This is a genomic window from Aeromonas sp. S12(2024), from assembly GCF_041402305.1.
Taxonomy (GTDB): Bacteria; Pseudomonadota; Gammaproteobacteria; order Enterobacterales; family Aeromonadaceae; genus Aeromonas; species Aeromonas veronii.
This window is the reverse complement of sequence record NZ_JBGLRB010000008.1, coordinates 57,672-162,791: the sequence shown is the minus strand read 5'-3', so window position 1 is coordinate 162,791 and position 105,120 is coordinate 57,672. Positions and strand designations below refer to the sequence as shown.

The 105,120-nt window shown below is 59.2% G+C and carries 107 protein-coding genes and 1 tRNA gene (1 of these 108 cut by a window edge); 35 read left to right on the top strand and 73 right to left on the bottom strand.

All coding sequences use genetic code 11. The features are described 5' to 3' along the window. Nucleotides 1-183: 183 nt before the first annotated feature. From rplQ to rpsJ, 28 genes are all read right to left on the bottom strand, one after another. Nucleotides 184-567 (bottom strand): 50S ribosomal protein L17, encoded by a 384-nt coding sequence (gene rplQ, locus ACB035_RS10330; RefSeq protein WP_005307999.1) that lies wholly within the window; start codon nt 565-567, stop codon nt 184-186. Nucleotides 568-610: 43 nt separating this feature from the next. Then, a complete protein-coding gene (rpoA, locus tag ACB035_RS10325) occupies nt 611-1,600 on the bottom strand; it encodes a DNA-directed RNA polymerase subunit alpha (protein WP_005307997.1) in 990 nt (329 codons plus the stop codon). Between the two features lie 25 nt (nt 1,601-1,625). After that, nucleotides 1,626-2,246, bottom strand: a complete 621-nt coding sequence (gene rpsD / locus ACB035_RS10320) for a 30S ribosomal protein S4 (RefSeq protein ID WP_005340600.1) — start codon at nt 2,244-2,246, stop codon at nt 1,626-1,628. A 39-nt stretch (nt 2,247-2,285) separates the two neighbouring features. Next, nucleotides 2,286-2,675 (bottom strand): 30S ribosomal protein S11, encoded by a 390-nt coding sequence (gene rpsK / locus ACB035_RS10315; protein ID WP_005307993.1) that lies wholly within the window; start codon nt 2,673-2,675, stop codon nt 2,286-2,288. Between the two features lie 14 nt (nt 2,676-2,689). Then, nucleotides 2,690-3,046 carry a 30S ribosomal protein S13 gene (gene rpsM, locus ACB035_RS10310; RefSeq protein ID WP_005307991.1) on the bottom strand — a complete coding sequence of 119 codons (357 nt, stop codon included), beginning with the start codon at nt 3,044-3,046 and terminating at the stop codon, nt 2,690-2,692. A 139-nt stretch (nt 3,047-3,185) separates the two neighbouring features. Continuing rightward, complete coding sequence (gene rpmJ, locus ACB035_RS10305) at nt 3,186-3,299, bottom strand: 50S ribosomal protein L36 (RefSeq protein ID WP_005319705.1); 114 nt, start codon at nt 3,297-3,299, stop codon at nt 3,186-3,188. 27 nt (nt 3,300-3,326) lie between these two features. Next, nucleotides 3,327-4,655: a preprotein translocase subunit SecY gene (secY, locus tag ACB035_RS10300; protein WP_005340602.1), complete on the bottom strand. Its 1,329-nt coding sequence runs from the start codon at nt 4,653-4,655 to the stop codon at nt 3,327-3,329. Between the two features lie 8 nt (nt 4,656-4,663). After that, a complete protein-coding gene (gene rplO, locus ACB035_RS10295) occupies nt 4,664-5,101 on the bottom strand; it encodes a 50S ribosomal protein L15 (protein WP_005340604.1) in 438 nt (145 codons plus the stop codon). A 2-nt stretch (nt 5,102-5,103) separates the two neighbouring features. After that, complete coding sequence (rpmD, locus tag ACB035_RS10290) at nt 5,104-5,283, bottom strand: 50S ribosomal protein L30 (RefSeq protein ID WP_005307985.1); 180 nt, start codon at nt 5,281-5,283, stop codon at nt 5,104-5,106. A 6-nt stretch (nt 5,284-5,289) separates the two neighbouring features. Beyond that, complete coding sequence (gene rpsE, locus ACB035_RS10285) at nt 5,290-5,790, bottom strand: 30S ribosomal protein S5 (protein ID WP_005340605.1); 501 nt, start codon at nt 5,788-5,790, stop codon at nt 5,290-5,292. Nucleotides 5,791-5,804: 14 nt separating this feature from the next. Then, on the bottom strand, nt 5,805-6,158 hold the full coding sequence (gene rplR, locus ACB035_RS10280) for a 50S ribosomal protein L18 (RefSeq protein WP_005340606.1): 354 nt from the start codon (nt 6,156-6,158) through the stop codon (nt 5,805-5,807). Nucleotides 6,159-6,167: 9 nt separating this feature from the next. Beyond that, entirely contained in the window at nt 6,168-6,701 is a 534-nt protein-coding gene (gene rplF / locus ACB035_RS10275) for a 50S ribosomal protein L6 (RefSeq protein WP_005340607.1), read from the bottom strand. Nucleotides 6,702-6,714: 13 nt separating this feature from the next. Further along, nucleotides 6,715-7,107, bottom strand: a complete 393-nt coding sequence (gene rpsH / locus ACB035_RS10270) for a 30S ribosomal protein S8 (protein ID WP_005307980.1) — start codon at nt 7,105-7,107, stop codon at nt 6,715-6,717. A 21-nt stretch (nt 7,108-7,128) separates the two neighbouring features. Beyond that, the gene (gene rpsN / locus ACB035_RS10265) at nt 7,129-7,434 is read right to left on the bottom strand and encodes a 30S ribosomal protein S14 (RefSeq protein ID WP_005340609.1); all 306 of its coding nucleotides are present in this window, start codon (nt 7,432-7,434) and stop codon (nt 7,129-7,131) included. A gap of 10 nt (nt 7,435-7,444) precedes the next feature. Beyond that, nucleotides 7,445-7,984 carry a 50S ribosomal protein L5 gene (gene rplE / locus ACB035_RS10260; protein WP_005331162.1) on the bottom strand — a complete coding sequence of 180 codons (540 nt, stop codon included), beginning with the start codon at nt 7,982-7,984 and terminating at the stop codon, nt 7,445-7,447. 13 nt (nt 7,985-7,997) lie between these two features. Then, complete coding sequence (rplX, locus tag ACB035_RS10255) at nt 7,998-8,315, bottom strand: 50S ribosomal protein L24 (RefSeq protein ID WP_005307977.1); 318 nt, start codon at nt 8,313-8,315, stop codon at nt 7,998-8,000. An 11-nt stretch (nt 8,316-8,326) separates the two neighbouring features. Then, nucleotides 8,327-8,695: a 50S ribosomal protein L14 gene (rplN, locus tag ACB035_RS10250; protein WP_005307975.1), complete on the bottom strand. Its 369-nt coding sequence runs from the start codon at nt 8,693-8,695 to the stop codon at nt 8,327-8,329. A 147-nt stretch (nt 8,696-8,842) separates the two neighbouring features. After that, the gene (gene rpsQ, locus ACB035_RS10245; RefSeq protein ID WP_005307966.1) at nt 8,843-9,091 is read right to left on the bottom strand and encodes a 30S ribosomal protein S17; all 249 of its coding nucleotides are present in this window, start codon (nt 9,089-9,091) and stop codon (nt 8,843-8,845) included. Next, on the bottom strand, nt 9,091-9,282 hold the full coding sequence (gene rpmC, locus ACB035_RS10240) for a 50S ribosomal protein L29 (RefSeq protein ID WP_005307965.1): 192 nt from the start codon (nt 9,280-9,282) through the stop codon (nt 9,091-9,093). The genes rpsQ and rpmC overlap by 1 nt, the downstream gene beginning before the upstream one ends. Further along, nucleotides 9,282-9,695, bottom strand: a complete 414-nt coding sequence (gene rplP / locus ACB035_RS10235; RefSeq protein WP_005340612.1) for a 50S ribosomal protein L16 — start codon at nt 9,693-9,695, stop codon at nt 9,282-9,284. Before rplP ends, rpmC begins: the two co-directional genes overlap by 1 nt. Nucleotides 9,696-9,708: 13 nt before the next feature. Beyond that, nucleotides 9,709-10,422, bottom strand: a complete 714-nt coding sequence (gene rpsC, locus ACB035_RS10230; RefSeq protein WP_005307962.1) for a 30S ribosomal protein S3 — start codon at nt 10,420-10,422, stop codon at nt 9,709-9,711. Nucleotides 10,423-10,425: 3 nt separating this feature from the next. Continuing rightward, on the bottom strand, nt 10,426-10,770 hold the full coding sequence (gene rplV, locus ACB035_RS10225; RefSeq protein ID WP_005319741.1) for a 50S ribosomal protein L22: 345 nt from the start codon (nt 10,768-10,770) through the stop codon (nt 10,426-10,428). A gap of 10 nt (nt 10,771-10,780) precedes the next feature. Then, nucleotides 10,781-11,059 (bottom strand): 30S ribosomal protein S19, encoded by a 279-nt coding sequence (gene rpsS / locus ACB035_RS10220; protein ID WP_005307960.1) that lies wholly within the window; start codon nt 11,057-11,059, stop codon nt 10,781-10,783. Nucleotides 11,060-11,081: 22 nt separating this feature from the next. Continuing rightward, on the bottom strand, nt 11,082-11,903 hold the full coding sequence (gene rplB, locus ACB035_RS10215) for a 50S ribosomal protein L2 (RefSeq protein WP_005340614.1): 822 nt from the start codon (nt 11,901-11,903) through the stop codon (nt 11,082-11,084). A gap of 15 nt (nt 11,904-11,918) precedes the next feature. After that, nucleotides 11,919-12,221: a 50S ribosomal protein L23 gene (rplW, locus tag ACB035_RS10210; RefSeq protein ID WP_005307955.1), complete on the bottom strand. Its 303-nt coding sequence runs from the start codon at nt 12,219-12,221 to the stop codon at nt 11,919-11,921. Further along, on the bottom strand, nt 12,218-12,823 hold the full coding sequence (rplD, locus tag ACB035_RS10205) for a 50S ribosomal protein L4 (RefSeq protein WP_005340616.1): 606 nt from the start codon (nt 12,821-12,823) through the stop codon (nt 12,218-12,220). Before rplD ends, rplW begins: the two co-directional genes overlap by 4 nt. A gap of 17 nt (nt 12,824-12,840) precedes the next feature. Beyond that, nucleotides 12,841-13,473 carry a 50S ribosomal protein L3 gene (rplC, locus tag ACB035_RS10200; protein ID WP_005340620.1) on the bottom strand — a complete coding sequence of 211 codons (633 nt, stop codon included), beginning with the start codon at nt 13,471-13,473 and terminating at the stop codon, nt 12,841-12,843. Between the two features lie 22 nt (nt 13,474-13,495). Beyond that, nucleotides 13,496-13,807, bottom strand: coding sequence for a 30S ribosomal protein S10 (rpsJ, locus tag ACB035_RS10195; protein ID WP_005307944.1), 312 nt, complete (start codon nt 13,805-13,807; stop codon nt 13,496-13,498). A gap of 356 nt (nt 13,808-14,163) precedes the next feature. Here rpsJ and ACB035_RS10190 point away from each other — a divergent pair, with 356 nt between their 5' ends. Continuing rightward, on the top strand, nt 14,164-15,078 hold the full coding sequence (locus ACB035_RS10190; RefSeq protein ID WP_120416380.1) for a DMT family transporter: 915 nt from the start codon (nt 14,164-14,166) through the stop codon (nt 15,076-15,078). Between the two features lie 37 nt (nt 15,079-15,115). On the opposite strand, the gene envZ is transcribed toward ACB035_RS10190, so the two are convergent. Together envZ and ompR are read right to left on the bottom strand one after the other, a co-directional pair. After that, entirely contained in the window at nt 15,116-16,426 is a 1,311-nt protein-coding gene (gene envZ, locus ACB035_RS10185) for a two-component system sensor histidine kinase EnvZ (protein ID WP_371167212.1), read from the bottom strand. After that, entirely contained in the window at nt 16,423-17,145 is a 723-nt protein-coding gene (ompR, locus tag ACB035_RS10180; protein WP_005340625.1) for a two-component system response regulator OmpR, read from the bottom strand. Before ompR ends, envZ begins: the two co-directional genes overlap by 4 nt. A 247-nt stretch (nt 17,146-17,392) precedes the next feature. On the opposite strand from ompR, the gene greB reads away from it, so the two are divergent. Both greB and ACB035_RS10170 read left to right on the top strand, forming a co-directional pair. Beyond that, on the top strand, nt 17,393-17,866 hold the full coding sequence (gene greB / locus ACB035_RS10175) for a transcription elongation factor GreB (protein ID WP_005355349.1): 474 nt from the start codon (nt 17,393-17,395) through the stop codon (nt 17,864-17,866). A gap of 201 nt (nt 17,867-18,067) precedes the next feature. Then, on the top strand, nt 18,068-20,377 hold the full coding sequence (locus ACB035_RS10170) for a Tex family protein (RefSeq protein ID WP_371167211.1): 2,310 nt from the start codon (nt 18,068-18,070) through the stop codon (nt 20,375-20,377). 70 nt (nt 20,378-20,447) lie between these two features. Here the strand turns inward: ACB035_RS10170 and ACB035_RS10165 are convergent, their stop codons facing one another. The 4 genes from ACB035_RS10165 to bioH all read right to left on the bottom strand — a co-directional run bounded on the left by ACB035_RS10165 (nt 20,448) and on the right by bioH (nt 22,650). Continuing rightward, nucleotides 20,448-20,726 carry a hypothetical protein gene (locus ACB035_RS10165; RefSeq protein ID WP_005355353.1) on the bottom strand — a complete coding sequence of 93 codons (279 nt, stop codon included), beginning with the start codon at nt 20,724-20,726 and terminating at the stop codon, nt 20,448-20,450. 85 nt (nt 20,727-20,811) lie between these two features. Then, on the bottom strand, nt 20,812-21,579 hold the full coding sequence (locus ACB035_RS10160) for a putative metalloprotease CJM1_0395 family protein (RefSeq protein WP_279476717.1): 768 nt from the start codon (nt 21,577-21,579) through the stop codon (nt 20,812-20,814). A gap of 1 nt (nt 21,580) precedes the next feature. After that, the gene (locus ACB035_RS10155; RefSeq protein ID WP_042054219.1) at nt 21,581-21,814 is read right to left on the bottom strand and encodes a flagellar hook protein FlgE; all 234 of its coding nucleotides are present in this window, start codon (nt 21,812-21,814) and stop codon (nt 21,581-21,583) included. Nucleotides 21,815-21,885: 71 nt separating this feature from the next. Next, a complete protein-coding gene (gene bioH / locus ACB035_RS10150; protein WP_371167210.1) occupies nt 21,886-22,650 on the bottom strand; it encodes a pimeloyl-ACP methyl ester esterase BioH in 765 nt (254 codons plus the stop codon). Between the two features lie 38 nt (nt 22,651-22,688). Here bioH and ACB035_RS10145 point away from each other — a divergent pair, with 38 nt between their 5' ends. Together ACB035_RS10145 and nfuA are read left to right on the top strand one after the other, a co-directional pair. Further along, on the top strand, nt 22,689-23,417 hold the full coding sequence (locus ACB035_RS10145; RefSeq protein WP_371167209.1) for a ComF family protein: 729 nt from the start codon (nt 22,689-22,691) through the stop codon (nt 23,415-23,417). A gap of 80 nt (nt 23,418-23,497) precedes the next feature. After that, nucleotides 23,498-24,076, top strand: a complete 579-nt coding sequence (gene nfuA, locus ACB035_RS10140) for a Fe-S biogenesis protein NfuA (protein WP_005340636.1) — start codon at nt 23,498-23,500, stop codon at nt 24,074-24,076. Nucleotides 24,077-24,145: 69 nt separating this feature from the next. Here nfuA and gpsA read toward each other — a convergent pair whose 3' ends face one another. Genes gpsA through ACB035_RS10125 form a run of 3 tightly spaced genes read right to left on the bottom strand, consistent with a single transcriptional unit; the run spans nt 24,146 to nt 26,105 of the window. Continuing rightward, nucleotides 24,146-25,150, bottom strand: coding sequence for an NAD(P)H-dependent glycerol-3-phosphate dehydrogenase (gene gpsA / locus ACB035_RS10135; RefSeq protein WP_371167208.1), 1,005 nt, complete (start codon nt 25,148-25,150; stop codon nt 24,146-24,148). 2 nt (nt 25,151-25,152) lie between these two features. Then, entirely contained in the window at nt 25,153-25,623 is a 471-nt protein-coding gene (gene secB / locus ACB035_RS10130) for a protein-export chaperone SecB (RefSeq protein WP_042054222.1), read from the bottom strand. Between the two features lie 50 nt (nt 25,624-25,673). After that, complete coding sequence (locus tag ACB035_RS10125; protein ID WP_005340640.1) at nt 25,674-26,105, bottom strand: rhodanese-like domain-containing protein; 432 nt, start codon at nt 26,103-26,105, stop codon at nt 25,674-25,676. Between the two features lie 246 nt (nt 26,106-26,351). Between ACB035_RS10125 and gpmM the strand changes: the two genes are divergently transcribed. Further along, a complete protein-coding gene (gpmM, locus tag ACB035_RS10120) occupies nt 26,352-27,881 on the top strand; it encodes a 2,3-bisphosphoglycerate-independent phosphoglycerate mutase (RefSeq protein ID WP_005356867.1) in 1,530 nt (509 codons plus the stop codon). 9 nt (nt 27,882-27,890) lie between these two features. Continuing rightward, nucleotides 27,891-29,243, top strand: coding sequence for a murein hydrolase activator EnvC (envC, locus tag ACB035_RS10115; RefSeq protein ID WP_371167207.1), 1,353 nt, complete (start codon nt 27,891-27,893; stop codon nt 29,241-29,243). A 132-nt stretch (nt 29,244-29,375) separates the two neighbouring features. Here the strand turns inward: envC and ACB035_RS10110 are convergent, their stop codons facing one another. After that, on the bottom strand, nt 29,376-30,026 hold the full coding sequence (locus tag ACB035_RS10110; protein ID WP_042059194.1) for a Qnr family pentapeptide repeat protein: 651 nt from the start codon (nt 30,024-30,026) through the stop codon (nt 29,376-29,378). Nucleotides 30,027-30,115: 89 nt separating this feature from the next. Between ACB035_RS10110 and ACB035_RS10105 the strand changes: the two genes are divergently transcribed. After that, nucleotides 30,116-31,123, top strand: a complete 1,008-nt coding sequence (locus tag ACB035_RS10105) for a substrate-binding domain-containing protein (protein WP_076493932.1) — start codon at nt 30,116-30,118, stop codon at nt 31,121-31,123. 84 nt (nt 31,124-31,207) lie between these two features. Here ACB035_RS10105 and ACB035_RS10100 read toward each other — a convergent pair whose 3' ends face one another. Genes ACB035_RS10100 through ACB035_RS10090 form a run of 3 tightly spaced genes read right to left on the bottom strand, consistent with a single transcriptional unit; the run spans nt 31,208 to nt 34,161 of the window. Further along, nucleotides 31,208-31,849 (bottom strand): bifunctional 4-hydroxy-2-oxoglutarate aldolase/2-dehydro-3-deoxy-phosphogluconate aldolase, encoded by a 642-nt coding sequence (locus tag ACB035_RS10100; protein WP_005342660.1) that lies wholly within the window; start codon nt 31,847-31,849, stop codon nt 31,208-31,210. A gap of 9 nt (nt 31,850-31,858) precedes the next feature. Beyond that, nucleotides 31,859-33,655: a phosphogluconate dehydratase gene (gene edd, locus ACB035_RS10095; protein ID WP_371167206.1), complete on the bottom strand. Its 1,797-nt coding sequence runs from the start codon at nt 33,653-33,655 to the stop codon at nt 31,859-31,861. Further along, entirely contained in the window at nt 33,652-34,161 is a 510-nt protein-coding gene (locus tag ACB035_RS10090; protein ID WP_005340649.1) for a gluconokinase, read from the bottom strand. Before ACB035_RS10090 ends, edd begins: the two co-directional genes overlap by 4 nt. Before the next feature lie 245 nt (nt 34,162-34,406). Between ACB035_RS10090 and gntU the strand changes: the two genes are divergently transcribed. The 4 genes from gntU (at nt 34,407) to ACB035_RS10070 (ending at nt 41,756) form a co-directional block, all read left to right on the top strand. Continuing rightward, nucleotides 34,407-35,747, top strand: coding sequence for a gluconate transporter (gene gntU / locus ACB035_RS10085; RefSeq protein ID WP_069527617.1), 1,341 nt, complete (start codon nt 34,407-34,409; stop codon nt 35,745-35,747). A 150-nt stretch (nt 35,748-35,897) separates the two neighbouring features. After that, nucleotides 35,898-37,247: a CDP-diacylglycerol--serine O-phosphatidyltransferase gene (gene pssA / locus ACB035_RS10080; RefSeq protein WP_371167205.1), complete on the top strand. Its 1,350-nt coding sequence runs from the start codon at nt 35,898-35,900 to the stop codon at nt 37,245-37,247. Nucleotides 37,248-37,437: 190 nt separating this feature from the next. After that, nucleotides 37,438-39,507, top strand: a complete 2,070-nt coding sequence (gene recG / locus ACB035_RS10075) for an ATP-dependent DNA helicase RecG (RefSeq protein ID WP_371167204.1) — start codon at nt 37,438-37,440, stop codon at nt 39,505-39,507. A gap of 143 nt (nt 39,508-39,650) precedes the next feature. Continuing rightward, complete coding sequence (locus ACB035_RS10070) at nt 39,651-41,756, top strand: AsmA family protein (protein ID WP_371167203.1); 2,106 nt, start codon at nt 39,651-39,653, stop codon at nt 41,754-41,756. A gap of 54 nt (nt 41,757-41,810) precedes the next feature. Here ACB035_RS10070 and ACB035_RS10065 read toward each other — a convergent pair whose 3' ends face one another. Continuing rightward, nucleotides 41,811-42,719 (bottom strand): bifunctional GNAT family N-acetyltransferase/hotdog fold thioesterase, encoded by a 909-nt coding sequence (locus tag ACB035_RS10065; RefSeq protein ID WP_115544223.1) that lies wholly within the window; start codon nt 42,717-42,719, stop codon nt 41,811-41,813. Between the two features lie 51 nt (nt 42,720-42,770). On the opposite strand from ACB035_RS10065, the gene ACB035_RS10060 reads away from it, so the two are divergent. Beyond that, a complete protein-coding gene (locus ACB035_RS10060) occupies nt 42,771-43,451 on the top strand; it encodes a spermidine synthase (RefSeq protein ID WP_371167214.1) in 681 nt (226 codons plus the stop codon). Here the strand turns inward: ACB035_RS10060 and dtd are convergent. The 5 genes from dtd to ACB035_RS10035 form a co-directional block, all read right to left on the bottom strand. Continuing rightward, a complete protein-coding gene (gene dtd / locus ACB035_RS10055) occupies nt 43,440-43,877 on the bottom strand; it encodes a D-aminoacyl-tRNA deacylase (protein WP_005340662.1) in 438 nt (145 codons plus the stop codon). The genes ACB035_RS10060 and dtd overlap by 12 nt on opposite strands. Nucleotides 43,878-43,963: 86 nt before the next feature. Further along, nucleotides 43,964-44,836 (bottom strand): virulence factor BrkB family protein, encoded by an 873-nt coding sequence (locus ACB035_RS10050; protein ID WP_040069668.1) that lies wholly within the window; start codon nt 44,834-44,836, stop codon nt 43,964-43,966. 177 nt (nt 44,837-45,013) lie between these two features. Continuing rightward, nucleotides 45,014-46,255: a malic enzyme-like NAD(P)-binding protein gene (locus ACB035_RS10045; RefSeq protein ID WP_144715657.1), complete on the bottom strand. Its 1,242-nt coding sequence runs from the start codon at nt 46,253-46,255 to the stop codon at nt 45,014-45,016. A gap of 254 nt (nt 46,256-46,509) precedes the next feature. Then, nucleotides 46,510-47,736 (bottom strand): aromatic amino acid transporter, encoded by a 1,227-nt coding sequence (locus tag ACB035_RS10040; RefSeq protein WP_371167202.1) that lies wholly within the window; start codon nt 47,734-47,736, stop codon nt 46,510-46,512. A gap of 168 nt (nt 47,737-47,904) precedes the next feature. After that, entirely contained in the window at nt 47,905-49,338 is a 1,434-nt protein-coding gene (locus tag ACB035_RS10035) for a DUF2867 domain-containing protein (RefSeq protein ID WP_371167201.1), read from the bottom strand. Between the two features lie 167 nt (nt 49,339-49,505). On the opposite strand from ACB035_RS10035, the gene ACB035_RS10030 reads away from it, so the two are divergent. Beyond that, nucleotides 49,506-50,597, top strand: coding sequence for a hypothetical protein (locus ACB035_RS10030; protein WP_371167200.1), 1,092 nt, complete (start codon nt 49,506-49,508; stop codon nt 50,595-50,597). A gap of 64 nt (nt 50,598-50,661) precedes the next feature. Here the strand turns inward: ACB035_RS10030 and priA are convergent, their stop codons facing one another. Further along, entirely contained in the window at nt 50,662-52,869 is a 2,208-nt protein-coding gene (gene priA / locus ACB035_RS10025) for a primosomal protein N' (protein WP_371167199.1), read from the bottom strand. A 147-nt stretch (nt 52,870-53,016) separates the two neighbouring features. Here priA and rpmE point away from each other — a divergent pair, with 147 nt between their 5' ends. Continuing rightward, entirely contained in the window at nt 53,017-53,232 is a 216-nt protein-coding gene (rpmE, locus tag ACB035_RS10020; protein WP_005340673.1) for a 50S ribosomal protein L31, read from the top strand. Nucleotides 53,233-53,332: 100 nt separating this feature from the next. Here the strand turns inward: rpmE and ACB035_RS10015 are convergent, their stop codons facing one another. Beyond that, nucleotides 53,333-53,983 (bottom strand): chromophore lyase CpcT/CpeT, encoded by a 651-nt coding sequence (locus ACB035_RS10015; RefSeq protein WP_021230765.1) that lies wholly within the window; start codon nt 53,981-53,983, stop codon nt 53,333-53,335. 122 nt (nt 53,984-54,105) lie between these two features. Then, nucleotides 54,106-55,959, bottom strand: coding sequence for a methyl-accepting chemotaxis protein (locus tag ACB035_RS10010; RefSeq protein ID WP_103250823.1), 1,854 nt, complete (start codon nt 55,957-55,959; stop codon nt 54,106-54,108). Nucleotides 55,960-56,105: 146 nt separating this feature from the next. Between ACB035_RS10010 and rraA the strand changes: the two genes are divergently transcribed. Continuing rightward, a complete protein-coding gene (rraA, locus tag ACB035_RS10005) occupies nt 56,106-56,591 on the top strand; it encodes a ribonuclease E activity regulator RraA (protein ID WP_005340678.1) in 486 nt (161 codons plus the stop codon). A 270-nt stretch (nt 56,592-56,861) separates the two neighbouring features. Here the strand turns inward: rraA and ACB035_RS10000 are convergent, their stop codons facing one another. From ACB035_RS10000 to ACB035_RS09990, 3 genes are all read right to left on the bottom strand, one after another. Next, complete coding sequence (locus ACB035_RS10000; protein ID WP_005340680.1) at nt 56,862-57,536, bottom strand: 7-cyano-7-deazaguanine/7-aminomethyl-7-deazaguanine transporter; 675 nt, start codon at nt 57,534-57,536, stop codon at nt 56,862-56,864. 159 nt (nt 57,537-57,695) lie between these two features. Next, nucleotides 57,696-57,983, bottom strand: a complete 288-nt coding sequence (locus ACB035_RS09995; protein ID WP_371167198.1) for a DUF3630 family protein — start codon at nt 57,981-57,983, stop codon at nt 57,696-57,698. A 10-nt stretch (nt 57,984-57,993) separates the two neighbouring features. After that, nucleotides 57,994-59,421 carry a YdiU family protein gene (locus ACB035_RS09990; RefSeq protein WP_371167197.1) on the bottom strand — a complete coding sequence of 476 codons (1,428 nt, stop codon included), beginning with the start codon at nt 59,419-59,421 and terminating at the stop codon, nt 57,994-57,996. 105 nt (nt 59,422-59,526) lie between these two features. Between ACB035_RS09990 and ACB035_RS09985 the strand changes: the two genes are divergently transcribed. Continuing rightward, on the top strand, nt 59,527-59,829 hold the full coding sequence (locus ACB035_RS09985) for a cytochrome c (protein ID WP_005340687.1): 303 nt from the start codon (nt 59,527-59,529) through the stop codon (nt 59,827-59,829). Nucleotides 59,830-59,896: 67 nt separating this feature from the next. Here the strand turns inward: ACB035_RS09985 and recQ are convergent, their stop codons facing one another. Continuing rightward, nucleotides 59,897-61,732: an ATP-dependent DNA helicase RecQ gene (gene recQ, locus ACB035_RS09980; protein ID WP_042081697.1), complete on the bottom strand. Its 1,836-nt coding sequence runs from the start codon at nt 61,730-61,732 to the stop codon at nt 59,897-59,899. A 133-nt stretch (nt 61,733-61,865) separates the two neighbouring features. Here recQ and ACB035_RS09975 point away from each other — a divergent pair, with 133 nt between their 5' ends. Together ACB035_RS09975 and ACB035_RS09970 are read left to right on the top strand one after the other, a co-directional pair. After that, complete coding sequence (locus ACB035_RS09975) at nt 61,866-62,330, top strand: thioesterase family protein (protein ID WP_005355465.1); 465 nt, start codon at nt 61,866-61,868, stop codon at nt 62,328-62,330. Nucleotides 62,331-62,454: 124 nt separating this feature from the next. Beyond that, on the top strand, nt 62,455-62,982 hold the full coding sequence (locus tag ACB035_RS09970) for a hypothetical protein (protein WP_005356927.1): 528 nt from the start codon (nt 62,455-62,457) through the stop codon (nt 62,980-62,982). Nucleotides 62,983-63,192: 210 nt separating this feature from the next. Here ACB035_RS09970 and ACB035_RS09965 read toward each other — a convergent pair whose 3' ends face one another. The 10 genes from ACB035_RS09965 to ACB035_RS09920 form a co-directional block, all read right to left on the bottom strand. Continuing rightward, the gene (locus tag ACB035_RS09965; RefSeq protein WP_129503059.1) at nt 63,193-65,346 is read right to left on the bottom strand and encodes a nuclease-related domain-containing protein; all 2,154 of its coding nucleotides are present in this window, start codon (nt 65,344-65,346) and stop codon (nt 63,193-63,195) included. 262 nt (nt 65,347-65,608) lie between these two features. Beyond that, nucleotides 65,609-65,685 (bottom strand) — tRNA-Pro (locus ACB035_RS09960). A gap of 155 nt (nt 65,686-65,840) precedes the next feature. Next, a complete protein-coding gene (locus ACB035_RS09955; protein WP_371167196.1) occupies nt 65,841-66,545 on the bottom strand; it encodes an MOSC domain-containing protein in 705 nt (234 codons plus the stop codon). 45 nt (nt 66,546-66,590) lie between these two features. Next, on the bottom strand, nt 66,591-67,436 hold the full coding sequence (locus tag ACB035_RS09950; RefSeq protein WP_005340701.1) for an ABC transporter permease subunit: 846 nt from the start codon (nt 67,434-67,436) through the stop codon (nt 66,591-66,593). Continuing rightward, on the bottom strand, nt 67,433-68,338 hold the full coding sequence (locus tag ACB035_RS09945; RefSeq protein WP_005340703.1) for an ABC transporter permease subunit: 906 nt from the start codon (nt 68,336-68,338) through the stop codon (nt 67,433-67,435). The genes ACB035_RS09950 and ACB035_RS09945 overlap by 4 nt, the downstream gene beginning before the upstream one ends. Further along, complete coding sequence (gene potA, locus ACB035_RS09940) at nt 68,335-69,489, bottom strand: polyamine ABC transporter ATP-binding protein (protein ID WP_005340704.1); 1,155 nt, start codon at nt 69,487-69,489, stop codon at nt 68,335-68,337. Before potA ends, ACB035_RS09945 begins: the two co-directional genes overlap by 4 nt. A gap of 78 nt (nt 69,490-69,567) precedes the next feature. Next, entirely contained in the window at nt 69,568-70,653 is a 1,086-nt protein-coding gene (locus ACB035_RS09935; protein ID WP_005355476.1) for a polyamine ABC transporter substrate-binding protein, read from the bottom strand. A 118-nt stretch (nt 70,654-70,771) separates the two neighbouring features. Beyond that, entirely contained in the window at nt 70,772-71,869 is a 1,098-nt protein-coding gene (locus ACB035_RS09930; protein ID WP_005340709.1) for an extracellular solute-binding protein, read from the bottom strand. Between the two features lie 53 nt (nt 71,870-71,922). Next, nucleotides 71,923-73,284 carry an aspartate aminotransferase family protein gene (locus ACB035_RS09925; RefSeq protein ID WP_371167195.1) on the bottom strand — a complete coding sequence of 454 codons (1,362 nt, stop codon included), beginning with the start codon at nt 73,282-73,284 and terminating at the stop codon, nt 71,923-71,925. A gap of 186 nt (nt 73,285-73,470) precedes the next feature. After that, the gene (locus tag ACB035_RS09920) at nt 73,471-74,802 is read right to left on the bottom strand and encodes a glutamine synthetase family protein (RefSeq protein ID WP_088868211.1); all 1,332 of its coding nucleotides are present in this window, start codon (nt 74,800-74,802) and stop codon (nt 73,471-73,473) included. A 480-nt stretch (nt 74,803-75,282) separates the two neighbouring features. Here ACB035_RS09920 and ACB035_RS09915 point away from each other — a divergent pair, with 480 nt between their 5' ends. From ACB035_RS09915 to malZ, 9 genes are all read left to right on the top strand, one after another. Beyond that, nucleotides 75,283-75,669: a TraR/DksA C4-type zinc finger protein gene (locus tag ACB035_RS09915; protein WP_005356952.1), complete on the top strand. Its 387-nt coding sequence runs from the start codon at nt 75,283-75,285 to the stop codon at nt 75,667-75,669. A 147-nt stretch (nt 75,670-75,816) separates the two neighbouring features. Beyond that, entirely contained in the window at nt 75,817-76,674 is an 858-nt protein-coding gene (locus ACB035_RS09910) for a hypothetical protein (RefSeq protein WP_371167194.1), read from the top strand. Between the two features lie 62 nt (nt 76,675-76,736). Beyond that, nucleotides 76,737-77,183 (top strand): Mpo1-like protein, encoded by a 447-nt coding sequence (locus tag ACB035_RS09905; protein WP_110304277.1) that lies wholly within the window; start codon nt 76,737-76,739, stop codon nt 77,181-77,183. A 26-nt stretch (nt 77,184-77,209) separates the two neighbouring features. Further along, nucleotides 77,210-77,704 carry a CreA family protein gene (locus ACB035_RS09900; RefSeq protein WP_047436441.1) on the top strand — a complete coding sequence of 165 codons (495 nt, stop codon included), beginning with the start codon at nt 77,210-77,212 and terminating at the stop codon, nt 77,702-77,704. Nucleotides 77,705-77,778: 74 nt separating this feature from the next. Then, on the top strand, nt 77,779-78,768 hold the full coding sequence (locus ACB035_RS09895) for a 2-hydroxyacid dehydrogenase (RefSeq protein WP_005340720.1): 990 nt from the start codon (nt 77,779-77,781) through the stop codon (nt 78,766-78,768). A gap of 92 nt (nt 78,769-78,860) precedes the next feature. Further along, nucleotides 78,861-80,222: a molecular chaperone gene (yegD, locus tag ACB035_RS09890; RefSeq protein ID WP_075116201.1), complete on the top strand. Its 1,362-nt coding sequence runs from the start codon at nt 78,861-78,863 to the stop codon at nt 80,220-80,222. Between the two features lie 165 nt (nt 80,223-80,387). Beyond that, nucleotides 80,388-80,804: an META domain-containing protein gene (locus ACB035_RS09885; RefSeq protein WP_371167193.1), complete on the top strand. Its 417-nt coding sequence runs from the start codon at nt 80,388-80,390 to the stop codon at nt 80,802-80,804. A gap of 88 nt (nt 80,805-80,892) precedes the next feature. Beyond that, nucleotides 80,893-81,723, top strand: a complete 831-nt coding sequence (locus tag ACB035_RS09880; RefSeq protein ID WP_371167192.1) for an HDOD domain-containing protein — start codon at nt 80,893-80,895, stop codon at nt 81,721-81,723. Nucleotides 81,724-81,728: 5 nt separating this feature from the next. Next, the gene (malZ, locus tag ACB035_RS09875) at nt 81,729-83,558 is read left to right on the top strand and encodes a maltodextrin glucosidase (protein WP_005356962.1); all 1,830 of its coding nucleotides are present in this window, start codon (nt 81,729-81,731) and stop codon (nt 83,556-83,558) included. A gap of 99 nt (nt 83,559-83,657) precedes the next feature. On the opposite strand, the gene ACB035_RS09870 is transcribed toward malZ, so the two are convergent. Beyond that, nucleotides 83,658-84,191 (bottom strand): ATP--cob(I)alamin adenosyltransferase, encoded by a 534-nt coding sequence (locus ACB035_RS09870; protein ID WP_042081773.1) that lies wholly within the window; start codon nt 84,189-84,191, stop codon nt 83,658-83,660. 89 nt (nt 84,192-84,280) lie between these two features. Beyond that, nucleotides 84,281-85,423 carry a DUF5610 domain-containing protein gene (locus tag ACB035_RS09865; RefSeq protein WP_371167191.1) on the bottom strand — a complete coding sequence of 381 codons (1,143 nt, stop codon included), beginning with the start codon at nt 85,421-85,423 and terminating at the stop codon, nt 84,281-84,283. Nucleotides 85,424-85,593: 170 nt separating this feature from the next. On the opposite strand from ACB035_RS09865, the gene trmA reads away from it, so the two are divergent. Beyond that, nucleotides 85,594-86,727 carry a tRNA (uridine(54)-C5)-methyltransferase TrmA gene (gene trmA / locus ACB035_RS09860; protein WP_216949961.1) on the top strand — a complete coding sequence of 378 codons (1,134 nt, stop codon included), beginning with the start codon at nt 85,594-85,596 and terminating at the stop codon, nt 86,725-86,727. A 67-nt stretch (nt 86,728-86,794) separates the two neighbouring features. Here trmA and ACB035_RS09855 read toward each other — a convergent pair whose 3' ends face one another. From ACB035_RS09855 to ACB035_RS09830, 6 genes are all read right to left on the bottom strand, one after another. Then, nucleotides 86,795-88,528 carry a methyl-accepting chemotaxis protein gene (locus tag ACB035_RS09855; protein WP_371167190.1) on the bottom strand — a complete coding sequence of 578 codons (1,734 nt, stop codon included), beginning with the start codon at nt 88,526-88,528 and terminating at the stop codon, nt 86,795-86,797. Nucleotides 88,529-88,579: 51 nt separating this feature from the next. Further along, nucleotides 88,580-89,590 carry a galactose/methyl galactoside ABC transporter permease MglC gene (gene mglC / locus ACB035_RS09850; protein WP_005342585.1) on the bottom strand — a complete coding sequence of 337 codons (1,011 nt, stop codon included), beginning with the start codon at nt 89,588-89,590 and terminating at the stop codon, nt 88,580-88,582. 16 nt (nt 89,591-89,606) lie between these two features. After that, a complete protein-coding gene (gene mglA / locus ACB035_RS09845; RefSeq protein ID WP_069527674.1) occupies nt 89,607-91,127 on the bottom strand; it encodes a galactose/methyl galactoside ABC transporter ATP-binding protein MglA in 1,521 nt (506 codons plus the stop codon). A gap of 53 nt (nt 91,128-91,180) precedes the next feature. Further along, nucleotides 91,181-92,167, bottom strand: coding sequence for a galactose/glucose ABC transporter substrate-binding protein MglB (gene mglB, locus ACB035_RS09840; protein ID WP_005340747.1), 987 nt, complete (start codon nt 92,165-92,167; stop codon nt 91,181-91,183). Nucleotides 92,168-92,443: 276 nt separating this feature from the next. Next, nucleotides 92,444-95,503 carry a beta-galactosidase gene (locus ACB035_RS09835; RefSeq protein WP_371167189.1) on the bottom strand — a complete coding sequence of 1,020 codons (3,060 nt, stop codon included), beginning with the start codon at nt 95,501-95,503 and terminating at the stop codon, nt 92,444-92,446. 189 nt (nt 95,504-95,692) lie between these two features. Further along, complete coding sequence (locus tag ACB035_RS09830) at nt 95,693-96,700, bottom strand: substrate-binding domain-containing protein (RefSeq protein ID WP_041915397.1); 1,008 nt, start codon at nt 96,698-96,700, stop codon at nt 95,693-95,695. 202 nt (nt 96,701-96,902) lie between these two features. Here ACB035_RS09830 and galE point away from each other — a divergent pair, with 202 nt between their 5' ends. The 4 genes from galE to ACB035_RS09810 are packed head-to-tail and all read left to right on the top strand — an operon-like array spanning nt 96,903 to nt 101,151. Then, entirely contained in the window at nt 96,903-97,916 is a 1,014-nt protein-coding gene (gene galE, locus ACB035_RS09825) for a UDP-glucose 4-epimerase GalE (RefSeq protein ID WP_219265108.1), read from the top strand. A gap of 60 nt (nt 97,917-97,976) precedes the next feature. Then, the gene (locus ACB035_RS09820; protein WP_219265146.1) at nt 97,977-99,035 is read left to right on the top strand and encodes a UDP-glucose--hexose-1-phosphate uridylyltransferase; all 1,059 of its coding nucleotides are present in this window, start codon (nt 97,977-97,979) and stop codon (nt 99,033-99,035) included. Beyond that, nucleotides 99,032-100,183 carry a galactokinase gene (gene galK / locus ACB035_RS09815; protein ID WP_371167188.1) on the top strand — a complete coding sequence of 384 codons (1,152 nt, stop codon included), beginning with the start codon at nt 99,032-99,034 and terminating at the stop codon, nt 100,181-100,183. Before ACB035_RS09820 ends, galK begins: the two co-directional genes overlap by 4 nt. Next, the gene (locus ACB035_RS09810) at nt 100,180-101,151 is read left to right on the top strand and encodes an aldose epimerase family protein (protein ID WP_371167187.1); all 972 of its coding nucleotides are present in this window, start codon (nt 100,180-100,182) and stop codon (nt 101,149-101,151) included. Before galK ends, ACB035_RS09810 begins: the two co-directional genes overlap by 4 nt. 305 nt (nt 101,152-101,456) lie before the next feature. On the opposite strand, the gene ACB035_RS09805 is transcribed toward ACB035_RS09810, so the two are convergent. Next, a complete protein-coding gene (locus tag ACB035_RS09805) occupies nt 101,457-102,497 on the bottom strand; it encodes a LacI family DNA-binding transcriptional regulator (RefSeq protein ID WP_371167186.1) in 1,041 nt (346 codons plus the stop codon). 291 nt (nt 102,498-102,788) lie between these two features. On the opposite strand from ACB035_RS09805, the gene ACB035_RS09800 reads away from it, so the two are divergent. Both ACB035_RS09800 and ACB035_RS09795 read left to right on the top strand, forming a co-directional pair. Then, on the top strand, nt 102,789-103,883 hold the full coding sequence (locus ACB035_RS09800) for a 1,4-beta-xylanase (protein WP_371167185.1): 1,095 nt from the start codon (nt 102,789-102,791) through the stop codon (nt 103,881-103,883). A gap of 65 nt (nt 103,884-103,948) precedes the next feature. Beyond that, nucleotides 103,949-105,120, top strand: the 5' portion of a protein-coding gene (locus tag ACB035_RS09795) for an MFS transporter (protein ID WP_371167184.1). 175 nt of this gene lie beyond the right edge of the window; only the first 1,172 of its 1,347 coding nucleotides appear in the window; it begins with the start codon at nt 103,949-103,951; its stop codon lies off the right edge, out of view.

Below are 105,120 nucleotides of genomic sequence, written 5' to 3'. Positions count from 1 at the left end.
GTGAGCTCGCCTTTTTCAATCTGCTCGACCAGTGACAGTTTAAAAGTCAGCGAGTAATCGCGCTGTGTCCGTTTCACACCTTGTCCCATCGGGTTCTCCATTTATTGGGGGGAAAGGTGTAAACCATATTCAGGACGGGACAGGATTAAAAGAAAAGCCGGGACAAGCCCGGCTTTTTCTTTATCACTCAGCAGCTGCTTCAGCAGCGGCCGGGCGGTCTACCAGCTCAATATAAGCCATAGGGGCGTTGTCGCCAGCACGGAAACCACATTTCAGAATGCGAGTATAACCGCCGGCGCGCTCCAGGTAGCGCGGGCCCAGTTCATTGAACAGCTTAGCCACGATCGCGTTGTCGCGAGTGCGGGCAAATGCCAGACGACGATTAGCAACGCTATCAGTCTTGGCAAGGGTGATCAGCGGTTCAACTACACGACGCAGCTCTTTTGCCTTAGGCAGAGTCGTCTTGATGATCTCATGACGAACCAGGGAGCTGGCCATGTTGCGGAACATAGCCTGACGATGGCTGCTGTTCCGGTTCAGTTGACGACCACTCAAACGATGGCGCATGACCTTATCCTTCTAACTAAATCTGTGAAACCCGTAATCTGGATTACTCGTCAGCGATGCTGGCGGGCGGCCAGTTCTCAAGGCGCATGCCAAGAGACAGACCACGGGAGGCCAACACGTCCTTGATCTCAGTCAGGGACTTCTTACCGAGGTTAGGAGTCTTAAGCAACTCAACTTCGGTACGCTGTACCAGATCACCAATATAGTGGATAGCTTCTGCCTTCAGACAGTTCGCAGAACGAACTGTCAGCTCCAAATCATCGACAGGACGTAGCAGAATCGGATCAAACTCGGGTTTCTCTTCTTTCTTCTCGGGCACGCTGACATCGCGCAGATCCACGAAGGCTTCCAGTTGCTCGGCCAGAATAGTGGCAGAACGACGGATGGCTTCTTCAGGATCCAGAGTACCATTGGTCTCCATGTCGATGACCAGCTTGTCCAAGTCGGTACGCTGTTCCACACGTGCTGCCTCAACATTGTAGGCAATACGAACGATGGGGCTGAACGCGGAGTCCAGCAGCAGGCGACCAATAGGACGCTCTTCGTCATCGTTGTGAACACGAGCAGAAGCAGGCACATAACCACGACCGCGCTGAACTTTCAGGCGCATGCTGATTTCAGCATTGGCACCAGTCAGGTGGCAGATTACGTGCTCCGGGTTTACGATCTCGACTTCATCACCGTGAGTGATATCACCAGCGGTAACGGGGCCTGTTCCAGACTTGGTCAGGGACAGAGTTACCTCGTCCTTGCCTTCCAGCTTCACAGCGATACCTTTCAGGTTGAGCAGGATTTCAAGAATGTCTTCCTGTACACCTTCTTTGCTGCTGTACTCATGCAGTACCCCGTCAATTTCGACTTCAGTAACTGCACAACCGGGCATAGATGACAGCAAAATACGACGCAGGGCGTTGCCCAGCGTGTGACCAAAGCCACGCTCGAGTGGCTCAAGAGTCACTTTCGCATGAGTCGGGCTAACTTGCTCGATGTCAACTAGCCGCGGTTTAAGAAAATCTGTTACAGAACCCAGCATTGTGTCCTCTCTTTAGAAGCTAGCTTTACTTGGAGTAAAGCTCGACGATCAGCTGTTCGTTAATGTCGGCAGACAGGTCGGAACGCTCTGGCAGACGCTTGAAAGCACCTTCCATTTTAGCGGCGTCAACCTCTACCCAAGTCGGCTTCTCACGCTGACCAGCAACTTCCAGGGAAGCTTTGATACGCGCTTGCTTCTTAGCCTTCTCACGAACGCAGATCACGTCCTCAGGGGAAACCTGGAAAGAAGGAATGTTCACAACGCGACCGTTTACCATGATGGCCTTGTGGCTCACCAGCTGACGAGATTCAGCACGGGTAGCGCCGAAGCCCATACGGTAAACAACGTTGTCCAAACGACCTTCCAGCAGCTGCAACAGGTTTTCACCGGTGTTACCCTTTTGACGGGCAGCGTCGCGGTAGTAGTTGCGGAACTGTTTTTCCAATACGCCGTAGATACGACGAACTTTTTGTTTCTCGCGCAGCTGAACACCGTAGTCGGACAGACGCGCTTTACGCGCACCGTGCTGACCAGGGGCGGTGTCAATCTTGCACTTAGAATCAATCGCACGAACACCTGACTTCAGGAAGAGGTCGGTGCCCTCACGACGGCTAAGCTTAAGCTTAGGACCGATATATCTTGCCATCTTCTTTCTCCAACAATCCTAGACCAAGTAGCTACAGCGTTATACGCGGCGCTTCTTGGGAGGACGACAACCGTTGTGCGGGATCGGAGTCACATCAGTAATGTTAGTGATGCGGAAACCAGCCGCGTTCAGGGCGCGGATGGAAGACTCACGACCGGGACCCGGACCTTTGACCATGACTTCCAGGTTCTTGACGCCATATTCTTTGGCCATCTCACCAGCACGCTCGGCAGCTACCTGAGCAGCGAACGGGGTGGACTTACGAGAACCACGGAAACCGGAACCACCAGAAGTAGCCCAAGACAGAGCATTGCCCTGACGGTCAGTAATGGTCACGATTGTGTTGTTGAAAGATGCATGAACGTGCGCAATACCGTCGCTCACTTGCTTTTTAACGCGCTTGCGAGCACGAGTCGGAGTTTTAGCCATTTTCTACCTTCCCGTTACTTCTTGATAGCCTTGCGCGGACCCTTACGGGTACGAGCGTTGGTCTTGGTACGTTGACCACGAACAGGCAGGCTACGACGGTGACGCAAACCACGGTAGCAACCCAGATCCATCAATCGCTTGATGTTCATGGAAATCTGACGACGCAGGTCACCTTCAACGGTGAATTTACCTACTTGTTCACGCAGACTCTCGATCTGAGCTTCGTCCAGGTCTTTAATTTTCACATTCTCAGCGATACCGGCTGCGGCACAGATGGCCTTGGAGCGGGTACGACCGACGCCATAAATAGCAGTCAAAGCGATGACTGCATGCTTATGGTCAGGAATGTTAATGCCAGCGATACGGGCCACTATTCACTCCTACATATAGTAGATTACGACCACCACAAAGCCCGTGAGCGGATACGTGGCGGTCAACCAATACACAACAAAAGTTGGCTGGCTATATTAGCCAGCACAACTATTTGTTGCAAGTACTAACCGTAAAAAATTAGCCTTGGCGCTGTTTATGCTTTGGCTCGCTGCAAATCACACGCACCACACCGTGACGCTTGATGATTTTGCAGTTACGGCAGATTGCCTTAACGGAAGCACGAACTTTCATTGCTTAACTCCGTAACTACGCCGACCTTTAGCGGCCGTAGCCCTTCAGGTTGGCCTTCCTCAGGACGTCGCCATATTGATGAGACATCATATGGGTTTGTACCTGAGCCATGAAGTCCATGATAACTACCACAATAATCAGCAGCGAAGTGCCACCGAAGTAGAACTGTACGTTCCAGGCAGTCATCAAGAACTGGGGTACCAGACAGATAAAGGTTATATAGAGCGCACCTGCCAATGTCAGGCGAGTCATAACCTTATCGATGTAACGTGCTGTCTGCTCGCCCGGGCGGATCCCCGGGATAAAGGCTCCACTCTTCTTCAGATTATCTGCTGTCTCGCGGGGGTTGAACACCAGCGCGGTATAGAAGAAGCAGAAGAAGATAATGGCTGCTGCATACAGCATCTCGTAAAGCGGTTGACCCGGCTGCAGGACCATAGAGACCTGTTGCAGGATATCAGCTACTTTACCCTCACCCTGACCAAACCAAGAGGTAATGGTCCCCGGGAAGAGGATGATACTGGATGCGAAAATCGCAGGAATCACACCAGCCATATTCACTTTCAACGGCAGGTGTGTGCTTTGCGCGGCAAATACCTGGCGGCCTTGTTGACGCTTGGCATAGTTAACGACGATACGACGCTGACCACGCTCCACGAACACCACAAAGTAAGTCACTGCGAAAACAATCAAGCCCAGCAACAACAACAGCAGGATGTGCAATTCCCCTTGACGTGCCTGTTCGGCCGTAGCGCCAATGGCATGCGGCAGACCAGCAACGATACCTGTGAAAATAATCAACGAGATACCATTACCAATCCCACGCTCGGTAATCTGTTCACCCAACCACATCAAAAACATGGTACCGGTGACCAGACTCACAACCGCTGTGAAATAGAATCCTAGACCCGGATTAGTCACGAGTCCATGCATCATATTCGGCAGACCGGTTGCAATACCAATGGCCTGGAAAGTTCCCAAAACCAGCGTGCCCCAACGGGTATATTGGCTAATCTTGCGACGGCCGGATTCACCTTCTTTCTTGAGTTCAGCAAGAGCGGGGTGAACCACTGTCAGCAGCTGGATAATGATCGATGCCGAAATGTACGGCATGATCCCCAACGCAAGAATAGAAGCACGCGAGAGTGCACCACCACTGAACATGTTGAACATCTCAATGATGGTGCCCTTCTGTTGCTGGAACAACTCGGCCAGTACGGCGGCGTCAATACCAGGAATCGGCACATAAGAGCCTGCACGGAAAACGATAATCGCCCCGAGAACGAAGAGCAGACGGCTCTTCAGTTCACTCAGACCACCCTGTGCTTTAACATCCAATCCTGGTTTCTTAGCCATTGTACTGATTATTCCTCGATTTTACCGCCAGCGGCCTCGATGGCTGCGCGTGCACCTTTGGTGACGGACAGACCACGAACGGTCACAGCACGGTCAATGTTGCCTGACAGAACAACTTTAGCGAACACGATGTTCTTAGTAACAACACCGGCTTGCTTCAGAGTGCTCAGGTCGACCACATCACCTTCTACCAGGGCGATTTCGTTCAGACGCACTTCGGCAGAAACCAAAGATTTGCGAGAGAAGAAACCGAACTTCGGCAGACGGATTTTCAAAGGCATCTGGCCACCTTCGAAACCGTTGCGAACTTTGCCGCCACCGGAACGAGAGGTTTGGCCTTTAACACCACGACCACCAGTCTTGCCCAAGCCGGAGCCGATACCACGACCACGACGTTGTTTTTCAGGCTTGGAACCAGCGGCCGGAGACAGAGTGTTCAGACGCATGCTTAGCCCTCCACCTTAACCATGTAATAAACCTGGTTGATCATGCCGCGTACGCAAGGAGTATCTTCCAGCTCAACGGTGTGACCAATGCGACGCAGACCCAGACCACGCAGAGTCGCCTTGTGCTTTGGCAGACGGCCGATAGAGCTGCGAGTTTGAGTTACTTTTACAGTGTTAGCCATGTCGCATTACCCCAGAATTTCTTCAACGCGCAGACCACGCTTGGCAGCGATCTGTTCCGGTGATTGACCGTGAACCAGAGCGTCTACAGTAGCGCGAACAACGTTGATTGGGTTGGTGGAACCGTAGGTCTTGGCCAGCACGTTGTGGATACCGGCAACTTCCAGAACAGCACGCATAGCGCCGCCTGCAATGATACCAGTACCTTGGGAGGCCGGCTTCATGAACACGGTGGAGCCAGAGTGAACACCACGCACCGGGTGGTGCAGAGTGCCGTTGTTCAGCTCAACCTTGTTCAGGTTACGCTTAGCCTGTTCCATTGCTTTTTGAATAGCAGCCGGAACTTCACGGGCTTTACCGTAACCGTAACCTACACGGCCGTTACCATCACCCACCACGGTCAACGCGGTGAAGGACATGATACGACCACCTTTAACAGTTTTCGAAACACGGTTTACTGCAATGAGCTTTTCTTGCAGTTCGCCGGCTTGAGATTCGACTTTAGCCATCTTCGACTCCTAGCTTAGAACTGAAGACCAGCGTCACGTGCGGCAGCTGCCAGGGCAGCGATGCGACCGTGATACTTGAAACCGGAACGATCGAAAGATACGTTCTGAACGCCTTTGGCAATAGCACGCTCAGCGATAGCCTTACCTACAGCGGTAGCAGCATCTGCGTTACCGGTGTATTTCAGAGCTTCACTGATGGCTTTCTCTACTGTGGAAGCAGAGGCCAGAACTTCGGAACCGTTGGCTGCAATAACCTGCGCATAGATATGACGCGGGGTACGGTGAACAACCAGACGGGTAGCTCCCAGTTCCTGCATCTTTTTCCGAGCACGAGTAGCACGACGGAGACGAGCTGCTTTCTTGTCCATAGTGTTACCTTACTTCTTCTTAGCTTCTTTAGTACGCACTTGCTCGTTGGCATAGCGTACACCCTTGCCCTTGTAGGGCTCCGGAGCGCGGTAAGCACGGATATCGGCGGCGACTTGGCCAACCAGCTGCTTGTCGACGCCACGCAGAACGATTTCTGTAGCAGTCGGGCACTCAGCGGTCACACCAGCCGGCAGCGCATGCTCTACCGGGTGAGAGAAGCCCAGAGCCAGCGCAACAGCATTGCCCTTGATGGAGGCTTTATAACCTACACCAACCAGCTGCAGCTTGCGCTCGAAGCCTTGGGTAACACCGATTACCATGTTGTTGACCAATGCACGGGCAGTACCGGCCTGAGCGTCAGCACCAGCGATGCTGCCGCGCGGGGCGAACTTCAGTACATTGTCTTCTTTGGTCACTTCTACACCGGCGTGAATAGAGCGAACCAGAGAACCTTTACCACCTTTGATGGTCAGTTCCTGGCCGTTCAGAGTCACCTCTACGCCAGCAGGAATAGTGACGGGTGCCTTAGCAACACGAGACATTTCCTACCTCCTATTAAGCGACGTAGCAGATGATCTCACCGCCCATGCTTGCTTTGCGAGCAGCACGGTCAGTCATCACACCTTTAGACGTGGACACGATAGCAACACCGAGACCGCCCATAACTTTCGGCAGATCAGTAGTGCGCTTGTAAATACGCAGGCCTGGACGGCTTACGCGTTGGATCAGTTCTACAACTGGCTTGCCCTGGAAATATTTCAGTTCAATTTCCAGTTCCGGCTTCACGTCACCAGCTACGGAGTAGCCAGCGATGTAACCTTCTTCTTTCAGCACTTTGGCGATAGCCACTTTCAGCTTGGAAGAAGGCATGGAAACCGCAACTTTGCTCGCCGCCTGACCGTTACGGATGCGGGTCAGCATATCCGCGATCGGATCTTGCATGCTCATAAGTCTAACTCCCGAGATTCGTTACCAAGAAGCCTTCTTCAGGCCCGGAATTTCGCCCTTCATGGCATGCTCACGCACCTTGATGCGAGACAGGCCAAACTTGCGCAGGAAACCGTGCGGACGACCAGTAATATTGCAACGGTTACGCTGGCGGGACGGACTGGAATCACGGGGCAGCTGTTGCAGTTGCAGTACAGCATCCCAACGCGCTTCTTCAGAAGCGTTCATGTCAACGATGATAGCTTTCAGCTCGGCACGCTTGGTCGCGTACTTGGCTACCAGCTTGGCACGCTTTGCTTCGCGCGCTTTCATGGATGTTTTAGCCATAACCCTAACCTTACTTGCGGAATGGGAAGTTAAAGGCAGCCAGCAGAGCACGGCCTTCTTCATCGGTATTCGCGGAAGTGGTGATGGTGATATCCAGACCACGGACGCGATCGACTTTGTCATAGTCGATTTCCGGGAAGATGATCTGCTCACGCACGCCCATGGAGTAGTTACCACGACCGTCGAACGCTTTAGCGTTCAGGCCACGGAAGTCACGGATACGCGGTACGGAGATGCAGATCAGCCGTTCCAGGAACTCCCACATACGCTCGCCACGCAGGGTTACTTTACAACCTATCGGGTAGCCTTCACGAATCTTGAAGCCCGCAACAGATTTGCGAGCTTTGGTGATCAGCGGCTTCTGACCGGAAATGGCAGCCATATCGGCAGCAGCATTTTCCAGCAACTTCTTGTCAGAGATCGCTTCACCAACACCCATGTTCAGGGTGATTTTCTCGATCCGAGGGACTTGCATGATAGTCTTGTAACCGAACTGCTTTGACAGTTCATTTACTACATCGGATTTGTAGTAATCATGCAGTTTCGCCATCGTTAAACTCCAATTACTTCACAAGTTCGCCGGTGGATTTGAAGAAACGGACTTTTTTGCCGTCTTCAATCCGGAAACCAACGCGGTCAGCTTTGCCAGTGGCAGAGTTGAACAGCGCTACGTTTGATACATCGATGGGGGCTTCTTTGGTGACGATACCGCCAGCCTGACCCAGTGCGGGTACCGGCTTCTGGTGTTTCTTCACCTGGTTGATGCCTTCCACGATTACCTTACCTTTTGCAATCAGGACTTGAGTGACTTTGCCACGCTTGCCCTTGTCTTTGCCGGTAAGAACAATCACTTCGTCTTCGCGACGGATTTTAGCTGCCATCGTTCGACTCCTTACAGTACTTCGGGTGCCAGGGACACAATCTTCATGAACTTCTCATTACGCAGTTCACGGGTCACCGGGCCAAAAATACGAGTACCGATTGGCTGTTGGTTGTTGTTAAGCAACACAGCCGCATTGTTGTCGAAACGGATGACAGAGCCGTCCGGACGACGAACGCCTTTACGGGTGCGTACGACCACCGCGTTATACACATCACCTTTCTTCACTTTACCGCGAGGAATGGCTTCCTTGATGGAAACCTTGATGATGTCGCCGATGCCGGCGTAACGGCGGTGCGAGCCACCCAGAACCTTAATACACATTACACTGCGAGCGCCGGAGTTGTCGGCAACACCCAGCATACTTTGCATCTGGATCATCTTAGTGCTCCGCTTTGTTTACTTCTTATCCCTAATGGGATCTGGCTGCCTTCAAAAGGCGCGAAACTATAACACAGGATTTTCAGAAAAGGTAGCCTAAAAAACAAACGGCCCCTGAAAGGGGCCGCTTGGACTACAAAGTACCGATTAGGCCTTTTCTACAACGGCAACCAGGGTCCAGGACTTGGTCTTGGACAGCGGGCGGCATTCGCGGATTTCCACGAGGTCGCCAGCTTTGCACTCGTTGTTTTCGTCATGCACGTGCAGCTTGGTAGTGCGCTTGATGATCTTACCGTAGATCGGGTGCTTTACCTTGCGCTCGATAGCAACAGTGATGGACTTGTCCATCTTGTCGCTGATTACACGACCTTGCAGAGTACGGATCTTGTCAGTCATTACGCACCTGCCTTCTCAGTCAGTACAGTCTTGATACGTGCGACGTCACGACGCACTTGTTTCAGAGTGTGAGTCTGAGCCAGCTGGCCGGTGGACGCTTGCATGCGCATGTTGAATTGCTCACGCAGCAGGCCCAGCAGCTCCTGGTTCAGTTCTTCGACGCTCTTTTGACGCAGATCTTGGGCTTTCATCACATCACCGTCTTAATTACGAAAGTGGTCTGAACAGACAGCTTAGCTGCGGCCAGGGCAAACGCTTCACGCGCCAGAGCCTCAGGTACACCGTCCATCTCGTACAGAACCTTGCCAGGCTGGATCGGGCAAACCCAGTATTCCACGTTACCCTTACCTTTACCCATACGAACTTCGAGGGGCTTTTCGGTGATGGGCTTGTCCGGGAACACACGGATCCAGATCTTACCTTGACGCTTAACGTGACGGGTCATGGCACGACGGGCTGCTTCGATTTGACGAGCAGTCAGTTGACCACGGGATGTCGCCTTCAGGCCAAAGGTACCGAAGGATACTTCGTTACCAGAGGTGGCCAGACCGCGGTTACGACCCTTGTGGGTCTTGCGGAATTTAGTACGCTTAGGTTGCAACATTTACCGAATCTCCTTACTTAGCAGCGCGGCGCTTGTTGTCACGCTTGGGCTTTGCAGGAGCTTGCTCTTGAGCAGCGGCAGCGTTAACAGCAGCCAGACCGCCCAGAACTTCGCCCTTGAAGATCCAAACTTTAACGCCGATCACACCGTAAGTGGTGTGGGCTTCAGAAGTTGCGTAGTCGATGTCGGCACGCAGGGTGTGCAACGGCACACGACCTTCACGGTACCATTCGGTACGCGCGATTTCAGCGCCGCCCAGACGACCGGAAACTTCCACTTTGATGCCCTTGGCACCCAGGCGCATTGCGTTCTGTACGGCGCGCTTCATAGCACGACGGAACATTACACGACGCTCCAGCTGGGAAGTGATGCTGTCGGCAACGAGTTTGCCATCCAGCTCCGGCTTGCGGACTTCGGAAATGTTGATCTGAGCAGGCACGCCAGCGATAGTGGCTACAGCTTTGCGCAGCTTCTCAACGTCTTCGCCTTTCTTACCGATGACAACACCCGGACGAGCGGTGTGAATGGTCACACGGATGCTCTTGGCCGGACGCTCAATGGTGATCTTGGACAAGGACGCGTTTTTCAGTTCCTTGGTCAGGAACTGGCGTACTTGAAAATCGCTGTACAGGTTGTCAGCGAAGTCTTTGGTGTTCGCGAACCAGGTAGAATTCCAAGGCTTGGTAATACCCAGGCGAATGCCATTAGGATGTACTTTCTGACCCATTGCTTATCTCCCAGCCTTAGCGTCGGATACCACTACAGTGATGTGAGCGGTACGCTTGAGGATACGATCCGCACGACCTTTGGCACGCGGACGGATGCGCTTCATGGAGGGACCTTCGTCGACCATGATAGTAGCAACACGCAGCGCGTCGATATCGGCGCCTTCGTTGTGCTCAGCGTTTGCAATGGCAGATTCCAGCACTTTCTTAACCAGCACTGCAGCCTTTTTCGGGCTGAAGGTCAGGATATTCAGAGCCTTGTCTACGGACAGACCACGTACTTGATCGGCTACCAGACGAGCTTTCTGGGCAGAAGTACGGGCATAACGGTGTTTAGCGATAGCTTCCATCATTTATCCCTTAGCGCTTCTTAGCCTTCTTATCAGCAGCATGGCCGCGATAAGTACGAGTCGGTGCGAATTCACCCAGTTTGTGACCGATCATTTCTTCGGTAACGAAAACCGGAACGTGCTGACGACCATTATGGACAGCGATGGTCAAACCGATCATGTTCGGGATGATCATTGAACGACGGGACCAGGTTTTAACCGGCTTTTTATCCCCGCTTTCCACCGCTTTCTCTACCTTCTTCAGCAAGTGCAGGTCAATAAATGGACCCTTCTTGAGAGAACGTGGCATGGTGATTCCTCTATGTTAACAATTACTTGTTACGACGACGTACGATGTACTTGTCGGTACGCTTGTTCTTACGGGTCTTGAAGCCTTTAGCCTTCTGGCCCCATGGGGACACAGGCTGCATGCCCTTGTTACGACCCTCACCACCACCGTGCGGGTGGTCAACCGGGTTCATCGCCATACCGCGAACGGTCGGACGAATACCACGCCAGCGGTTTGCACCGGCTTTACCCAGTTGACGCAACATGTGCTCGGAGTTACCGACTTCACCGATGGTAGCGCGGCACTCGGCCAGAACTTTACGTACTTCGCCGGAACGCAGACGCAGAGTTACATAGTTACCTTCACGAGCCAGGATCTGGATGAAAGTACCAGCGGAACGAGCCAGCTGGGCACCTTTACCAGGCTTCATCTCTACAGCGTGAACGGTAGAACCAACCGGGATGTTGCGCATCGGCAGGGCGTTACCTACCTTGATGGCTGCATCAGCACCAGAAGCGATCGCGTCACCAGCTTTCAGGCCTTTCGGAGCCAGGATGTAACGACGCTCACCGTCTGCATACAACACCAGAGCGATGTTAGCGGTACGGTTCGGATCGTATTCCAGGCGCTCTACTTTAGCCGGGATACCGTCTTTGTCGCGCTTGAAGTCGACGATACGGTAGTGCTGCTTGTGACCACCACCGATATGACGGGTAGTGATACGGCCGTTGTTGTTACGACCACCGGACTTGCTTTTGCTGTCCAGCAGAGCGGCGAAGGGCTTGCCCTTGTACAGCTCTTGATTGACGATCTTGACGACGTGGCGGCGGCCCGGAGAAGTAGGCTTGCACTTAACGATTGCCATTTTTGAGAACTCCTCTTACTCGGCTGCGCCCATGAAGTCGATGTCCTGACCAGCTTTCAGGGTCACATAAGCCTTTTTCCAATCGGAACGACGGCCTACGCGTGCACCTGCGCGCTTGGTCTTACCCTTCATGTTCAGGGTACGGACGGTCTCAACTTCGACCTCGAACAGTTTCGCAACTGCAGCTTTGACTTCCGCCTTGGTAGCATCAACAGCAACTTTGAACACGATAGTGTTCTGCTTTTCTGCAACCATGGTGCTCTTTTCAGAGATGTGCGGAGCCTTCAGAACTTTCAGCAGACGCTCTTCACGGATCATGCCAGCATCTCCTCGATTTGCTTAACTGCGTCAGCAGTCATCAGAACCTTGTCGAAAGCGATCAGGCTGACCGGGTCGATACCGGCAACGTCACGCACGTCAACTTTGTACAGGTTGCGAGCAGCCAGGAACAGGTTCTCATCGACTTCAGCAGTCACGATCAGAACGTCAGTCAGTTCCATTTCTTTCAGCTTGGCGATCAGTTCTTTGGTCTTCGGAGCTTCGATGCCGAACTTCTCAACAACGATCAGGCGCTCTTGACGTACCAGCTCGGACAGAATGCTACGGATAGCGCCGCGGTACATCTTCTTGTTTACTTTCTGGCTGTGATCTTGCGGCTTAGCAGCAAAAGTCACACCACCGGAACGCCAGATGGGCGAACGGATGGAGCCAGCACGGGCACGACCAGTACCCTTCTGACGCCACGGCTTTTTGCCGCCACCAGACACTTCAGAGCGAGTCAGCTGCGCACGAGTACCCTGACGGGCACCAGCGGCATATGCAACGACGACCTGGTGAACCAGAGCTTCGTTGAATTCGCGCCCGAAGGTAGTCTCGGAAACTTCAAGAGCGCTCTTGGCGTCTTTCATTACCAATTCCATTACTATCTCCTCAGACGTTACGCTTTGACGGCAGGTTTGACGATCACGTTGCCGTTGGTTGCACCCGGTACTGCACCTTTGATGAGCAGCAGGTTGCGTTCAGCGTCAACACGAACCAGTTCCAGGTTCTGAGTCGTTACACGCTCAGCACCCATGTGACCAGCCATCTTTTTGCCCTTGAATACACGACCCGGAGTCTGGTTCTGACCGATAGAACCCGGAACGCGGTGAGACAAGGAGTTACCGTGGGTCATATCCTGGGTGCGGAAGTTGTGGCGCTTAACAGTACCAGCAAAGCCCTTACCTTTGGATGTGCCGGTAACGTCTACCAGCTTAACGTCAGCGAGAAGATCTACTTTCAGCTCGCTACCAACAGTGAAAGTTTCACCGTTGTTCAGGCGGAATTCCCACAGACCGCGACCGGCTTCTACACCAGCTTTGGCGAAGTGGCCAGCTTCCGGCTTGGTCACACGGCTGGCTTTCTTGGCGCCAGTGGTAACCTGAATAGCGTTGTAGCCGTCGGTTTCTACAGATTTGACCTGAGTTACACGGTTAGCTTCAACTTCGATAACAGTCACCGGGATAGAAACGCCATCTTCAGTGAAGATGCGAGTCATACCCACTTTGCGACCTACAAGACCGATTGTCATTGTTATCAACCTCTTTCCGTAATTAACCCAGGCTGATCTGGACGTCTACACCAGCTGCCAGATCCAGACGCATCAGGGCGTCTACGGTCTTGTCAGTCGGCTCAACGATGTCTACCAGACGCTTGTGAGTGCGGATCTCGTACTGATCACGCGCATCTTTGTTGACGTGCGGGGAGATCAGGACGGTGAAGCGCTCTTTGCGAGTCGGCAGCGGAATAGGACCGCGAACCTGCGCGCCAGTGCGCTTAGCAGTTTCAACGATTTCCGCAGTGGATTGATCAATCAGGCGATGATCAAAAGCCTTCAGGCGGATACGGATTCTTTGGTTCTGCATTGACAGAGCTCCAATAGATAAAAGAACATAAATCAACACCGCCCGACCGAGATTTCTCCCGCCAGAGGTGTGATTTTTCACGTTTCCCCCCATATCGGGAGGACTGTATGGCTGGCTCCTGTAAACAGGAAACTCAGCAGCAGACATATCGTCTGGCTTACCTCATGGGTAAGCGGAGGGGATTATACGGATTTTTCAAATTTGCGCAAGGGCGAGCGAACAGATTATGCGCAGTTTTATGTGACAGATGGATCTCGCCTGCGGCAACGCACTCTGCTGCCAACACCCAGGTAACGACAATGTTACAAGCAGACTGGTAGACTGTGTGCTTGCCTCTGTCAGTGGAACAACATCCCATGCTCAAAGATCAAAAGAAAGCCTATCAGTATGGCCTTTGCGCCGTTGCCCTCTGGTCGACGGTCGCCACAGCCTTCAAAATCTCCCTCGCCTATTTCGAACCTGTGCAACTGTTGCTTGTGGCCGCCTTCACCTCGACTCTCACGCTGACAGCCGTCGTCGCCAAACAGGGCAAATTGCCGCTGCTGAGGAGCTACATCAAAGCCCGCCCTTTCTACTACCTGACTCTGGGCGTGCTGAATCCCTTTCTCTATTATCTGTTGCTGTTCAAAGCCTATGATCTGCTGCCTGCCCAGCAGGCACAGACCCTCAACTACACCTGGGCCATTACCCTCAGTCTGCTGGCTGTCCCCTTCCTCGGTCAGAAGCTGCGTCGGCGCGATGGCATCGCTATCGTGCTGGGGTATTTTGGCGCGCTGGTGATCGCCACCAGAGGGGATGTATTCGGCCTTCAGTTCGACAGCCCCCTCGGCGTGACACTGGCGCTGGTCTCGACCCTCATCTGGGCCAGCTACTGGATCCTCAACACCCGCAATCAGGGCGATCCCATCGTCAGCCTGTTGCTCGGCTTTATGATCAGCCTGCCTTTTATCGTCGTGGCAACCTGGTTGCTCTCCGATTTTGCCATGACCGCCTGGCAGGGATGGGCTGGTGCCATCTATGTGGGACTGTTCGAAATGGGCTTCGGTTTCGTGCTCTGGCTGATGGCGCTGCGCCATGCCACCAACACGGCCCCCATCAGCAACCTCATCTTTATCTCGCCGTTTGCCTCACTGGTGCTGCTCAACCTGTTGATCGGCGAAGCCATCCATCCAGCCACCCCAATCGGGTTGGCGCTCATCGTTGCCGCCCTGTTGATCCAGCAGCTCAAGTACGGCAAACGCTATCGAGCATCAGTCGAAACCAAGAGCTGACCATGCAGAAGGGCGTATCCACGGATACGACCTTCTCTCAATCCATCCACTCCTGTGGCTGATGTTTCGGCAGCCGCATCTCGACCAGCAAGCCGCCGAGATCCGAGCTTCCCAACCGGATAGTGCCGTGGTGCTGGGCGACTATCTTGGCCACGATGGCCAACCCCAAGCCACTGCCGCCAACGGTCCGCGCCACATTCCCCTGAGTAAACGGCTTGAGCACCCGGGAATAGTCCTGCTCCGGAATGCCGGGGCCATCATCGGAGAGGCGCAGGCGCACCCAGTGTCCATCGTCCTTCAACTCGGCATACAAGCGGCTCGCCCCATAACGCTGCGAGTTGCTTGAGAGGTTGTTCAACACCCGCCGGATACTGACCGGATTGCAGGCCACCCGCACTGCCTCTTGTGGCAGCGCCAGATCGACCTCCAGCCCCTGCTCCGAATAGATCAACAGGGTATCGTGCACCAGCTGGGTCAGATCGACAGGTACCGGAGCCTGCCCCTCATCCGGGCGGATGTAATCGATAAACTGATCGATGATGGCATTGGACTCATCGATATCGGCATTGATGCTCTCCTTGAGGTACTCGTCACCGGAGGACATCATCTCGGTCGCCAGCCGGATGCGGGTCAGCGGGGTACGCAGATCGTGGGAAACCCCCGCCATCATCAGGTTACGCTCTTCGAGCAGGCTCTTGATGGAGTGGGACATATGGTTGAAGGTGCGGGTCAGTCGCCTTACTTCCCGTGAACCCAGCTCCCCCAGCGCCTCGGGGAAATGGCCTCTGGCCACCGCAACAGCGCCAGCTTCGAGATCCTCGAGCGGGCGCACCAGCTGGCGGGCAAAGCGCCAGGCCGCAAACAGAGTGATCACCAGCAGCACGCTCAGATAGATGATGAGGGGTTCGATATCGTCATCTTCAATCTCGGTCAGCGGGATCCGCACCCAGATTTTGCTGGCCTGCGGCGGCTGGATCCAGATGATGTAGTGATCCTGGATCTCGACCCGCACCTTGGCCGGGCCACCCAACTCGCGACTGATGTTTTCCTCCAGATAGGGGTATGGCTTGGCATCGTTGAAGCCATGTTGCACCGCCTCGCTCTGGGTATAGATGTCGGTACCGGTTGTCACATAGACCAGCGCCTCGGCATCTTCGCTCAGCGCCAGTTGTTCAGTGTTGACCGGAAAGATCAGCTTGACCTGATTGGCCAGCAAGTGACTGATCTGCTTGACGGTTGGCGCCAGCAGATAGTTGTAGAAGGTGACGTAGGAGACCGCTTGATAGACCACCAGGACGGCGGCCAGAAACCAGAGCATGCGGGAAAACATGCTGCCGACCTTTTTCATGCACCGTCACCATCTGGCACGAACACATACCCCAGACCCCACACGGTCTGCAGGTAGCGGGGCTGGGCCGGATCCTGTTCCAGCAGGCGGCGCAGGCGAGAGACCTGCACGTCGATGCTGCGCTCGGTGGCGGTGTATTCACGACCACGGGCCAGATTCATCAGCTTGTCGCGGGAGAGCGGCTCGCGCGGATGGCTGACCAGCACCTTGAGCACCGCAAATTCACCGCTGGTGAGCGCCATCGGCTCGCCATCCCGACTCAGCTCGCGGGTCGCGAGATTGAGTTGAAAAGCTCCGAAGTTGACCACCTTTTCTGCAGCAGAGGGAGCCCCCGGCAGCTCGACGGTATGGCGGCGCAGCACGGCACGGATCCGCGCCAGCAGTTCGCGGGGGTTAAACGGCTTGGGCAGATAGTCATCAGCCCCCATCTCGAGCCCGACGATGCGATCCACTTCATCCCCCTTGGCGGTGAGCATCAGCACCGGGATCTGGTTGCCCGCTTCCCGCAGACGACGGCAGATGGAGAGCCCATCCTCCCCCGGCAACATCAGGTCGAGCACCATCAGGCTGAAATTTTCACGAGTCAGCAAGCGATCGGCCTGCTCGCCATTGGCCACGCCGCGCACTACGAATCCCTGCTCGGTGAGATAGCGCTCCAACAGGGAACGTAATTTCAGGTCATCGTCCACGACCAGGACCTTGTATTGCTGCTGACTCATTGCTTTGCCTCTTCATTCTTTAGCTGCCCACCATACTAGGGGGGGATATCGCGGGAGAAAAGCATAAATATGTTACCGGTTATTACCCATGATCAGAGCGTGACGGCCGTCAAGCCCTCCTCCAGACCAGTACCGCTGAATGGCTCCCGCCAAGCTGGCGCAATTTCTCTCGACAGAAGGAGGACAAAAGCTAATATTCCCGAGCAGTTAGCGATGATTACCCCTCTTTGACCAGGTCCGCATCACCATGAAGACAAAGCTGATCACCCGCGAAGGCTACAACAAGCTGAAAGAAGAGCTCGATTTCCTCTGGCGTCAGGAGCGCCCCGAGGTCACCAGAAAGGTGGCATGGGCCGCCAGCCTGGGGGATCGCAGCGAAAATGCCGACTACCAGTACAACAAGAAGCGACTGCGGGAGATCGATCGGCGGGTGCGTTACCTGCGCAAATGTCTCGAAGAGCTGGGGATCGTCGACTATGCCCCCGCGCAGGAGGGCAAAGTCTTCTTCGGTGCCTGGGTCGAGGTGGAAAACGAAGAGGGCGAGACCAAGCGCTTTCGCATCGTCGGCTATGACGAGATCTTCGAGCGCAAGGATTACATCTCCATCGACTCCCCCATGGCCCGCGCCCTGCTCAAGAAAGAGGTCGGTGATGAAGCCATCGTCCGTACGCCAGTTGGTGACGTCTGCTGGTATATCAACGAGATCAGCTACCCCAAATAGCCGGACTACTGGTGAGCTGCTTGCCACAGGCACATCCTGAGTCACAGGTGCAATGGCAAGATATGCGCTCTCCCCTGCGACTTATCAGTCTGACGGGTGCAGACCCCGGCGCAGGGTGGCATCCCGCAACACGACCCCATATAGTGCTCACACTTGGCGCCTGATGGCGCGGACTCGACCACAGAGGCCCTCAACAACATCATGATGCAAACCATAGAGAGACAGATTGCCGGTGAGCTCAATGCTCGCCCGGAGCAGGTGCAGGCCGCAGTGCGCCTGCTGGATGAAGGCTCGACCGTGCCCTTTATCGCCCGTTACCGTAAAGAGGTGACCGGCGGTCTGGACGATAGCCAGTTGCGCACCCTAGAGAGCCGCCTCGGCTATCTGCGTGAACTGGAAGATCGCCGTCAGGTGATCATTCGCTCCATCGAAGAGCAGGGCAAGCTGACCCCCGAGCTGATGCGCGAATTGAATGGTGCCGACAGCAAGACCCGGCTGGAAGATCTCTACCTCCCCTACAAGCCCAAACGCCGCACCAAGGGGCAGATGGCGATCGAAGCCGGGTTGGAGCCGCTGGCCAACCTGCTGCTCAGCGACCCGATGCAGGATCCCGAGCAAGCTGCAGCCACCTTCCTCAATCCCGAACAGGGCATTGCCGACAGCAAGGCTGCCCTCGACGGCGCCCGCTATATTCTGATGGAGCGCTTCGCCGAGCAGGCCGACCTGCTGGAGAAGCTGCGCGACTACCTGTGGCAAAATGCCACCCTGCGCGCCCGCGTGGTGGCAGGCAAGGAGCAGGAAGGGGCCAAGTTCAAGGACTATTTCGAACACGACGAACCCCTGCACAAGGCCCCCTCCCACCGGGTGCTGGCCATGCTGCGCGGCCGCAATGAGGGGATCCTCAATCTGGCGCTGGTCACCGGTGACGACGAGAGTGCCAGCCCCTGCGAAGGGATCATTGCCCACCACCTCAAGCTCAATCTGCAGAACCGCCCGGCCGACAAATGGCTGCAGGGGGTAGTGAGCTGGACCTGGAAGATCAAGTTGTCGCTTCAAATGGAGACCGAGCTGATCGGTCGCATCCGCGAGTCGGCAGAGGAGGAGGCGATCAAGGTGTTCGCCATGAACCTCAAGGATCTGCTGATGGCGGCCCCAGCGGGCATGCGCTGCACCATGGGGCTGGATCCGGGCATCCGCACCGGGGTCAAGGTTGCCGTGGTGGATGCCACCGGCAAACTGGTCGATCACGCCACCATCTATCCGTTCGAACCAAAACGCCAGATTGATCAGAGCCTCAAGACCCTGAGCGAGCTGTGCCAGAAACACAAGGTCGAGCTCATCAGCATCGGCAACGGTACCGCTTCGCGGGAGACCGACCGCCTGGTCAGCGACCTGTTCGAGCGCTACCCCGCCGCCAAGGCGCAGAAGATAGTGGTGAGCGAAGCGGGGGCCTCGGTCTACTCCGCCTCCGAACTCGCCTCCCAGGAGTTCCCGGATCTCGACGTCTCGATCCGTGGCGCCGTCTCCATCGCCCGCCGCCTGCAAGACCCGCTGGCCGAACTGGTCAAAATCGATCCCAAGAGTATCGGGGTGGGCCAGTATCAGCACGACGTCGGCCAGAGCCAGCTGGCCCGCCGACTGGATGCGGTGGTCGAGGATTGCGTGAACGCGGTCGGGGTCGATGTGAATACCGCCTCGGTCGCCCTGCTCAACCGGGTTTCCGGCCTCTCCCAGACGCTGGCCCAGAACATCGTCGCCTACCGGGATGAGCACGGCGCATTCAAGAGCCGTCAGCAATTGCTGAAAGTGAGCCGACTCGGCCCAAAAGCCTTCGAACAGTGCGCCGGCTTCCTGCGCATTCGCGGCGGCAGCAATCCCCTCGACAGCTCGGCGGTGCACCCCGAGTCCTATCCGGTGGTGGAGCGGATCCTCGCCAAGCTGGAGCAGACCGTGGAGAGTCTGCTCGGCAACAGCAGCCTGCTGCGCAGCCTGAAACCGGCCGATTACACCGATGAGCAATTCGGCGTACCTACCGTCACCGACATCATCGGCGAGCTGGACAAGCCGGGCCGCGACCCGCGCCCCGAGTTCAAAACCGCGACCTTCAAGGAAGGGGTGGAGCAGATCAGCGACCTGGTGCCAGAGATGGTACTGGAAGGGGTGGTCACCAACGTCACCAACTTCGGCGCCTTCGTCGATATCGGTGTTCATCAGGACGGGCTGGTGCATATCTCCTCCCTGACCGACCGTTTCGTCAAGGATCCCCGCGAGGTGGTCAAGGCGGGCGACATTGTGCGGGTCAAGGTGCTGGAAGTGGACGCCTCGCGCAAGCGGATCAGCCTGACCATGCGCCTCGACGAGAAAGCGGGACAAGCTGCCCGCAAGTCGGCTGAAGCGCGCAACAGCAGTGCTGGCAACGCCAAGCCAAGAAATGAGCCGCGCCAAAGCCCCCCTATGGGTGGTGCCATGGGCAACGCCTTCGCGGCAGCGCTCTCCAAAGCGAAAAAGTAACGACACCGTCCGGAACGTCTCTAAATGCAAAAAGCCCCGCAAGGGGCTTTTTTACACGCGAAGCTCAGGATTACTGCGTCAGGGCAGCAAGTATGCTCTCGGGCTCTCCATGCTGGGCCAGCACCTCCCGCAGTCGGTTGAATGCCTTGCAGGCCTCTTGCGGATACTTGCCGTAAGAGACGACGCCGGTGTGGCTCCAGCCAGCCGCCAGCATCACTTTCTTCTTGAAACTGGTTCCTTCAGTTCCTCCTCCTCCGAGCTGCATCAGAAACTGCTCCATCTGCAGGTGGGGGGGCGGTACACGGGAGAAGGTGGTGAAATCTTCCGCTTTGACTTCATCGAAATGCATGACAGCTCCTGTGAAATTGGAATGGGCCTGATCTTCAGGTTAGTTGCAAAACAGGCAAAGCAGCTGAAAGTTTGGCGAGGGTGATTCAGATATGCAGACTGAGGGACTGGGTAGAAGCCGGGCTGACAGCCTGTTGATAGTGGCCCGCGATGACGCTGTTGCGCTTGTCCATATAGGCACTCAGCACACCGCCCGATTTCGCGCTCTGCTCGGCCATCAGCTCTTTGCGCGCCTTGGCTTCACTCGCGGCGGCGCTGCGTGCAACGGCCAAATCCTGCGCGGAAGGCTCGGCAGGCGCCAGCGCTGCAGAGCGGATCTGCTGCATCTTGGCGATGGTAGCCGCAGGGTCACCGGGTACGACACTGGTATCGATCTGGACTTCGCCACCCGTAGCATAACGCTTGCCATCCGGCCCTTGCGTAAACTGATAGGTGGGCGAGCTGGCGTACTCTCCACCCGCAGACTGGTGAGCCTGCTCGTGAGTACGCACCTCCTTGTCACGCTCGACAAGATCCTGAACCTGCTGCTCTTGCCGCTGTTGCTGCTCCTGCTGTTTGGGATCTTGCTGCTTGCGCTGCCCATCCTCACCGGTGGCCTCGACAAAGCGATTGTCTGGCAGTGTCGTCGGCGCTAATTGCCCGGTTTCACGGCTGTTCTGGGAGGTCTGATTGCTGGAGGCCTGACCGGCTTTGGATTTCTCTTTCTGGGAGCCGACTTCGGATTCGGCAACGGAGGCTTGGCCCGCCCGGGCCTGCGGGATCAGTTCTGCCCGGCGATTATCCGTCCTCGCCGCTTCCACCTGGGGTTGCAGCTGTGTCGGGATAAGCGGAGGCAGACTGACATTGATGTTCATCTCACACCCGGATGTCGATCAGGGTTCCCATCATATCGCTGGCGGTCTGCACTACCTTGGCGGAAGCGCCAGCCTGCAGCTCGGCCACCTTGAGATTGACGAGCTCATCGGTCACTTGCACCTGATCCCCGCTGGGGGTGTTGAGACGGGCGATCTGATTGGATGCCTTGTCGGCAATCTGCTCGGCTCGCTGAAATCCCTGTACCCCGCTGTTGAAAGCAGAATCAATACGCATGATGTTACTCCTCTGGTCACAGCTTAATTATCCGCCAGACCAGAGGATTAATGAAGCTTGTTGACTATTTTTTATCCAACAAAATCTCGAACGATTTCAATGAATTCGTCAGGGTGGGAGATAAAAGGTGCGTGTGAGGCCTTATTGAGGGTCACGCTGCGGCTGGCAGGATAGAGATCATCCAGCAGGGGAATGGCCGCCTTGGGTACCAATGAATCCAGTCGCCCATAGATCCGCAACCAGGGCAGATCCAGCTCCAGCAGCGGTTCGCGCAGATCAATCTCGGCCAACAGCCTCAGTCCGGCCTCGAGTGCGGCAAACTCGGGCACCGGCCGCTCGGCCAGCCAGTGGCGCAACTGACGGATATCGTCCCGGGCATGTTCACTGCCCATTGCTTGGATCGCCAGAAAGCGCTCTATGGTCTGGCGAAAATCCCCCGCCAGCATCTGGTTGAAACCGGTCAGCACCTTGGGGGCAATTCCGGGCCACTCGTCCCGCGCCATAAAGCAGGGAGAGCTGGCTACCGTGATCAGGGAGTGCAACCGATCGGGATGAGTCAGCGCCAACTGGCTTGCCACCAGACCGCCGAGCGACCAGCCAAGCAGATGGCAATTCTGCGGCAAGATAGCAGCCACCTGCTCGGCAAGCCAGGGCAGGCTATAATCCACCTCGTCTGCCAGCAGGCTGTTGCCAAAGCCGGGCAAATCCACCAGATGAACCCGATAGTGGGACGCCAACTGTTGGGCAATGCCATGCCAGACCGCGCCGTTCATCCCCCAACCGTGCAACAGCACCAGATCGGGCCCCTGGCCAAACTGCTCTACCGATATGCTCATCTAGACTCAAGATCCCTGTTCATGCTCTTGGGGTCAGCATGTTAAAGCGACTGCTCGCTAAAGCAAGCCCGCTGCTCGGCAGCCACGGTGACTGGCAAGGGAGTTGCCTGCTCTGCCATCAGCCTTGCGACAACGAGCCCCTGCTCTGCAGCTGGTGTCGGCAGGCGCTGCACCAGTCACAGCCGAGATGCCGCCTCTGCGCCGCACCGCTGACTGACTATATAGAAGAGAGCATACCGGTCTGCGGCCGCTGCCAGCGCAGACCTCCCCCCTGGGATCGGTTGCAGGTGATTGGCGACTATCAAACCCCCTACCCGATACTGATCCCCCGGCTCAAATATTCCGGCCAGATCCTGCTGGCGCCGCTACTGGCACGCCTCTTGGCCGATCATCTGGATGGCAGCAATCCACCAGAAGCGATCATTCCGGTTCCCCTTCACTGGTGGCGGCAGTGGCGGCGCGGGTTCAATCAGGCGGAGGAGATCGCACAAGCCCTTGGCGAGTTCACCGACATTCCCTGCGACAACACTCTGTTGCAGCGCATCAAGGCGACCCCGCAACAAACAACCCTGAGCGCCGGGCAGCGGCGGCGCAATCTGCGCGGCGCATTTCATATCGCGCCGCACCACTATCGCCATGTCGCCCTGCTCGATGACGTGGTTACCACAGGCGCCACCGCTGGGCAGCTCAGCCGTTTGCTCCATGAGAGCGGCATCACAAAGGTAGAAGTGTGGGCAATCTGTCGAACCCTGCGGCACAGCAAGTAGCCATCGGCATGCTACCCAAGCATTAATAACCGCGTTATCATGAATACCCTAGTCGTACACTCAGGTTTATGAGGATAGTGATGATCAGCATTTCCGACGCCGCCCAGGCCCATTTCCGTAAACTGCTGGAAAAACAGCCTGATGGCACCAATATCCGGGTGTTTGTGGTCAATCCGGGAACCCAGAATGCCGAGTGTGGCGTATCGTATTGCCCGCCCGATGCCGTGGACCCGGAAGATCAACACCTGCCCTTCAGCGGCTTCGACTGCATGGTCGATCCCCTTAGCGCCCCCTTCCTGGTGGATGCCACCATCGACTTCGTGACCGATCAGATGGGCTCCCAGCTCACCCTGAAAGCACCGAACGCCAAGATGCGTAAAGTGGCCGACGACGCGCCGCTAATCGAGCGCATCGAGTACGTGTTGATGTCCGAAGTGAACCCCATGCTGGCCGGTCACGGTGGCAAGGTCACCCTGGTCGAGCTGACTGAAGACAAACTGGCCATCCTGCAGTTTGGCGGTGGTTGCAACGGTTGCTCCATGGTCGATTACACCCTGAAAGAGGGGATCGAGAAGCAGCTGCTGGAGAAATTCCCGGGTGAGCTCAACGGTGTGAAAGATGCCACCGAGCACCAGCGCGGCGACCACTCTTACTACTGATTTGCAGCCCTTGCAGCAAAGAAAAGGCCCCGCCATCCGGCGGGGCCTTTTGCATGGGCAATCGGCAGATTACTCGTCCTTCTTGTCTCGCGACAGCAGGGCGATGGCCGCCTCTTTCGGGTTCTTACCCTCGTAGAGCACCTTGAAGATCTGCTCGCAGATGGGCATCTCGACGCCGCAGCGGGCCGCCAGCAGATGCACCTCTTTGGTGTTGCGATATCCCTCCACCACCTGACCGATCTCGGTCATGGCGGTGTTCACATCCTTGCCAGCCCCGAGGGCCAGCCCGAAGCGACGGTTGCGCGACTGGTTGTCGGTACAGGTGAGCACCAGATCCCCGAGCCCCGCCATCCCCATAAAGGTTTTGGCATCGGCACCCAGCACCGCACCCAGACGCTGCATCTCCACCAGACCCCGGGTGATGAGCGCGGTTCTGGCATTGGCGCCAAATCCTAGCCCGTCGGAGAGACCGGCACCGATGGCGATGACGTTCTTCACCGCCCCACCCAGCTGCAGACCGACGAAATCCGGATTGGTATAGACCCGGAAGGAGCGGCCACAGTGCAGCAGATGGGAGAGATCGTCGGCGAACTCGTCGTGAGTCGAGGCGACCGAGATGGCGGTCGGCAGACCGGCAGCCAGCTCCTTGGCGAAGGTGGGACCGGAGATGACCGCCAGCGGTATCTCGTCACCCAGCACTTCGCGGGCCACATCCTGCAGCAGACGGCCACTGTCCGGCTCCAGACCCTTGGTGGCCCAGGCGATACGGGTATCGGGGCGCAGGAAGGGCTTGATCCGGGTCAGCACATCGCCAAATACATGGCTCGGCACGACCAGCAGCAGCACGGGGGCAGCCTGTACCGCACGTTGCAGATCCGCAGTTAGCTGCAGATCGGCAGGAAAAGGGACATCAGGCAGAAAAGCCTTGTTGCAGCGGTCTTGTTCCAGCTCGGCGACATGAGCAGGGTCGTGACCCCACAGCAGGGTCGGATGACCGTTGCGCGCCAGAGAAATGGCAAGGGCGGAGCCATAAGACCCCGCCCCCAAGACCGAGATAGCGATCTGGTCAGCCATTATCAGGCTTCCGCAGTCGCCTGCTGGGCCTGTGCTTGCGCCATGTGCTGGGCAAACAGGGCATCGAAGTTGACCGGTGCCAGGTTCAGCTGCGGGAAGGAACCCTTGCTCACCATGTTGGCCACGGCTTCGCGGGCATACGGGAACAGGATGTTCGGGCAGAAGGCAGCCAGGCAGTGAGCCAGTTGCGGCTCCGGCAGGTTACCGATGGTGAAGATACCGGCTTGCTGTACTTCGCACAGGAAGGCAGTTTCGGTTTCCAGTTTGCAAGTCACGGTCAGGGTCAGGACAACCTCGTACACGCTCTCAGCCAGGATGTTGGTCTTGGTATCCATATCCAGCTTGACGTCCGGCTGCCACTCTTTCTGGAAGATGTGCGGGGTGTTCGGCGCTTCGAAAGAGACATCCTTGGTGTAAACACGCTGGATGTGGAATTCCGGTTGTACTTCCTGGTTGTTGATCTCGTCAGCCATTTCGTTTGATTCCTTGTTATATGGATAAGTGGGCTCAGGCCCTGCTTAAATCAGCGTTTCTTGGTTACCGGCAGATTTTCTGCACGCCATTGGGCCATGCCACCGCCGAGCACATAAACCTGCTTGAAGCCAGCTTTGCTCAGCTGACGGCCCGCGCCGCCCGCAGTCATTCCCGACTCGCACACCACTATGATGGGGGCATCTTTATGCTTTTCAACCGGGCCCAGATTATTGCTCTGGATCTGGGTCAGCGGCAGGTGCTGGGCACCGGCCAGATGGCCCTTGGCGTACTCTTCCTGACTGCGAATATCCACCACGGTGGCATTCTCGCGGTTGATCAGCAGGGTCGCGGTGTGGTTGTTGACGGTTTTTACCGGGGACAAACGGGCACGCACAGTGGTGTAAACCAGGGTGCCAGCCAGACCCAACCAGGCTGCGGTCAGCAGCGGGTTACGGGCCGCAAAATCCAAATACTCTTGCATCTTCTACTATCCAGGGACCAAGACAAGGGCCCGAGTATACATGGGGGTATTGATAAGATCAGCCATCTTGGCGGCAAAGCGCGAGCAGGCTCCCATCATCATTGGGCAGCGAGCATGGCAGGAAGGGCATGGCTTGCGGGGTCGCGGGAGCGCCCCTTGGCTATCAGGTGACTATTTCGGCAGATGTAGTAATATTACGCTAGTTTCATTTCCCGCATTTTTTCCAATCCGAGAGGACATAGTCTTATGTCAACAGCTAAGAAACCTTTGGTTCTGGTCATCATGGACGGTTGGGGCTACAGCACCAAGCAAGAGCACAACGCCGTCGCTGCCGCCAAGACTCCCAACCTCGATCGTCTGGCCCGTGACTACACCAGCACCCTGATCTCCGGCTCCGGTCTGGATGTCGGTCTGCCGGATGGCCAGATGGGCAACTCTGAAGTAGGCCACGTCAACATCGGTGCCGGTCGCATCGTCTATCAGGAGCTGACCCGCATCTCCAAAGACATCCAGGACGGTGAATTCTTCCAGAACGTCGAGCTGGCCAAGGCTGTTGACGCTGCCGTGACCAACGGCAAAGCCGTTCACATCATGGGACTGATGTCCCCGGGTGGCGTACACAGCCACGAAGAGCACATCATGGGCATGATCGAAATGGCTGCCAAGCGCGGCGCCGAGAAGATCTACCTGCACGCCTTCCTGGATGGCCGTGACGTTCCGCCGCGCTCCGCCCAGTCCTCCATCGAGCTGTTCGACGCCCTGTTCGCCAAGCTGGGCAAGGGTCGTTTCGCCTCAATGATCGGTCGTTACTTCGCCATGGACCGCGACAACCGCTGGGATCGCGTGCAGCAAGCCTATGACCTGATGACCCAGGGCAAGGGCGAGTTCACCGCTGAGAGCGCCACCGAAGCACTGGCTGCCGCCTATGCCCGCGACGAGAACGACGAGTTCGTCAAAGCCACCCGCATCGGCGAAGCGGCACCGATGGAAGATGGTGATGCGCTGATTTTCATGAACTTCCGTGCCGACCGTGCCCGTGAAATCACCCGCGCCTTCGTTGACACCGACTTCACCGGCTTCGCTCGTGCAGTCGAGCCGAAGCTGAACTTCGTGATGCTGACCGAATACGCGGCCGACATCAAAACTGCCTGTGCCTACCCGCCGACCGCTCTGGTCAACACCCTGGGTGAGTGGCTGGCCAAGCAGGGCAAGACCCAGCTGCGCATCTCCGAAACCGAGAAGTATGCTCACGTCACCTTCTTCTTCAACGGTGGCGAAGAGTCCTGCTTCACCGGCGAAGATCGCGAGATCGTGGCCAGCCCGAAAGTGGCGACCTATGACCTGCAGCCGGAGATGAGCTCCGAAGAGCTGACCGACAAGCTGGTTGCGGCCATCAAGAGCGGCAAGTACGACGTCATCATCTGTAACTACCCGAATGGCGACATGGTTGGTCACACCGGTGTATTCGATGCCGCCGTCAAAGCCTGTGAAGCCGTTGACCACTGCATCGGCCGCGTGACCGACGCCCTGGCCGAAGTGGGTGGCGAGTGCCTGATCACTGCCGACCACGGCAACGCCGAGAAGATGCTGGACGAAGAGACTGGTCAGGCCCACACCGCCCACACCAATCTGCCGGTTCCGCTCATCTATTTCGGTCGCAAAGCCGAGGTAGTTGAAGGTGGCAAACTGTCCGATCTGGCCCCCACCATGCTGACCCTGATGGGTCTGCCGGTGCCGCCGGAAATGACTGGCAAGCCCCTGATGATTCTGAAATAATCCTTCCCCATGCGGGGATGCGAAGTTATTTCACAGAAAACCAGTCGCGTCGGCCTGTTGGCCGGCGCGCTGTTTTTTTGCCTGTCGTTTGGCGCCAGCAAACCGGCTTTGGCCGCCAATCAGCAGCTGGGGACCATGCAGTCCCAGATCAAAGAGCAACAGCAGACCATCAAGCTCAGCAAGCAGGAGCTTGCCAAGCTCAATGCCCAGCTCAAGGCTGACGAGCAGGACATCTCGGCCGCCGCCGCCAAACTCAACCAGACCAGGCAGCAGTTGAAGCAGAACCAGCAGAAGCTGGCTACCCTGCAAAAAGACAAGCTGGCGCTGGAAGTTCAAGCCAAACATCAAAAGCAGTTGCTGGCCAAACAGGCGGAGAGCGCCTTTCAGGCGGGCAACCACGACTACCTCAAACTGCTGCTCAATCAGCAGGATCCGGCCAAACTGAGCCGCTCGCTCGACTACTACGACTACCTCAACAAGGCCCGTATCGAGGCCATCGACGCCCTGCGCGCCACCCGCGACAAGCTGGCGAAAAACCAGCAGGCAACCAAAGAGACCGAAACCAGACTGCAGACCCTGCTTGCCGAACAGCAGGAGCATCACCAGACCCTGCTGGCCAGCCAGCAGAGCCGGGCCAAGGTGCGCAACCAGTTGCAGCAGTCGGTGCAGGATGACGAGCAGAAGCTCACCAAGCTGGTCAAGGCGGAGAAAGCGCTGAAAGCCCGGCTGGAAGAGCTGCGTCGCAAGCGGGAAGAGCAGGAGCGCCGTGAACGGGCCGAGCGCGAACGGCTGGCCAAGCTGAAAGCGGAGCAGGAGCGTCAGCGCAAGCTGGCCGAACAGCGCCGCGCCGAGCAACAACGACTCGCCGCCCAGCAGAATAAAACCGTCAAACCGGCAGAACCTGCCGAAGAGGTGGCCAGCAGCAAACCGGAGCGCGGCTCGGGCATCAGCAGTGCCGGTCACTATAGCGGCCTCAAGACCAATGGCAGCCTGCGCTGGCCGGTACAGGGGCCGATCCTCATCGCCTACGGCTCGCCGCGCACCGCCCAGCTCAAGTGGAAAGGCACCCTGATCGGCGCCAGCGAAGGAACCCAGGTCAAGGCGGTCGCGCCGGGCCAGGTGGTCTACGCCGACTGGCTCGATGGCTTCGGTATGCTGCTGGTAATCGATCACGGTAAGGGCTATATGAGCCTCTACGGTCACAATCAGTCGCTGCTGCGTCAGGTTGGCCAGAATGTGGAACAGGGTGAACCGGTGGCACTGGTCGGTGACAGTGGCGGTCAGGACAGACCGGGCCTCTACTTCGAAATTCGCTATCAGGGCGAGGCGATCAACCCGACCAAATGGCTGGCCAAGGGTTGAGTCAACCCGGCCGACAAACGCATCACACGCTCACTAGCAAAAGCCTGCATCACGCAGGCTTTTGTCGTTTCAGGAGCGCCCTCCCCACTGTCGGCTTAATTTGATGAAAAATTACCTAATTTTTCGCTCGGCTCAGGGGAAGACAACCAGACCGATCTGCTCCAGCAAGGTCTGCTGCTGATCCTCGTTGATCTGCACCCCCTGCAGATCGACCCGCCGCAGATCCAGCCCCGGCAGGTCGCACTGGCGCAGATCGCAGCCCTGCAGCTTGAAGCTGGTCCAGTCGATCTGGCCAAACTCGGAGCCGCTGAGATCGGAACCCGCCAGCGAGGCACCAAACAGGTTGGCCCCCTGCCAACGGTTGCCGGTCAGCTCGCACTTCTCCAGCAGGCAACCCTCGAAGCTGGCGTAGCTGAAGTTGTTGCCGGTCAGATGGGCCTCGCAGAAGTAGCTTTTGGCGGTGATCTGATTGGCGAAGCTGGCGTGGCCGAAGTTGATACCGACCGCCTGACAGTCGCGCATCTCCAACCCCAGACACTGGCTGCGGCTGCAATCGGCCATGGTGAGATCGCAGCGCAGGAAGCTGGCCTCGCGCAGATCGCAACCCTGCAACAGGCAGCCCCGTTCACTCTCCCGATCGTAGAAGCTGCAGTCGATGAAGCGGCTATCGCTCAAATCCAGCCAGGAGAAGTTGCAGCCGATAAAGCGGCACTCCGAGAACTGCTCCCCCTCCACATCCTGTTGCTCGAACCGGACATCCACGAACTGCTTGCCTCTGATCATCGGAAAACTCCTGCAAAAACGGCTTCATATGCTGACTTTATCCGCCAAAAACGGTAATGTTACATGTAACATCCACGCTGGACACCCCTATGAGCCCCACCCGCAAGCGCCGCCCCACCCTGCAAGATATCGCCGACCAGACCGGCGTGACCAAGATGACTGTCAGCCGCTATCTGCGCGACCCGCAGACCGTAGCGGAGGGGACCCGCGAGCGGATCGCGGCTGTGGTGGAAGAGCTGGGTTATATCCCCAACCGGGCGCCGGACATTCTCTCCAACGCGACCAGCAAGGCGATCGGCATCCTGATCCCCTCCCTCTCCAACCAGGTCTTCTCGGCGGTGATCCATGGCATCGAGTCGGTGACCCGACCGGCTGGCTACCAGACCCTGCTGGCCCACTACGGTTACAGTCCGGAGAGAGAGGAGGAACAGGTCGCGTCCCTGCTCTCCTATCACGTGGATGGGCTGATCCTCTCCGACAGCCAGCACACCGAACGCACCCGCAAGATGATCGCCACCGCCGGCATTCCGGTGGTGGAGACCATGGATCTGCCACAAACCCCCATCGACATGGTGGTCGGCATGGATCATAGAGCCGCGGCCCGGGCCATGGTAACAGAGATGCTGCGCCGGGGCCGACGCAAGGTGGTCTATCTGGGGGCGCGGCTCGACGTACGTACCCAGCTGCGGATGGAGGGGTACTATCAGGCGATGACCGACTTCGGCCTCACCGGCCAGCATCTGCTGACCGAACAATCCTCCAGCTTCACTCTGGGGGGCGAGCTGCTGGATCAGGCGCTGGTACGCTATCCCGACCTCGATGGCCTGTTCTGCACCAACGATGACCTGGCGGTGGGTGCTCTGCTGCAGTGTCAAGCCAAGTGGATCCCGGTGCCCCAGCAGATCGCCATCGCCGGTTGCAACGCCCTCGACATTGGCCACGCCATGACCCCCAAGCTGGCCAGTATCGCCACCCCGCGGGAAGCGATCGGTCGGGAGGCGGCCACCATGCTGCTGGCACGTCTCAACGGCCAATCCCAACCCGACACCCGCAAGGATATCGGCTTCTCCCTCTATGTCGGGGAGAGTCTGGGTTAATCCCTTCCCTCACCCACTTAAATCACGCCGATAACAAACAGGCCACCCGAGGGTGGCCTGTTTGGTTTTCTGCACAACTGATGCTTAGCGTTTTACCAACTCAACCGCTTCGCGGGAGAGGCGAGTCACCTCTTCCCAGTTGCCGCTCTTGACCGCATCGGCCGGCAGCATCCAGGAGCCGCCGACAGTGGCCACGCATTTGAGCGCCAGATAGTCGGCCACGTTTTTCGGGCCGATACCGCCGGTCGGGCAGAACTTCACCTGGGGCAGCGGCGCGGCAATGGCGGAGAGCGCCTTGGTGCCGCCGTTCGCTTCGGCCGGGAAGAACTTCAGGTGGTCATAGCCCGCTTCCAGCGCCTGCATCACTTCAGACGGAGTTGCCACACCCGGGATCAGCGGCGCGGTGCTCTTGGCCGCGTGGGCCAGCAGGGCCGGCGTCATCCCCGGGGAGATGACGAAGCGGGCACCGGCGGCAACGGCTGCGTCAAACTGCTCGCAGTTGAGCACGGTACCGGCACCGACCATGGCATCCGGCATCGCCTTGGCAATGAGGGCGATGGCATCAAGCGCCACCGGGGTGCGCAGGGTGATTTCGAAGACAGAGATGCCGCCGTCGAGCAGCGCCTTGGCCATCGGCAGGGCCTGATCCAGCTCGTTGATAACCATCACGGGTACCAGCGGGGAGGCGGCAAACACCTCGGCCGGGGTCACTTTCCAGTTCTGCATAGCTCTTCCTTAGTCAAAGATGGTGGCGCCACACTCGGCGCTCGATACCGCGCGACGCATCACGCTGAACAGTTCACGGCCCCACCCCTCTTGTTCCAGAGTGAGGTCAATCTCGGCCTGGGTACGGCCACTCAAATCGGTCAGGCAGTCGAGGCTGCCGTTTACCGCATCAACCCGCAGCAGATCGCCGTCGGCCAGCAGGCCAATGGCCCCGCCGTGCAGCGCTTCCGGGGTGACGTGGATGGCGGCCGGGATCTTGCCGGAGGCACCGGAGAGACGGCCATCGGTGACCAGCGCCACCTTGTAGCCCGCCTTCTGCAGGTTGCCGAGCACCGGCATCAGCTTGTGCAGCTCCGGCATACCGTTGGCGGCCGGTCCATTGTGGCGCACCACGATCACGGCATCCTGATTGAGATCGCCCGCCTTGTAGGCCGCTTCCACCGCATGCTGGGAGGAGAAGACCCGCGCTGGTGCTTCAATCACCCGATACTCGGGAGCCACGGCGGAGACCTTGACCACGGCGCGGCCCAGATTGCCCGCCAGCAGCTTGGTGCCGCCGGTGGCCTGGAACACGCTACCGGAAGGCGACAACACGCTCGCGTCGCCGCTCTCGCCCACCGGCTGCCATACCAGCTGGCCATCGACCAGTGCCGGACGGCTGAGGTAATCCTGCATCTCGCCAAAGACCGGAGTGGCATCCATGTGGATCAGCCTCTCTTGCGCCAGACGGCGCATCAGGCCGGGCACGCCGCCTGCCTGTTCGAAGGCGTTGACGTCGGCCGGGCCGTTCGGGTACATGCGAACCAAGAGCGGCACCACGTCGGAGAGATCGCTGATGTCATCCCAGGTCAGTACCAGACCGGCCGCGCGGGCCAGCGCCACCATGTGGATGCTGTGGTTGGTGCTGCCGCCGGAGGCGAGCAGGGCCACCAGACCGTTGACCAGCGAGCGCTCATCCAGCACTTCGCTCAGCGGGCGATAGGCCGGAGAACCCGGGATCATGGCGCTGATGCGGCGGGCCGCTTCGGCGGTCAGGGCACGGCGCAGCTCGCTATGCGGATGCACAAAGGCGGAGCCCGGCAGCATCAGGCCCATAGCCTCGAATACCAGCTGGTTGGTGTTGGCAGTGCCGTAGAAGGTACAGGTGCCTGCCGCGTGGTAGGCGCCGCACTCCATCTGCAGCAGGGCGTCGCGGCCCACTTCACCGGCAGCGTACTTCTGACGCACCTTCACCTTCTCGTCATTGCTGATGCCGCTCGCCATCGGGCCAGCAGGAACAAATGCAGTCGGCAGGTGAGCGTGGGAGAGGGCCCCCATGATCTGGCCCGGAGCGATCTTGTCGCAGATACCGAGCAGCAGGGTGGCATCAAAGGTGTTGTGAGAGAGCGACAGCGCGGTCGCCTGGGCGATCAGGTCGCGGGAGAAGAGGGACATGTCCATCCCCGGCTGACCCTGAGTCACGCCGTCGCACATGGCGGGCACGCCGCCAGCAACCTGGGCGCTGTGGCCCAGCTCGGCCAGCACTGCCTTGATCTGATCCGGATAGCCCTGATAGGGCTGATGGGCGCTCAGCATGTCGTTGTAGGCGGTGACGATGCCGACGTTGGCGCGGGTCATATCGAGAATGCGACCCTTCTCGTCACTGCTGCAGGCGGCCACGGCGTGAGCCAGGTTGCCACAGGCCAGCGCGGCGCGGGTCTTGCCCTGCTCTGCCTGACGCTGGATGCGGGCCAGAAATGCCTGACGACGGGCGACACTGCGCTCGCGGATGCGAGCGGTGACGTCGGAAATTACCTGATGAATCATTGGGCTTGCTCCAATGCTGTGACGGCGCGGTCAACCACCTGTTCGAAGGTGCCGTCTATATCAATGTGGAATACACCGGCTTCGCCATCCGGGCGCTCCAGAGTATCGAACTGACTTTGTACCATGCTTTCACGCATGAAGTGGCCCTTGCGGGCACGCATCCGCTCGAGGATCAGCGGCTGGCTGCCATCGAGGAAGATGAAGCTGACCGACTCGTTGCCTTCGCGGATCTGGTCGCGGTACTTCTTTTTGAGGGCGGAACAGACAATGATGCCGGTCTCGTTCTTCTGCTCGAGACTGTAGGCGGCGTCGCGGATCCGCTCCAGCCAGGGGGCACGATCCTCATCGTTGAGGGGGTTGCCGCCAGCCATCTTCTGGATGTTGGCCTTGGGGTGCAGGTCATCACCATCGATGAACTTGGCGCCCAGCGCTTCGGCCACTTTCAGACCCACGCTGGATTTGCCGCTACCACACACACCCATCACGATAATGCACTTACCCGCCATAATTTGACCTCTGTCCCACTTTTCAAAAAACCAGCTGTTGATGGGTTCTAATCTAACACGTTACCGGTAACATGTTACCGGTAACGATTGAAAATGTGAAGTCTGCCACAGACTGAGCAAACCCATAGTCACCTGGGCATATGATGTTGAGCCCTTGCCATAAATCTAAATAAATCATAAAGATATGGTTTGCCGACGGATCGGCAAGGTGTCACGACTGAACTTGGAAAAAGGAACGCATAACAATGTCTGACCTCTCCCTGATCATGACAGCCGCCGGCTCGATTGTGCTGCTGCTCTTCCTGGTGATGAAGGCCCGGCTCCACGCCGTGGTAGCCCTGATCCTGGTCTCCATGGTGGCGGGTCTCGCCGCTGGCATGAACCCGGCCGATATCGCCGCCACCATCCAGAAAGGGATGGGTGGCACCCTCGGTTTCGTCGCTGTGGTGGTGGCGCTGGGCGCCATGTTCGGCAAGGTGATGGAAGTGACCGGTGCCCTCGACCGGGTAGCCCACACTCTGCTCGGCAAGTTCGGCGTCAAGCGCGCCAACTGGGCCATGGCCCTGACCGGCTTTGTCTGCGCCCTGCCGCTCTTCTTTGACGTGGCCGTGGTGTTGCTAATCGGCGTCGCCTTCGCCATCGTCCGTCGTGGCGGCGGCAGCGTAGTGAAGATCGGTATCGCCCTGCTGGCCGGTATCGCCACCTGTCAGGCGTTCCTTATTCCGGCGCCGGGCCCGATCCTGGTGGCATCCCAGCTGGGTGCCGACTTCGGCTACATGATCCTGTTCGGCCTGATCGCCGCCGTGCCGGCGTTGATCCTGGCGGGCCCGCTGTTCGGTGACTTCATCAGCAAGATCGTCGATGTGCCGCTGCCTGCCGATGCCCAGAACAGCGTCCACGATGACAGCAAATCCCTGCCCTCCTTCGGGCTGGCCATGGGCCTCATCGGTCTGCCGCTGCTGCTGATCGGCCTCAAGACCATCGTCGGTCGTTTCGTCGAGGCGGGCTCCACCCTGCACAACTGGCTGGAGTTCATCGGTCACCCCTTCACTGCCATCATGGTCGCCTGTCTGGCCGCCTTCTATCTGCTGGGTATTCGCCGTGGCATGTCCCGTGACGAGGTGATGAGCGTCTGCAACAGCGCCATCCAGCCGGCAGGCGTCATCATTCTGGTGACCGGTGCCGGTGGCGTGTTCAAGCAGGTGCTGGTTGATTCCGGTGTGGGTGCTGCCCTTGGCAACATGCTGGCCGATTCCGGTCTGCCCATCGTCGCGCTGGCCTTCATTCTGGCCGCTGCGGTACGGGTGATTCAGGGCTCCGCCACCGTCGCCATGCTGACCGCCTGTGGTCTGGTGCTGCCGATGCTGGAGCCCCTCGGTCTGAACGGTGCCCAGCTGGCTGCCGTCACCATCGCTATCGGCGGCGGTGCCATCGTGCTCTCCCACGTCAACGACTCCGGTTTCTGGCTGGCCAACCGCTACCTCGGCCTCACCGAGAAGCAGACCCTGCAGACCTGGACCGTGATGGAGACCATCATCGGCACCACCGGCGGCGTGATGGCGATGATCATCTACAGCTTCCTCTGACAAGGGCGAAATGCTGACAAAAAGGCCTCACTCGTGAGGCCTTTTTCATCTTTCTGACGATTCTTTCTTTGGCTGAGAGGGCGAGATTGCTAGAATCGCCTATTCATCGCTCCGAGTGGAACGCTTAACCCCGTGATTTCAGGTTTATCTATGCATTCATCGGCCCATTATCGACAACTGCTGGCGCGCCTGCCCCAGATCGCCGTCGCAGCGGATCAGTTTGAAGTGCTCTACAGCGCCCAGGATTTCAAACGCCGCATTCTTGCGCTTATCGCCAGTGCCACCCGGCGCATCTATCTGGTCGCGCTCTATCTGCAGGATGACGAAGCAGGTCGGGAGATCCTCTCCGCCCTCTACGCCGCCAAGCAGCGCAATCCGGCCCTCGACATCAAGCTGTTCGTCGACTTCCACCGTGCCCAGCGCGGCCTGATCGGCAAAGGCAAGCAGGGCGGCAACCACCTGATGTATCAGGCCATGGCTGCCGAACACGAGCACCAGATCGAAATCTACGGCGTGCCGGTCAAAGGGCGCGAGCTGCTCGGCGTGCTCCACCTCAAGGGCTTCATCTTCGATGATGTGGTGCTCTACTCCGGCGCCAGCCTCAACGACATCTACCTGCACCAGCAGGATCGCTACCGCTTCGATCGCTATCACCAGATCACCAGCCCGGAGCTGGCCCGCAGCATGGTCAACTATGTGGATGACCTGTTCGTGAAGAGCGACGCGGTGCAGCGACTGGATCACAGCGACATCCCCAGCGCCAAACAGCTGAAGGGGCCAATCCGCCGCTTCAAGCAGAACCTGCGCCAGAGCCAGTACCGCTTCAGCACCATGCCGGTCAACACTCAGGAAGTGGCTGTCATCCCCATGGTGGGTCTGGGCAAGCGCAACAACCAGCTCAACCTGATGATCCGCAATCTGGTGCGCGCCACCGAGCGGGAGATCTTCATCTGTACCCCTTACTTCAACCCGCCCAAGGAGTTGAGCAAGGATATCGAGGATCTGCTGCAGCGCGGTTGCAAGGTGACCATCGTAGTGGGCGACAAGACCGCCAACGATTTCTTCATTCCGCCGGAAGAGAAGTTCTCCACTATCGGTGGCCTGCCCTATCTCTACGAGACCAACCTGCGCAAGTTTGCCGAGCGTAACCAGCGCCACATCGACGACGGTCGCCTCAACCTGATGCTCTGGTGTTGCGAGCGCAACTCCTACCATCTCAAGGGGATCTTCGTGGATGACGAGTGGGCCCTGCTCACCGGCAACAACCTCAACCCCCGCGCCTGGGCGCTGGATCTGGAGAACGGCCTGCTGGTACACGATCGTCGCCACCTGCTGCGTCCCCAGTTCAACGCGGAGCGGGAGAACATCCTGACCAACACCAAGCGGATCAGCCACTTCGATCAGGTTGAGCAGATCCAGGACTACCCGGAACAGGTGCGCAAGCTGCTGGGACGGATCCACAGGGTCAAGGCTCATCTGCTGCTCAAGCGGATTATCTGACCTTGGGCGCCATGCGCCCGCACCTTGCCTGTTGGCAACAACACAGAGGCCTCCCGTTTTCGGCAGGCCTTTGTTATATCCGCCGTTTCCCCCGCCTTGGCGGCCCTGCCAGCAGCAACTCGGCTTGCATCGGCCCCTCAACAACCCCTATCATCTGGACATATTTACAGTGTTTTCGGGCATCTAATTGATGAAATTGGATAAAATTCCTCTCGATAGCCTCAAGGGTGTCGGCAGCAAGATGCTGGAGAAGCTCGAGCGGCTGGGGCTGGCCACGGTACAGGATCTGCTGTTCCACCTCCCCCTGCGCTACGAGGACCGCACCCAGGTGTGGCCCATCGGCGATCTGCCGCCCGGCCTGCACGGCGCCGTCGAGGGGGAGATCCAGGACACTCAGCTGGTGATGGGGCGCCGCCGCATGATGGTCTGTCGCATCAGCGATGGCACCGGCACCCTCACCCTGCGCTTCTTCAACTTCACCGCCGCCCAGAAAAACAGTCTGGCGGCGGGCCGCCTGATCCGCTGCTTTGGCGAGGTGCGCCCCGGCAAATACGGGCTGGAGATGGCCCATCCCGAGTACAAGCTGCTCGGCGAGGAGCAGGCCGGTCAGACCGAAGAGGCGCTCACCCCCGTCTACCCGACTACCGAAGGGCTGCGCCAGCTCACCCTGCGCAACCTCACCGATCAGGCGCTGGCCCAGCTCGACCTCTATGGCGTGGAGGAGCTGCTGCCCGCCGGCCTCTATCCCCACCAGATTGAGCTGGCCGCAGCTCTGAAATTGCTGCATCGCCCGCCCCCCTCGGTGGCACTGCCGCTGCTGGAAAGCGGCCAGCATCCGGCCCAGCAGCGACTGGTACTGGAGGAGCTGCTGGCTCACAACCTCTCGGTACTCAAGGTGCGCGCTCAGGCGCAAACCCAGCTGGCCCGCGCCCTCAAACCGGCGCCCGCGCTGGTTGAACAACTGCTCGGCGCCCTGCCGTTCAAGCCCACCGGCGCCCAGAGCAGGGTAGTAGCGGAGATAAGTAAGGATCTGCAACAGAGCCACCCCATGATGCGGCTGGTGCAGGGGGATGTGGGCTCCGGCAAGACCCTGGTCGCGGCGCTGGCCGCCCTGCAAGCTATCGGCAACGGTTGTCAGGTGGGGCTGATGGCACCGACCGAGCTGCTGGCGGAACAGCACGCCATCAACTTCGCCAAGTGGCTGGAGCCGCTCGGCATCGGAGTCGGCTGGCTGGCTGGCAAACAGAAAGGCAAGGCGCGGGAAGAGTCGCTGGCCGCGATCAAAGATGGCAGTGTCAAGATGGTGGTGGGCACCCACGCCATCTTTCAGGAGCAGGTGGTGTTCCAGCGTCTGGCGCTGGTCATCATCGATGAACAGCACAGATTCGGGGTGCATCAGCGCCTCGCCCTGCGTGAGAAAGGGGAGCGTGAAGGGGTACATCCTCATCAGCTCATCATGACCGCCACCCCCATCCCCCGCACCCTGGCGATGACCGCCTATGCCGACCTCGACACCTCGGTCATCGACGAACTGCCGCCGGGCCGCACCCCCATCACCACAGTCGCGCTGCCCGACAGTCGTCGTGGCGATGTGATCGAACGGGTCAAGCTCGCCTGCACCGAGGGCAAGCAGGCCTACTGGGTCTGCACCCTGATCGAGGAGTCGGAGGTGCTGGAGTGTCAGGCTGCCGAGGATACCGCCGCCGAGCTGCAGACCCTGCTGCCCGGCCTGCATATCGGGCTGGTACATGGCCGGATGCGGCCGGTCGAGAAACAGCGGGTGATGGAGGAGTTCAAGGCGGGCATACTGCAACTGCTGGTCGCCACCACCGTCATCGAGGTGGGGGTGGATGTGCCCAACGCCAGCCTGATGATCATCGAGAACCCGGAACGTCTCGGGCTGGCGCAGTTGCACCAGCTGCGCGGCCGGGTTGGCCGGGGTGCGGTGGCCTCTCACTGCGTGCTGCTCTATCATGCCCCCTTGTCCAAGACGGCCCAGAGCCGACTCGGGGTGCTGCGGGAGACCAACGACGGCTTCCTGATCGCCCAGCGCGATCTGGAACTGCGCGGCCCGGGGGAACTGCTCGGCACTCGCCAGACCGGTCTGGCCGACCTCAAGATCGCCGATCTGGTGCGGGATCAGCCGCTTATTCCGCAGGTGCAAAAAATGGCGCGCTTCCTGATGGATAGGCACCCAAGCCATGTCGAACCCTTGATTCGCCGTTGGCTCGGCTTACGGGATCACTATTCCAATGCCTGATCGAGGTAGATGCAGAAGATGGGCACATGTCCTTATGGATAGGCATCCGAGTCATGTCGAACCCTTGATACGGCGCTGGCTCGGTCTGCGAGACCACTACTCAAACGCCTGACAACCAATCCCAAAACAGGAGGAAAGCACCCATGAATTCCTGGCTACGCGGCCTGCTCTACACCTTCGCCTTCCTGCTGCTGTTTGTCTGGGTTGCCCTCGGCCTGTTCGACGCCGAGCGCGCCAAAGGCCCCATCGCCAGCTGGATCAGCCAGCAGACCGGTGTGCCGGTCACCATAGGACGGCTGGTATTCAACCCGCTCCACCCCTACACCCTGCTGGCAGAGCAGGTACGCTACGGCGATGCAGTCTCACTCGACAAGATCTATCTGGAGATCGAGAGCATCGACTGGCTGAGCCGCGACGTGCGCATCGCCCATCTCGATCTGATCCGTCCCGCCATCAAGCTGCCGCTGCCCAACCAGCTGCCGAACCTGCCGGTGCACTCCCTCACCATCAGCGACAGCACCATAGACCGGCTCAGTCTGGAAAGCCCCGAGCTGACCCTGCGCGGCCTCAATGCCACCCTGAGTGACTGGGAGCTGATCGACCCGAAACGGCAGCCGCAGGCCAACCTGAGCCTCAATATCGGCCAGCTGGAGACCCCGCAATTCACCTTCGCCCGTCTCAACCTGCAAGGACGGCTGGAAGGAGAAGTGCTGCGCAGCGACAAGCTGGTGACCAACCTGTTCGACGGTCTGCTGGAGACCGGCATGGTGCTGGACTGGCCCGCCCGCACCCTGCAACTGCATGACCTCAAGGCACGCGGCATACGGGTGGAGCTGGGGGATCTGACACAACAAGGCTTCCCGCAGCGCTTCCCGTTGCAAAGCGTGTCGCTGGATCGCGGCCAGCTGGACGGCGTCAGCCTCAACGACATCAATCAGGAGCTCTCCTTCAACAACTTCAGCGGCCAGCTCACCGCCTTCAACTGGCAGGCGGGCAACCAGCCCACCGGCTATCTGAGCGGCACCCTGGGCGACATGGGCCGCGGCCTGTTCCAGCTGGAGGAGATCAAGGGCAAGCTCGCCTTCTCACCCCAGCAGATCGACGGCGAACTGCAGGGCAAGGCCTATGAAGGGGAGTTCAATGTCGAGTTCTCCCTCGATAACCAGCAGCAGAAGCTGACCCTGAAAGACGTGGCGCTGAGCGGCATGGATATCAGCCTGCCACAGGGGTGGTGGCAGGATTGGCAGAGCTGGCGCCCGCAGCAGGTCGATATCCGCAAGCTGGCGTTCGACAAACTCAAGGTGCTCTCCTTCGACGATACCATGCCCCTGTCGCTGACCGGCTGGCAGCTCTATCTGAGCGATCTCGCCCTGCGCAATAACCAGCCCGGCCCACTGCTCGGCCGAGCCCGTATCGAGAGCAAGTGGTTCGAGCTGGTGTGGGATGGCCTCAGCGCTCGCAACGGCGAGCTGGATGGGGAGCTGACCCCCAGCTCCTGGCAGCTGGGCAAGCTCACCAGCTCGCTGCCGGATGAGGGCACCCTCAGCCTGAGTGGCCAGTGGGGCCGCGAACCGGGCCAGAGCAGCCGCCTGCAGCTGCAGGCGACCAAGCTGGATCTGCAACAGTGGGGCAAGATATTCCACTCCCCTGTCTCCTTCGCCGGCAAGGCGGACGTGAGTGCCGACCTGCAAGCCGAACAGGGCAAGACGGCGGGCGAGTGGCGCCAGAGCCTTCAGGGCAGCTTTGCCCTCGATGCCGACGAGCCATTCTGGGACAAGGTGAAGATAGATCCCCTGCTGGATGAGTGGTTCAAGGGCGCGACCCCGCCCACCCTGACGCCGGATCAGCTGTGGCAGGCGATGCAGGAGGGCGACACCCCCTTCTACCGCGTCAAGCTGCAGGGCAAGATCGACAAGGGGCAACTGCAGATCGAGCAGGCTGGCGCCTCCACCATCACTCATCTGCTGGCGCTGCAAGGGGGGATCGATCTGGTCAACGAGCAATGGCAGCTGGATCTGGGGATCCTCAATGGTAACCGCTGCGCCGAGCTGCTCGGCCAGTGGCGCGGGCCGCTAACTGCCCCCACGTTGGCCTGGAGCTTCCCGCAGAAGCAGGACGCCTGCGGCTGGGAAGTGGGAGTACGCTATCCGCCGCAAGGCAACAGTGCGCCGCTCTGGCGACCGGCTCCCGCGCCGAAAGCCCAAGTGCAGACCCAAGCCGGGCAGACAAGCGACAGCCAGCAAGGGTAAAAACAGACAAGGCCTCATGATGAGGCCTTGTTGTTTGATGGGGAAACGATGCAGTTACTGGCCCGGACGGCGGGGCGGCTGCACCACGTAGTGGCCGCAGAACTCCGCCGCCAGTTTGCTGCCGCTGAACAGCTGGATCTTGAGGCTGAAGGTGGCAGGCTCGCCCCGTTTGAGCGGCTGCAGCACGGCGGGCATCCCCTCGCGGGCCACCCGCGCCTCCGGCTCCTCATCGACCGGGCCATGATATTTGATGGTACTTTCGGCCAACACCGGCTCGCCCACCAGCCCCTCCTCTTTAAGCTGCAGCCAGATCAGCCCCCAGCCCGCCAGCACGCACTGGCTATAGACACTGCCGGCGAACATGCTGCCATGCACGTTGAAGTTGGCCGCCAGATTGGCCTTGAGGTGGAAAGTCTGGCCATCGTAGTGGCTGATGTGCATCCCCATCTTCTCGCTGATGGGTACCCCGCGCGACCAGCGGGTGGTGAGATCCTGACACCACTCCGGCCGGTACTGGATGGTCTGCAACGGGCTCAGGGATTTGATCATCTGGCGATGGGGAATGCGACCAAATGAGACAGGGCCGCCCCCCACTTCGAGAAAACCGCACTTGCGATAGAACTCCACCGCCTCCTGACGGGCGTTCATCACCAGCCGTTTCACCTTCTCGCTGCGGGCCAACTGCTCGAGATCTTCCACCATTTGGGCACCCAGCCCCTGGCCGCGATATTCGGGCCGCAGCGCCATAAAGCGGATCTGTGCCTCGTCGCCGCCGATAAAGAGGCGGCCCACTGCGATGGGGGTACCATCGGGTGCCAGCATCAGCCGGTGAATGGCGACCGTGTCGTATTCGTCCCGCTCGGAACCGACGGGCAGATTGAAGGGTTTACGCAGAAGTTCCCAGCGCAACTGGTAGTAGGCATCCAGCTCGGCGACTGTCTGAGGGGTGACTACCCGGTACATAGTTTCATCCTTGAGTTACACTGGTCGGAAACCATCTTGCCGTGCAAATTCATGGACTTCAATCTGCAAGCGTACCAAGCCGATCACTTGTTGCACCTCAGCGTCAAACCCCAGCGCCGCCTCACGGTACAGGAAAATGACCAGCACCGCTGGCTGGAGATAGACGGCGTGGTGCAATCCGCCATGTCGCTCGCCGACCCCGCAGCTCTCTGTCTACCCCATCAGCGAGTCATCGCCTGCCTGCTGCCGGAACAGGCCACACAGATACTCGAGCTGGGTCTGGGTGGCGGCGATCTCACCCGCCATCTGAGTCAGCGCTGGCCAGATGCCCGCCACGAGTGCGTTGACCTCGACGAAGAGGTGCTGACCGTTTATCAGCAGTTTTTCCAGCATCAGGAGAGCGATGAACACGCCGCTCCGGCACTCCATCAGGCCGATGCCCTCGCCTTTCTGGAGCAGAGCGAGCAGCAGTACGACCTCATCCTGCTCGATCTCTTCAGTCAGGATGGCAACCCGCTGCTGCTGTTTCAGGAGCGGCTCTACCGGACGCTGGCCCCCCGGCTGAACGGCACTTTGGTCATCAACCTGTTGCCACGCACCGAACTGGAGCTAACCCACGCCCTGACACTGATAGAACAGTGGATTGGCCCCGCCACCCCCTATCCGGTTGTGGGGCTTATCAACGTGATCGTCCACGTCACACCGCGGGACGAAACATCCTCAGACCTGTAGCCAGAAGGTCGTCGGCCCCTCGTTGACCAGCGCCACCTTCATGTCGGCGGCAAAACGGCCGGTTTCGGTCGGGATGCCGCTGGCGGAAGCCTTGGCCACGAAGTAGTCATAGAGCCGCTCGGCCTCGCTCGGGTGAGCACCGCAGGAGAAGCTGGGACGCATCCCTCGCTTGGTATCCGCCGCCAGCGTGAATTGGGAGACAACCAGCAGACTGCCGCCGATCTGGCTGACATTCAGGTTCATCTTGCCCTCCTGATCCGGAAAGATGCGATAACCACTGACCCGATGCAGCAACTTGTCGGCCTTGGCCTCGTCATCCCCCTGCTCTACCCCGAGCAGTACCAGCAATCCCTGACCGATGGCGCCGGTCACCTCCCCCTCGACAGTCACGCTGGCCTCGCTGACCCGCTGAATCAATGCAATCACATCCCTCTCCTTTGAAAACAGAACGACCGCCCCCTTGCAGGGGCGGTCGTCGATGCTACCAATAAACCGGTGGGCAAGGCGATGGCTTAGCCCAGCTCCTCACTCGCCGGTTTCTCATATTCACCGAGGCAGGCTGTGGTTTCAGCCCCCAACAGCACCACCAGCCAGCTGAGATAGACCCAGACAAACAGGATCGGGATGGTAGCCAGCGCGCCGTAGATGGCCTGATAGGAGGGGAAGTTGGTGATGTAGATGGCAAAGCCGCGCTTGGCCAGCTCGAACAGGATCGCCGCTACCAGCGCACCGATAAAGGCGTGGATCAGCCGCACCTTGCAGTTGGGCACCACGGTATAGACCAGCAGGAAGGTGAGCACCGAGAAGAGGAACGGCAAACCGCGCAACAGCAGATAACCGATACCGAACAGGCTCTCGGCGCCAAACAGCCGCAGCGAGAAGATATAGGAGGAGATGGCGATACTGGCCCCGATAAGCACAGGCCCCAGGGTCAGGATCATCCAGTACATGGCAAAGGCCTGCGCCAGCGGGCGGCCCTGGGTCGAGCGCCAGATGTAGTTGAGGTTCTTGTCGATGGCGGAGATCAGCATCAACGCCACCACCACCAGCGCCCCAATCCCCACAGCAGTGGTGTTGGTGGCATTCGCGACGAAGCCGTCGATGTACTCCTTGAGCATATCGCCCGCGGTCGGCACGAAGTTGTGGTAGACGAACTGCTCCATCGCCTGCTTGAGGCTCTGGAACACCGGGAAGGCGGACATCATGCCAAAGACCACGGCGATCATCGGCACCAGCGAAAGCAGGGTGACATAGGCCAGATAACCGGCGGTGACCGTCAATCTGTCCTGCTGGAAACGGCCCCAGACAAACTGGGCAAAGTGGCGACCATCATGGCGCAAGAAGGAGAGGGCGTGGGCCAAACGGCCGCTGACAGGCTGCTGCATCTTGATTCTCGTTAGCGTCATAGTGGCAATATTGTGTCAGAGGAGAGCGCTGTTTGACCACCTTTGCACCCGATTTGCCTCCATCTGCCCCAACCTGTCGCCCGGCTGGCGTCTCTGGCTGTCGCCAGAAGCAGAGATAAAAACGGCCCCGATAAAGGGGCCGTTTGCAACGCCGGATTACAGCATGTAGTCCGCGGGCAGCTCGATGCGGGCGACGCCGGAGGCCACCGCCGCCAGCGCCACGGCGCGGGCAACCCGCGGCAGCAGACGGGCATCCATCGGCTTGGGAATGACGTAATCCTTGCCGAAGGCCAGCTCGCTCACCCCGGCGGCGGTCAGCACCTCGGCCGGCACCGGCTCCTTGGCCAGCGCACGGATCGCCTCGACCGCGGCAATCTTCATGGCATCGTTGATGCGGCTGGCGCGGGCATCGAGGGCACCGCGGAAGATGAAGGGGAAACAGAGCACGTTGTTGATCTGGTTCGGGTAGTCGGAGCGACCGGTACCCATGATGAGGTCGCTGCGCACCGCGTGGGCCAGCGCCGGCTTGATCTCGGGATCCGGGTTGGAACAGGCGAAGATCACCGGATTGGGCGCCATCAGGGCGACCGCTTCGGCGGGCAACACGTCGGGGCCTGAAACACCGACAAACACATCCGCCCCTTCGATGACATCCATCAGGGTGCGCAGCGGGGTCTCGTTGGCGAAACGCTGCTTGTACTTGTTGAGATCGCTGCGGCCGGTGTGAATCACACCCTGACGATCCAGCATGAAGATGTTGTGCGCCCTGGCGCCACACTTGATCAGCAGATCCATGCAGGCGGTGGCGGCAGCCCCCGCCCCCATGCAGACGATGCGGCTGTCACTGATCTGCTTGCCCTGCACTTCCAGCGCATTGAGCAGACCGGCGGCGGTGACGATAGCGGTACCGTGCTGGTCATCGTGGAACACCGGAATGTCGCAGCGCGCGATCAGCGCCTCTTCAATCTCGAAACACTCCGGCGCCTTGATATCTTCCAGATTGATGCCACCGAAGGTATCGGCGATGGCCGCCACCGTGTCGATAAACTGCTGGCTGGTCTCGTGCTTCACCTCGATGTCGATGGCGTCGATACCGGCGAAGCGCTTGAACAACAGGGCCTTGCCCTCCATCACCGGCTTGGAGGCCAGCGGCCCCAGATTACCCAGCCCCAGAATGGCGGTGCCGTTGGAGATGACGGCCACCAGGTTGCCCTTGCCGGTATAGCGGTAGGCATCGGCCGGGTTGGCGGCGATCTCGCGCACCGGCTCGGCGACACCCGGGCTGTAGGCCAGCGCCAGATCGCGGGCGGTTTCGGCAGGCTTGGTCAGGGCGATGGCAATTTTGCCCGGTACGGGCTGAGCGTGGTAATCGAGTGCTTCTTGACGCAGATCGGACATGGGGGACCCCGATGTGGTTGGTGCAAATGAGGTGCCGGCAGGGGGCACGCAGAAGGGCGGGGATCATAAAAGAAAGCGGTGGGCATGCCCAGCAGATCATGCTGCCATTAGCCAGATCAGACCAGTTATTTCAGCAACTTACCCCACCAACAACTACCACTTTAGTTATAGATCCTGCCATGTGGGGTAAAAATGGAGCAAAAAGGGCGGCAAGTTGGCCTTGCCGCCCTTTCTGTCAGTGCTGTAGACCTGACTCAGTTGCCCAGATAGACCGGCAACAGATTTGCCATCGACAGGAAGTGGAACAGCGCGGTCGCCAATCCGAACAGGATCAGCAACCAGGCCATCAGCTTGCCACCAGGGGTAACGAAGTGGGGTGTCACTTCGCCCCGCTCGGCCCGCGCCCGGGTGCGCAGCACCAGCAGTGCCGGAATGATGCAGGTCCAGATGGTGGCGGCGGCACCGGCATAACCGATGGCCAGCAGGAAACCGAACGGGAAGAGCAGGGAGAGCAGCAGCGGCGGCAGGAAGGTGACCGCCCAGGTCTTGCAGCGACCGGCGCGGCTGTTGTCGAACTTGAACAGATCAGCCATATAGTCGAACACCCCGAGCCCCACCCCGATAAAGGAGGAGAGAATGGCCGCCATGGAGAAGCCGTTGATGGCGCTGGCCACCTTCTCCGATTCGATCACCCCTGAAAGCGCGGAGAGCAGCACACTCACGTCCCCCCCCTTGGCAATCACGGGGGCAAAATCCTGACGGGGCAGGTTGCCGAAGATCCCCAGCAGCCAGAGCACGTAGAGCGCCAGCGCGATCAGGGTTCCCCCCAGAATGGCCCATCTGGCCTGCTGCTCGTTCTGGTAGTAGGCACGCAGAGAGGCCACAGAGTGGTGATAGCCGAACGAGGTGAGCGCCACCGGCAGCATCGCCATGGCATAGGGGGCGTAGCGACTCTCGCTGCCCGCCAGATCGAGCAGGGTCGGCAGCTTGATACTGCCGAGCAGCCCGGCCACACCGAGGGCGAAACTGAGGATCATGAAGGCGATCAGCACCACAGAGATGCGGTCAACGGCGCGGGTCGAGTGCCACACCACCGCAGAGAAGAGTGCCACGAACAGCACGGACGCGAGCTTGCTGTCGATCCCCAGAATCCCCTGCAGGATGGCACCGGAGGAGGTGATATAGGCGTAGAGCAGAATGCCGCCAACAAAGTAGACCGAGAGGTTGTTGAGGAGATTGAGCTTCTCCCCCAGCAGCTCGCGGGTCACGGTATTGAAGGAGACCCGCATGTCGTGGTGCTGGAAGGATTCCAGCAACATCCAGCCGGAGAGGGTCATCATCACCATGGTGACGGTCAGTGCCAGCACCGACCAGAGGGTCCAGGCCCCCGCCCCCGAACTCGGCAGACCGAGCATGCCGGCTCCCACGCAGACGCTGGCAATGATGCAGGCGCCCCCCAAAATTGACGGTTTTTTCTTCATAATCCCTTCTTTTTCTGACTGATTATCTATCCGCGGTAAACAAGACCGCGGCATGATGCCAGCCTTTGCCATAAGACGCCTACCACTATCTGTCATAACCGGGCATGGCCGCCGCATAAAAAATGCCCCGAACGGGGCACTCTATCAGCGGGAATGATGTGAAGAGGGTTAATCCATCACCGGGATACCTGCCCTCGCCTCGGCCTGACGGGCGATGGCTTCGGTCATCCCCTGAAAGATAAAGAGGTGGAACGGCAGCATGGCGAGCCAGTAGGCCAGCCCCCAGGCGCCCTGCGGATGCCAGTGAGCGGTGACCCGGATGCGGGTCAACCCGGACTCCTCCGGCAGGATGTTGAACTCCAGCCGCCCGACGCCCGGGGCCTTCATGTTGAACAAGAGATCAAGCCTGCGCCCCTCATCCACCCCGAGGATCTGCCAGGAGTCGAGCATATCCCCCTTCACGAAACGATCCGGATTGGTGCGGCCACGGGTGCGGGCCGGGCCGCCGATCAGATGATCCATCCATTCGCGCACCACCCACAGCTGGTTCATGTAGAAGTAACGCTGCTCACCCCCCAGCTGCTGCAACACCTGCCACACCACCTCGGGAGAGGCGAGACAGATGGCCTCGCCGCTGGCGGTGCGGTCGTAGAAGCCATATTCGGGATGGCGCCAGCGCAGGCCAAGCGGCGTCTCCTGCCCCTGCTGCTCGGCACCCAGCTTCTGCTCCAGCGCCAGACTCTCCGCCAGCGCATCGTCGAAGCTGAGCAGAGTCTGTGGCAGCAGGGCCTGCAGCGGGCCATCATCGGCCGGAATATCGTGCTTGAGCCCCCCCACCAGCGCCTTGGCCACCGGCTGCGGCACCGAGGTGACAAACTGCAGCCACCAGGCAGAGAGGCGCGGGCTCAGAAACGGGATGGGAATGATGGGGCAGCGCTTGCCGATATGGGCGGCAAACTTCTGCAACTGCTGCTGATAGCTGAGCAGCTCGGGGCCGACCGCATTGAAGATGCGGCCATCCACCTCGTCGGCTTCCACCAGCCCACCCAGATAGTGCAGCAGGTTGGACAGCGCAATCGGCGGCGTGCGCGAGCGCACCCATTTGGGCGTCACCATCATCGGCAGGTTGAACACCAGATCCCGCATCACCTCGAACGCCGCCGAACCGGGCCCGATGATGATGCCGGCGCGCAGCTCCACCGTCGGCACACCGGAGTCGCGAAACAGCTCGCCACAGTGGCGGCGGGAGTTGAGATGGCGGCTGTTGCACTGCTCGGGCTGGATTGCCCCGAGATAGATGATGCGACGCACCCCGGCTGCGCGGGCAGCGGCAGCGAAGTTCTTTACCCCCTGCTGCTCTAACCGGTGAAAATCGGCCCCCGCCCCCATGGCATGTACCAGATAGAAGACGGTATCGATGCCCGCCAGCGCAGGCAGCAAGGTGATCGGCTTGAGGCTATCGGCGAGGCGAAACTCGACTCCCTCAGGCAAGCGGCAGGGACGGCGCGCCCCGGCAATCACCCTGTAGCCCAGCGTTTGCAGGTGAGGCACCAGATAGGAACCAATATAGCCTGCCGCTCCCATCACCAGACAATTTCTCATCTTCTCTTCCTCTTCACATGTTGCGCCCTGCGCTGGGGCAAACGGGCTAGCACCCGCATGCCCATCATCCTGCCACGCCACCACCTTGCAACCTAGTACTAACCACCTCCCTGATTAGTCCGATTTGGTGTTAAGCCCTGCTCACTAACCGGTCGATAACTGACCAGATGTATAGCGCCGAGGGCGAATGTATGCGCATCGATCACTACGACCTCCAGGGGGAGGTGCAATACCGGCAACAACAGGCCCGGAGCCGCAAGGTGCGCAACCTCGGGCCCGTGCCACCCGCCGTTAATCCACCGGGAGGCAACAACACGGCAGTGGCCAGCGAACGCAGCAGCACCCTGACCCTCACCAGCGCCCTGACGCTGCAAACCGCGAGGCAATCCGCCGCCAGTCAGCCAGCAGCAACACCTCCCGCCCCGCCCGCAGCGGACGTCGGCAAAGAGCAGGATGGCATTCCCGACGATGGGCTGGATAACCGCCAGCGGCTGATCAAGCTGATGATCGAGGCGATGCTGGGCCACGAAATCGAGCTGCCCAAGCCGATCAAGCCCACCGAAGAGGGGGGCGAAGGGGTGACCCAAGGAGAAGCCGCAGCTCAGGCCGCCGAGCCGGATCAACTGGTGGAGGTGACAGACACCCTGCTGCAACAGGAGCAGCTCAACGTGGTGACATCGGCCAGCGTAGCGACTCAGGATGGTCAGACTATTCAGCTCGATCTCGGCTTTGTTCTCGACTGGCGCCAGCTGGAGGTGAGCCAGCGGCGCACCACCCTCAATGCCCTGAAGGATCCGCTGGTGCTCAGTCTGGATGGCAAGATTGCCGATCTGACCGAGGCACGGGTCACTTTCGATATTGATCAGGATGGCAAAGAGGATAGCCTGCCGGGCTTGAGTGAAGGCAGCGGCTTTGTGGCGCTGGATCGCAATGGCAACGGCACCATAGACGATGGGGGCGAGCTGTTTGGTGCTCGCTCCGGCAATGGCTTCGGCGAGCTGGCAACCCTGGATGAGGATGGCAACGGGGTGCTGGATGAGGGGGATAGCCAGTTTTCAGCCCTGCAGTTCTGGCATCCGGAGCACGCACCTATAGCTCTGGTCGAACTGGGGATCGGCGCCATCCTGCTGCGCCCCCTCGACACCCCCTTCACCCATCTGGGGGAGAGCGGCAATCAGGGGGTGCTGCGCCAATCCGGCCTCTATCTCACCGAACAGGGTAAGGGAGGCTGGGTGCAGCAGATCGATCTGCGGGTCTGAACCCCGCACCCGCATGGCAAAACCGGTCGCTGACGATAACTGCCAGCGACCGGCTCCGGCACCATCAACTCAGCTCGGTGGGGTCGATATCCAGACTCCAGCGCACCTTTTTGGTCTCAGGCCAGCCTTCCAGCTCCTTCACCGCCCAATCCAGCAGTTGGGCCAGCGGTGCCCGGTTCGGCCCCTGCACCAGCAACTGCATGCGGAACTTGCCCGCCTTGCGCTCCATAAAGCCGCTGATGGGCCCCAGCACCTGAACGTGGGGATAGCGGGCGCTGCGCAGGGTATCGGCGAGGCGGGCGAGGAACAGTTGCACCTCGTCACGGCCATTGGCCTCGGCGCGGAACAGCCCCTGATAGCTGAACGGCGGCAGCCCCAACAGGCGGCGCTCTTTCAACGCCGTATCGGCGAAGTGGCCGTAGCCATTCTGGGTCAGATCCTGCAGCAGGGCATGTTCCGGATGGTGGCTCTGCAACACCACCAGCCCGGGCTTGCTGGCACGACCGGCACGGCCCGCCACCTGGGTGTAGAGCTGGGCCAGCTTCTCGGCGGCGCGAAAATCGGCGCTGAACAGGGCACCATCCACATCCAGCAGGCCCACTAGCGTCACGTCCGGAAAGTGGTGGCCCTTGGCCAGCATCTGGGTGCCGATCAGGATCTTGTACTTACCCGCCTTGATGTCGCCGAGGTGAGTCTCCAGCACCCCCTTGCGGCGGGTGTTGTCCCGATCGATGCGCACTACGGGATATTGCGGGAAAACCGTGGTGAGCAGCTGTTCCAGTTGTTCGGTGCCCACTCCCGACCCGATCAGCTCGTTGCTGCCACACTCGGGGCAGTGGTGGGGCAAGGGGCGCACGCTGTCGCAATGATGACAGTGCAGCCGTCGTCCGGCCTGATGCCAGGTGTACCAGGCATCGCAACGCTCACAGGCGGCGCTCCAGCCGCACTGGTGGCAAATCAGAGCCGGGGCATAGCCACGGCGGTTGAGAAACAGCATCACCTGATTGCCCGCCGCCAGATGCTCTGCCATCAGCTGCTCCAGCTGGGGGGAGAGCCCGGCCTGCAGCCGCACGTTCTTGATATCCAGGATCACCTGACGGGCGGTCTGGGCGTTACCGGCACGGCGAGTCAGGGTGAGATGGTGATACTTGCCGGTGCGGGCGTTGTGCAGCGTCTCCAGCGACGGGGTGGCCGAGCCAAGCAGGATCGGGATACCGGCACGATGAGCCCGCATCACCGCCAGATCCCGCGCGTGGTAGCGAAAACCGTCCTGCTGCTTGAAAGAGCCGTCGTGCTCTTCGTCGATGATTATGATGCCGAGGTTGTGAAACGGGGTGAACACCGCGGAGCGGGTGCCGATCAGGATGGCGGCGCCGCCGTCGCGGCAGGCGAGCCAGGCCTCGAGCCGTTCCCGATCGTTCATGGCGGAGTTCATCGCCACCACAGGCACGTTGAAGCGGCGGCGAAAGCGGTTGATGGTCTGCGGGGTGAGACCGATCTCCGGCACCATCACCAGCGCCTGCTTGCCCGCCTTGAGCAACGGCTCGAGGATGCTTAAATACACCTCGGTTTTGCCGGAACCGGTGATGCCATCGAGCAGGAAGGCGCCGAACTTGTCGCTCTGGCTGGTAACGGCGGAGACGGCCAGCGCCTGCTCGCCATTGAGGCGCAGCCCCTCCCCCGGCTCAAAGCGGGCAGCCCAATCGCCATCGTGGCTCGGCTCCAGCGAGCGTTTCTCCAGTAGCCCCTTCTTCTCCAGCGCGGTGAGTGCGGCGCTCTGGATCTCCTCCTGTTTGAGGGCGGAGGGGGTCTGCGGCCCCTTGCGCAGCAGGGCGAGCGCTTGCTGCTGCTTGGCCGCCCGCTTGAGCTCGTTAAGGTCGATGGCCATGCCGGCCTCAGTAGCAAACCAGAACTCCAGCTCCCGATAGGCGGCTGGCTCCCCCTTGCGCACCAACACCGGCAGGGCATGGGGCAGCACTTCCCCCAGCGGATGCTGGTAGTAGCTGGCGCTCCAGTTCATCAGCGCCAGAATATCCGGCCCCAGCACCGGTGCCGTGTCCAATACCCGTTTGATGGGCTTGAGCTTGTTGCGGGGCACCTGGCTGTCAGCCGGATGATCCACCACCAGCCCGACCAGGGTCTGGGGACCGAAAGGGATCTCGACCCGGCAACCGGGGGCAGGTAACGGCAGGGGAGAGAGATAGTCGAAGTGACGGCGTAACGGTACCGGGACAGCGACACGAACCAGATCCAGCGTTTGGGAAGAATTCACCAGGGGTTGCCTATTTTTTCTGCGAAGCCACTTGCCTGATATCAGGCATTTCCTATATTATTCGCAGCCTTTGAAACTGTGTTCAACAATCGTGTGGTGTCCGACAAGAGATCGGATGGCGACACGGCCTATTAATTGAGGTTGTCCATGAAAGCTGGTATCCATCCTGACTACGTAGCCATCACCGCCAAGTGCTCTTGCGGTAACGTCATCAACACTTTCTCTACCATCGGTAAAGATCTGAACCTGGACGTGTGCTCCGAGTGCCACCCGTTCTACACCGGCAAGCAGAAAGAAGTTTCTAGCGGCGGCCGCGTAGACAAGTTCAACAAGCGTTTCGGTGCGATGACCACCAAGAAGTAATTTTACTTCTGAAGAATTCTGAAAAAGGCGCCCAATGGGCGCCTTTTTTACGATCCCTGTTTATCATCCTTCATGTTCCCGCAGCCAGACGCACTCTCCCCTACTGGCCAAATCCTTTGGAACGACGCAAATAGACATACCCCTCACCCGGGCTACCCCAGCGCGGACTCCCTGCGTTGTCATAGGCGCGATCCAGCAATCTGACGCTATCGGGGCCAATCCAGATATGCTGCACCAGCGTTGTGGCACCACCAAAATCGGTGGAGCAATGGCCCACCCGGGTATGACCGGCATATTCGCCGGAGGGGGTACGGGTCAGCCAGATCTCGCAACCGTGGCGCAAGGAGAGCTGCTGCGGGGTCAGACTGTCGAGCAGGGCGGGATCATGCCAGGCACCGGCAAAATCGGTGGCACGGGGCATAGTCAGCTCTGCCATCAGGATCCGCCCGTCAGGAGCAGGTGAGAAGCGATAGATGCGCTGGCGGAAAGGACGGACGGAGCGCATGCTCAGATACTGCTCGGCATAGACCCAGCGATAGCCCTGATAGCCGGGCCAGATCTCCATCAGGCGCAGCTCGGCACTGGTAAAGCGGCTGTCGTAACTGGCCTGCTCCCGGCTCGTAAAGGCCCCGTTGAACCAGCTGAGTAGCGGCTCCATACCGGGCTTGAGTGGGGTAGCCTGAGGCGCCGATCCTGCCAACACCAGACAGGAACAGAGCAGCCCGAATACGGCCACCAGCAACTTTGCCATCGAATCCTTCCGAATCATCATAGTGGCGGCGATTATATGAGCGAATTTCCCCAATAACAGCCATTACGATCAAATCATTGCCACTCTGGTGCAAAAACCTCATAAGGATGCCAGTCCGCTCACTAAACCCGATATTTTGCCACCGCCTTGTTGAGCAGCTGGGCCTGCTCGTTGAGGCCCTCGCTGGATCTCGCATTTTCCTCTGCCATGATGCTCGACTCCTGGGCGATGTCGCGGATGTTGTTGACGTTGCGGTTCACCTCGTTGGCCACCAGACTCTGCTGTTCGATAGCCGCAGCAATCTGGGTGCTCATGTCCATGATGTTGGTAACATCCTGAGTGATCTGCCCCAGCAACTCCCCTGCGGTACTGGCCTGATCCGAGCTGCGGTTGCCCTGCTCGCGGCAGGTCGCCATCACCTCGACGATGCTGCCGGTCTGTTTCTGCAGCGAGCTGATGATGCCGGCGATCTCCTGGGTCGATTTTTGGGTACGGATGGCCAGATTGCGCACCTCATCGGCCACCACCGCAAAACCACGTCCCTGATCCCCTGCCCGGGCAGCTTCGATGGCTGCGTTGAGGGCCAGCAGGTTGGTCTGCTCGGCAATGCCGCGGATCACATCGAGCACGGAGCCGATGGTCTCGCTCTCTTTTTGCAGCTGGCTTACCTCGCGGGATGAACTCTCCAGATTGCCTGCCAGCGAGCGGATCTGCTCGACAGTATTCTCGACCGCAGTCCGCCCCTCCATCGCCTTGTTGTTGGTCGCCTGCGCATTGTTGGCCGCCTGCTCGGTGTTGCGGGCGATCTCTTCGATGGTGGAGCCCATCTCTGTGGACGCGGTCGCCACCATGTCGGTCTCCTGCAGCTGGCGCGCCGCCCCTTCGCTGGTGCGTTTGACGTTGGCCGAGAGGTGATCCGCCGCTTCGGTCAGGGTGTGCACGCTCTGCTTCACATCGCCAATCAGGTTGCGAAACCCGCCCAGCATCACGTCGAGATTGCCTGCCAGCTGGGCCATTTCATCTGCCCCGCGCAGCTCTATCTTCAGTCGCAGGTCATTATCCTGGCGAATGCGGTTGACGGTATCATTCACCTGAGTAATGGGACGGTCGATGCTGCGCCCCAGCAACACGCTCATGATGCCGATCAGCACCACAATCACCCCGCCACAGACCAGCATCAGGCTGTTGAGGCGAGCGCTCTGCCGCTCCAGCTCAGCGACAATGTGCTGATCGACGGCGGCAAACCCCTGTTCGGTCTGATGCACCAGATCCCGCATCTGGTTGCGCAGCCCCTCATCCTCTTTCAGCCCCAGTACCTGCATCCCCTGCACCAGCGCCACAAAGTCCTGCCGGTACTGCTTGCTGGCCTGCTCCAACCTGCCGCGATCCCCCTCCGGCAAAGTGGCAAGGCTATCCTGAAAACTCTTGTGCAAGGTCTCGAAACGCTCCAGATACTGGATATCGGAGCGAAGCATGAAGTCTTTCTCCGCCCGCCTCAGCTGCAACATGGTGATGAGCAACCCCTGCTGATCCAGCTGCTTGAGCCCATTCTCCACCTCATGCACCGCCGCCCGCAGCTTGCCATAGAGCCCTTCCTCCGGCCCCAGACCAATTTTCTGCTGCTGGGCCACCAGATCGTTGAAGGCTTTGCCATAACCGCTGATCTGCTGATCCAGTCTGGTCAGCTCCCCCTCGACAGCCGCCAGATTGTCATCGGTCACCAGCTCCCGATTGTGCTGGTGAAAGTCTGACAGCCCCTGATTGAAGCGCTCGACGAAGGTCATATCCTTGCGGATCAGAAAATCCTTCTCGGCCCGCCGCAGGTTGAGCATGGCGATCTCCAGCTGGTCGATATTGCGCTGAGCTTCGGTCAGGTGACGGTGCACCTGGCTGGAGTAGATAAACAGGCCGCTCAGTACCAGCATGGCAACGGCAACCAGCACGGTATTCAGGATCAACTTATGACGGATAAGCACGATGGACCTCTCGCAAACTGGCAGTGAACTGCATTGAGCTTATGCAGAAAAGCGGCGACAGGTGATCTGTGCAAGGAATATTCATTGAAATGCCACACCCACTCCTTATACTGGTTGCACCTGTTTCCAGCCGTGGATTTGACACTATGGAATACAATACTTCTGAACTGTGCGACATCTATCAGGACATGGTGGATGTGCTTGAACCCATGCTCTGCTCCTTCGGCGGCCGTGCCTCTTTCGGCGGCGTCATCACCACCGTCAAATGCTTCGAATCGAATGGCCTGATCCGTGAACTCGTCAAAGAGAACGGACTGGGACGCGTCTTGCTAATCGATGGCGGTGGCTCCATGCGCCGCGCTCTGATCGACAGCGACATCGCCACAACAGCAGCAGAGAACGATTGGGAAGGGATTGTCTGCTACGGCTGCGTCCGCGAAGTCGATATTCTGGAAGATCTGGATATCGGCATTCAGGCACTGGCAGCCATTCCGGTCGGTGCCGACAGCAAGGATGTAGGGGAGACCGATCTGCCGGTCAACTTCGGTGGCGTGACCTTCCTGCCTGACGACCACCTCTACGCCGATACCACAGGGGTGATCCTCTCCCCCGAGGCACTCGATATCGAGTAAGCCACAAACAGCGTGACGACGGGAGCCTTGGCTCCCGTTTTTTATGCCTGCAACTTGCTGAAAAATGACAAAAAAAGAGGGCCAGATAAACTGGCCCTTAACTGGAAGCAATGTGAGCAATGTCGTGCCTTCACAAGAAGTCCATCACGTTGGAACGAATGAAGTCTTTCCCGGAAAACAAGTTAACAATAATCATTCTCATTTAACTAGGCAAGCGCTATTTGCAGAAAGTGCAAAAAAATTGACCACCGCGAAGGGTGGTCAATCTGGTCAGGCTTGCCGGGTGGCCGTTTGCAGGCTGGATAATCCGGCCTCGCCCACCAGCTTGCGGCTGAGGTAGCGCAGCAAGACACCGTAGAGCGGTACGAACAAACCAAGGCTTATCAGCAACTTGAATACGTAATCGACGGTTGCGATCTCGACCCAGTGCTCTGCCATGAAAGGATCTGTGGTGCGCCAGAAGGCCACACTGAAGAAAGCGATGGTATCGACCAGATTACCGAACAGGGTGGAGGCCGCAGGTGCAATCCACCACTGCTTGAGCAGACGCAGCCGGTTGAACACCACCACATCCATGAACTGCCCTACCAGATAGGCCATAAAGCTGGCCAACGCGATACGCGCCACGAACAGGTTGAATTCGGCCAGATGACCAACGCCCTGGAAGCTCCCTTCAAAGAAGAGCACGGAGAGCGCATAGGAGACCGCCAGCGCAGGAAGCATCACGGTCTGGATAATCTTGCGTGCCAGACCGGCACCGAAGATCCGCACCGTCAGGTCAGTGGCGAGGAAGATAAACGGGAAGCTGAACGCACCCCAGGTGGTGTGGAAGCCAAACACGGTGATCGGCAGTTGCACCAGATAGTTGCTGCTGGCAATGATCAGGATGTGGAACAACGACAGGCGAACGAGCGCCGTTTGGTACTGTGCAGGGGTCAGATTCATCTTGTGACCTTTTTGGTTAATGGGGTTAGGGAACCCATATCGCCACCATTGGCGATAATCGAGGGGCGAGATTATACGCCCCCAAACCGATAGTTCAATCTTTATGCGATTACGCTTGTCTAGGTTGGCCAGCGGCAGAGCTGGCCTTGCTGGCGATAGTCACGCCTTGTGCTGTCTGGCGAGCCAGAGCAGCGCCTCCCGATCCGCCGGGCGCACTGCCTCCAGCCAGCAGCCGCTGTAGTGTTCATACTCCAGCCGAAACTGACTTTCTTCAAACTCCAGCAACCAGCTATGGCGGTCGGCCCCCGCATCCTGCTCGAGCGGCCGTAGCTCCCACTCTCGCAGCAAGGCCTGCGCCAACAGCGGGAACGTGTCCCAGTCGAGTGCCGGACAATCCAGCGTCACCACGCCAGCTTCACTATCTATCTGTTTGATCTGCCAACTCATTCCCTGTCTCTCAGCTACTGCAGGAGAGCTCACCACCGCAATACCATGCCGGAGTCGGGGTGGCGAGATCCTCATATTCGGGTTGTTCATCAAAGGGGCGCTGCAAGGCGGCGAACAGCCGCTCGAACGGCCGCATATCCCCTGCGTCGGCGGCGTCTATCACCTGCTGGGCCAGCGCATTGCGCAGCACATACTTGGGATTGATGGCATCCATCTGCGCCTTGCGCACGGCATCCTCGCTGCCTTCGCGCATCAGCCGCGCCCGATAGCGCTCCAGCCACGCCTGCCAACCCAGTGGTTCAGACAACAGGGCCAGCAGAGACGCAGGCCACGCCCCCTCTTGCGTTACCTCACCGAGACGACGAAGGAACAGGTGGTAATCCACCTTGTGGACCGCCAGCAACCGGAACAGCTCGCGGAACAGAGCCGGGTCATCCTCCTCCCACACTGCCAGTCCGAGCTTGGCCCGCATCAACTCGGAGTAGTGCAACATCAGCTGCTGCTCGTACTGGGCCAACGCTGCAGCCAGCGCATCACCGTCTACATGGCCAGCCAGCGCCTGAGCCAGTTTTTGCAGATTCCAGTAACCGACCGCAGGCTGCTGATCCAGCGCGTAGCGGCCCGCCGGATCCGAGTGGTTGCAGACAAAGTCCGGCACGTAGGCATCGATAAAGCCGTAGGGGCCGTAATCCAGCGTCAGGCCGAGCAGCGACATGTTGTCGGTATTCATTACCCCGTGACAGAAGCCCGCCGCCTGCCATTTTGCAATCAGGCGCGCGGTGCGGCGCACCACTTCGGCAAACAGTTCGGCACCACTTTCCAGTTCGGGGAAGTAGTGGCGCAGCAGATAGTCGATGAGATGCGGGATCTTCTCCCCCTGCCCGCTCCAGGCGAAATACTCGATATGACCGAAGCGCAGATGGCTGAGGGCGGTGCGCAGCACGGTCGCTCCCGTCTCCACCTGCTCACGATAAACGGGCTCCTGACTCCCCACCAATACCAGCGCCCGCGTGGTCGGGATGCCGAGGGCATGGAGCGCTTCGGAGGCGAGATATTCGCGGATGCTGGAGCGCAGCACGGCGCGGCCGTCACCAAAACGGGAGAACGGGGTTTTACCCGCCCCCTTCAGGTGCAGATCCCAGCGCTGACCATCCGGCGCCTGCTGCTCACCCAGCAGCAGCGCCCGACCATCCCCGAGCCGGGGGCTGTAACCCCCGAACTGATGGCCCGCATAGACCTGAGCTACCGGCTGCATGCCTGGCAGCACTTTTCCCTCGCCACAACAGGCGATCCAGTCAGCCTCGCTGACACCTCCCAGCCCCAACTCATCCAGCAAAGCCCGGTTGAGATGAAGCAACCGGGGTTGCTGCAGCGGCTGGGGGGCCACGGACTCACAGGCCCAAGGCAACTCGGTCGCAAAAGTGTTGATCAACTTCATGGTTGTACCATTCGTCCCTGCGTATGCTCGTGTCACTCTTTATACTGCCGTCAGCCATGCTTGCGCTAACTGGCGACCATCATTTTTCAATTCAAGGAGAAGAAGATGCAAAAATGGGTATATGCCCTGCCCTTGCTGGCACTGGCGTGGGGTCATCAGGCCAAGGCTGCAGATATCGAGGCAGGCAAGGCCAAGGCGGCGGTCTGTGCCGCCTGTCACGGGGTGGAAGGCAAGGCGATGATCCCCAACTATCCCCATCTGGCGGGTCAGAATGCCGCCTATCTGGTGAAACAGTTGAAAGCGTTCAAGGATGGCACTCGCAAAGAGCCCTTGATGGACCCCTTCATGGCGCCGCTGACCGATGCGGATATCGACAATCTGGCCGCCTTCTACGCCAGCCTGAAATAACCTCGCGTCTAACCCTTGGTTCTTCCGAGCCGCGCTTACCGTGGTCGATTAGGCTGCCTAATCGACCCTACCGCCGGCAGTAGTCGATGATCAGATCCATAAAGGCTTCGCCAAAGCGCTCCAGCTTGCGGTGCCCGACACCGTTGATAGCCAGCATCTCGTCTTCGGTCATCGGCATCAGCTGAGCCATCTCCACCAGGGTCGCATCGTTGAACACCACGTAGGGCGGCACCTCTTCGTCCTCGGCAATCTGCTTGCGCAGGCCGCGCAGCTCCTTGAACAACCGTTTGTCGTAGTTGGCGTTGTCGAGCAGGCCATTGCGCTTCTCCTTGCGGCTGGAGATAGGCTGCAAGCGGGGCACCGCCAACTCCAGCTTCACCTCGCCACGCAGCACGGGGCGGGCCGCTTCGGTCAGCTGCAGCACCAGATTGCGGGTGATGTTCTGGGTCAGCAGTCCCTTGTGGATCAGCTGGCGGATCACGCTCATCCAGTATTCGTGGCTCTGATCCTTGCCGATGCCGTAGGTCGAGAGCTTGTCGTGGCCGTGATCCTTGATGCGCTGGTTGAGGGAACCGCGCAGCACTTCCACTACATAACCCACCCCGAAATTCTGCCCCACCCGCCAGACGCAGGAGAGCGCCTTCTGGGCATCTTCGGTGCCGTCATAACTTTTGGGCGGATCGAGGCAGATATCGCAGTTGCCGCACGGCTTGTCGTTGTACTCGCCGAAGTAGTTGAGCAGCACCTGACGACGGCAGGTCTGCGCCTCGGCAAACGCGGCCATCACGTTGAGCTTGTACTGCTCCACCTGCAACTGCTGCGGGTTCTCGATGTTGTCGAGCAGGCGGCGCACCCGACCGATGTCGGCGGGATCGTAGAGCAGCAGCGCCTCGGCGGGGGTACCATCGCGCCCGGCGCGACCGGTCTCCTGATAGTAGGATTCGATGTTCTTCGGAATGTCGTAGTGCACCACGAAGCGTACGTTGGGCTTGTCGATACCCATACCGAACGCCACCGTCGCCACCACTATCTCGATGTCATCCTTGAGGAAAGCATCCTGCGTCTGCTGGCGCTGCTCAAGCGGCAGCCCCGCATGATAGGGAGCGGCCTTGCAGCCGTGGCGGGATAGCCGCTCGGCCACCTCCTCCACCCGATTGCGACTGGAGCAGTAGACGATGCCGCAGTTGCCCTTCTGACTCTGCACATAACGCAACAACTGTTCGGCCGCCTTGAACTTCTCCACCAGGCTGTAGCGGATATTGGGGCGATCGAAGCTGGCAGTGTGGATGAAGGGATCGTTCAGCTCTAGGCGGTGCAGCATGTCGCTGCGGGTCGCCTCGTCGGCGGTGGCGGTCAGCGCCACCACAGGCACCTGCGGGAACCACTGTTTGAGCCGCCCCAGCGCCGCATACTCAGGCCGGAAATCGTGGCCCCACTGGGAGACACAGTGCGCCTCATCGATGGCGAACAGCCCGAGCGGCAGCTCGGCCAGCCGATCCATAAACTCGTGCTGCAACAGTCGCTCGGGGGAGACATAGACCAGCTTGATCTCGCCGCGGCGCATGGCGGCGAAGTTCTGGATCATCTCCTCCCGACTGAGGGCCGAGTTGATGTAGACCGCCGCCACACCGTTGGCGCGCAGGCTGTCGACTTGATCCTTCATCAGCGAAATAAGGGGAGAGACCACCACCCCGAGCCCGGGCCGCAGCAGTGCCGGGATCTGGTAGCAGAGCGACTTGCCGCCACCGGTGGGCTTGAGCACCAGCGCATCGCGCCCAGCGACAATCTGCTCGATGATTTCGAGCTGGCCCGGCCGAAACTGCTGATAGCCGAAAACCGCCTGCAGCAGGGCAAGCGGACTCTCTGGCTGAGGATCTGGCAGGGTTTCGGCAATCGCGGTCATGGGCTCTCCTTTGGGGTCGCCATTCTAAAGCAGCCGCCGCCCACAATAAACCTGCCATTGCGACTGTTAAGGAACTGTTGCAGACTGGCTGGAGTTTTTACTCGGCTTTGATGACAAGGATTGGGATCAGAGAATGAAACAGATGCTCAAGAAGATGGCGCTCAGTGGCATTGCCAACCTGTTTGCCGAGAAGATGCCGTTCAACAAGCTGATCGGCATGCAGGTGACCCACTACGACTTCGACAAGGTGGAACTGCGCATCAAGATGGACGAGAAGCTGATCGGCAACCCCTTCCACAACATCCTGCACGGCGGCGTCACCGCCACGCTGCTGGATGTGGCGGGCGGCATGATCGTCGCCGCATCCTGCATCGACGAGCTGGAGGAGTTCTCCCCCAGTTATCTCAAGGAGCGCTTCGCCCGCCTCGGCACCATAGATCTGCGGGTGGATTACCTGCGGCCGGGGCGCGGCAACGAGTTTATCGCCACCGCCCACATCATCCGGGCTGGCAGCAAGGTGGCCGTCGCCCGGATGGAGCTGCACAACGAAGAGGGCACCCACATCGCCTTCGGCACTGGTACCTATCTGGTGGGTTGAACCAAGTTAGTGCATAAAAACCACGCGGCTAATCCACTTTTAATCATTAGATTCCTTACCCCCTCTGGCCGAACAAGGTCCATACTGATAGTCGGGATTGTGTGCAGAGGGAGGATTGCAGGTGATGAGTGCGAAACTGGCCATCAAACCATCCAGAGCCTTGTTGACACAGCTCGAGTCCATGCTTGACGAGGTGCAGACACCCGAGTGTCGCCACTGGTTGGAACAGGAGCTTGAGGGGTATTCTCTCTCCTCACCCTTGCCTTGGTATCGCATCGTTCCCTGTCGGCAACGCGGTCACTTTCTGGATCTGAAAACGGGAAAATATTTGACCTGTCACATCAACAGTCAAACGCTATGCCAACGCGATCTGGCCCAAATTCAGTTCATTTATGCCCGTGAACCCGCCGCCCACTATTTGCTGCAACGCAATTCCGGTATTGAACCCTGGCCAGAACAGCTGCTGGAAGATTATCAGGAGCAGTTGATCCCCGGCCATCTATGCCTGCAAGCCTGGCATGAGCCCGTGATTTCATTACGTGCACAACTGATGGAGGGAATAGAACATTTCATTAGTGAGTACCCCAAGCACGCGGCCTTGCTGCCTCAACACAGTTTCAAGGCTTTGCGGCATCAGCACTGGCATATCTGAGTAAGCGCCTGGCGCGCAAGGAGGGCACCATAGACAAGACCCATAGCGAGATTGCCACAATCTAGAGTGCCGGAGTCAGGATCAGACTCCACCTATGGGCCACCGAGCGGTGGCCCTTTTAATGCACACGGCTACTGCTTTATTGCCAAGCAGATAGCCAAAATGTGGCGCCCCACACCTTATGAATTCCGCAAACCTACTTGTCACGTTCTACAGCACATCACTCCAGACCCCATCGGACTCGATCAACCTAACAAGAGCTTGCGCACTGAATCCGTCGGCATACAGAGTCTCTACCTCATTCCCAGCCTCAGCCTCATCCATCTCTTCAAACTCCCGCAGATAATGCGGTTCATCGCGCAAAGCGATCTCCATGATCTCGCGGGAGACGACGTGGAACCCATCGACAACCTCACCATCAAATTCAATCGACGTATCCACAACCCAGGCATGCAGGGCTGGCAGAGGATTAACATCACTCAGCAATAGAGCTGAACGCAACCCTTGGTCATTTTGCAGTGCTTGAAGCACAACCGGTTGCTTGCGCTTTAACTGCCTCGCCGCCTTGCGCAGGGTATTGGTTCGATGCAGCCAGACTTCATGGCGAGTTGAACGAATGAAGCCAGACTTGACCTCCAGCAGCAACGCAACCCCATCCAAGTGACAGATCAGGTCCACTTCGCCAGCATCGCGCTCATCACTCAGTGGCGGTTGGTAGCCCACCACGACGTGGAATCCCCTCTGCCTTAGCGCTTCGGCAAGGGTATGTTCAATACGCTCCGTTTCGCTGCGCAAAGCTGGCCTGCGTTGTTCAACACGACGCAGGTTATTCACCGCAGCGGTCAGATTGTTCTGTTGACCGGCAACCCAGGGGAACTGAAAACTGTAGCGGCCAATCTTGTAGAACGGCCGCTCGTACAGTCGTGGTGACGGTATGCTTGGCGCTTGCCTTATCTGCGCGGATAGAGCCTGCAGATCACTGGTCCAGAACTTCAGGATGGCTTCGGCCGCCTCGGGGTCGCCCTTGGGATGCTCAGGGCTGACGGTCCAACCACAAATACGACGGATCTTATCTTTCGGTTCCGACCAGGTGATGGGAAAGCGGTTCTCACCATGCACAAGTCCTTCAAAAGCCAATTGACCCAGAGCCTTCACTGCTACACCTGAGTCATCCATATAGCGCAGAAAAGGCTGGAGAAATGCCTGCTCGAAGAACACGGTTGTCAGCTCACTGGCTAATATCGCGTGGTGCAGGGCTACCTCAGCTTCATCGTTCAGTCTGACCCGCTCACCCAACCCGAAAATGGTCTGCAGGTAGAGCTGACTGCGAATGGCTTTTATGTAAGCAAGCTGATTCGCTTCGTGGTTTTCCGGCCTCCCTATGATTGCGCCAGCCATATCGGACGCTGCGAATTGCTCAATCGCGCGGTACATCCAGTAGTGCCAAAGCAACCTGCTTTTTCTCTCAGTACGCTGCCAGCGCTGTGAGCCCAAATCAGTTTTATTGAAGATGACCGGTTGTCCCGGCTTGAGCTGGTAAGCGCAATCACTGTCAAAACAGAACCAATTGATGGAATTCTCGTAATCGATTCGCTCGCGCATAGCGGCAATAAGCAGGGCAACCGATTCGAGGTAGGCAACACACTCTCGCCCCACACCTGACTGTGGAAAAAGGAGTGGCGACAAATGACGCTTGAGAGATCGGCCGAGAACCTCCTCTGTCAGTTGAAAATCACGCTCGGAACAATTCAACAGTTTGCGCGCGATAATCCGATCATAGACATCCCAATCTTCCGCCCTGCTGTCTCTATCCTTAGCGGCACCAAGTTGCCCATAAGCTGTCACGCTCAAATAGGAAAGTAGCTCTAATAGCGTAAGCGACTTCAGGTGGGACTCAGCCAGTGCGATGGCTTTATCGAATGGTTCGAGTTGCTCAAGCAAGCGATCACAGACGCCGAAAAATACGCACCAATCCTTGCTGACGAGATTGTCCCGAAGATGCTGCCAGAGCGGTGAATCGCTGCGTGTAAACAGCTTCGAGTAACGAATCGCCCAACGCAATACATCTGGATGACGAGCGGACAGATGATCCAGCAGCGCAGTGCTAATAGCATCCTCAAAATGCAAAATACGTCCCAGTGCCAAGCTTGCCAGTTGAGCACTTTCAAGATTGACTGGCTCCCACCAAAAGGATGCGGCAGCCAGTCCGGCAGCACGATTGCGAGTTGTGTATTTGCCGCTCGGACGTTGATCCAGAAAGTCGTGAAGGCACTCATCAAGTGCGGCGAATGGGGCAAGCTGCTGTGCATATCCAGCAAAACGAGTCTGGTAAAACTCCTGGCATTGCCGTTCCTGGCCTTGCATATCTGGTCATCCTTTTCCTGCCGTCGAACCTTGATATTCAAAGAGATTGAAATCAGCAGCTCATTTGAGGCCCGCAACGAGTCGGACAATCTGTATGGAAGGAAATAGTTAACACGTTTCCAAGAAGGGGGAAACAACGGATGAGGAGTCAATAGGTATCGATTGCAGATGTGGTAAACAGGACAGAAAATCAAAATGCCCCACAGAACTGGAGGGCCGGAAATGCACAAGGGCCTAGCCGAAGCTAAGCCCTTATTGAATTTGGTCGGTGTGAGAGGATTCGAACCTCCGACCCCTTCGTCCCGAACGAAGTGCGCTACCAAGCTGCGCTACACACCGATGTCTGCGGGACGGGAATTTACCGAAAGCCCCGACCCGACACAAGCCTTTTTTGCGTTTGACAGGAAAAAAAGTGCCGTTCGCTCAACTATTCAGCACTCTTTTCACCCATTTACCGGGCTGCAGCCAGCTGGTGACATTCCGGCAACCAGCCGTCAGGCCAGGCGCAGGGATGCGGGCCCCAGCAGACGGCGCTGCCAGTCAGCCACAGTGCCATGCTCCAGCCAGTCGGCTGCATGCTGGCGCCAGTTGGGCGAGAGGGCCGGATTCTCCAGCAACAGCAGCAGGTCAGTCTCGTTGCGCACCTGATTGAACAGGATATCCGCCGTGCGCTTCACCGTCAGTTCGGGATAGGGTCTGTCTACCAGCTCCATGGCCGTGTCAGGCGCGATCATGCCCTCCTCCAGCACCCGCAGCAGCCAGCCACAACGGCCATTCAGCTGCATCACCTGGGACATCTGGCCATAGCCAAAGCGCTGGTTGAGCTTGAAGCAGGGGGATCTCGGCTGGCTGATCTGGATCAGCGCCTCGCCGAGTCGATAGACATCGCCAATGCAGGCTTGCACCTCGGTCAGCCCGATACCGGAGAGGTTCTCGCCAAAGGCGGCAGGTTGCCAGGGTGTGCGTGGCGCAGGCAAGCCCAGCGCGGTTTGCCAGGTCTGCCACCAGAGATAGTGATCGGCAGGATAGTAGTGGAGCGCCCGATCCGGGCCACCGTGGTGGCGCTGGTCACACTGTTCATCTCCTTCCAGACCGGCAAAAGTACAGCGAACTGGTGCAGAGATCGGTTGCTTGTGAATGGCGCTGGTGAGGCCGGGCACCAGCTCGGTGCCACGACCGCTAAAAAGGGAGATCCGCATACTCATCCTCCAGGTTGACGAGAGTAGGCGGATCTTATCATGCCGTCAGACCACGGCCTGCATCTGGGTGGTCATGGCGATCTCGGCACGACGGCGCTTCTCCGCCCTGGCCATCAGATACCAGCTGCCGAAGGTAAAGAGCGATACCGACAGCAGGATCAGGCTGGCCACCGCGTTGATCTCGGGTTTCACCCCGAGCCGTACCGCCGAGAAGACCTCCATCGGCAAGGTGGTCGAGCCCGGGCCGGAGACGAAGCTCGCCAGCACCAAGTCATCCAGCGACAGGGCAAACGACATCATGCCGCCTGCCGCCAGCGAGGGGGCGATCATCGGGATGGTGATCAGGAAGAACACCTTCCACGGCTTGGCGCCGAGATCCATCGCCGCCTCCTCGATGGAGAGATCCAGCTCCCGCAACCGCGCCGACACCACGATCGCCACATAGGCGGTACAGAAGGTGGTGTGGGCGATCCAGATGGTCAGCATGCCCCGCTCGGCGGGCCAGCCCACCAGCTGGGCCATCGCCACGAACAGCAGCAGCAGCGACAGACCGGTGATCACCTCGGGCATCACCAGCGGCGCCGTCACCATGCCGCCGAACAGGGTGCGACCACGGAAGTGGGGAATTCGGGTCAGCACGAAGGCCGCTACCGTCCCCAGCGCCACCGCGGCGATCGCGGTGTAGAAGGCGATCTCCAGCGAGCGGAACACAGACCCGATCAGCTGCTTGTTGTCGAGCAGGCCGAAATACCACTTGAGCGACCAGCCACCCCACACCGTCACCAGCTTGGAGGCGTTGAAGGAGTAGATCACCATGATGATCATGGGCAGGTAGATAAACAGCAGCCCAAGCCAGAGCATCAGCTTGGCAAAACCGAAACGTCTCATCATGCCTTGCCCTCCAGCTCTTTGGCCTGGTTACGGTTGAAGAGGATGATCGGAATAATCAGCACCGCCAGCATCACCACCGCCAGCGCAGAGGCGACCGGCCAGTCGCGGTTGTTGAAGAACTCCTGCCACAGCACCTTGCCGATCATCAGGGTCTCCGGGCCGCCCAGCATTTCCGGAATAACGAACTCCCCCACCACCGGAATGAACACCAGCATGCAGCCGGCGATGATGCCGTTTTTGGAGAGCGGCACCGTGATCTGCCAGAACCGGGTCAGATTGCGGGCCCCCAGGTCGGAGGCCGCCTCCAGCAGGCTCTGATCGTGTTTGACCAGATTGGCGTAGAGCGGCAGCACCATGAAGGGCAGGTAGGAGTAAACGATGCCGATATAGACCGCCAGGTTGGTGTTGAGGATCTGCAGCGGCTCGTCGATCACCCCGATCCCCAGCAAGACGCTGTTGAGCAGGCCGTTGTTGCTGAGGATCCCCATCCACGCATAGACCCGGATCAGAATGGCGGTCCAGGTCGGCATCATGATCAGCAGCAGCAGAACGGTCTGGGTCTCCTTGTTGGCCCGGGCGATGGAGTAGGCCATCGGATAGCCAATCAGCAGGCAGAGCAAAGTGCTGACGAAGGCCATCTTGAGGGAGCCCAGATAGGCCGCGATATAGAGCTCATCCTCCTGCAGCAGCAGGTAGTTGCCCATATTGAGCAGGATGGTGAGCTGATTGTCGGCCCAGCTCACCACGTCGGTGTAGGGCGGGATCGCCACATCCGCTTCCGCAAAACTGATCTTCACCACAATGACGAAGGGCAGCAGGAAGAAGAGGAACAGCCAGAAGAAGGGGATACCGATCACCAGTCGGCGCCCCCCGACCCGCTTCAGTCGTTGCAAGAACTTCATGATTGCAGCACCACGCCGCTGTCATCTTCCCAGTAGAGGAACACCTGGTCATCCCAGGTTGGCCGCTTGCCGTGGCGTTCGGCATTGGCGATGAAAGCCTGAACGATTTTGCCCGAGGGCAGCTGGATGTGATAAACCGAGTGACCGCCCAGATAGGCGATGTCATAGACCTCCCCCTTGGTCCAGTTGAAGTCCGGGTGCTCGATCTCCTCCGGTTTTTGCAGACTCATCAGCAGTTTTTCCGGCCGCAGGGCGTAGGTCACCTTCTTGTTCTCGGCGCGGGAGCTGATGCCGTGGCCCACATAGATGGGCTGCTCCAGATCGGCGCAGGCGATGGTGGCGTGGTCCTGCTCATCCTCCACCAGCAGGCCGTCAAACAGGTTGACGTTGCCGATGAACTCGCACACCAGCCGACTGGCCGGAGTCTCGTAGATATCCATCGGACTGCCGATCTGCTCGATGCAGCCGAGGTGCATGATGGCGATCCGCTCCGCCATGGTCATGGCCTCTTCCTGATCGTGGGTCACCATGACGCAGGTAACCCCGACCCGCTCGATGATCTCTACCAGCTCCAGCTGCATCTTGGAACGCAGCTTCTTGTCGAGCGCCCCCATGGGTTCATCCAGCAGCAGCAACTTGGGACGCTTGGCTAGCGAGCGAGCCAACGCCACCCGCTGGCGCTGGCCACCGGAGAGCTGATGCGGCTTGCGACGGGCATACTGGGTCATCTGTACCAGCTTGAGCATCTCTTCTACCCGGGCATCGATCTCGGCCTTGGGCAGGCCATCCTGCTTGAGGCCAAAGGCGATGTTCTGGGCCACCGTCATATGGGGGAACAGGGCGTAGGACTGGAACATCATGTTGATGGGGCGTTCATAGGGGGGCATGTCGGTGATGTCGACCCCGTCGAGGAACAGCCGCCCCTCGGTCGGGCGCTCGAAACCGGCCAGCATCCGCAGCAGGGTCGATTTGCCGGAACCGGATCCGCCGAGCAGGGCGAAAATCTCCCCCTTGTGAATATTGAGAGATACGTTATCGACCGCCAGCGTTTCGTCGAACTGCTTGCTTACCCGATCAATTTTCACCAGCACTTCTTTGCGCTGCTGACTGCCCTCGAGGGCTTTCTTGTAGGCACTGGAGGCTATCGCCATTACCAAACTCCCCAACGTGATACCGGCCTTGCGGCCGATCCATAAAAGCGATTTGGCGCCCCCGAACGGGCACCAAGGTTAGGTACCGGACTTGATCTTGGTCCAACTCCGGGTGATTAGACGCTGTACCGAGCGGGGATGTGCTTCCTGCACATAGAGTCGCTCCAGCACGGCCTGAGGGGGATAAACCTCCTCATTGTTGCGCACCGCCTCATCCATAAACTCGCCCGCCCTTGAGTTGGGATTCGCATAGCCCACATAGTCGCTGACCTTGGCGATCACTTCGGGCTGCAGGACGTAGTTGATGAGGGCGTGCGCCTCTTTGACATTGGTGGCATCGGACGGGATCGCCATCATGTCGAACCAGAGATTGCCCCCCTCTTTCGGAATGCTGTAGGCAATTTTCACCCCCTTGCCAGCTTCATCGGCGCGGGCAGCGGCTTGCAGGATGTCGCCGGAAAAACCGGCTGCCACGCAGATGTCGCCATTGGCGAGATCGCCGATGTATTTGGAGGAGTGGAAGTAGGCCACATAGGGCCGTACCTTGAGCAGCAGCGCCTCGGCCTGCTTGATATCCCCCGTCGCATGACTGTTGGGATCGAGCCCGAGGTAGTTGAGGGCAGCAGGGATCATCTCGTCGGCAGAGTCGAGGAAGGCGACGCCGCAGCGAGAGAGTTTCGCCATATTTTCCGGTTCGAAGATGGTGGCCCAGGAGTCAATCTTGTCGACCCCCAGCACCGCCTTGATTTTGTCGACGTTGTAGCCAATGCCGTTGGTCCCCCACAGATAGGGCACCGCGTACTGATGACCCGGATCCACCTTGTCGAGCTGCTTGAGCAGCACGGGATCCAGGTTGGCCAGATTGGGCAGCAGGGATTTATCCAGTTTCTGGAAGGCTCCCGCCTTGATCTGCTTGGCCAGGAAATTATTGGAGGGCACCACCAAATCGTAACCGGTCCGCCCCGTCAGCAACTTGCCTTCCAGGGTCTCGTTGGAGTCAAACACGTCATAGACGGTCTTGATCCCGGTCGCCTGCTGGAAATCGCTGAGGGTGGTCTCGCCGATATAGTCAGACCAGTTGTAGAAGTGCAGCACAGGGGCAGCCTGGGCCACATTCGCCAATCCCATAGTCAGCGCTATGGTTAGCAATCTGGTTGTATTCACGGTGTCAGTTCTCCTGTTCAGTGGTTGACCGTCTGCGCATCCATTCGCGCGGCCCATCCGGATGGATGGCATCACTACCCTCCCGGCCGAACTGCGGACCGGGAGGGGCATTCGTTACTTACTTGCCGGACTTGATCTTGGTCCAGCTGCGGGTCATCAGACGCTGCACCTTGGCCGGCAGATCCGGGAAGGTGTAGATCTTCTGCAGGGTCGCCGCATCGGGGTAGATACCCGGATCGGTGCGGATCGCCTCATCCACCAGCGGGGTCGCCGCCTTGTTGCCGTTCGGGAACTGCACCACGTTGGTGATGTTGGCGATCACCTCGGGCTTCATCAGATAGTTGATGAAGGTGTGGGCCGCCTCGACGTTCTTGGCATCCGCCGGAATGGCGATCATGTCAAAGAAGCTGCCTGCCCCCTCTTTCGGAATGGTGTAGGTGAGCGCGACGCCATTCTTGGCCTCGGCTGCCCGCGCCTTGGACTGCTGCAAGTCACCGGAGTAACCGACCGCTACGCAAAGGTTGCCGTTGGCCAGATCCGAGATGTACTTGGAGGAGTGGAAATAGGCGGTATAGGGACGGATGGAGAGGAACAGCTCCTCAGCCTTCTTCAACTCGGCCGGTTTCTGGCTATCCGGTTTGAAGCCCAGATATTGCAGGGCAGCCGGCAGCATTTCGGTCGGTGAATCGAGGAAGGAGACGCCACACTCTTTCAACTTGGCCATGTTCTCCGGCTTGAACACCAGATCCCAGGAGTTGACCGGGGCATCGGCCCCCAGCACGGCTTTCACCTTCTCGGCGTTGTAGGCATAGCCGATGGTGCCCCACAGATAGGGGATGGAGTACTGGTTGCCCGGATCGCTCGGCTCGAGCGCCTTGAGCAGGTCGACATCCATGTTTTGCCAGTTGGAGAGCTTGGACTTGTCCAGTTTCTGGAACACGCCCGCCTTGATCTGCTTGGCCAGGAAGGGGTTGGATGGCACCACGATGTCGTAGCCCGAACTACCCGCCAGCAACTTGGCTTCCAGTACCTCGTTACTGTCGAACACGTCATAGACCACCTTGATCCCCGTCTCCTTCTGGAAGTTATCCAGAGTATCCGGCGCTATGTAGTCGCTCCAGTTGTAGACGTGCAGCACCTTCTCTTCAGCCATTGCTCCGGCACTTGCCATGACCAGAGCCACAGAGGCAGCGATCACTCCTGTTTTGAAAGACATCATCCTTGTCTCCTAAGCAAATTGTATGCGCATGCCAACCTGCCCGACCTGCCTCAACCCTTCAGCTTTGCGGCTGTCAGATCCAGACTGCGCCTGGCCAGATCGACCAATTCATCAACCTGTTCCTCGGTGATGACCAAGGGGGGCGATATGATCATGGTATCGCCTACCGCCCTCATCACCAAGCCATTGTTAAAGCAGAACTCCCGGCAAGTCATCCCCGCATTTGCCTGAGCCGGGAAACGCCGGTTGGTCTGCTTGTCCTCAACGATTTCCAGCGCGGCGACCAATCCTTTGCCTCGGGTTTCTCCCACCAGCGGATGATCGGCCAGCTCCGCCCAGCGGCGCTGCAAATAGGGGCCGATAGTATCATGCACCCGCTTAACTATGCTCTCTTTCTGCATAAGCTGGATATTGGCCACCGCCACGGCGCAAGAAACCGGATGACCCGAGTAGGTGAAGCCGTGGTTGAACTCGCCCCCCTCCTCCACCAGCCCCTTGGCAACCCGGTCGCTCACCATGACGGCGCCGAGCGGCAGATAACCGGAGGTGATCCCCTTGGCCAGACACATCAGGTCCGGCTTGATGCCAAACCCTTCGCTGGCAAACCAGCGGCCGGTGCGGCCAAAGCCGCAGATCACCTCGTCAGCGATCAGCAGAATGCCGTAGTGATCGCAGATACGCTGGATCTCCGGCCAGTAGCTGTCAGGCGGTATGATGACGCCGCCCGCCCCCTGGATCGGCTCGCCGATAAAAGCAGCCACCTTGTCGACTCCCAGCTCCAGAATCTTCTGCTCCAGCTGACGGGCCCGCTCCAGCCCGAACTCGTGGGCACTCATCCCCTGCCCCTCACCGAAGTGGTAGGGCTGATCGATGTGCACTATGCCGGGAATGGGCAGTCCGCCCTGGGCATGCATCCCCTTCATGCCACCCAGACTCGCCCCCGCCACGGTGGAGCCGTGATAGGCGTTATGGCGACTGATGATCACCTGCTTGTCAGGCTGACCCTTGCTGGCCCAGTAGTGGCGCACCATCCGCAGCACGGTATCGTTGCACTCGGAGCCGGAGCCGGTGAAGAAGACGTGGTTGAGATGGGCTGGCGTCACCTCGGCCAGCAGGGTCGCCAGCTCGATCACCGGCGGGTGAGCGGTCTGGAAGAAGAGGTTGTAGTAAGGCAACTGCTGCATCTGGCGGGTAGCGGCATCCACCAGCTCCTGGCGGCCATAGCCCATATTGACGCACCACAGGCCCGCCATGCCGTCGAGAATGCGTTTGCCCTCGGAGTCTTCCAAATAGACACCGCTGGCTTTGGTAATGATGCGCGAACCCTTCTTGTTCAGGGCCTGAAAGTCGGTAAAGGGGTGCAGGTGGTGGCTGGCATCCAGTTGTTGCCACTCACGGGTTGTCTGCTGCATTTGTTGCTCCTCGGTTCCTTCGATTTAGCAAGATTCAGTCGTCAAACAGTCAGGTGGGTAGTCAGGCGGGCTTGCATACTCGCAGCCACAACCACTTACAGGTGGCTGCCGCCACCTGACTCGCGTTCAGGTCTCTTCGATACAGGGATGGGGGAGGCCGACTCCGGCCTCCCCGTTACAGGGGGATCAAACGTTCAGCAGCAGGAACTCCCGCTCCCAGCGACTGATCACCCCGAAGTAGGTCTCGTACTCTTTGCGTTTGACCGCGACGAAGGCGCGGGTGAAGCGCTCCCCCAGCATCTCCTTGATGGGCTCGCACTGTTCGAGATGGCTGAGTGCCTCCTCCAGCGAGCGGGGCAGGCTGTAGGGCAGGTCATAGGCGCTCGACTTCATCTCAGGCAGCGGCTCCAGCTTCTCCATCATGCCGAGATAGCCACAGGCCAGAGTGGCGGCCAGCGCCAGATAGGGGTTGGCATCGGCACCAGCGAAGCGGTTCTCCACCCGCCGCGCGCTCGGGTCGGAGAAGGGCACCCGCAGGCCGCAGGTGCGGTTCTCTACGCCCCACTGGACGTTGCGTGGCGCGCTCTCGCCAAAGGTGAGGCGGCGGTAGGAGTTGACGTTGGGGGCCAGCAGGGCGGTCACCGCCGGGGTGTATTTCTGCAGACCGGCGATAAAGTGCATGAACTGTTCGCTGTTGCCGCCGCTCGGGGTACCGAACAGGTTGTGGCCGTTCACATCTTCCAGACTCTGGTGGATGTGCATGGCCGACCCCGGTTCGTCGCTCATCGGCTTGGCCATAAAGGTGGCATAGATGCCGTGGCGGTGAGCGGCCTCACGCATGGTGCGCTTGAACAGGAACACCTGATCCGCCAGATCGATGGCATCCCCGTGCAGGAAGTTGATCTCCATCTGGGCGGCGCCCGACTCGTGGATCAGGGTGTCCACCTCCAGCTCCTGCGCCTCGCAGTAGTCATACATGTCTTCAAAAATGGGGTCGAACTCGTTGACCGCATCGATACTGAACGACTGGCGGGCGGTCTCCGGGCGGCCGTTGCGACCCACCGGCGGCACCAGCGGATAGTCGGGGTCTTCGTTGCGGGTGACCAGATAGAATTCCAGCTCGGGCGCCACCACCGGCTTCCAGCCCTGCTTCTCGTAAAATGACAGAACCCGACGCAGCACGGAGCGCGGCGCGATATCGATCAGCTTGCCGTTGACGTCGAAACAGTCGTGGATCACCTGGGCAGTGGGCTCCAGCGCCCAGGGGACAAAACGGATGGTGTTGGGGTCGGGATAGAGCTGCATGTCCCGCTCCAGCGGGTCGATCATGCTGTCGTCATCCGGATATTCGCCGGTCACAGTCTGGGTGAAAATCACCTCGGGCAGACGCATGCCCCCTTCGCGCAAAAACTTGTTGGCTGGGATGATCTTGCCCCGGGCGTTGCCGGTGAAATCCGGGAACAGGCACTCCACTTCCGTGATGCGATTGCTCTCCATCCAGCCTTTGATACTGTCCATGTTAAACCCCGACTTTACGGTTGCCATTGGCAAGGGTGTCTAATATATGGAACACCCTTGTTATAAAATTGTAATCAACATCACCATAAAAGCCCGCCATCAAGGGCAATGTCAAGCGGGCGTGTTTAAAAAACTATAAATAACGGCGCATATAATGACCAAGGCGGCACCAAATACTAAACACTCAAATCCGTACGAAGCCCACCCCTCTCATCGTTGCAAAGGCGATGCCAACAGAGGGTGAAGCGGACGCCAGATCCCGACAAATCCCCCGCAGGAACGGACCATTTTTTTGCAAGGGCGCACAATCCTTATCCTATTTGCTTTGCTTGGCTGCATTTTTTTGGTACAAGGCCCGCCCTGATTTGCACTCTCTTGCATGAAACAGGTGCAAATCGGGATACAAGGGCTTGGTCTGTAGGCAGACAGCCCCCATAAACAGGGATAATTGGGTTAGTAAACTGACTGGTAGTTAATCGTATGTGTGATTTCATGACTGAAGACCAACTGGCCTTTTACAAGGGGCAGATCGAGCGACAGATCGTCGAGCTCGAAGAGCGCCTGAACTCCCAGGCCAGCCAGGCCATCGCCACCGACACCAACGAGATGGCCGATGAAATTGACCGTGCCAGTATCGAGGAAGCCCGCCGTCTGGAGCTGAACCGCATCGAGCACGACAAGCTGCACCTGCGCAAGCTGCGGGGCGCATTGAAGCGCATCAGCGAAGGGGATTTTGGTTACTGCGAATCTTGCGGTGACGAGATCTCCCTCAAGCGGCTGCATGCCCGTCCGGAATCCCGTTTCTGCGTCGAATGCCAGAGCACCAAGGAATTTAACGATACCCACGTGTTCCGTCGCGTCGCCTGATTCTTCGAAGAACCGTCACCATTCTGGTGCAACAGACGCCAGCAAGGCAGGGCCCTGCGCTCAAACCTTGCACAACGCCTCGCAGCAAGATGGTGACAAGTTCTGTTAGACTCCGGACACCTTCCGGAATCTACAGGAGAACAGAGAGTGAAATGGCTCATCAAGCTGTGTTTGTGCCTGCCACTGCTGGCACAAGCACAGGTTCTGACGGTCAAGGTCCCCAGCCGTCCCGTCAACAATCTTGACCAGGAGTACCAGTACAAGCTGCTGGAACTGGCCCTGACCCGCTCCGGGCAACCCTTTCGCATCCAGCCTGTCGAACTCGACCTCAACCAGTTCACCCTCCAGCAGCAGCTGAGCAAGGGCAAGACCATCAACGTCTTCTGGATGGGCACCTCCAGCGCACTCGAATCCTCCCTGATTGCCGTCCCCATTCCGCTGTTTCGCGGGCTGGAAGGATTGCGGTTGTCGTTCATCCACGCGGACGCTCAAGAGAAGTTCAACCAGATCAATACCCTGGCCGACCTCAAACAGCTGAAGGCGGCGCAAGGGGTCGGTTGGGCCGATAACAAAATTCTGGAAAATGCAGGCATCCCGACCTTCTCCGGCCGATACAGCAGTCTGTTTCGCCTTATCAACGACGGCGACAAGATCGACTTCTTCCCGCGCGCCCTGGTGGAGATCTTCGCCGAGCGCAGCGAGCTGGTGGCGCAGTATCCCAACCTCGCCATCGAGCAGCATCTGCTGATCCGCTACCCCTTCGCCCAGTTCTTCTTCGTCAGCCCCGAATACCCCAAGCTGGCCAAGGCGATTCAGACCGGGCTGGAGCGGGCCTATGCCGATGGCAGTTTTATGAAGTTCTTCAATGACAACCCCAAGATCCGCGAAGCGCTCGCCAGCGCCAACCTCGATCAGCGGGTCACCATCGCCCTGCCCAATCCGGATATGACCCCGTTGCTAAAATCCATTCCGGCCCAATATTGGGAGTATCCACCGCGGGGATAAGCATCACGAGCGCCTGACCACGAAGGTCAGGCTGCGAGAACACAGTGCGCCAGGGAGGTGCCATGAAGGGAATCCAGGAGTGGTTTGCGCAGTACGGCCAGAGCCATCGCCATCCGACAAACGTCGCCATCCACAAACTGGCGGTGCCGGGCATCTATCTCTGCTCGCTGGCGCTGCTCTGGTGTCTGCCACACGGGCCCTTGCCAGAGCCCCTCAACTGGGCGGCAGTGGCAGCCATTCCGGTGCTGCTGTTCTATCTGCAGCTGTCGTTTTCGCTGTTCGCGGGGATGGCGGTACTGACCGCGCTCGGGCTGGCCTTCTGCCACCAATGGCAGGGGCCACTGTTGTGGCCCTCGGTGGCGGCGTTCGTGCTGCTCTGGATAGCCCAGTTTGTCGGCCACAAGATCGAGGGCAAGCGCCCCTCCTTCCTAGCCGACCTGCAATTTCTGCTGATAGGCCCCGCCTGGGTGCTTGCCAGCCTCTATCGTCGCCTGGGCATTCCCTATTGAGGAGTTCCGGGCCAACAGGAGAGACCATGACACATAACCACACGCGACATAATGCCCTTCGCCGCGCCCTGCCCCTGCTGCTGGGGGCCCTGTTTGCCGGCCCGGCGCTGGCTGACAAGGCTGATACCGTCGGTGAAGTGAGCACCGCCTTCAAGCTGTTTGGCCCCAACCACAAGATCCTGGTGGAGGCGTTCGACGACCCGCGCATCGACGGCGTCGCCTGCTATCTGGCGCGCCCCAAGACCGGTGGTGTAAAAGGCGGGCTGGGACTGGCGGAAGATCCCTCCCACGCCTCCCTCTCATGCCACCAGATTGGCCCCATCACCCTGCCCGAAAAGCTGAAAGCGGGGGAAGAGGTGTTCGATGTCAGCACCTCGCTGGTGTTCAAGGAGCAGAAAGTGGTGCGTTTTTACGACAAGAAACGCAATGCACTGGTTTACCTGACCTACAGCACCAAACTGGTGGATGGTTCGTACAAGAGTGCAGTCAGCGCAGTTCCCATTATGCCCTGGGGACAATAACCAGCCGGTTTGTCCGGTGATAGCTGACCCATTTTGTTGTAATTTGACGACACACACGCTGCGGAGCACATACCATGAAAGTCGCCGTATTCAGTACCAAGAGCTATGACAAAGAGCATTTCAACCAGGCCAACAGCCAGTACGGCTTCGACCTGGAGTTTTTCGATGTGCGGCTGGAGGCCAAAACGGCCCGACTGGCTCACGGCTTCCCGGTGGTGTGTCTGTTCGTCAATGACGATGCCGACCGCGAGGTATTGACCGAACTGGCTGCCAACGGCACCCAGGTGATTGCCCTGCGCTGCGCCGGTTACAACAACGTGGACCTGGCCGCGGCCAAAGAGCTGGGGCTGAAAGTGGTGCGGGTGCCCGCCTACTCCCCCGAGGCGACCGCAGAACACGCGGTCGGCATGATGATGTGCCTCAACCGCCGCATCCATAAGGCTTATCAGCGCACCCGCGACGCCAACTTCTCGCTGGAAGGGCTGGTCGGCTTCAACATGCATGGCAAGACCGTTGGCGTCATCGGCACCGGCAAGATCGGTCTGGCCGCCCTGCGCATCCTCAAGGGCTTCGGGGTTCGCCTGCTGGTCAACGATCCTTACCAGAATCCGGCAGCCATCGAGCTGGGTGCCGAGTACGTGGATCTCGATACCCTGTTCCGCCAATCCGACATCATCAGCCTGCACTGCCCGCTGTTCAAAGAGAACTACCACCTGTTGAACAAGGAGGCGTTCGCCAAGATGAAGGACGGGGTGATGATCATCAACACCAGCCGTGGCGGCCTGCTCGACTCCAACGCCGCCATCGAGGCGCTCAAGACCTCCCGTATCGGTGCTCTGGGGCTGGACGTCTACGAAGAGGAAGAGGATCTCTTCTTCTCCGACAAGTCCAACGAGGTGATCACCGATGACGTGTTCCGCCGCCTGTCAGCCTGCCACAACGTGCTGTTCACCGGCCATCAGGCGTTCCTGACCCGCGAGGCGCTGCACGCCATCGCCGATACCACCCTCGGCAATATCCGCGCCATCGAGAGCCAGGGCCGCTGCGACAACGAAGTGGAATAAGGGCTCGCCCTCTCTTCGTCACGCGCCGGGTTGTGAGACCCGGCGCCTTCGGGTAGGCTAGCCCCCCTTTTTTATTCAGGAGTCTGGCGCCCATGTTTATCGGATTTGATTACGGCACCTCCAACTGTGCCGTGGCCGTGATGGAACAAGGTAGCCCCAGGCTGCTGAATCTTGGCGCATCCCGCTATCTCCCCTCCACCCTGCATGCCCCCCACCGGGATGCTATCGCCGGTCTGCTGGCCGAAGGGCTGGCCCCCGCCCAGCAGGCGGAGTACCTCAAGCTGCGTGGCCCCGTGGTCACCCGCGCCCAGATGGTTCGCCGCCAGATGCGCGAAGAGGGACTGATCGACGAGCTGAGCTTTGGCGGTGCCGCGCTGGAGCGCTATCTGGAAGAGCCGGACGACGGCTACTACATCAAGTCACCGAAATCCTTCCTCGGTGCCTATGGCCTCAAGGCCCCCCAGATCGCCCTGTTTGAAGACATTGTCTGCGCCATGATGCTCCATGTCCGCCAACAGGCGGAGCAGCAGCTCGGCGCCCCTATCCGCCAGGCGGTGATCGGTCGACCGGTCAACTTCCAGGGTCTGGCGGGGGAAGAGAGCAACCAGCAAGCTATCGCCATCCTGACCGAGGCGGCCCGTCTGGCCGGTTTCGAGCAGGTGGAGTTCCTCTACGAGCCGGTGGCAGCCGGGTTTGAATTCGAGGCGCGCCTCACCGAAGACGCCGTGGTACTGGTGGTGGATATCGGCGGCGGTACCACCGACTGCTCCATGCTGCGGATGGGCCCCAGCTACCGCGATCAGCTGGATCGCAGCGGCGATCTGCTCGGCCACAGCGGCCAGCGGATCGGTGGCAACGACTTCGATATCCGCCTGACGGTGGAGGGGATGATGCCGCTGCTCGGCATGCACGAGACCCTCAAGACCGGCAAGCCGCTGCCCCACCCGCTGTTCTGGGATGCGGCCGCCATCAACGACGTCAGCGCCCAGAGCCGCTTCTACAGCCTCGACACCGCCCGCCAGCTGCAGGATCTGCAGCTCGACAGCCAACCCGGCAGCAAGCTGGGGCGTCTGGCCAACCTGCGGGCCCACAAGCTGAGCCACCAGCTGGTATGGCGCGCCGAGCAGGGCAAGATCGCCCTCTCGGAGCAGGAACTCAATCGCCAGTCGCTGGCCGAGCTGGAAAAAGGGCTGGAAGCGGAGCTGACCCGCGAACAGCTGGCCAACGCCTCGGCCCTGCTGCTGGAGAAAATTGGCGAGCTGATGGACGAAGCGATTGCCGCCGCCGGTGTGCAGCCGGATCGCATCTTCGTCACCGGTGGTAGCGCCCGCTCGCCGCTGATCGCCAGCTTTATCCGCCAGAAGCTCCCGTCCATCCCGCTTGAAGGGGGCGATGACTTCGGCTCGGTGGCTGCCGGTCTTGCCCGTTATGCCGAGCGGCTGTTCGCCAACTGATCCCTGAGATAGCGTAAATTGATGGCAACATCACCCGTGTGTTGCCATTAAGCGACAGTCGTGCGGGACAAGGGACGACAGAAGCGGTCGGTCGTCCCCTCTCCCGCCCTGCTCCCGACTGCCTAAAAAGGGTATTCTTGACGCTCCCCCAACCGGAGCCCCCTCATGCCCAGATTGCCCTTTTTGCTGATCCCCCTGTTACTGCTCGCTGGCTGCAGCTCGACCGCCTTTGTTCAGCAAGATCTGCAACACCACCACTGGGTACTGAGCAAACTGGATGGCGAACCGATCAAGGCACCCCGCAACAATCCCCCCGATTTCGAGATCGGCGAGCACTTCACCGTCAACGGCATCGCCGGTTGCAACCGCTACTTCGGTCAGGGCCATCTGGAAGATGACAAACTGTGGGTCACCAGTCTGGGCAGTACCGAAATGGCCTGCATGCCACCGCTCGACACTATCGAACAGGCTGTACTGACCACCCTTACCGAGGGTGCGACCCTGAACGGCACCAGTCAGAACCTGATCCTGCAGGGCAAACAGCACCGTTTGGAATACACCTTGCGCGACTGGGTGTTCTAGCGCTCACAAAGCCGCATCACAAACAGGAACATGTTGTCCGGCTGTGGCACAATATGAGGCAGAGTTCGCAACGGAGGCTGCCTCAGCCATGTCGATGGATCGCCTGTTTGACAAGATCAAACAACTCCCCACTATTCCCAAGCTGCTGCACGAGTTGATGCAGAGCTTCAACGACGAGAATGCCCGCATCGACGAGATTGCGGCCAAGATCGCCATGGATCAGGTGATCAGCGTCAAGGTGCTGCGGATGGCCAACTCGGCCGCCCTGCGCCGGGGCAACGAAGTGACCTCCATCGAACAGGCGGTGATCCGGCTCGGCTTCAACCGGCTGCGCTCCGTGGTGGTCGCCTCCGGCATCATCGGCACCTTCAAGGCCCCGCCCAGCTTCGACAAGAACAAGTTCTGGACCGAGACCTTCCAGGTCGCCACCATAGCCCGAACCCTGGCGCAGGAGGCCAAGGTGATGGATTCCGAGACCGCCTTTACCTGCGCCCTGATCCACAACATCGGCGAACTGCTTATCCAGAGCACCTTGCCGGAGGAGGCCGAGCTCATCAACATGGCGATCCAGAACGGCAGCAGCCGGGTCGAGGCCCAGCGGGAGATGCTGGGTTACGACTACGCCCAGCTCGGTGCCGAGCTGGCGCGGCGCTGGAACCTCTCCGAGGCCTTCGTCGATGCCATCTCCCAACAGCTTGACCCGCTCTCCCACGATCCGGTCAGCAAGGAGGCGGTGCTGATCCGCCTCGCCGTGTTTATCTCCTTCGCCTGGAACGCGGGCGTGCCTGCCCAGGCCATCATCGCCCGCTTCCCCAAACCGCTCGCCGACCAGTTGGGACTGGATCCCAAGTCGCTGGCAGGCCAGCTCGAAACACTGCATGAACAGGGTAATGCCCTCGCCGATCTTCTGACTCAATAAGCATCATGACCCATCCGTTTCTGTTTCATCCCCAGGTGGCGCCCTGGTTCAAAGAGAGCGCCGACGCACTGCAATTGACCCTTTTTAGCGAGCTGGATGCGCCGATCCGCGAGGTGTGGCTACGCCACGAGCCGGATAACGAGGAGTACCTGATCCCGATGACAGCGGTCTCCACCCGCGATCGGCTGCAGGTGTGGCAGGCGACCCTGCCGCTCATCAAGGGACAGGATATCCACCTCTACAGCTTCAAGTGCCTCACCGACGAGGAGCAGTGGTGGCTGCACGGGGCGGGCGTCAGCGCGTCCATGCCGCCACGGGAGCAGCATTTTCGCTTCAACAGCCTGCACCAGCCACCGGCCTGGGTGCAGGATCAGGTGTTCTACCAGATCTTCCCCGACCGTTTCTGCAACGGCGACCCGTCGCTGAGCGTCAAGCATCACGAGTACGAGTACCGTGGCAAAGCGGTGATCAGCAAGGCGTGGGGCGAGCCGGTCAGTCGCCACGAAGAGGGCCACGGCGCCTGCGAATTTTACGGCGGCGACCTGGCAGGCATCGATGCCAAGCTCCACTACCTGCAATCTCTCGGGGTGACGGCGCTCTACCTCAACCCCATCTTCGATTCCCCGAGCAACCACAAGTACGACACACAGGACTACTTCAAGGTGGATGCCCACCTCGGCAGCAACGAACAGTTCGCCGAGCTGACCCGCAACCTGCACCAGCGCGGCATGAAGATCATCCTCGATGCGGTGGTCAACCACACCTCTACCGAGCACCCCTGGTTCTGCCCGCCACTGGGCGCCCAGAGCAACCCGGACTCCCCGTGGCGCAGCTTCTACACCTTTGACAAAGAAGGGGATTATGTCAGCTGGAAGGGCATTCGCAGCCTGCCCAAGCTCGACTTCTCCTGCGAGAAGGTGCAAGACGCCGTCTATCGGGCCGACGACGCCATCCTCCGTTACTGGATGCGCGCCCCCTACCAGATCGATGGCTGGCGCTTTGACGTCATCCACATGCTGGGCGAGCGCGGCACCGCCGAGGGCAACCGCAGCCATGTGCGCGCCATTCGCGGGGCGGTGAAGCAGGAGAATCCGGACGCCTATGTGCTCGGCGAACACTTCTTCGAGGCGAGCCAGTGGCTACAAGGAGATCAGGAGGATGGCGCCATGAACTACTATGGCTTCGCCCACCCGATCCGCGCCTTCCTTGCGGGGCAGGATATCGCCTACCACCCCATCAAGATCAGCGCCGAAGAGCTGGATCGCTGGCTCAAGCTGGCGCGGGCCCACATCCCGTTCAAGAACCAGCTGGCCCAGTTCAACCTGCTGGACAGCCACGATACCGCCCGTTTCCTCCACCTGCTGGGAGAGGACAAACAGCGGATGCAGCTGGCCGCCACCCTGCTGCTCACCTATATCGGTGTGCCGTCCATCTACTACGGCGATGAAGTGGGGCTCTCCGGCGGCAACGACCCAGACTGCCGCCGCTGCTTCCCGTGGGATACCACAGACTGGGATCACGTGCTGCACGACCACTATCGTCGGCTGATCCAGATCCGCCGCCAGCGCCCCTCTCTGCGCCGTGGCGATATCCAGACCCTCTACGCCGGGCCCCACAGCTATGTGTTCGCCCGTACCCTGCAAAGCGATCAGGTGGTAGTGGCCTGCAACCGTCACCCGAGCGAGCCGCGCACCATCAGCCTGCCCCTGTGGCAAACCGCCAGCCCCGCCAGCCGCTTCACCGACGCATTCAACGGCGAGAAGTTTGAAGTGGTGCAGGGCGAGGTGCAGCTCACCATCCCTGCCAACTCGGCCCGGGTGCTGATCTCCAGCTGAGCGGGCAACTGACGCGCTGAAAAACAAAACCGGAGCCCAAGGCTCCGGTTTTTTATTCCATTCAATCCACCATGACGTCTGGCCCCTTGCCTGCCGCCATCAGTAGTTGATGCTGACGTAGGGCACTTCCGGCACCTGCCAGCGCTGCTTGAGGTAGACGGTGAGCACGAAGAAGAAGTTGGCCAGCAGGTTGGCGAAGCGATAGAGAATGGGATCGAAGGCCACCTCGCTCTCTTCCAGCCTGACCAGCAGCCGCACCACCTTCTTGCTGCCACAGCGGCACAGATGGAGGGTGGGGATGGGCTGCGGCCCCTGCGGCAGCACGAAACCGGTGACGCTGCCGCGACTCGCCTCGTTGTAGTGGTCGTAACGGGCCTTGAGCCACTCAAGATCTGCATCGAAGATCCCCAGCTTGCCGCGTACCGAGCCGTTTAGGTTGTAGATAAGTCGCTGCAACGCCGCGAGATCCGCCAGCATGGGCTCGGTATCGGCATCCGGCGCAAGGTGTGACAGCACGGCCCCGACCTGACAACAGAGCTCGTCGGTGGCGATTTCAAAATCACATTTGAGCGAGGTTTCGAAGATAAAGGGGTAGCAGAGCTCGCGCTTGTCTCTTGGCTTCTTGGGGTTCATGGGGCAACCGGATTGGAGAAAAGGCCAGTTTGCCAGCCCCGGGAAGGGCTGGCAAACGGCAGGTCATTACTTGCGTAACGCGCTGTGGCTCAGGCGTTCTTACTGGTGGGCTCGGTAGACGGCTGGAACTGGTTGATCATCCGCAGCGCCTCCAGCATCCGCTGGTTGAAGCTGGTGAAGCGATCGACCTGCACCGGTTCCTCTTCTCCTCTCGCGGCCAGCACGGCCGGGGTCAATGCCTGTTGTTGGGCTGGGGGCAGTAGGCTATCCGCCTGTTTCTGCACCTGATCCAGCTTGGGCAGGTAGTCGGCAAACGGCTTGATCAGATCCTGCAGGGAGTGCGCCCCCTGATAGGTCTGGCTCAGCTTGACGCTCTGTTTGAGCTTGAGAGAGTAGGAGGCCAACTGGCTGTCATCCAGTTTCAGCTCGCCCGCCTTGTCCAGCAGATCCTCGAAATTGCCGGAGAAGAAGCTCCCCGCCAGCTCGTCGATCCCCTTGACCAGCTTACCGATGGACTCCATCTCGTCGCTGCTGAGATCTCCCTCCAGCGAGAAGCTGAAGCTCTGGCTCGATTTGAGGCTGAACTGGCTGCCGCTCTCGCTGGTCTGGGACTTGGTCTGCCAGCTGTCGTTGAAGCGCAGCACCACCTTGTCGCCATCCTTGGTCTGGATCTCCAGATAACCCTGCTGGCGACTGGCCATCTCGGCCTGTCCCATGTCGGTCGGGGAAACCTTGCCGAAGAACTCCTTCTCGAACTCCTCGAGCCCTTTCTGGATCAGCTTGTAGCTCTGATCGATACCGGTTTTGATATCGTCGTTGTCAGTCACCCACTTGCCGAGCTGCTTCTTCGCCTCGTCAAAGCCCTTGTCGACCCCCTTGCGGGCCTGCTCCATCATCCCGGTCAGGTCGTCGTCGGATTTGCCATCGGCCCGCGCGGCACCGAGCCGTCCGGTCACGAACTGCAGCACGTTGTCCGCCACCGACTGGAAGTCGAACAGGGTCTCAGGGGTGATCTCCTCGGGTTCTTTCACCTTCGGAGCCTGATAGCCCTGGCCGTTGATCTCCAGCGAGAACTGCAATGCCTGCTGGATCAGCACCTGCGCCCACTTGGGCGGCTTGTGCAAGGAGACCGCCTCCTCGCTCTTGACCTGTTTCTGCTCCGCCTGTTGGGGCGATTTGGGAGAAACACCCACTCCCTTGGGTTGGGCTGCGCCCACGCCTTCGATCTGCATAATGTGTCCTCCCACCATGCCTGTAGATCAGCTATCGGCCTGACTGAACACTTCTTGACCACAAAATACTGGACAATCTGCGGCTGGCTTTTAAAATCGGGCCCCTTTGGGTGGCCTGTTGCCTTCCCCCGATTTCGACCCGGCCCGGCCGGTGTGCATGTGAGGTATTTATGACCCAATCCCAACAGCCTTCCGCGAACGCTCCGGCGCCTAGAACCGCGGCCGACTATCAGGCCCAACTCGACGAAAAGCGCGCTCGCCTCACCGAGCTGTTTGCCGGCTTCACCCTCCCGGCGCTGGAAGTGCACAGCTCGCCGGCGGAGTACTACCGGATGCGCGCCGAATTTCGCATCTGGCACGAAGGGGATGACCTCTTCCACTGCATGTATGCCCCGGCGACCAAAGAGATCATCAAGATAGACCACTTCCCCACCGCCAGCCGCCTCATCAACCAGTTGATGCCGCTGCTGCTGGAGGGGCTGCGCCCACACCCGGTGCTGCGCCGCAAGCTGTTCCAGATCGACTACCTCTCCACCCAGTCCGGCCAGATCATTGTCAGCCTGCTCTATCACCGCAAGCTGGAAGCAGAGTGGCAACAAGCCGCCGAAGCGCTGCAGGCCGATCTGCGCGCCAAGGGGTTCGAGCTACAGCTGATTGGCCGCGCCCACAAGCAGAAGATCTGTCTGGGGGATGACTTCGTCATCGAACAGCTCAACGTGGCGGGTCGCCAGCTCACCTACAAACAGGTGGAGAACAGCTTCACCCAGCCCAACGCCGCCATCAACGAGCAGATGCTGGCCTGGGCGCTGGATGTGACCAAGGGGAGCGAAGGGGACCTGCTGGAGCTCTATTGCGGCAACGGCAACTTCTCCATCGCGCTGGCGCAGAACTTCCGCAAGGTGCTGGCCACCGAGATCGCCAAGCCGAGCGTCGACTCCGCCCAGTTCAACATCGCCGCCAACGGCGTCGACAACCTGATCATCCTGCGCATGTCGGCAGAGGAGTTCACCATGGCGATGCGTGGCGAGCGGGAGTTCAACCGCCTCAAGGGGGTCGATCTCAAGAGCTACCAGTGCAACACCATCTTCGTCGACCCGCCCCGCGCCGGTCTCGATGATGCCACCGTCAAGCTGGTGCAGGAGTACGACAACATCCTCTACATCTCCTGCAACCCAGATACCCTGCAGGCCAACATGGCAGTTCTGGGCGAGACCCACGAGATCGCCCGTTTCGCCCTGTTCGACCAGTTCCCCTGGACCCATCACATGGAAGCCGGGGTCTATCTGCGCCGCAAAGCTGGTTGATTCAGGCAGACAGGGAAACAACAACAGGGCCGGATGGCCCTGTTTTGTTATTGACGGAACACCGGCCTCACTCCAGCCGGAAGTGACCCACGATCTCCCGCAGCCGGTCGTAAGTCTGCTGCATTGCCGCAGAGCTGGCGACCGTCGCTTCGCCATTGTGGGTCAGCTGGCGGATCACTTCGGCGATGGCGCTCATGTTGCGGTTGATCTCTTCGGCCACCGCACTCTGCTGCTCCGCCGCCGTGGCGATATGGCTGATGAGATCGTTGATCTCCACCACTTCCCCAGCCATCAGATCCAGCGACTCGTTGACCCTGGTAGTGTTCTCGGCCGCCCCCTGACAGCTCTGCTTGGTGTTGCCCATGGCATCCACCACCGTTTGAGTGCCCCGCTGCAGACTGGCCAGCATGGTCTGGATCTCGGCTGTGCTCTGCTGGGTACGGGCTGCGAGGGAACGCACCTCGTCCGCCACCACCGCAAAGCCACGCCCCTGTTCACCAGCGCGGGCCGCCTCGATGGCGGCGTTGAGGGCCAGCAGGTTGGTCTGTTCAGCAATGCTGCCGATCACCCCGAGCACTGAGCCAATCTGCTGCACATCCTGCTGCATCGCTTCGATGGAGCGGGCAGTGGCTTCCACTTCGTCCACCAGCGCCATCACGCTGGCCATCGCCTGATCCACCACCTGACGGGACTGGCTCGCCAGCTGCTGGCTCTGACCGGTGAGCTGGGCGGTGCTGGCCGCACTCTCGGAGACGGAGACCGCGGTGCGGCTCATCTCGTTGATGGCGGTCACCACCTGCTCAGTCTCGCGTACATGATCCGCCAGCAGGGACTGGGCGGCGCCGGTCTGACTGGCCAGCCCCTCGATGCCGCTGTTGAGCTGGCCGCTCGCCTGCCGCACCTCCCCCATCATCTCCTGCAGCCGCTCGATAAAGCGGTTGATGCCGGCCGAGATCTGGCCAAGGTCATCCTTGCTGGTCACCGCCAGCCGGCGGGTGAGATCGCCGCTGCCGCGAGAGAGCTCCAGCACCAGATCCCGCAACGAGAGGATGGGGCGATATGCCACATTGAGCGCCAGCATCGCCAGCACCATCACCACGATAGCCACGCCGCACAGCGCCATGATGATCTGGCCGTTGAGAGCCCGGGTCATGGCCCTGATGTAGTCAAGATCGATGTAGCCGGTCAGCGTCCAGCTGCTGCCGCGAATATCCAGCTGGTTGGGGCGCGCTTCGCTCTCCCCCTGCGGCTTGCTGTCATAGAGGCTGTTACCCTGACTGTCGGCCAGCGAGAAGTAGCGGCCATCGCCACTCATCTTCTCCAGCAGGCTTTTGAACTCGCTCATATCGAGGTAGTAGAGATAGGCGGAATCGGCGCCGCGCGGCACCAGAATGGTGATGACCGGCTTGCCATCCACCTGTTGCAGCGGGCTGACGGTGATCTGGTTGTTGGCGGCGGGGATCAGCTTGCGCAGGGCATCGACTTTGGCGCTGTCGTTGATGACCCCGTTCACGTCGAAGGCCATGTCGCCGATCACCTTGACGATGTTGTGAAAGCCGGTCTCTTGCAGGGTCTTCTTGACGTTGGTCACCCCGAAGTTGAGGTTGGCGGCCAACAGGATTTTCTGATTGATGTCGCTGGCCAGCTTCTCTTTGACCAGAGTGATCTGCTCGGTGATGTTGTGGGTGGCCTGAGTGCGAATGTAGCCACTGATGAAGTGATTCACACTGAGCCCGGCGGTGCCGATGGTGACCAGAATGGCCAGTAGCAGCAAGAGGTAAATCTTGACCTTGAATGGCATGGGTTCCCTCCAGAAGAGAGGGCTGACAACGCCAACCCTCCCTGCCAATCGTTATTTCTTCTTGGCGTACTTCATGGAGTCCAGGGCCACCGCCAGAATGATGATGCCGCCCTTGATGATGAACTGCCAGTAAGGGCTGACGCCGATATAGGTCAAGCCATAGTTGATCAGGGTGAAGATAAGTACGCCGGTAATCACACCCGCGACCGTTCCCACCCCGCCGGCAAACGACACGCCGCCCACCACGCACGCAGCGATGGCATCGAGCTCGTACATGAAGCCGAGGTTGTTGGTGGCGCTACCGATCCGGCCCGCTTCCAGCATACCGCCAAAGGCGTAGAAGACCCCCGCCAGCGCATAGATCATCACCAGATTGACCGCCACGTTGACGCCGGAGACCTTGGCCGCCTCGGGGTTGCCACCGATGGCGAAGATGTTTTTGCCAAAGCGGGTCTTGTTCCACAGCACCCAGACAAAGACGCTGGCGATGGCCGCGTAGAAGGTGAGGTACGAGAGCTTGAAGCCGCCGATCCGGATAAACCCCTGGGCGAAGCTGGAGAAGCGGGGGTCAAACCCGGCCACCGGCGAAGCACCCACCGAGTCGAAGTAGAGGGAGTTGATACCGTAGACGATGATCATGGTGCCCAGGGTGGTAATGAAGGGGGTTACGTTCAGGTAGGCCACAATGAGACCGTTGACCAGACCAATCAGGGCACCTACCACACACACCAGCAGGATCACCGCCGGAATGGGCACCTCTCCCAATGTCGGGAACACCTTGTTGACGTTGGTCAGCGCCTGCAACATGGTTGCCGCGATGAGTGCCGCCAGACCGACCTGACGACCGGCCGAGAGATCCGTCCCCTGGGTGATAATGATGCCCGCCACCCCCAGCGCTATGATGACCCGCACCGAGGACTGGGTCAGGATGTTGCTGAAGTTGGTGAGGCTCAGGAAGGAGGGCTCCTGGATCACGATGACCATGAGCAGCACCAGCAGCACCAGATAGATGGCGTTTTCCTTGAGCGCCTGCATCAGATTGAAATTTTTAGCCGACTCCATAAATGTCTTCCTGTCTCTAGAGGTACAGAGATGCCAGGCGCAGTATCTCGCTCTGGTCAGTTTCTTTGGTATTGACGATCCCGGCGACCCGGCCATTGCTCATCACCATGATGCGGTCGGTGATCCCCAGCAATTCCGGCATCTCTGACGAGATGATGATGATCCCCTTGTCCTTCTTCGCCAGCTCCAGGATGAGCTGGTAGATCTCGAACTTGGCCCCGACGTCGATGCCGCGGGTGGGCTCGTCGAGCATCAGGATCTCCGGCTGGGTCAGCAGCCAGCGACCGATGATCACCTTCTGCTGGTTGCCCCCGGAGAGGGAACCGATCTGGGTCTGCTGGGTCGGCGTCTTGACCCGCATGGAGTCGATCACCCACTGGGTATCGCTCTTCATCTTGTTGTCGCTGAGCAGCCCCATGGAGCCCTTGTAGCTGTCCATGTTGGCGATCAGGGAGTTGAAGGCGATATCGAGCCGCGAGTAGATACCGGTGGAGCGGCGCTCTTCCGTCACCAGCGCAAAGCCGTTGCGGATCGCTTCGTGGGCGTTGTGGTTGGCCACCTCTTTGCCGTGCAGCTTGATGCTGCCCTGACTGCGATCACGAATGCCGAACAGGGTCTCGACGATGTCGGTGCGCTTGGCCCCCACCAGTCCGGCGATGCCGAGGATCTCCCCCTTGTGCAGGTTGAAGGTGATGTCCTGAATGGAGGGCTGGTTCTTCGCCGTCAGGTGTTCGATCTCGAGGATCACCTCTTTCGGCTGGTTGGTCTTTTCCGGGAAACGCTGGGTCAGTTCACGGCCGACCATCATGCCGATGATCTGATCCATGGTCATGCCCTTGAGCGGTTGGGTTGCCACCCACTGGCCATCCCGCAATATGGTGATCTCGTCACAGAGCTGGAAGATCTCCTCCATCTTGTGAGAGATGTAGACGATGCCGCACCCCTTCTCCTTCAACTTGTTGATGATCTTGAAGAGGTGGTTCACCTCTTTCTCGGTCAGGGAGGAGGTGGGTTCGTCCATGATGACGATCTTGGCGTCGTAGGAGAACGCCTTGGCGATCTCGATCATCTGCATCTGGGAGACCGACAGGGTCGCGACCTTCACCTTGGGGTCGATGTCGATATCCAGCTCATCGAAGATGCGCTTGGTGTCGTCATACATCTTGCCGTGGTCGATAAACCACCCCTTGGTGGGGTAGCGGCCGAGCCACATGTTGTCCATCACGGTACGCTGCAACACCAGGTTGAGCTCCTGATGCACCATGGAGACGCCATTTTCCAGCGCCTCTTTGGAGGAGGTGAAGTTGATCTCCTGCCCCTTGAAGAAGATCTTGCCCTGATCCTTCTCGTAAATGCCGAACAGGCACTTGAGCAGTGTGGATTTTCCCGCTCCGTTCTCGCCCATCAACGCATGCACAGAATGAGGACGGACCCGTAAATTGACATTATCGAGTGCCTTGACGCCAGGAAAGCTCTTACTGACGTCAATCATCTCCAACAGCCATTCTGATTGTTGCTGTGTTGTCATATCAGCCATCACATCTGGTTGAAAAAAGGGCAAGGGGATCTCCCTTGCCCTGGAGGAGGGAATTACTCGAATTGGGACAGGTTGTCTTTATCCACACCGACGTAGGCAACACGTACTACCTTGTCGACGATATTCCACTTGGTGCCTTCACCGGCCGGTTTGCCTTCAGCCAGGTTCTTGGTCAGCTCGAAGGTGGCTTTGGCCTGGTTGGCCGCATCGTTCAGCACGGTACCCGCCATGGCACCGCTCTTGACCATGGCCAACGCTTCCGGCAGCGCATCGACGCCGAATACCGGAATGGCAGTCTTACCCTGTGCTTTCAGTGACTCGACTGCACCCATTGCCATGCCGTCGTTGTTGGCGATGACCACTTCGATCTTGTTGGCGTTGGGGCCGGAGATCCAGGCGTCCATCTTGTCTTTCGCCATGGCGGTATCCCACATACCGGTATCCATGTGCAGTTGTTCAGTCTTGACGCCACCATCGTTCAGGGTCTTGACCACGTAGGAGGTGCGCGCTTCGGCATCCGGGTGGCCCGGCTCCCCTTTCAGCAGTACGAACTGGATCACGCCATCCTTGTTCAGATCCCACTCCGGATGGGCTTTCCAGTGTTTGGCAATCAGCTGACCCTGGATGATCCCTGACTCCTTGGAGTCGGTACCCACGTAGTAGGCCTTGTCGTAGCTGGCCAGATCGGTAGCGCTCGGCTCCTTGTTGTAGAAGACCACCGGGATATCTTCGCCACGGGCTTTCTCAATCACCACCGGTGCCGCAGCCGGGTCTACCAGGTTGATGGCCAGCGCCTTCACCCCTTTGGCCAGCAGCACGTCGATCTGGTCGTTCTGCTTGGACTGGTCGTTCTGGGAGTCGTTCATCAGCAGTTCCACCCCCGGAGTGGCTGCTGCCTCCTTCTCGATGGCCTTGCGCACGACCGCCATGAAGTTGTCGTCGTACTTGTAGACGGTTACCCCGATACGGGTGTCAGCCTGGGCATTGGCTCCAGCCATCATGCCCATCAGCAGGGCGGCAACTGTGGTCAGTTTTTTCATTATGTGTGCTCCGATGTGTCTATCTGTGTTGTAGGGTGGCGAGCAATTGAGCAAGCGCCAATCAATGTAATCAGTTTGTTGTCATTTCTTCTGTGATCATGACGACAAAATGAAAACGTTTACACTCTGTTACATTGAAACTTTGTTTTTATTTTTCAAATACATATAAATAAAAATCAGACTTGAGACTCAATCTTTCCCACAGCATTGAGGCTAGTCGTTACTGGTCTGTTGTCAAAATGGCGCACTGGCTCGACAGTCGCTTCAATAGCTGGCTTAACGGAGAGTGCAGCTCCAACGGTAACGGCGCTCAAGCAGTTGATACTCGGGACGCACGCTCTGACTCCAGGAGTCATCCCCGCCCACCCCCATGTGGGCGCCATCGAGACAGACCCACAGCCCTGCTTCGGCCACCAGATCGCTCTGGTGACGAGCAGCGGCGAGCTGTTGCTGACTGAAGCGGCTGGCACTGAAATGGAAGCAGCCGTTTACTGTCGTGCTACCCAGCTGCAACTGGCGGGTATCGCAGCGCAAGCCGTTGTCGCTCGGGAAGATGTAAGAGGTGTGCATTGCCTCCAGCGGCAAACTCCAGCGCCCAAGATCGGCGCCCAGCAGGCGATCCGGATAGTTCTCGTGCGGCCCACGCCCCAGCCATTCGGCTCGCGCCGGTACCTCGGCCAGATGAAGCAGCAGGCCGATCCGCGGCAGCGACGGCAGCACCTGTGCCAGCTCGGTCTCTATCTCGAGGCTCATGGCGCCATCGTCGGTAAAGTGATGATGCCAGTGACTCACCAGCAGCAGCTCATCACGGTGGAAGTAGCCATGGCTGACCCGGATATCCCCTCCGGCGACCGCGATCCCCAGACAGCGGTGCTGCCACTGACCGAGGCCACAGCCCTGCCAGCGAGCAATCCAGGAGTTGGGGTCGGCGTGATCCGCTTCGCTGGTGCCGATGTCGTTGTCGAGCGGCGCCCGGTAGAAGTGATCCATGATCGGCGCCAGCAACTGCTCCTGCCCCGATTTTTGCCAACTGGTGATGCGGCCGCTCAGCTTGTCGAGCCGCCACTGGCTGTTTGCGGCAGTGATCCGCCAGCCATCCGACTGTTCGCTCAGGGTGGCGGCCGCGACTGGCGCAGGCAGAGCAAGGGGGGTCGGCAGGGTGAACTGCTGACGGGCGACCTTGTGATCCGCCTGCGACCAGAGGGTGACCTGCGGCTGAACGATGGCCAGATCGAGCCAGGCCAGTGAGCCTGCCGCAAAGGGGGGCAACGCCTCGCTCAGAGTCAACTCGATCACCCCCTGTGGCGCCAGCTCAAGGGAAACCTCCCCCTGCTGCTGCACATGGCCGTTCTCGCACAGCTGCCAGCAAAGCCGCTCGTTGTCGGTTTCCCGAAACAGGTATTCGCTCTCGATCCTCACCCGCAGCGGGGTGTGCTCAAGCAGAGTGAAGCGGAACGGCTGTTGGGCGCGCTTCGCCTCGCACAGGGCGGGATGGGGGGTGCGATCAGGGAACAGCAGACCGTTGCAGCAGAACTGGCGATCGTTTTGCACATCACCGAAGTCGCCGCCATAGCCCCAGTAGTGGCGACCATCGGCGGTGTATTTGTCGAGCCCCTGATCGACCCAATCCCAGACAAACCCGCCTTGCAGACGTGGATGATCGCGAAACGCCTGCCAGTAGTGGGCGTAACCCCCCAGACTGTTGCCCATGGCGTGGGCATATTCGCAGAGGATCAACGGCCGGGTCTCTTCCGGCAGGCCGATCCACTTGGCCAGCGCCCACTTGGGCACCGCCGGGAAAGGCTGATCCTGATGGGTTCTGGCATACATGGGACAGATAATGTCGGTCGCCGGAGTATCGGCCCCTCCCCCCTCGTACTGCACCGGACGGCTCGGGTCGCTGCGCTTGATCCAGCCATACATGGCATCGTGGGCCGGGCCGTAACCCGACTCGTTGCCCAGCGACCAGATGATGATGGAGGGGTGGTTGAAATCCCGTGCCACCATGCGGGTCGCCCGCTCCAGAAAAGCGTTGCTCCAGGCGGGATCCCGCGCCAGCCGCCCCATGGGGGTCATGCCGTGGGTCTCCAGATTCGCCTCGTCCACCACATAGAGACCGAGCCGATCACAAAGGCGATAGAAGTCGGGGTGGTTGGGATAGTGAGAGCAGCGCACCGCATTGAAGTTGTGGCGCTTCATCAGCAGCAGATCCCGCTCCATGGTGGCGCGATCGATGGCATAACCCTTGGCGGGATGGTGTTCATGACGGTTGGCACCGCGAACAAGCAGCGGCTGACCGTTGACCCGCAGCAGGCCGCCACGGATCTCCACCACCCGAAAGCCCACATCATAGGCTTCGCTCTCGATGGCCTGGCCCTGCTCGTCGAGCAGGGTCAGTGTAAGGCGATAGAGATGGGGCGTCTCGGCGCTCCACTTGCGCGGCGCAGCCACATCGAGCCAGAACTCGGCGCGATCGTCATACGCCCCTTTTTCATCAATGGCTTGGGTACCGATCGGCTGGCGCAGGGTCGCGACCCGCTCGCCACCGTCATAGAGATTGGCCTCTACCGACAGCCCAGCCCCATTGGCGACTTGCAGGGCAATCTTGAGACGACCATCCCGATAGCAGGCATCCAGCTCGGGGGTCACCCGGATATCCATCAGATGGCGGGACGGTTTGTGCAGCAGGCTGACGGAGCGGAAGATCCCCGACAGCCACCACATATCCTGATCTTCCAGATAGGAGCCGTCGGACCAGCGCAGCACCAGCACCGCCAACCGGTTGCGACCGCTCTGCAGATATGGGGTCAGATCGAATTCGGCGGGCAGCCGGCTGTCCTGGGAGTAACCTACCCAGCGGCCGTTGCAGAAGAGGTGGAAGGCACTGCTAACCCCGTCGAAGATGATCCGGCTCTGGCCGCTTGCCAGCCAGTCGGCGGGCAATTCGAACTCGCGGGAGTAGCAACCGGTGGGGTTCTCTGCCGGCACCCGGGGCGGATCGCAGGGAAAGGGGTACTTGATATTGGTGTAGATGGGGCCATCGGTGAGCGGCCGCGCAGCCGGATAGGCGGCATCCAGCTGCCAGTTACCCGGCACGGTAATGGGGCAAGCATCCACCAGATCCTGCGCCAGCCAGCTCTCGGGCACCAATTCGGGAGCGGCAAAGAAGGAGAAGCGCCACTCGCCATCGAGCAAGAGACGGGAGGAAGAGGCCAGATCACCCCTGGCATCCGCTTCGCTGCGCCAGCTGAACATGGGGGTATGGGCTGCCAGCCGGTTTACCGACGTAATAGCCTGAGTCTGCCAATCCTGACGCGCCACTATCTCCCTGAGCATTCACTCTCTCCCTGCTGATTGGAAAACGTATTCAGTCTAGAGAAGTATGACGCAGGGAACGGCGATCTCGCTCACACAGATGTAAACGATTACACTAATTTTGTTAAGTAAAGCGGAGTAAAAATGATTAAAAATAGGTAAAACAATAACTGTGCAAGAAATGGCCCCGAACAGGGCCGCAAAAGGGGGCTATCCGGCCCGAACCGGTGCCACCGAGTGGCGATTGATCAGGGTGGGGGTATAGATCCGGCTCTGGGTCGCGTCACTCTCCCCCGCCGCCAGCTGAATGGCCAGCTTGGCCGCCTGGGCCGCCATCAGCTCGATGGGATAGCGCATGGTGGAGAGCTTGGGGCGCAAATATCTGGCATAGATGATGTCATCGAAGCCCACCACCGAGACCTCCTCCGGCACTCGCAGGCCGTTGTCCGCCAGCACAGAGATGGCGCCAGCCGCCATGGCATCGTTATAGGCCACCACGGCGGTCACCTTGAGCCCCTTGGCCAGCAGGTTGAGCATGGCACGCTCCCCCCCCTCCTCGTTCGGCGTGCCGCTCTCGATAAGCTCGGGATCGGCTGCCAGACCCGCCTCCATCAGCCCATCCTGATAACCCTGCAAACGCAAGGTGGCATCCTCGATAGCGTGATCCGAGCTGATAAAGGCGATATGGCGGTGACCCAGTTCGATCAGGTGGCGAGTCGCCGTAGCCGCACCCAACCGGTTGTTGAGGGCGATGCAGCGCCCCTTGAGGGCCGGAATATCGCGGTTGATCAGCACCATACCGGGCACCCGCATGGCGTAATCGTACAGTTCCTCGTCGCTCAGCGCCTTGCTGTGCACCACCAGCGCCTCGCAGCGCTTGCCGATCAGCAGCTCGATCGCCTCACGCTCCTGACGTGCCTTGTGAAAACCGTTACCCATCAGCAGGTGAAGGTTCTGCTCGACGGCGATGCCGGAGACCCCCTTCACCAGTGCACCGAAGAAGGGATCGGCTACATCACCGACCACCACCCCCATGGTGTCGCAAGTCTGGCTCACCAGTGCCCGCGCGTTGGCGTTGGGGGTATAGCCCAGTTCGGCCATGGCCTTCTGCACCACTTCGCGAGACGCGGCGCTGGCCTTGGGGGAGTTGTTCATCACCCGTGAAACCGTTGCCACTGACACATTGGCCAAACGGGCGACATCCTTGATGGTGCTCATACTGTTTTCACTTATTTCACTGTGCAATAGAGCGCCATTATACCCAGCAAACCCATTGAAAACAGGGGTGAAACGCATATCTGCCGTCAGGATGATCACAAAAACAGTGTAATCGTTTACACTGTTTTGCAAGCAAGCTCACAGTTTGGTCGCCACACCCTCGGCTAGACTGCTTCCAGACACTTTTTCAGTGGAGAGCAAGATGAACGTTCTGGTCACCGGCGGTTGCGGATATATCGGCAGCCACACCTGTCTGGCCCTGCAAGCGGCAGACATGAATCCCGTGGTGGTCGACAACCTCGGCAACAGCAAGCGCAGCGTGCTGGCCAGAGTCGCCGCCATCAGCGGCCAACAACCCGTTTTCTATCAAGGAGATATTCGCGATGCCGCCCTGCTGGACCGGATCTTCGCCGAGCAACAGATCGATGCAGTGATCCACTTTGCCGCCCTCAAGGCGGTCGGCGAGTCGACCCGCATTCCACTGGATTACTACGAGAACAACCTCGGCGGCACCCTCACCCTGCTGCAGGCGATGAAACGGGCCGGGGTGCACAATCTGGTGTTCAGCTCCTCGGCGACCGTCTACGGCGATCCCGCCAATCTGCCGATCCGTGAGAATTTCCCCCGCAGCGCTACCAACCCCTACGGTCGATCCAAACTGATCATCGAGGAGATCCTCGAGGATCTGCAGCTGGCCGAGCCGCACTGGAGCATGACCCTGCTGCGTTACTTCAATCCAGTCGGCGCCCACGAGTCGGGCACCATGGGGGAAGATCCCCAAGGCATTCCCAACAATCTGATGCCCTATATCACCCAGGTCGCCATTGGCCGTCGCGACTGCCTGTCTGTCTTTGGAAACGATTACCCCACCCCGGACGGCACCGGTGTGCGCGACTACATCCACGTGATGGATCTCGCCGAGGGGCACGTCAAGGCGCTGCAACACTGCGCCGGCAAGGGTGGCGTGCACACCTACAACCTGGGCACAGGCGAGGGCCAGAGCGTGTTGCAGCTGGTCGCCGCTTTCTCCGCCGCCTGTGGCAAGCCGTTGCCATTTCGCATCGAACCGCGCCGCCTGGGCGACATCGCCGCCTGCTGGGCCGATCCGGCCAAGGCCGAGCGCGAGCTGGGCTGGCGGGCGACCCGCAACATCGACGCCATGTGCGCCGACAGCTGGCGCTGGCAATCCGCCAATCCGAACGGTTACGAGGAGTAGGCCTGCCTGCTCCCTGTTAATAGATGACCATATTTTTCAATACCTTATTCAGGAGAGATGATGTTCAACCCCGTCGATCATCCCCATCGCCGCTTCAACCCGCTGACCGGCCAGTATGTGCTGGTCTCCCCCCATCGGGCCAAACGCCCCTGGCAGGGACAGGTGGAGAAGGTGAGTCAGGCCCCCAAACAGGCCCACGATCCCGACTGCTTCCTCTGCGCGGGCAACACCCGGGTTACCGGCGACATCAACCCCGATTACAAGGGCACCTTCGTCTTTACCAACGACTTCGCCGCTCTGATGCAGGATACCCCGGCCGCCGATAGCGCCAGCGATCCCCTGCTGAAACTGGAAGCCGCCCGCGGCACCAGCCGGGTCATCTGCTTCTCGCCGGATCACGGCAAGACCCTGCCCGAGCTGCCGCTGCTCGCCATCGAGGGGGTGATCACCACCTGGATGGATCAGGTCGCCGAGCTGTCGGCCCAGTGGGGGTGGGTGCAGGTCTTTGAAAACAAAGGGGCCGTCATGGGCTGCTCCAACCCTCACCCCCACGGCCAGATCTGGGGCAGCGACTTCCTGCCCAACGAGATCGCCCGCGAAGAGCAGCACCAGCGTGACTGGCTGGCCGAGCATGGCCGCCCCATGCTGCTGGAGTATGTGGAGCGGGAGTTGGCGGATCGCTCGCGCATCGTGGTGGAGACCGAGCACTGGCTTGCCGTGGTTCCTTTCTGGGCCGCCTGGCCGTTCGAAACCCTGCTACTGCCCAAGGCGCACGTCCCCTCCATGCTCAACCTGACCCAGGCCCAGCAACAGGATCTGGCGGTAGCGCTCAAGGAGCTCACCAGCCGTTACGACAACCTGTTCGAGTGCAGCTTCCCCTACTCCATGGGCTGGCACTTTGCACCGCCCAAATCGGATTGCCCCGAGGCGTGGCAACTGCACGCCCACTTCTATCCGCCACTGCTGCGCTCCGCCACCGTGCGCAAATTCATGGTCGGCTTCGAGATGCTGGCCGAAACCCAGCGCGACCTTACCCCCGAGCAGGCTGCCGAGCGGCTGCGAGCCCTGAGCCCCGTTCACTACACCCAGACCAGCCACACCAATGAGGAGGCCCTATGACCCCCAGCCAACGCGTCAGCACCGTTTTTGCCGAGCAATTTGCCAAAGCGCCCGATCTGCTGGTGCGCGCCCCCGGCCGCGTCAACCTCATCGGTGAACATACCGACTACAACGACGGCTTCGTGTTGCCCTGCGCCATCGACTACGAGACCTGCGTCGCCATCGGCCTGCGCGATGACCGGCAAGTGCAGGTGATCGCCGCCGACTACGACAACCAGCGCGACCAGTTCGACCTCGACCAGCCCATTGAACACCACCCCAGCCAGCGCTGGAGCGACTACATCCGCGGCGTGGTGAAGTATCTGCAGGAGCGCGGTTATGCCCTGCGCGGCCTCGATCTGGTGGTCTCCGGCAACGTGCCGCAGGGGGCGGGGCTCTCCTCCTCTGCCTCGCTGGAAGTGGCCATCGGTCAGGCCTTCAAAGAGGCGCTGGGGCTCGACATCAGCCAGGCCGAGATCGCTCTCAACGGCCAGCAGGCGGAGAACAAGTTCGTCGGCTGCAACTGCGGCATCATGGATCAGATGATCTCCGCCAGCGGCAAAACCGACCACGCCCTGCTGCTCGACTGTCGCTCGCTGGAGACCCGCCTCATCCCCATGCCGGCGGATCTGGCGGTGCTGATCGTCAACTCCAATGTGCGCCGCGGTCTGGTGGACAGCGAATACAACACCCGTCGCCAGCAGTGCGAAGCGGCCGCCCGTCACTACGGAGTCAAGGCGCTGCGCGACCTCGATCTGGCCGGACTGGAAGCGCGCAAGGCCGGGCTGGATGATGCTTGCTATCGTCGTGCCCGCCACATCGTTGGGGAAAATGCCCGCACTCTGGCGGCCGCCGATGCACTGGCGAGCCACGATCTGACCCGTCTCGGCGAGCTGATGGCCCAGTCGCACGCCGCCATGCGCGATGACTTCGAGATCACAGTGCCCGCCATCGACGGTCTGGTGGAGATCATCAAGGCCAGGATCGGCACAGATGGTGGCGTGCGGATGACCGGTGGCGGCTTCGGCGGCTGCGTGGTCGCCCTGCTGCGCCCGGAGAAAGTGGCCGAGGTGATTGCCGCCGTCGAGGCGGAGTATCCGGCCATCTCGGGCCTCAAGGCCGACTGCTACGTCTGCTCTGCCAGCGCCGGTGCAGGGGGCATCGCATGAAAGAGTTCCATCTGCAGAATGCAACCGGCCTGCGGTTGAGCGTACTCGATTTCGGGGCTACGCTCACCGCCCTCGAGATCCCGGTCAATGGCACCTATCGCAATGTGCTGCTGGCTTGTGATCCGCTGGATTACCCCAATCAACGCTCTTATTTAGGGGCGATAGTAGGACGCTTTGCCAATCGTATCGGCAACGCCCGCCTAGAGCGAGCAGGGCAAGAGTGGCAACTAGATGCCAACGAGGGCACCACCTGCCTGCACGGGGGCAGTGACTCTCTGCACAACCGGGAGTGGCAACTGGACGGGCTGGCGGAAGATCGCATCCGTCTGCAAACTCGGCTGGCCGATGACGAACAGGGTTTCCCTGGTAATCTGGACGTCACCGTAGAATACCGGCTGGAGCAGACCGATCTGGTGATCGAGCTGAGCGCAACCACAGATGCTCCGACCCCGGTCAATCTCACCAGCCATGCCTATTTCAACCTAGATGGTGGTGATGTGCGTGATCACCACATCATCATTAATGCAGACCGCTATCTGCCAACCGATGAACACTCGCTGCCGCTTGGTATTGCGCCGGTCGAAGGAGTATTCGATCTACGCCATGGCAAGCGGGTCGGAAAACAGTGGATGGCCCATGCGCAGCAAAAAAAATGTCTGGGATTCGACCACTGTTTCTTGTTTGTTGATGCCTCGCCCTCACCACAAGCCACCCTGATGGCAGGGGATGGCAGCCTGTGTATGGAGATGTACACCAATCAGCCAGGCGTCCAGCTCTACACCGGCAACTGGTTGGCTGGCACCCCAAAACGCGGGGGGGGACATTGGGGCAACTATCAGGGGCTCTGCCTGGAAGCACAGCAAGTGCCAGATAGTCCGAACCGTCCAAAATTAGGTAACCCATGGTTGGAGCCAGGAGAACGCTATCAGCACATAACCCGTTATCGGCTCATTCCGGTTATGGCTTGACCCACTGAAGGGGCGCGTCAAGGCGCCCCTTTGTCGCATCTCTCCCGCCCGGCTTATTCAACACAACCAATAAAGAAGCATGCTACGGCTTGGCATCGTTACGATATCAGCCACCGCGTGCAGTGCTGATGGGTGTATGGATTTCAGAGTGACGTTGACCTGCTCGTGTCGGGTGAAGTCATTGAGTACCCATTATGTGCTTTACATTCTTACCGCCAACCACACAACTTGGCAGGCATGACGGGAACATATCGGCACGCCCTGTGGCATAAGGAACCACTACGCAACAGGTCATCGAGAGAGGATCAAATTTTGTTAACTGGCTTACCCCTAGTCGAGGCACGGATCAGCAACTCCCCTTCCAGCTTCATCAGTAAAGCGATGGGCTTCTCTCCTTGGGCCAGTTGCAACAAGGTGTCCACCGCCAGTTTACCCATCTCGTCGTAAGGTAGTTCGATAGAACTCAAAGGGGGCTCCATTTCGCAGGCCAGCATCTGGTTATCATGGCCCGCCACCAGAATGTCTTCCGGGATGCGCAATCCCGCCTCGGCTATCGCCTGGTAACAACCCTGAGCCATGTAATCACTGCAACAGAAGATACCATCAGGCGGCTGAGGCAGCGCCAGCAGTTGCCGAGTCTGTTCATAAGCCTCATGTAGCGACCAGTTGCCCACGCGCACCCATTGTGGATCCGGTATCAAATCGTGGTTGATCAACGCCTGACGATACCCCTCCAGCCGCAGACTATTTGCCTCCATCCATGGCTCCCCCTGAATAAGAGCCACTCGTTTGCAGCCTTGCTCCAACAGGTGCGCCGTCACCTTGTAACCCGCCAGCTTATCGGCAGGCAGGATGGAATAACTCTCGGACGAGCCACTGCCCTCCAGGTAGCAGTTGAGCAAAACGGTAGGCACCTGCGGGGAGAGTTCCATCTCGGCAAGTTGTCGTGTCATGGAAGAGGCAAAAATCATCCCCAGATAATCCCCCTGATTGATCTCCTGCTCGATCAACTTGGTGAGCTCCGAGCTGTTGCGATAATCGAATGTAACCAGCATGCGATCTGCCTCCCAAGCGCGTTCATTGCAGGCATTGATCGCATCCAGAAAAGGGTCGTATGGAGTCAGACCATTGAAAACAAAAGCTATTTTTCTAGCAGATGGTCCCTTGGGTAGATGTTCAGCTCGCTTATGCTGGTAACCCAGTTCGGCCGCTTTTTCAAGCACTCTACGCCGCGTTTCCTCCGCCAGTTTGATGGTGGTTGAACCATTGAGCACCAGTGAAACCGTTGATTGGGAGACACCTGCAGCTGCAGCGATAGCGCTCATGGTGATGCGTTTACTATTCATTGATATGGCCATAGTTTGAGCAGTACCGCCCAGATAATAATATTAATTATTTATCTTTTATCATGACTCATGATTACGGACATGAGCAAGCAGCACAACAGCCCGCAAGGACGATAGAGGGGTTTCGGTAATCGTCCCGAGTACAGATGGCTCGCCAGCCATGCCTGTTAACCCCATAAATTTGTTCATTTTGTGACTAATCCCTGAATTCTATCCTTCATGATTTGCAACTAATTATATTAGCTAATATTAATTGATTTAAGTTTAAATGATTAGTTGCAAGGATATCCGATGGCGATACAACAGTGGTCAACAGAACGAGCTTGGCAATGGTGGAACAAACAACCTTGGCTATTGGGCTTCAACTATCTCCCCCGCACAGCGGTCAACTGGACCGAAATGTGGCAGGGAGAAACCTTCGACCCAGCCACCATTGACCAGGAACTGGGCTGGGCCAACAAACTGGGCTACAACACCCTGCGAACCAATCTGCCCTTTATCGTCTGGCTGCATGATCGGGATGGCCTGCTCGTGCGCATTGGGCAGTTCCTTGGCCTGTGTAGCAAGCACAATATCCGCGTGATGATGACCTTGATGGATGACTGCGGCTTCTCCGGTGATCACCCCTATCTGGGCTGCCAGCAACCACCTCGGGAAGATGTACACAATAGCCAAGCGGCGGCCAGTCCCGGTCGGAATGTCGTCATTGACCCGACCCAATGGCGCGAAGTGGAACACTATATTCGCGACCTGATACGTACATTTGCACAGGATGAGCGGATCTTTATCTGGGATCTGTACAACGAGCCGACCAACCGGGGCATCTTTTCGAAAGGCGATGTCGAGGTGCGTTTCGATGAGTCGCTGGAGACATATGCCCACTATCTGATGGAGTTGGCTTTTGTCTGGGCCCGAGAAGAGAACCCCTCCCAGCCACTCACCGTCGGCGCGTGGCATGCACCCTACAGCATCGGTCAGGGGGATTCGGAATTTACTCCGGAAAACACCTTTACTCATCCGACCGACCTGCGCGCTATGGAGCTATCGGATGTCATCACTTTCCACTCCTATCAGCGTATGGAGGGGCTGAAAATCTCTCTGGATGTGGTCAGCAAATATCGCCGCCCGCTCCTCTGCACAGAGTGGCTGGCCAGGCATGTCGGCAGCGTGATGGAACAACAACTACCACTCTTCAAAGAGTTAAAAATAGGTGCCTATCAATGGGGTCTGGTAAAAGGGAAGACGCAAACTCACCTGCCATGGCCTTTCGTTCGCAATATCGACCCCGATTTCCGCAGTGTCTGGTTTCACGACCTGCTGGAGGAGGATGGTACCCCCTACTCTGCCAGTGAAATAGAACTGCTCCACACATTGACCCGTTCATAACGCAAAAGAGGACGCCACCCTAGTGGCGCCCCTCACAACACATTCATGTTGGGAAAGGTTGGCAGATGACAGATCAAAAGATACACAATAGAGAGCTGGTGGGATATTTCAGCTATGCCGTCGGGCAATGCCTCAGTTTCGGCCTGATGGGATCATTTATCCTCTATTTTTACACCGATATCCTTGGAATATCGCCCGCTGCAGCTGGGGCTATTTTCCTCATTGCCAGAGTATGGGATGCCATCAACGATCCTATTATCGCTGGTTATATGGACACTCTTAATTTCAAACGTGGCAAATTCACACCATATATGCTTTTCGTTCCCTTCTTGATTGCCGGGATCACCTCTCTCAGCTTCATTGGCATGGATTTACCCATGACCACCAAGGTAGCTTATGCAGCAGTCACCTATATCGCGTGGGGGATGATATACACCTTGTCTGATGTACCTTTCTGGACCATGTCATCGGTCATGAGCCAAGAGCCACAGGAGCGAGCCAAGGCCGTAACCGTCGCCATGTTGGGCGTCAATATCGGCATTGGCAGTGCTTCCATTATATTCCCGAAGCTCACCGAACTGTTTGCTGCAACCAGCAGCACCAAGGGCTACATGGAAGGTGCCATCTGCCTGATGCTGATCGCCCTGCCGCTGATGGTGCTCGGAGCAAGCCAGATGAAAGAGCGCATCAGGCCCAATCCGAATGACAAGATCACCATTAGGGACTCTTTCCGCGTCCTGCGTTCCAACAAACCGTTGGCGTATGTACTTGGCGCCTTCTTCTGTAACGTGTTCTTTAATCTGGCCACCGGGCTCTACATTTTCTTCTTCACCTACAACATGGGTGATGCCGGGCTGCTCTCGGTGATGGGCTCTATCGGTGTAGCAACCTCTATGGCCTGTATGCTGATGCCGATATTGACCAGCAAGCTCAGGAAACGTGATCTCTTCCTACTACTCACTCTGCTGGAGATTGCATTACGCATCGGTTTCTATACGACAGGCTACGACAATCTGATAATGGTGTTCAGCTTCCTCGCCTTGATCCATGCGGCCAACGTCATCACCAATCCGCTTATCTCCGCCATGTTGAGTGAGACCATCGAATATGCAGAACTAAAGTCTGGCCGCCGTTGCGCTGCCATCGCTTTCTCGGGGCAGACCTTTACCGGCAAACTGGCTTGGGCCATCGCAGGTGGTATTTCCGGTACCCTGCTGATCTGGCTTGGCTATCAACC

Bases quoted from the DNA above. Each gene is read 5' to 3' on its own strand.
- ACB035_RS10165 (WP_005355353.1), bottom strand. From the start codon at position 20,726: ATGCATTTCGATGAAGTCAAAGCGGAAGATTTCACCACCTTCTCCCGT.
- rplF (WP_005340607.1), bottom strand. From the start codon at position 6,701: ATGTCTCGTGTTGCTAAGGCACCCGTCACTATTCCTGCTGGCGTAGAG.
- rplO (WP_005340604.1), bottom strand. From the start codon at position 5,101: ATGCGTCTGAACACTCTGTCTCCGGCCGCTGGTTCCAAGCCTGAAAAA.
- ACB035_RS09990 (WP_371167197.1), bottom strand. From the start codon at position 59,421: ATGAAGTTGATCAACACTTTTGCGACCGAGTTGCCTTGGGCCTGTGAG.
- rpsN (WP_005340609.1), bottom strand. From the start codon at position 7,434: ATGGCTAAAACATCCATGAAAGCGCGCGAAGCAAAGCGTGCCAAGCTG.
- rpsS (WP_005307960.1), bottom strand. From the start codon at position 11,059: ATGCCACGTTCTCTCAAGAAGGGTCCATTTATTGACCTGCACTTGCTG.
- bioH (WP_371167210.1), bottom strand. From the start codon at position 22,650: ATGAGCATATCGGTAGAGCAGTTTGGCCAGGGGCCCGATCTGGTGCTG.
- ACB035_RS09905 (WP_110304277.1), top strand. From the start codon at position 76,737: ATGAAGGGAATCCAGGAGTGGTTTGCGCAGTACGGCCAGAGCCATCGC.
- rplE (WP_005331162.1), bottom strand. From the start codon at position 7,984: ATGGCGAAACTGCATGATTACTACAAATCCGATGTAGTAAATGAACTG.
- ACB035_RS10065 (WP_115544223.1), bottom strand. From the start codon at position 42,719: ATGTACCGGGTAGTCACCCCTCAGACAGTCGCCGAGCTGGATGCCTAC.
- ACB035_RS09950 (WP_005340701.1), bottom strand. From the start codon at position 67,436: ATGATGAGACGTTTCGGTTTTGCCAAGCTGATGCTCTGGCTTGGGCTG.
- ACB035_RS10035 (WP_371167201.1), bottom strand. From the start codon at position 49,338: ATGAGAAATTGTCTGGTGATGGGAGCGGCAGGCTATATTGGTTCCTAT.
- pssA (WP_371167205.1), top strand. From the start codon at position 35,898: ATGCATTCATCGGCCCATTATCGACAACTGCTGGCGCGCCTGCCCCAG.
- ACB035_RS10170 (WP_371167211.1), top strand. From the start codon at position 18,068: ATGATGCAAACCATAGAGAGACAGATTGCCGGTGAGCTCAATGCTCGC.
- mglB (WP_005340747.1), bottom strand. From the start codon at position 92,167: ATGAAAAAACTGACCACAGTTGCCGCCCTGCTGATGGGCATGATGGCT.
- ACB035_RS09870 (WP_042081773.1), bottom strand. From the start codon at position 84,191: ATGAACCCCAAGAAGCCAAGAGACAAGCGCGAGCTCTGCTACCCCTTT.
- ACB035_RS09830 (WP_041915397.1), bottom strand. From the start codon at position 96,700: ATGAGCACCATCAAGGATGTCGCCCGTTTGGCCAATGTGTCAGTGGCA.
- ACB035_RS10100 (WP_005342660.1), bottom strand. From the start codon at position 31,849: ATGCAGAACTGGAAAGTGACCCCGGCCGAGGTGTTTGCCGCCTCCCCG.
- ACB035_RS09945 (WP_005340703.1), bottom strand. From the start codon at position 68,338: ATGAAGTTCTTGCAACGACTGAAGCGGGTCGGGGGGCGCCGACTGGTG.
- ACB035_RS09925 (WP_371167195.1), bottom strand. From the start codon at position 73,284: ATGCAGCAGACAACCCGTGAGTGGCAACAACTGGATGCCAGCCACCAC.
- ACB035_RS09885 (WP_371167193.1), top strand. From the start codon at position 80,388: ATGCCCAGATTGCCCTTTTTGCTGATCCCCCTGTTACTGCTCGCTGGC.
- ACB035_RS10125 (WP_005340640.1), bottom strand. From the start codon at position 26,105: ATGCAAGAGTATTTGGATTTTGCGGCCCGTAACCCGCTGCTGACCGCA.
- galK (WP_371167188.1), top strand. From the start codon at position 99,032: ATGACCCCCAGCCAACGCGTCAGCACCGTTTTTGCCGAGCAATTTGCC.
- rplX (WP_005307977.1), bottom strand. From the start codon at position 8,315: ATGGCAGCTAAAATCCGTCGCGAAGACGAAGTGATTGTTCTTACCGGC.
- rplN (WP_005307975.1), bottom strand. From the start codon at position 8,695: ATGATCCAGATGCAAAGTATGCTGGGTGTTGCCGACAACTCCGGCGCT.
- gpmM (WP_005356867.1), top strand. From the start codon at position 26,352: ATGTCAACAGCTAAGAAACCTTTGGTTCTGGTCATCATGGACGGTTGG.
- envC (WP_371167207.1), top strand. From the start codon at position 27,891: ATGCGGGGATGCGAAGTTATTTCACAGAAAACCAGTCGCGTCGGCCTG.
- rpsE (WP_005340605.1), bottom strand. From the start codon at position 5,790: ATGGCTAAAGTCGAATCTCAAGCCGGCGAACTGCAAGAAAAGCTCATT.
- ACB035_RS09920 (WP_088868211.1), bottom strand. From the start codon at position 74,802: ATGGACAGTATCAAAGGCTGGATGGAGAGCAATCGCATCACGGAAGTG.
- rpmD (WP_005307985.1), bottom strand. From the start codon at position 5,283: ATGGCTAACACTGTAAAAGTAACTCAAACTCGCAGCTCTATCGGCCGT.
- rraA (WP_005340678.1), top strand. From the start codon at position 56,106: ATGGAATACAATACTTCTGAACTGTGCGACATCTATCAGGACATGGTG.
- greB (WP_005355349.1), top strand. From the start codon at position 17,393: ATGAAGACAAAGCTGATCACCCGCGAAGGCTACAACAAGCTGAAAGAA.
- ACB035_RS10090 (WP_005340649.1), bottom strand. From the start codon at position 34,161: ATGGCGGGTAAGTGCATTATCGTGATGGGTGTGTGTGGTAGCGGCAAA.
- potA (WP_005340704.1), bottom strand. From the start codon at position 69,489: ATGGCGATAGCCTCCAGTGCCTACAAGAAAGCCCTCGAGGGCAGTCAG.
- ACB035_RS10155 (WP_042054219.1), bottom strand. From the start codon at position 21,814: ATGCGTATTGATTCTGCTTTCAACAGCGGGGTACAGGGATTTCAGCGA.
- ACB035_RS09955 (WP_371167196.1), bottom strand. From the start codon at position 66,545: ATGCGGATCTCCCTTTTTAGCGGTCGTGGCACCGAGCTGGTGCCCGGC.
- gntU (WP_069527617.1), top strand. From the start codon at position 34,407: ATGTCTGACCTCTCCCTGATCATGACAGCCGCCGGCTCGATTGTGCTG.
- rplB (WP_005340614.1), bottom strand. From the start codon at position 11,903: ATGGCAATCGTTAAGTGCAAGCCTACTTCTCCGGGCCGCCGCCACGTC.
- rpsQ (WP_005307966.1), bottom strand. From the start codon at position 9,091: ATGACTGACAAGATCCGTACTCTGCAAGGTCGTGTAATCAGCGACAAG.
- ACB035_RS09800 (WP_371167185.1), top strand. From the start codon at position 102,789: ATGGCGATACAACAGTGGTCAACAGAACGAGCTTGGCAATGGTGGAAC.
- rpsJ (WP_005307944.1), bottom strand. From the start codon at position 13,807: ATGCAGAACCAAAGAATCCGTATCCGCCTGAAGGCTTTTGATCATCGC.
- rpoA (WP_005307997.1), bottom strand. From the start codon at position 1,600: ATGCTGGGTTCTGTAACAGATTTTCTTAAACCGCGGCTAGTTGACATC.
- nfuA (WP_005340636.1), top strand. From the start codon at position 23,498: ATGATCAGCATTTCCGACGCCGCCCAGGCCCATTTCCGTAAACTGCTG.
- envZ (WP_371167212.1), bottom strand. From the start codon at position 16,426: ATGAAAAAGGTCGGCAGCATGTTTTCCCGCATGCTCTGGTTTCTGGCC.
- ACB035_RS09835 (WP_371167189.1), bottom strand. From the start codon at position 95,503: ATGCTCAGGGAGATAGTGGCGCGTCAGGATTGGCAGACTCAGGCTATT.
- ACB035_RS10105 (WP_076493932.1), top strand. From the start codon at position 30,116: ATGAGCCCCACCCGCAAGCGCCGCCCCACCCTGCAAGATATCGCCGAC.
- ACB035_RS10000 (WP_005340680.1), bottom strand. From the start codon at position 57,536: ATGAATCTGACCCCTGCACAGTACCAAACGGCGCTCGTTCGCCTGTCG.
- yegD (WP_075116201.1), top strand. From the start codon at position 78,861: ATGTTTATCGGATTTGATTACGGCACCTCCAACTGTGCCGTGGCCGTG.
- ACB035_RS10145 (WP_371167209.1), top strand. From the start codon at position 22,689: ATGTTAAAGCGACTGCTCGCTAAAGCAAGCCCGCTGCTCGGCAGCCAC.
- ACB035_RS10070 (WP_371167203.1), top strand. From the start codon at position 39,651: ATGAATTCCTGGCTACGCGGCCTGCTCTACACCTTCGCCTTCCTGCTG.
- mglC (WP_005342585.1), bottom strand. From the start codon at position 89,590: ATGGAGTCGGCTAAAAATTTCAATCTGATGCAGGCGCTCAAGGAAAAC.
- ACB035_RS09880 (WP_371167192.1), top strand. From the start codon at position 80,893: ATGTCGATGGATCGCCTGTTTGACAAGATCAAACAACTCCCCACTATT.
- ACB035_RS10015 (WP_021230765.1), bottom strand. From the start codon at position 53,983: ATGGCAAAGTTGCTGGTGGCCGTATTCGGGCTGCTCTGTTCCTGTCTG.
- ompR (WP_005340625.1), bottom strand. From the start codon at position 17,145: ATGAGTCAGCAGCAATACAAGGTCCTGGTCGTGGACGATGACCTGAAA.
- rplP (WP_005340612.1), bottom strand. From the start codon at position 9,695: ATGTTGCAACCTAAGCGTACTAAATTCCGCAAGACCCACAAGGGTCGT.
- rpmE (WP_005340673.1), top strand. From the start codon at position 53,017: ATGAAAGCTGGTATCCATCCTGACTACGTAGCCATCACCGCCAAGTGC.
- recQ (WP_042081697.1), bottom strand. From the start codon at position 61,732: ATGACCGCGATTGCCGAAACCCTGCCAGATCCTCAGCCAGAGAGTCCG.
- ACB035_RS10190 (WP_120416380.1), top strand. From the start codon at position 14,164: ATGCTCAAAGATCAAAAGAAAGCCTATCAGTATGGCCTTTGCGCCGTT.
- rpsH (WP_005307980.1), bottom strand. From the start codon at position 7,107: ATGAGCATGCAAGATCCGATCGCGGATATGCTGACCCGCATCCGTAAC.
- ACB035_RS10160 (WP_279476717.1), bottom strand. From the start codon at position 21,579: ATGAACATCAATGTCAGTCTGCCTCCGCTTATCCCGACACAGCTGCAA.
- rplQ (WP_005307999.1), bottom strand. From the start codon at position 567: ATGCGCCATCGTTTGAGTGGTCGTCAACTGAACCGGAACAGCAGCCAT.
- ACB035_RS09995 (WP_371167198.1), bottom strand. From the start codon at position 57,983: ATGAGTTGGCAGATCAAACAGATAGATAGTGAAGCTGGCGTGGTGACG.
- ACB035_RS09895 (WP_005340720.1), top strand. From the start codon at position 77,779: ATGAAAGTCGCCGTATTCAGTACCAAGAGCTATGACAAAGAGCATTTC.
- ACB035_RS09855 (WP_371167190.1), bottom strand. From the start codon at position 88,528: ATGCCATTCAAGGTCAAGATTTACCTCTTGCTGCTACTGGCCATTCTG.
- ACB035_RS09975 (WP_005355465.1), top strand. From the start codon at position 61,866: ATGAAACAGATGCTCAAGAAGATGGCGCTCAGTGGCATTGCCAACCTG.
- ACB035_RS10040 (WP_371167202.1), bottom strand. From the start codon at position 47,736: ATGAAGAAAAAACCGTCAATTTTGGGGGGCGCCTGCATCATTGCCAGC.
- ACB035_RS10030 (WP_371167200.1), top strand. From the start codon at position 49,506: ATGTATAGCGCCGAGGGCGAATGTATGCGCATCGATCACTACGACCTC.
- rplD (WP_005340616.1), bottom strand. From the start codon at position 12,823: ATGGAATTGGTAATGAAAGACGCCAAGAGCGCTCTTGAAGTTTCCGAG.
- ACB035_RS09865 (WP_371167191.1), bottom strand. From the start codon at position 85,423: ATGCAGATCGAAGGCGTGGGCGCAGCCCAACCCAAGGGAGTGGGTGTT.
- ACB035_RS09820 (WP_219265146.1), top strand. From the start codon at position 97,977: ATGTTCAACCCCGTCGATCATCCCCATCGCCGCTTCAACCCGCTGACC.
- edd (WP_371167206.1), bottom strand. From the start codon at position 33,655: ATGATTCATCAGGTAATTTCCGACGTCACCGCTCGCATCCGCGAGCGC.
- recG (WP_371167204.1), top strand. From the start codon at position 37,438: ATGAAATTGGATAAAATTCCTCTCGATAGCCTCAAGGGTGTCGGCAGC.
- galE (WP_219265108.1), top strand. From the start codon at position 96,903: ATGAACGTTCTGGTCACCGGCGGTTGCGGATATATCGGCAGCCACACC.
- mglA (WP_069527674.1), bottom strand. From the start codon at position 91,127: ATGGCTGATATGACAACACAGCAACAATCAGAATGGCTGTTGGAGATG.
- rplC (WP_005340620.1), bottom strand. From the start codon at position 13,473: ATGACAATCGGTCTTGTAGGTCGCAAAGTGGGTATGACTCGCATCTTC.
- ACB035_RS09985 (WP_005340687.1), top strand. From the start codon at position 59,527: ATGCAAAAATGGGTATATGCCCTGCCCTTGCTGGCACTGGCGTGGGGT.
- ACB035_RS09900 (WP_047436441.1), top strand. From the start codon at position 77,210: ATGACACATAACCACACGCGACATAATGCCCTTCGCCGCGCCCTGCCC.
- secY (WP_005340602.1), bottom strand. From the start codon at position 4,655: ATGGCTAAGAAACCAGGATTGGATGTTAAAGCACAGGGTGGTCTGAGT.
- rpmC (WP_005307965.1), bottom strand. From the start codon at position 9,282: ATGAAAGCCCAAGATCTGCGTCAAAAGAGCGTCGAAGAACTGAACCAG.
- trmA (WP_216949961.1), top strand. From the start codon at position 85,594: ATGACCCAATCCCAACAGCCTTCCGCGAACGCTCCGGCGCCTAGAACC.
- ACB035_RS09965 (WP_129503059.1), bottom strand. From the start codon at position 65,346: ATGCAAGGCCAGGAACGGCAATGCCAGGAGTTTTACCAGACTCGTTTT.
- ACB035_RS10110 (WP_042059194.1), bottom strand. From the start codon at position 30,026: ATGATCAGAGGCAAGCAGTTCGTGGATGTCCGGTTCGAGCAACAGGAT.
- rplR (WP_005340606.1), bottom strand. From the start codon at position 6,158: ATGGACAAGAAAGCAGCTCGTCTCCGTCGTGCTACTCGTGCTCGGAAA.
- malZ (WP_005356962.1), top strand. From the start codon at position 81,729: ATGACCCATCCGTTTCTGTTTCATCCCCAGGTGGCGCCCTGGTTCAAA.
- rpsK (WP_005307993.1), bottom strand. From the start codon at position 2,675: ATGGCTAAAACTCCGACTCGTGCTCGCAAGCGCGTTAAAAAGCAAGTG.
- ACB035_RS09970 (WP_005356927.1), top strand. From the start codon at position 62,455: ATGAGTGCGAAACTGGCCATCAAACCATCCAGAGCCTTGTTGACACAG.
- ACB035_RS10060 (WP_371167214.1), top strand. From the start codon at position 42,771: ATGGACTTCAATCTGCAAGCGTACCAAGCCGATCACTTGTTGCACCTC.
- ACB035_RS09805 (WP_371167186.1), bottom strand. From the start codon at position 102,497: ATGAATAGTAAACGCATCACCATGAGCGCTATCGCTGCAGCTGCAGGT.
- secB (WP_042054222.1), bottom strand. From the start codon at position 25,623: ATGGCTGACGAGATCAACAACCAGGAAGTACAACCGGAATTCCACATC.
- rplV (WP_005319741.1), bottom strand. From the start codon at position 10,770: ATGGAAGCTATCGCTAAACACCGTTATGCCCGTACTTCTGCCCAGAAA.
- rplW (WP_005307955.1), bottom strand. From the start codon at position 12,221: ATGATCCGTGAAGAGCGTCTGCTGAAAGTTCTGAAGGCTCCGCACATC.
- rpmJ (WP_005319705.1), bottom strand. From the start codon at position 3,299: ATGAAAGTTCGTGCTTCCGTTAAGGCAATCTGCCGTAACTGCAAAATC.
- rpsC (WP_005307962.1), bottom strand. From the start codon at position 10,422: ATGGGTCAGAAAGTACATCCTAATGGCATTCGCCTGGGTATTACCAAG.
- ACB035_RS10045 (WP_144715657.1), bottom strand. From the start codon at position 46,255: ATGTCCGATCTGCGTCAAGAAGCACTCGATTACCACGCTCAGCCCGTA.
- ACB035_RS09930 (WP_005340709.1), bottom strand. From the start codon at position 71,869: ATGTCTTTCAAAACAGGAGTGATCGCTGCCTCTGTGGCTCTGGTCATG.
- ACB035_RS09810 (WP_371167187.1), top strand. From the start codon at position 100,180: ATGAAAGAGTTCCATCTGCAGAATGCAACCGGCCTGCGGTTGAGCGTA.
- ACB035_RS10050 (WP_040069668.1), bottom strand. From the start codon at position 44,836: ATGCAGCAGCCTGTCAGCGGCCGTTTGGCCCACGCCCTCTCCTTCTTG.
- gpsA (WP_371167208.1), bottom strand. From the start codon at position 25,150: ATGGCTGACCAGATCGCTATCTCGGTCTTGGGGGCGGGGTCTTATGGC.
- ACB035_RS09915 (WP_005356952.1), top strand. From the start codon at position 75,283: ATGTGTGATTTCATGACTGAAGACCAACTGGCCTTTTACAAGGGGCAG.
- rpsD (WP_005340600.1), bottom strand. From the start codon at position 2,246: ATGGCAAGATATATCGGTCCTAAGCTTAAGCTTAGCCGTCGTGAGGGC.